General features: G+C 59.4%; 94 protein-coding genes, 1 tRNA gene and 3 pseudogenes (1 of these 98 running past the window's edge). 52 read left to right on the forward strand and 46 right to left on the reverse strand.

Annotated features, from left to right (window positions below; genetic code table 11):
• Positions 1 to 223 precede the first annotated feature (223 nt).
• The 3 genes from BOP96_RS07820 to BOP96_RS07830 are packed head-to-tail and all read left to right on the forward strand — an operon-like array spanning position 224 to position 1,939.
• Entirely contained in the window at positions 224 to 703 is a 480-nt protein-coding gene (locus BOP96_RS07820) for an AAA family ATPase (protein WP_073452355.1), read from the forward strand.
• Positions 700 to 1,497 (forward strand): nucleotidyltransferase domain-containing protein, encoded by a 798-nt coding sequence (locus BOP96_RS07825; RefSeq protein ID WP_073452357.1) that lies wholly within the window; start codon positions 700 to 702, stop codon positions 1,495 to 1,497. Before BOP96_RS07820 ends, BOP96_RS07825 begins: the two co-directional genes overlap by 4 nt.
• Positions 1,490 to 1,939, forward strand: coding sequence for an NUDIX hydrolase (locus tag BOP96_RS07830; RefSeq protein ID WP_014718634.1), 450 nt, complete (start codon positions 1,490 to 1,492; stop codon positions 1,937 to 1,939). The genes BOP96_RS07825 and BOP96_RS07830 overlap by 8 nt, the downstream gene beginning before the upstream one ends.
• A 62-nt stretch (positions 1,940 to 2,001) precedes the next feature.
• Here the strand turns inward: BOP96_RS07830 and BOP96_RS07835 are convergent, their stop codons facing one another.
• Positions 2,002 to 2,562 (reverse strand): cysteine hydrolase family protein, encoded by a 561-nt coding sequence (locus BOP96_RS07835; protein WP_014718633.1) that lies wholly within the window; start codon positions 2,560 to 2,562, stop codon positions 2,002 to 2,004.
• 145 nt (positions 2,563 to 2,707) lie between these two features.
• On the opposite strand from BOP96_RS07835, the gene BOP96_RS07840 reads away from it, so the two are divergent.
• Positions 2,708 to 4,906 carry an OsmC domain/YcaO domain-containing protein gene (locus BOP96_RS07840; RefSeq protein WP_020302291.1) on the forward strand — a complete coding sequence of 733 codons (2,199 nt, stop codon included), beginning with the start codon at positions 2,708 to 2,710 and terminating at the stop codon, positions 4,904 to 4,906.
• A 122-nt stretch (positions 4,907 to 5,028) separates the two neighbouring features.
• Here BOP96_RS07840 and BOP96_RS07845 read toward each other — a convergent pair whose 3' ends face one another.
• From BOP96_RS07845 to BOP96_RS07860, 4 genes are all read right to left on the reverse strand, one after another.
• Entirely contained in the window at positions 5,029 to 6,195 is a 1,167-nt protein-coding gene (locus BOP96_RS07845) for a cystathionine gamma-synthase (RefSeq protein WP_019817159.1), read from the reverse strand.
• Positions 6,192 to 7,568, reverse strand: coding sequence for a pyridoxal-phosphate dependent enzyme (locus BOP96_RS07850; protein WP_019817158.1), 1,377 nt, complete (start codon positions 7,566 to 7,568; stop codon positions 6,192 to 6,194). The genes BOP96_RS07845 and BOP96_RS07850 overlap by 4 nt, the downstream gene beginning before the upstream one ends.
• A gap of 245 nt (positions 7,569 to 7,813) precedes the next feature.
• Positions 7,814 to 8,296 (reverse strand): VOC family protein, encoded by a 483-nt coding sequence (locus tag BOP96_RS07855; RefSeq protein WP_073452359.1) that lies wholly within the window; start codon positions 8,294 to 8,296, stop codon positions 7,814 to 7,816.
• Between the two features lie 58 nt (positions 8,297 to 8,354).
• Complete coding sequence (locus BOP96_RS07860) at positions 8,355 to 9,539, reverse strand: MFS transporter (protein WP_020302295.1); 1,185 nt, start codon at positions 9,537 to 9,539, stop codon at positions 8,355 to 8,357.
• Positions 9,540 to 9,633: 94 nt separating this feature from the next.
• Here BOP96_RS07860 and BOP96_RS07865 point away from each other — a divergent pair, with 94 nt between their 5' ends.
• The 5 genes from BOP96_RS07865 (at position 9,634) to BOP96_RS07885 (ending at position 13,789) form a co-directional block, all read left to right on the forward strand.
• Positions 9,634 to 10,527 carry a LysR family transcriptional regulator gene (locus BOP96_RS07865; protein ID WP_019817153.1) on the forward strand — a complete coding sequence of 298 codons (894 nt, stop codon included), beginning with the start codon at positions 9,634 to 9,636 and terminating at the stop codon, positions 10,525 to 10,527.
• Between the two features lie 81 nt (positions 10,528 to 10,608).
• Entirely contained in the window at positions 10,609 to 10,884 is a 276-nt protein-coding gene (locus BOP96_RS07870) for a metal/formaldehyde-sensitive transcriptional repressor (RefSeq protein ID WP_014718626.1), read from the forward strand.
• Between the two features lie 20 nt (positions 10,885 to 10,904).
• Positions 10,905 to 11,828, forward strand: coding sequence for a CDF family Co(II)/Ni(II) efflux transporter DmeF (gene dmeF, locus BOP96_RS07875; RefSeq protein ID WP_073452460.1), 924 nt, complete (start codon positions 10,905 to 10,907; stop codon positions 11,826 to 11,828).
• 113 nt (positions 11,829 to 11,941) lie between these two features.
• On the forward strand, positions 11,942 to 13,156 hold the full coding sequence (locus BOP96_RS07880) for an aldose 1-epimerase family protein (RefSeq protein WP_014718624.1): 1,215 nt from the start codon (positions 11,942 to 11,944) through the stop codon (positions 13,154 to 13,156).
• A 117-nt stretch (positions 13,157 to 13,273) separates the two neighbouring features.
• Complete coding sequence (locus BOP96_RS07885; RefSeq protein ID WP_020302301.1) at positions 13,274 to 13,789, forward strand: GNAT family N-acetyltransferase; 516 nt, start codon at positions 13,274 to 13,276, stop codon at positions 13,787 to 13,789.
• A gap of 273 nt (positions 13,790 to 14,062) precedes the next feature.
• Here the strand turns inward: BOP96_RS07885 and BOP96_RS07890 are convergent, their stop codons facing one another.
• A complete protein-coding gene (locus BOP96_RS07890) occupies positions 14,063 to 14,683 on the reverse strand; it encodes a LysE family translocator (protein WP_069868536.1) in 621 nt (206 codons plus the stop codon).
• A gap of 95 nt (positions 14,684 to 14,778) precedes the next feature.
• Positions 14,779 to 15,039, reverse strand: coding sequence for a DUF6429 family protein (locus BOP96_RS07895; RefSeq protein WP_073452361.1), 261 nt, complete (start codon positions 15,037 to 15,039; stop codon positions 14,779 to 14,781).
• Between the two features lie 217 nt (positions 15,040 to 15,256).
• Here BOP96_RS07895 and BOP96_RS07900 point away from each other — a divergent pair, with 217 nt between their 5' ends.
• Positions 15,257 to 15,922 (forward strand): TIGR02466 family protein, encoded by a 666-nt coding sequence (locus tag BOP96_RS07900; protein ID WP_032902435.1) that lies wholly within the window; start codon positions 15,257 to 15,259, stop codon positions 15,920 to 15,922.
• A 4-nt stretch (positions 15,923 to 15,926) separates the two neighbouring features.
• Here the strand turns inward: BOP96_RS07900 and BOP96_RS30410 are convergent.
• Positions 15,927 to 16,082, reverse strand: a pseudogene (locus BOP96_RS30410) (VOC family protein); the annotation flags it as partial.
• 133 nt (positions 16,083 to 16,215) lie between these two features.
• Between BOP96_RS30410 and BOP96_RS07910 the strand changes: the two are divergent.
• Positions 16,216 to 16,989 carry an SDR family oxidoreductase gene (locus tag BOP96_RS07910; RefSeq protein WP_032902433.1) on the forward strand — a complete coding sequence of 258 codons (774 nt, stop codon included), beginning with the start codon at positions 16,216 to 16,218 and terminating at the stop codon, positions 16,987 to 16,989.
• Positions 16,990 to 17,057: 68 nt separating this feature from the next.
• Positions 17,058 to 17,963 carry a LysR family transcriptional regulator gene (locus tag BOP96_RS07915; protein ID WP_073452363.1) on the forward strand — a complete coding sequence of 302 codons (906 nt, stop codon included), beginning with the start codon at positions 17,058 to 17,060 and terminating at the stop codon, positions 17,961 to 17,963.
• A 57-nt stretch (positions 17,964 to 18,020) separates the two neighbouring features.
• On the opposite strand, the gene BOP96_RS30750 is transcribed toward BOP96_RS07915, so the two are convergent.
• From BOP96_RS30750 to BOP96_RS08010, 20 genes are all read right to left on the reverse strand, one after another.
• A complete protein-coding gene (locus tag BOP96_RS30750; protein ID WP_073452365.1) occupies positions 18,021 to 19,508 on the reverse strand; it encodes a methyl-accepting chemotaxis protein in 1,488 nt (495 codons plus the stop codon).
• A gap of 183 nt (positions 19,509 to 19,691) precedes the next feature.
• Positions 19,692 to 21,839, reverse strand: a complete 2,148-nt coding sequence (locus tag BOP96_RS07925) for a TonB-dependent siderophore receptor (RefSeq protein WP_014718616.1) — start codon at positions 21,837 to 21,839, stop codon at positions 19,692 to 19,694.
• A gap of 212 nt (positions 21,840 to 22,051) precedes the next feature.
• A complete protein-coding gene (locus BOP96_RS07930) occupies positions 22,052 to 22,813 on the reverse strand; it encodes a PIG-L deacetylase family protein (protein WP_014718615.1) in 762 nt (253 codons plus the stop codon).
• Between the two features lie 290 nt (positions 22,814 to 23,103).
• Positions 23,104 to 23,763: a glycosyltransferase gene (locus BOP96_RS07935; RefSeq protein WP_020302308.1), complete on the reverse strand. Its 660-nt coding sequence runs from the start codon at positions 23,761 to 23,763 to the stop codon at positions 23,104 to 23,106.
• On the reverse strand, positions 23,760 to 24,359 hold the full coding sequence (locus BOP96_RS07940; protein WP_014718613.1) for an SAM-dependent methyltransferase: 600 nt from the start codon (positions 24,357 to 24,359) through the stop codon (positions 23,760 to 23,762). The genes BOP96_RS07935 and BOP96_RS07940 overlap by 4 nt, the downstream gene beginning before the upstream one ends.
• The gene (locus BOP96_RS07945; RefSeq protein ID WP_073452367.1) at positions 24,356 to 25,114 is read right to left on the reverse strand and encodes a PIG-L deacetylase family protein; all 759 of its coding nucleotides are present in this window, start codon (positions 25,112 to 25,114) and stop codon (positions 24,356 to 24,358) included. Before BOP96_RS07945 ends, BOP96_RS07940 begins: the two co-directional genes overlap by 4 nt.
• Positions 25,111 to 26,109, reverse strand: a complete 999-nt coding sequence (locus tag BOP96_RS07950) for an acyl-CoA dehydrogenase family protein (protein ID WP_073452370.1) — start codon at positions 26,107 to 26,109, stop codon at positions 25,111 to 25,113. The genes BOP96_RS07945 and BOP96_RS07950 overlap by 4 nt, the downstream gene beginning before the upstream one ends.
• Position 26,110: 1 nt before the next feature.
• Positions 26,111 to 28,270 (reverse strand): glycogen debranching protein GlgX, encoded by a 2,160-nt coding sequence (gene glgX / locus BOP96_RS07955; RefSeq protein WP_073452372.1) that lies wholly within the window; start codon positions 28,268 to 28,270, stop codon positions 26,111 to 26,113.
• Positions 28,271 to 28,391: 121 nt separating this feature from the next.
• Positions 28,392 to 28,661: a DUF2934 domain-containing protein gene (locus BOP96_RS07960; protein ID WP_003191595.1), complete on the reverse strand. Its 270-nt coding sequence runs from the start codon at positions 28,659 to 28,661 to the stop codon at positions 28,392 to 28,394.
• Between the two features lie 23 nt (positions 28,662 to 28,684).
• Positions 28,685 to 31,435, reverse strand: a complete 2,751-nt coding sequence (locus tag BOP96_RS07965; RefSeq protein ID WP_019817137.1) for a malto-oligosyltrehalose synthase — start codon at positions 31,433 to 31,435, stop codon at positions 28,685 to 28,687.
• On the reverse strand, positions 31,432 to 33,516 hold the full coding sequence (gene malQ, locus BOP96_RS07970; RefSeq protein ID WP_073452374.1) for a 4-alpha-glucanotransferase: 2,085 nt from the start codon (positions 33,514 to 33,516) through the stop codon (positions 31,432 to 31,434). Before malQ ends, BOP96_RS07965 begins: the two co-directional genes overlap by 4 nt.
• The gene (treZ, locus tag BOP96_RS07975) at positions 33,513 to 35,258 is read right to left on the reverse strand and encodes a malto-oligosyltrehalose trehalohydrolase (protein WP_073452376.1); all 1,746 of its coding nucleotides are present in this window, start codon (positions 35,256 to 35,258) and stop codon (positions 33,513 to 33,515) included. Before treZ ends, malQ begins: the two co-directional genes overlap by 4 nt.
• A 31-nt stretch (positions 35,259 to 35,289) precedes the next feature.
• Positions 35,290 to 36,846 carry a glycogen synthase GlgA gene (gene glgA, locus BOP96_RS07980; RefSeq protein WP_014718606.1) on the reverse strand — a complete coding sequence of 519 codons (1,557 nt, stop codon included), beginning with the start codon at positions 36,844 to 36,846 and terminating at the stop codon, positions 35,290 to 35,292.
• A gap of 254 nt (positions 36,847 to 37,100) precedes the next feature.
• Entirely contained in the window at positions 37,101 to 37,277 is a 177-nt protein-coding gene (locus BOP96_RS30040; protein ID WP_019817134.1) for a hypothetical protein, read from the reverse strand.
• A 49-nt stretch (positions 37,278 to 37,326) separates the two neighbouring features.
• The gene (locus BOP96_RS07985) at positions 37,327 to 38,280 is read right to left on the reverse strand and encodes a D-2-hydroxyacid dehydrogenase family protein (protein ID WP_058409928.1); all 954 of its coding nucleotides are present in this window, start codon (positions 38,278 to 38,280) and stop codon (positions 37,327 to 37,329) included.
• Between the two features lie 25 nt (positions 38,281 to 38,305).
• On the reverse strand, positions 38,306 to 39,307 hold the full coding sequence (locus BOP96_RS07990; protein WP_058409929.1) for an alpha/beta fold hydrolase: 1,002 nt from the start codon (positions 39,305 to 39,307) through the stop codon (positions 38,306 to 38,308).
• Positions 39,308 to 39,352: 45 nt separating this feature from the next.
• Entirely contained in the window at positions 39,353 to 39,796 is a 444-nt protein-coding gene (locus BOP96_RS07995) for a YqaA family protein (RefSeq protein WP_032872364.1), read from the reverse strand.
• A 3-nt stretch (positions 39,797 to 39,799) separates the two neighbouring features.
• Positions 39,800 to 40,246, reverse strand: a complete 447-nt coding sequence (locus BOP96_RS08000) for a DUF411 domain-containing protein (RefSeq protein ID WP_014718602.1) — start codon at positions 40,244 to 40,246, stop codon at positions 39,800 to 39,802.
• A 93-nt stretch (positions 40,247 to 40,339) separates the two neighbouring features.
• Positions 40,340 to 40,798, reverse strand: a complete 459-nt coding sequence (locus BOP96_RS08005) for an SRPBCC family protein (RefSeq protein ID WP_038450277.1) — start codon at positions 40,796 to 40,798, stop codon at positions 40,340 to 40,342.
• A 133-nt stretch (positions 40,799 to 40,931) separates the two neighbouring features.
• Positions 40,932 to 41,927, reverse strand: a complete 996-nt coding sequence (locus BOP96_RS08010; protein ID WP_019817132.1) for an aldo/keto reductase — start codon at positions 41,925 to 41,927, stop codon at positions 40,932 to 40,934.
• 116 nt (positions 41,928 to 42,043) lie between these two features.
• Here BOP96_RS08010 and BOP96_RS08015 point away from each other — a divergent pair, with 116 nt between their 5' ends.
• A complete protein-coding gene (locus BOP96_RS08015; protein WP_014718599.1) occupies positions 42,044 to 42,955 on the forward strand; it encodes a LysR family transcriptional regulator in 912 nt (303 codons plus the stop codon).
• On the opposite strand, the gene BOP96_RS08020 is transcribed toward BOP96_RS08015, so the two are convergent.
• Positions 42,952 to 43,857 carry an AraC family transcriptional regulator gene (locus BOP96_RS08020; protein WP_073452378.1) on the reverse strand — a complete coding sequence of 302 codons (906 nt, stop codon included), beginning with the start codon at positions 43,855 to 43,857 and terminating at the stop codon, positions 42,952 to 42,954. The two genes, BOP96_RS08015 and BOP96_RS08020, sit on opposite strands and share 4 nt — an antisense overlap.
• 103 nt (positions 43,858 to 43,960) lie before the next feature.
• Here BOP96_RS08020 and BOP96_RS08025 point away from each other — a divergent pair, with 103 nt between their 5' ends.
• The 5 genes from BOP96_RS08025 to BOP96_RS08045 are packed head-to-tail and all read left to right on the forward strand — an operon-like array spanning position 43,961 to position 48,366.
• Positions 43,961 to 44,521 (forward strand): carboxymuconolactone decarboxylase family protein, encoded by a 561-nt coding sequence (locus tag BOP96_RS08025; protein WP_014718597.1) that lies wholly within the window; start codon positions 43,961 to 43,963, stop codon positions 44,519 to 44,521.
• 39 nt (positions 44,522 to 44,560) lie between these two features.
• The gene (locus tag BOP96_RS08030) at positions 44,561 to 45,622 is read left to right on the forward strand and encodes an acyl-CoA dehydrogenase family protein (RefSeq protein WP_014718596.1); all 1,062 of its coding nucleotides are present in this window, start codon (positions 44,561 to 44,563) and stop codon (positions 45,620 to 45,622) included.
• Positions 45,619 to 46,422 carry an ABC transporter ATP-binding protein gene (locus BOP96_RS08035; RefSeq protein ID WP_014718595.1) on the forward strand — a complete coding sequence of 268 codons (804 nt, stop codon included), beginning with the start codon at positions 45,619 to 45,621 and terminating at the stop codon, positions 46,420 to 46,422. The genes BOP96_RS08030 and BOP96_RS08035 overlap by 4 nt, the downstream gene beginning before the upstream one ends.
• Positions 46,409 to 47,608: an ABC transporter substrate-binding protein gene (locus BOP96_RS08040; RefSeq protein WP_058409932.1), complete on the forward strand. Its 1,200-nt coding sequence runs from the start codon at positions 46,409 to 46,411 to the stop codon at positions 47,606 to 47,608. Before BOP96_RS08035 ends, BOP96_RS08040 begins: the two co-directional genes overlap by 14 nt.
• Positions 47,605 to 48,366: an ABC transporter permease gene (locus BOP96_RS08045; protein ID WP_073452380.1), complete on the forward strand. Its 762-nt coding sequence runs from the start codon at positions 47,605 to 47,607 to the stop codon at positions 48,364 to 48,366. Before BOP96_RS08040 ends, BOP96_RS08045 begins: the two co-directional genes overlap by 4 nt.
• Before the next feature lie 50 nt (positions 48,367 to 48,416).
• On the opposite strand, the gene BOP96_RS08050 is transcribed toward BOP96_RS08045, so the two are convergent.
• Entirely contained in the window at positions 48,417 to 53,336 is a 4,920-nt protein-coding gene (locus BOP96_RS08050; protein WP_073452383.1) for a membrane-targeted effector domain-containing toxin, read from the reverse strand.
• Between the two features lie 235 nt (positions 53,337 to 53,571).
• On the reverse strand, positions 53,572 to 53,703 hold the full coding sequence (locus tag BOP96_RS30420) for a hypothetical protein (RefSeq protein WP_019817128.1): 132 nt from the start codon (positions 53,701 to 53,703) through the stop codon (positions 53,572 to 53,574).
• A gap of 172 nt (positions 53,704 to 53,875) precedes the next feature.
• Here BOP96_RS30420 and BOP96_RS08055 point away from each other — a divergent pair, with 172 nt between their 5' ends.
• The gene (locus tag BOP96_RS08055) at positions 53,876 to 54,070 is read left to right on the forward strand and encodes a hypothetical protein (RefSeq protein WP_014718591.1); all 195 of its coding nucleotides are present in this window, start codon (positions 53,876 to 53,878) and stop codon (positions 54,068 to 54,070) included.
• Between the two features lie 10 nt (positions 54,071 to 54,080).
• On the opposite strand, the gene BOP96_RS08060 is transcribed toward BOP96_RS08055, so the two are convergent.
• Positions 54,081 to 54,461, reverse strand: coding sequence for a hypothetical protein (locus tag BOP96_RS08060; RefSeq protein ID WP_019817127.1), 381 nt, complete (start codon positions 54,459 to 54,461; stop codon positions 54,081 to 54,083).
• 242 nt (positions 54,462 to 54,703) lie between these two features.
• Here BOP96_RS08060 and pvdQ point away from each other — a divergent pair, with 242 nt between their 5' ends.
• The 3 genes from pvdQ (at position 54,704) to pgeF (ending at position 58,260) form a co-directional block, all read left to right on the forward strand.
• The gene (gene pvdQ / locus BOP96_RS08065; RefSeq protein WP_073452385.1) at positions 54,704 to 56,983 is read left to right on the forward strand and encodes a bifunctional acylase PvdQ; all 2,280 of its coding nucleotides are present in this window, start codon (positions 54,704 to 54,706) and stop codon (positions 56,981 to 56,983) included.
• A gap of 214 nt (positions 56,984 to 57,197) precedes the next feature.
• Positions 57,198 to 57,271, forward strand: a tRNA-Cys gene (locus tag BOP96_RS08070).
• A 233-nt stretch (positions 57,272 to 57,504) separates the two neighbouring features.
• Positions 57,505 to 58,260 carry a peptidoglycan editing factor PgeF gene (gene pgeF, locus BOP96_RS08075; protein WP_073452387.1) on the forward strand — a complete coding sequence of 252 codons (756 nt, stop codon included), beginning with the start codon at positions 57,505 to 57,507 and terminating at the stop codon, positions 58,258 to 58,260.
• A 67-nt stretch (positions 58,261 to 58,327) separates the two neighbouring features.
• Here the strand turns inward: pgeF and BOP96_RS08080 are convergent, their stop codons facing one another.
• Positions 58,328 to 58,897: a DJ-1/PfpI family protein gene (locus tag BOP96_RS08080; protein ID WP_073452390.1), complete on the reverse strand. Its 570-nt coding sequence runs from the start codon at positions 58,895 to 58,897 to the stop codon at positions 58,328 to 58,330.
• Positions 58,898 to 59,256: 359 nt separating this feature from the next.
• Here BOP96_RS08080 and BOP96_RS08085 point away from each other — a divergent pair, with 359 nt between their 5' ends.
• Entirely contained in the window at positions 59,257 to 59,976 is a 720-nt protein-coding gene (locus tag BOP96_RS08085; RefSeq protein WP_238346832.1) for an META and DUF4377 domain-containing protein, read from the forward strand.
• A 218-nt stretch (positions 59,977 to 60,194) separates the two neighbouring features.
• Positions 60,195 to 60,362, forward strand: a complete 168-nt coding sequence (locus BOP96_RS30045) for a hypothetical protein (RefSeq protein ID WP_014718586.1) — start codon at positions 60,195 to 60,197, stop codon at positions 60,360 to 60,362.
• Between the two features lie 50 nt (positions 60,363 to 60,412).
• On the opposite strand, the gene BOP96_RS08090 is transcribed toward BOP96_RS30045, so the two are convergent.
• Positions 60,413 to 61,354, reverse strand: coding sequence for an aromatic alcohol reductase (locus BOP96_RS08090; protein WP_014718585.1), 942 nt, complete (start codon positions 61,352 to 61,354; stop codon positions 60,413 to 60,415).
• Between the two features lie 96 nt (positions 61,355 to 61,450).
• On the opposite strand from BOP96_RS08090, the gene BOP96_RS08095 reads away from it, so the two are divergent.
• The 4 genes from BOP96_RS08095 (at position 61,451) to BOP96_RS08115 (ending at position 65,312) form a co-directional block, all read left to right on the forward strand.
• Positions 61,451 to 61,900 (forward strand): winged helix-turn-helix transcriptional regulator, encoded by a 450-nt coding sequence (locus BOP96_RS08095; RefSeq protein WP_019817122.1) that lies wholly within the window; start codon positions 61,451 to 61,453, stop codon positions 61,898 to 61,900.
• Positions 61,901 to 62,011: 111 nt separating this feature from the next.
• Positions 62,012 to 62,620 carry a LysE family translocator gene (locus tag BOP96_RS08100; RefSeq protein ID WP_014718583.1) on the forward strand — a complete coding sequence of 203 codons (609 nt, stop codon included), beginning with the start codon at positions 62,012 to 62,014 and terminating at the stop codon, positions 62,618 to 62,620.
• A 756-nt stretch (positions 62,621 to 63,376) separates the two neighbouring features.
• Positions 63,377 to 64,360 carry a GlxA family transcriptional regulator gene (locus BOP96_RS08110; protein WP_019817121.1) on the forward strand — a complete coding sequence of 328 codons (984 nt, stop codon included), beginning with the start codon at positions 63,377 to 63,379 and terminating at the stop codon, positions 64,358 to 64,360.
• Between the two features lie 37 nt (positions 64,361 to 64,397).
• Positions 64,398 to 65,312, forward strand: a complete 915-nt coding sequence (locus BOP96_RS08115) for an ADP-ribosylglycohydrolase family protein (RefSeq protein ID WP_020302720.1) — start codon at positions 64,398 to 64,400, stop codon at positions 65,310 to 65,312.
• 3 nt (positions 65,313 to 65,315) lie between these two features.
• Here the strand turns inward: BOP96_RS08115 and BOP96_RS08120 are convergent, their stop codons facing one another.
• The 5 genes from BOP96_RS08120 to BOP96_RS08140 all read right to left on the reverse strand — a co-directional run bounded on the left by BOP96_RS08120 (position 65,316) and on the right by BOP96_RS08140 (position 71,848).
• Positions 65,316 to 66,563: an NAD(P)/FAD-dependent oxidoreductase gene (locus tag BOP96_RS08120; RefSeq protein ID WP_073452396.1), complete on the reverse strand. Its 1,248-nt coding sequence runs from the start codon at positions 66,561 to 66,563 to the stop codon at positions 65,316 to 65,318.
• Positions 66,564 to 66,565: 2 nt separating this feature from the next.
• On the reverse strand, positions 66,566 to 68,137 hold the full coding sequence (locus BOP96_RS08125; RefSeq protein WP_073452397.1) for an aldehyde dehydrogenase (NADP(+)): 1,572 nt from the start codon (positions 68,135 to 68,137) through the stop codon (positions 66,566 to 66,568).
• A 162-nt stretch (positions 68,138 to 68,299) separates the two neighbouring features.
• Positions 68,300 to 69,247 carry a dihydrodipicolinate synthase family protein gene (locus tag BOP96_RS08130; protein WP_073452399.1) on the reverse strand — a complete coding sequence of 316 codons (948 nt, stop codon included), beginning with the start codon at positions 69,245 to 69,247 and terminating at the stop codon, positions 68,300 to 68,302.
• 37 nt (positions 69,248 to 69,284) lie between these two features.
• Positions 69,285 to 70,211, reverse strand: a complete 927-nt coding sequence (locus BOP96_RS08135) for a 4-hydroxyproline epimerase (protein ID WP_073452401.1) — start codon at positions 70,209 to 70,211, stop codon at positions 69,285 to 69,287.
• Positions 70,212 to 70,222: 11 nt separating this feature from the next.
• Positions 70,223 to 71,848, reverse strand: coding sequence for an APC family permease (locus tag BOP96_RS08140; protein WP_060767736.1), 1,626 nt, complete (start codon positions 71,846 to 71,848; stop codon positions 70,223 to 70,225).
• A gap of 187 nt (positions 71,849 to 72,035) precedes the next feature.
• Between BOP96_RS08140 and BOP96_RS08145 the strand changes: the two genes are divergently transcribed.
• Positions 72,036 to 72,845: an AraC family transcriptional regulator gene (locus BOP96_RS08145; protein WP_069868523.1), complete on the forward strand. Its 810-nt coding sequence runs from the start codon at positions 72,036 to 72,038 to the stop codon at positions 72,843 to 72,845.
• A 153-nt stretch (positions 72,846 to 72,998) separates the two neighbouring features.
• Positions 72,999 to 75,062: a maltose alpha-D-glucosyltransferase gene (treS, locus tag BOP96_RS08150; protein WP_014718575.1), complete on the forward strand. Its 2,064-nt coding sequence runs from the start codon at positions 72,999 to 73,001 to the stop codon at positions 75,060 to 75,062.
• A 64-nt stretch (positions 75,063 to 75,126) separates the two neighbouring features.
• Here the strand turns inward: treS and BOP96_RS08155 are convergent, their stop codons facing one another.
• Positions 75,127 to 75,555, reverse strand: coding sequence for a glycine zipper domain-containing protein (locus BOP96_RS08155; RefSeq protein WP_014718574.1), 429 nt, complete (start codon positions 75,553 to 75,555; stop codon positions 75,127 to 75,129).
• A gap of 227 nt (positions 75,556 to 75,782) precedes the next feature.
• Between BOP96_RS08155 and BOP96_RS08160 the strand changes: the two genes are divergently transcribed.
• Complete coding sequence (locus BOP96_RS08160; RefSeq protein WP_014718573.1) at positions 75,783 to 76,241, forward strand: Hsp20 family protein; 459 nt, start codon at positions 75,783 to 75,785, stop codon at positions 76,239 to 76,241.
• A 66-nt stretch (positions 76,242 to 76,307) separates the two neighbouring features.
• On the opposite strand, the gene BOP96_RS08165 is transcribed toward BOP96_RS08160, so the two are convergent.
• The gene (locus BOP96_RS08165) at positions 76,308 to 77,204 is read right to left on the reverse strand and encodes a LysR family transcriptional regulator (RefSeq protein ID WP_014718572.1); all 897 of its coding nucleotides are present in this window, start codon (positions 77,202 to 77,204) and stop codon (positions 76,308 to 76,310) included.
• 338 nt (positions 77,205 to 77,542) lie between these two features.
• Between BOP96_RS08165 and BOP96_RS08170 the strand changes: the two genes are divergently transcribed.
• The 12 genes from BOP96_RS08170 to BOP96_RS08225 all read left to right on the forward strand — a co-directional run bounded on the left by BOP96_RS08170 (position 77,543) and on the right by BOP96_RS08225 (position 106,073).
• Positions 77,543 to 78,232: an isochorismatase family protein gene (locus BOP96_RS08170; protein WP_032902445.1), complete on the forward strand. Its 690-nt coding sequence runs from the start codon at positions 77,543 to 77,545 to the stop codon at positions 78,230 to 78,232.
• A gap of 63 nt (positions 78,233 to 78,295) precedes the next feature.
• The gene (gene ycaC, locus BOP96_RS08175; RefSeq protein WP_003191542.1) at positions 78,296 to 78,922 is read left to right on the forward strand and encodes an isochorismate family cysteine hydrolase YcaC; all 627 of its coding nucleotides are present in this window, start codon (positions 78,296 to 78,298) and stop codon (positions 78,920 to 78,922) included.
• 444 nt (positions 78,923 to 79,366) lie between these two features.
• Positions 79,367 to 80,398 carry a phosphate ABC transporter substrate-binding protein PstS gene (gene pstS, locus BOP96_RS08180; RefSeq protein ID WP_020302728.1) on the forward strand — a complete coding sequence of 344 codons (1,032 nt, stop codon included), beginning with the start codon at positions 79,367 to 79,369 and terminating at the stop codon, positions 80,396 to 80,398.
• A 74-nt stretch (positions 80,399 to 80,472) separates the two neighbouring features.
• Positions 80,473 to 81,438 (forward strand): phosphate ABC transporter permease subunit PstC, encoded by a 966-nt coding sequence (gene pstC, locus BOP96_RS08185; protein ID WP_003191517.1) that lies wholly within the window; start codon positions 80,473 to 80,475, stop codon positions 81,436 to 81,438.
• The gene (pstA, locus tag BOP96_RS08190; RefSeq protein WP_073452403.1) at positions 81,438 to 82,331 is read left to right on the forward strand and encodes a phosphate ABC transporter permease PstA; all 894 of its coding nucleotides are present in this window, start codon (positions 81,438 to 81,440) and stop codon (positions 82,329 to 82,331) included. Before pstC ends, pstA begins: the two co-directional genes overlap by 1 nt.
• A gap of 76 nt (positions 82,332 to 82,407) precedes the next feature.
• Positions 82,408 to 83,169, forward strand: a complete 762-nt coding sequence (gene pstB, locus BOP96_RS08195) for a phosphate ABC transporter ATP-binding protein PstB (RefSeq protein WP_019817112.1) — start codon at positions 82,408 to 82,410, stop codon at positions 83,167 to 83,169.
• Between the two features lie 56 nt (positions 83,170 to 83,225).
• Positions 83,226 to 83,924 (forward strand): hypothetical protein, encoded by a 699-nt coding sequence (locus BOP96_RS08200; protein WP_019817111.1) that lies wholly within the window; start codon positions 83,226 to 83,228, stop codon positions 83,922 to 83,924.
• Complete coding sequence (locus tag BOP96_RS08205) at positions 83,924 to 84,541, forward strand: hypothetical protein (RefSeq protein ID WP_020302730.1); 618 nt, start codon at positions 83,924 to 83,926, stop codon at positions 84,539 to 84,541. The genes BOP96_RS08200 and BOP96_RS08205 overlap by 1 nt, the downstream gene beginning before the upstream one ends.
• 369 nt (positions 84,542 to 84,910) lie before the next feature.
• Complete coding sequence (locus BOP96_RS08210) at positions 84,911 to 86,770, forward strand: calcium-binding protein (RefSeq protein WP_073452405.1); 1,860 nt, start codon at positions 84,911 to 84,913, stop codon at positions 86,768 to 86,770.
• A 271-nt stretch (positions 86,771 to 87,041) separates the two neighbouring features.
• Positions 87,042 to 88,763, forward strand: coding sequence for a ShlB/FhaC/HecB family hemolysin secretion/activation protein (locus BOP96_RS08215; protein WP_083609834.1), 1,722 nt, complete (start codon positions 87,042 to 87,044; stop codon positions 88,761 to 88,763).
• Between the two features lie 33 nt (positions 88,764 to 88,796).
• Positions 88,797 to 105,755, forward strand: a complete 16,959-nt coding sequence (locus BOP96_RS08220; RefSeq protein WP_073452407.1) for a hemagglutinin repeat-containing protein — start codon at positions 88,797 to 88,799, stop codon at positions 105,753 to 105,755.
• A gap of 3 nt (positions 105,756 to 105,758) precedes the next feature.
• Positions 105,759 to 106,073: a hypothetical protein gene (locus BOP96_RS08225; protein WP_003191504.1), complete on the forward strand. Its 315-nt coding sequence runs from the start codon at positions 105,759 to 105,761 to the stop codon at positions 106,071 to 106,073.
• Positions 106,074 to 106,146: 73 nt separating this feature from the next.
• Here the strand turns inward: BOP96_RS08225 and BOP96_RS30425 are convergent.
• Positions 106,147 to 106,311 (reverse strand): annotated as a pseudogene (locus tag BOP96_RS30425) (IS4 family transposase); the annotation flags it as partial.
• 335 nt (positions 106,312 to 106,646) lie between these two features.
• On the opposite strand from BOP96_RS30425, the gene BOP96_RS08235 reads away from it, so the two are divergent.
• The 8 genes and pseudogenes from BOP96_RS08235 to BOP96_RS08265 all read left to right on the forward strand — a co-directional run bounded on the left by BOP96_RS08235 (position 106,647) and on the right by BOP96_RS08265 (position 109,892).
• Positions 106,647 to 107,225 carry a hypothetical protein gene (locus BOP96_RS08235; protein WP_073452409.1) on the forward strand — a complete coding sequence of 193 codons (579 nt, stop codon included), beginning with the start codon at positions 106,647 to 106,649 and terminating at the stop codon, positions 107,223 to 107,225.
• Between the two features lie 146 nt (positions 107,226 to 107,371).
• Positions 107,372 to 107,740, forward strand: coding sequence for a hypothetical protein (locus BOP96_RS08240; protein ID WP_060767741.1), 369 nt, complete (start codon positions 107,372 to 107,374; stop codon positions 107,738 to 107,740).
• A 90-nt stretch (positions 107,741 to 107,830) separates the two neighbouring features.
• Positions 107,831 to 108,060 (forward strand): annotated as a pseudogene (locus BOP96_RS30830) (hypothetical protein); the annotation flags it as partial.
• On the forward strand, positions 108,057 to 108,446 hold the full coding sequence (locus BOP96_RS29500) for a contact-dependent growth inhibition system immunity protein (RefSeq protein WP_073452411.1): 390 nt from the start codon (positions 108,057 to 108,059) through the stop codon (positions 108,444 to 108,446). The pseudogene BOP96_RS30830 and the gene BOP96_RS29500, both read left to right, overlap by 4 nt.
• A gap of 56 nt (positions 108,447 to 108,502) precedes the next feature.
• Positions 108,503 to 108,886: a hypothetical protein gene (locus tag BOP96_RS29505; protein WP_138726210.1), complete on the forward strand. Its 384-nt coding sequence runs from the start codon at positions 108,503 to 108,505 to the stop codon at positions 108,884 to 108,886.
• Positions 108,887 to 109,063: 177 nt separating this feature from the next.
• Positions 109,064 to 109,387 (forward strand): hypothetical protein, encoded by a 324-nt coding sequence (locus BOP96_RS08255; protein WP_073452413.1) that lies wholly within the window; start codon positions 109,064 to 109,066, stop codon positions 109,385 to 109,387.
• Between the two features lie 174 nt (positions 109,388 to 109,561).
• A complete protein-coding gene (locus BOP96_RS08260; protein WP_073452415.1) occupies positions 109,562 to 109,693 on the forward strand; it encodes a toxin C-terminal domain-containing protein in 132 nt (43 codons plus the stop codon).
• 1 nt (position 109,694) lies between these two features.
• Positions 109,695 to 109,892, forward strand: a complete 198-nt coding sequence (locus tag BOP96_RS08265) for a hypothetical protein (protein ID WP_032872340.1) — start codon at positions 109,695 to 109,697, stop codon at positions 109,890 to 109,892.
• A 311-nt stretch (positions 109,893 to 110,203) separates the two neighbouring features.
• On the opposite strand, the gene BOP96_RS08270 is transcribed toward BOP96_RS08265, so the two are convergent.
• From BOP96_RS08270 to BOP96_RS08285, 4 genes are read right to left on the reverse strand one after another with little or no spacing between them, the layout of a single operon-like run.
• Positions 110,204 to 110,539, reverse strand: a complete 336-nt coding sequence (locus tag BOP96_RS08270) for an isochorismate lyase (protein WP_014718554.1) — start codon at positions 110,537 to 110,539, stop codon at positions 110,204 to 110,206.
• Positions 110,540 to 110,553: 14 nt separating this feature from the next.
• Positions 110,554 to 111,768, reverse strand: coding sequence for a histidine decarboxylase (locus tag BOP96_RS08275; protein ID WP_014718553.1), 1,215 nt, complete (start codon positions 111,766 to 111,768; stop codon positions 110,554 to 110,556).
• Positions 111,769 to 111,807: 39 nt separating this feature from the next.
• The gene (locus BOP96_RS08280; RefSeq protein ID WP_060767564.1) at positions 111,808 to 113,643 is read right to left on the reverse strand and encodes a (2,3-dihydroxybenzoyl)adenylate synthase; all 1,836 of its coding nucleotides are present in this window, start codon (positions 113,641 to 113,643) and stop codon (positions 111,808 to 111,810) included.
• Between the two features lie 28 nt (positions 113,644 to 113,671).
• Positions 113,672 to 114,817 carry an isochorismate synthase gene (locus BOP96_RS08285; protein WP_138726211.1) on the reverse strand — a complete coding sequence of 382 codons (1,146 nt, stop codon included), beginning with the start codon at positions 114,815 to 114,817 and terminating at the stop codon, positions 113,672 to 113,674.
• 141 nt (positions 114,818 to 114,958) lie between these two features.
• Here BOP96_RS08285 and BOP96_RS08290 point away from each other — a divergent pair, with 141 nt between their 5' ends.
• Positions 114,959 to 115,343 carry the 5' end (the start) of an amino acid adenylation domain-containing protein gene (locus BOP96_RS08290; RefSeq protein WP_073452419.1) on the forward strand. 3,977 nt of this gene lie beyond the right edge of the window, so 385 of the gene's 4,362 nt are visible here — the first part of the coding sequence; it begins with the start codon at positions 114,959 to 114,961; the stop codon falls past the right edge of the window.

The following is a 115,343-nucleotide window of genomic DNA, read 5'->3' on the forward strand; positions in this document are numbered from 1 at the left end:
GGGATGCCGGTTTACCCCCCAAATCCCTGTCGAATTCCGGCCAGCGTGGTTTAACGGGGCGCCTGAGATCAAGATCACAAGCAGATCAAGAGCGGCTCGCTTCGCATCGTGGTTACCGTCTGCTGCTACCGCCTACAAAGTTACGTAGATACCTATGCCTGCTTATGTTTACCACAGCGGCTATATGACTCATCCTTCCTGGCCCGACATGAGGAATAGCGTTATGCCCACCCTGCATCTGCTCTGCGGCAAGATCGCATCCGGTAAGTCCACACTCGCCAAAACCCTGGCCGCCGAGCAGGGGGCCATCGTGCTCAGCGAAGACCAGTGGCTGGCCAATCTCTATCCCGGCGAAATCCAGAGCATTGCCGACTACCTGCGCTGTGCCCTGCGGGTTCGTGGGGTACTTGAGCCGCTGGTGATCGATCTGTTGGCGTGCGGCGTCAATGTGGTGCTGGATTTTCCGGCCAATACCCTCGCCAATCGTCAATGGTTACTCGGCCTGGCCCAGGCAGCCAAGGTGCCGCACTGCCTGCATTACCTGGAGCTGGACGATGCCACCTGTCGTGCGCGCCTGCATGCGCGCAACGCTCGGGGTGAGCATGATTTTGCCGCCACCGATGCCGAGTTTGACCTGATCACTCGCCATTTCAGTGTGCCGAGTGAAGAGGAAGGGTTGGTGATTGAGGTGCATCGCCCGTGACTACCCAAAAATCTGCTGGCATCGATGCCGACGGCTATATCCTCACCGTCGTCGATGGGCCTATACAACCCCAGTTCCAGCCCCTGCTGACGGACATCTGCGCTACCTTGTCCCGGCCTGAGCTGGGGCTGCACGGGATTTACCTGTATGGCAGCATCGCACGGGGCGAAGGTGAGATCGGCATTTCTGATCTTGACCTTTCCCTGATACTGGTGGAGCCACCGGATGCGCCCGTGCTTGAACAGTTGGAGTCAGCCCGACTCGCCTTGGAGCAACGGCATCCGAGCGTCACCAAGATCGACTTCGACATCGGCCACTGCGCCCAAGTGTTGGCGCCTGAAAACCGAAACAGTTGGGGTTTCTGGCTCAAACATCATTGCCGCTGTCTCTGGGGCGAAGACCTGTCACTGCACGTCGAACCGTTTCGCCCGTCCCGCGCCATCGCCCTGGCGGTCAATGGTGATTTTGAACAGGCGCTCACGACTTACCTGGTGCGCATTGAACAGGCCAGCCCTGAACACACGCGGCTTGGCCTGCAGCGGGAAGCATCACGGGCCTTGATCCGCGCCACCCACATCCTGCGAGCGGAAGATGCGCAAACCTGGCCGCAAACCCTGGAAGACTACGTCGGGCTGTTTGTTCATCATTACCCGACCATGCGCGTGCAAATCGCCTACTTCCTGTTTGAAGCACGCAACCCGAGCGCCGAGTGCGAGGCATTTACGACACGCCTACGGGCGTTTCTGAGCTGGATGGTTTCGGCACTTATAGAAAGGAATCAATCACATGCGTGAACGCAAAGCCGCACGATTACTGGTCATAAACCCTGCACAGCAAGTGTTGCTGTTTCGCTTCGTGCATAAAGACGGCGCGCTGGCCGGCCAGGATTACTGGGCCACGCCGGGCGGTGGCGTGGAGGCCGGGGAGAGCTTCCACAGCGCCGCGATTCGTGAGTTGCGCGAAGAGACTGGGATCACGGTCAGCAGCGTCGGGGAATGTGTAGCAGAGCGCGACGTGACCTTGATGCTGCCCTGCGGCGAAACGGTGCTGGCGGTTGAGCGGTACTTCGTTGTGCATGCGCCCAGCGAGGCGTTATCCAGGGCCGAGTGGACGCTACAGGAGACCCAAGTGATGGCGGATCATCGCTGGTGGTCGGCAGAAGCGTTGCGCGCCACGAGCGATACGGTATGGCCGCAGGCGTTACCGCAAATGCTGGAGGATGCCGGGGTGTTTTAACCGTCCAGGCCGGCAAGCGGTCGCCATCGTGCGTTTGCCCTGATGCATGTCTGCATTGCTCATTAATGACTGGCCAGGATTTCACTCGTTTGGAACACCCTTGCATAGTCCATCGCCAAGTTACTGAGCGACAGTGCATGCACATCCTCTGCGGCCCACAGCCGCCCCGACAAGTCGGTTTGATCGAAGGTAAAACACGCATCCGCCGCCACGATCACGTCGAACCCCAGGTTGCCGCCCGAGCGTGCGGTGGATTCCACTGAATTGTTGGTGATGACCCCGACGATTACTAACTGCTGGATCGAGCGCAGGTGCAGCCAGCGCTCCAGGCCCGTGGCGCTGAACGCATCTGGTACGTTTTTTTCAACCACATGCTCCTGGGCCAGGGGGTGCAGCGCATCCTGGAACTCACAGCCGGGCTGGCCTGGCCGGAACACTGAAGCGGCAGAGCGGGAGATATGCCGCACATGGATGATCGGGCGTTGCGCCTGGCGCCAGGCATTGAGCAATTGCTGTATGCGCAGCTCGGCGTCTGGGTTGTTGCGGCGGCCAAGGGTGGGATCGGCCATGCCTTTTTGCATATCGATGATCAACAATGCGGCGTTAGTCGCTATCGGTTCCATGGCCTGTCCTGGCAGAGGTGAACATTATCTAACTGGTTGGAAGTTAGCACCGATCAGCAGCCCATACGCAAATCCCTGAGACTTCCCGGCGAAACGCTTCATAATGGCGGCCAATTTGTTTAGCTCGTTATTCTGGTGTGCCCGCATGGAAATTAAGGTCAACTTTCTCGACAACCTTCGGCTTGAAGCCAAGTTCGATGACTTCACGGTCATTGCCGACCAGCCCATCCGCTACAAGGGCGATGGTTCGGCACCGGGGCCATTCGACTACTTCCTGGCTTCGTCGGCGTTGTGTGCGGCGTACTTTGTGAAGTTGTACTGCCAGACGCGCAATATTCCCACCGAGAATATTCGCCTGTCGCAGAACAACATCGTCGACCCGGAAAACCGCTACAACCAGATTTTCAAGATTCAGGTCGAATTGCCCGCAGACATCTCCGACAAGGACCGCCAAGGCATCCTGCGTTCCATCGACCGCTGCACCGTGAAGAAGGTGGTGCAGGCCGGGCCGGAATTCGTGATTGAGGAAGTCGACAACCTCGACGCCGATGCCCAGGCGTTGTTGATGCCCAACTCCACGTCCGCAGCGGGCACCTACATTGCCGGCAAGGACCTGCCGCTGGAGCAGACCATCGCCAACATGTCGGCGATTCTCGCGGGCCTGGGCATGAAGATCGAGATTGCCTCGTGGCGCAATATCGTGCCCAACGTGTGGTCGCTGCATATCCGCGACGCCCATTCGCCGATGTGCTTTACCAACGGCAAAGGCGCGACAAAAGAGGGCGCGTTGGCGTCGGCGCTGGGTGAGTTCATCGAGCGCCTGAACTGCAACTTCTTTTACAACGACCAGTTCTGGGGTGAGGACCTGGCCAACGCGCCGTTCGTGCATTACCCGGACGAGCGTTGGTTCCAGCCGGGCCCCAACGATGAGCTGCCGAGTGAAATCCTCGATGCCTACTGCCTGAAAGTCTACAACCGCGAGGGCGAGCTGCGCGGTTCACACCTGTTCGACACCAACTCCGGCAACGAAGCCCGTGGCATTGTCTCCCTGCCGTTCGTGCGTCAGTCCGATGGCGAGGTGGTGTATTTTCCGTCCAACCTGATCGAAAACCTCTACCTGAGCAACGGCATGAGCGCGGGTAACACCTTGGCCGAAGCCCAGGTACAGTGCCTGTCGGAGATTTTCGAGCGGGCGGTGAAGCGCGAAATCATCGAAGGCGAATTTGCCCTGCCGGACGTACCCGCCGAAGTGCTGGCCAAGTACCCGGGCATCCTGGCGGGTATCGAAGGCCTGGAAGCCCAGGGCTTTCCGGTGCTGGTCAAGGATGCCTCCCTGGGCGGTGAGTTCCCGGTGATGTGCGTGACCTTGATGAACCCGCGCACCGGCGGCGTGTTCGCCTCGTTCGGCGCGCACCCGAGCCTGGAAGTGGCACTGGAACGCAGCCTCACCGAGCTGCTGCAAGGCCGTAGCTTCGAAGGCTTGAACGATCTGCCGCAGCCGACCTTCGAAGGCCAGGCGGTCACCGAGCCGAACAACTTCGTCGAGCATTTTATCGATTCCAGCGGCGTAGTGTCGTGGCGCTTCTTCAGTGCCCAGTCGGATTATGAATTCGTCGAGTGGGACTTCTCTGGCCAGGGCGAAGACTCCAACGCCCAGGAAGCCGCCACGCTGTTCGGCATCCTCGAAGGCATGGGCAAAGAGTCGTACATGGCGGTGTATGAGCACCTGGGCGCTACTGCCTGCCGCATCCTGGTGCCGGACTACTCGGAAATCTACCCGGTGGATGACCTGATCTGGGACAACACCAACAAGGCGCTGTTTTTTCGCGAAGACATCCTCAACCTGCACCGCCTCAGCGAGGATGAGCTGCAGGCGTTGGTCGAGCGTCTGATAGAAAGCGAACTGGACGACTACACCGATATCACTACGCTGATTGGCATTGAGTTCGATGACAACACCGCGTGGGGCCAGTTGACCATCCTGGAGCTGAAACTGCTGATATTCCTGGCGCTGAAGCAGTATGAAGAGGCCAAGGAATGCGTAGAGATGTTCCTGCAGTACAACGACAACACCGTTGAGCGCGGCCTGTTTTACCAGGCGATGAACGCGGTGCTGGAGATGGAACTGGATGAGGACCTGGAACTGGCTGACTACGAGGCCAACTTCCGGCGCATGTTTGGCAACGAGCGCATGGACGCGGTGATCGGCTCGGTCGACGGCAGTGTGCGCTTTTATGGGCTCACGCCGACGAGCATGAAGCTGGAAGGCCTGGATCGGCATTTGCGCTTGATCGATAGCTACAAGAAGCTGCATGCGGCGCGGGCCAACATTACCCAAGCCTGATACACACTGATCGTTCCCACGCTCCGCGTGGGAATGCAGCCAGGGACGCTCTGCGTTCCCAAGCGTGACGCAGAGCGTCACCGAATGCATTCCCACGCAGAGCGTGGGAACGATCATGGCGGTTAAATGTGGGCCAAGGCCTGAGCCAGATCGGCGCGCAAGTCCTCCACATCCTCAACCCCCACCGACAACCGCACCAGCCCATCGCCAATCCCCAATTGCGCTCGCGTCGCCGCCGGGATGCTGGCATGGGTCATGATCGCCGGGTGCTCGATCAGGCTTTCCACGCCCCCCAGGCTCTCGGCCAGGGCGAAGATCTTCACGTTTTCCAGAAAGCGCGTCGCGCCGGCCAGGTCGCTGTTCAAGTCCACTGAAATCATCCCGCCAAAGCCGCGCATTTGCTGCTTGGCCAGGTCGTGCTGTGGGTGGGATTTGAGGCCCGGGTAGTGAACCCGTGACACTTGCGGCTGTTGCTCCAGCCAGGTGGCCAGGTCCAGGGCATTGCTGCAATGGCGCTCCATGCGCAGCGCCAGGGTTTTTACCCCGCGCAGGGTCAGGAAGGCATCGAACGGCCCGGCGATGGCGCCGATGGAGTTTTGCAGGAAGCCCAGGCGTTCGGCCAATTCAGCGTTGTCACCGACAACAGCGATACCACCGATCACATCAGAATGCCCATTGAGGTATTTGGTGGTGGAGTGCACCACGATGTCGAAGCCCAACTCCAGCGGGCGCTGGATCCAGGGGCTGGCAAAGGTGTTGTCGGCCACGCAGATAATCCCGCGGGCACGGCAGATGCGGGCCACGGCGCGCAGGTCGGTCAGGCTCAGCAGCGGGTTGCTTGGGGTTTCGACCCAGACCATGCGCGTGTCGTCCTGCAATGACGCTTCAAACGCCGACAAGTCGCTGAGGTCGACATAGCTGAAGCGGTGCCCGGCACTGCGCTGGCGCACCTTGTCGAACAGCCGGAAAGTGCCGCCGTACAGGTCATTGCCCGAGACGATATGCGCTCCAGCATCTAGCAGTTCCAGCACGGTAGAGATCGCCGCCAGCCCCGAGGCAAATGCAAATGCCTGGCTGCCGCCTTCAAGGTCGGCCACGCAGCGTTCCAGGGCGAAACGCGTGGGGTTGTGGGAGCGGCCATAGTCAAAACCCTTGTGTACGCCGGGGCTGTCTTGCAGGTAGGTGGAGTTGGCGTAGATCGGCGGCATCAGCGCGCCCGTGGTCGGGTCGGGTGACTGCCCGGCGTGGATCACACGGGTGGCAAACGCGCTTTTATCGGGCTGGCTCATGCAAGGGATCTCCGTAGGTGGTTAAGCAGGTCGACGCGGGTGATCAGGCCATGAAAGCCTGCGGCGTCGGCAATGATGGCGACCAGGCCGCGATCCAGTTCAGCCTGCAGTTCGGCCAGGCTGGCGTTGGGGGCCAGGGTGTGCAGGGTGTTGGTCATGGCGCTGGCGACGGTCATGGAAAAATCTGCGGCGTCGTGGTGCAGGCCCAGCAGGATGTCGGACTCGTCGATCACACCCACCAGGGTCTGGCCATCGACCAGCACCGGCAGTTGCGACACGTCCGCCAGGCGCATGCGCTGGAAGGCGGTGAGCAGGGTGTCGTCGGGGCTTACGCTGATCACGCGGCCGTCTTCGAAGCGGCGCGCGATCAGATCGCGCAGGTCGCCGTAGTGTTTGTACTGCAGCAGGCCCGCGTCGTTCATCCACTGGTCGTTGTAAACCTTCGACAGGTAGCGCGTACCGGTGTCGCAAACAAAGGTCACCACGCGCTTGGGCTCGGTTTGCTCGCGGCAGTAGCGCAAGGCCGCGGCGAGCAGGGTGCCGGTGGATGAGCCGCCGAGGATGCCTTCGGCCTTGAGCAATTGGCGGGCGTGGTCGAAGCTGTCGGCATCGCTGATGGAGTAGGCGTGGCGCACGCTGGACAGGTCGGCGATCGAGGGGATGAAGTCTTCGCCTATCCCTTCAACGGCCCAGGAACCGGGAGTTTCCAGGGTGCGGCTGCGGCTGTATTCGGCCATTACCGAACCGACCGGGTCGGCCAGCACCATGGCCAGTTCGGGTTGCACGCGCTTGAAGAAACGCGTGAGGCCGGTGAGGGTGCCGGCCGAGCCGACGCCTACCACAATCGCGTCCACATCGTGCTGGGTCTGCGCCCAAATCTCCGGCGCGGTACTGGTCTCGTGGGCCAATGGGTTGGCCGGGTTATTGAACTGGTCGGCGAAGAACGAGCCCGGAATACCTTTGGCCAAACGTGCCGCCACGTCCTGGTAATACTCGGGGTGGCCCTTGCCCACATCGGAACGGGTGATATGCACCTCGGCGCCCATGGCCTTGAGGTGCAGCACCTTTTCCGTGGACATCTTGTCGGGCACCACCAACACCACCCGGTAACCCTTGGCCCGGCCCACCAGCGCCAGGCCCAGGCCGGTATTGCCGGCGGTGGCTTCAATGATGGTACCGCCCGGGCGCAAGCGACCGTCGCGTTCAGCGGCGTCGATCATCGCCAGGCCGATGCGGTCCTTGATGGAACCGCCGGGGTTTTGCGATTCAAGCTTGAGAAACAGCGTGCAGGGGCCGGTATCGAAGCGGCTGACCTTGACCAGCGGGGTGTTGCCGATCAGTTCAAGTACGGCAGGGCGTGAAGGCGTGGGCATGTCGTCTCCTGGTTACGGGATGGACGTAGGGCGGGGGGCAGCAAAAAAACAGCATGGCTTGGAACATAGGCCGGTATCGCCCGTGTCGCAACCGGGCGTCCGTTGTATGACTTTTTTTGCCGCATGGGAGAGGGCGCGCAATCCAGATGTGGGAGCTTGCCTGCGATGGCGGTGGTGCTGTTGGCATTTATGTTGCCTGACCCACCGCCATCGCGGCCTCGCTAAGGCTCGAGCGCTCCCACCGTTCAGTTTCCGGCAATGGCGGCTTCGATGGCAGCGATGTCGATTTTGGTCATGGTCATCATCGCTTCAAATGCACGCTTGGCGACGGCAGGATCTTTACTGGTAACTGCATCGACCAACACCCGCGGCGAGATCTGCCACGACAGCCCCCACTTGTCCTTGCACCAACCGCAAGCGCTCGCCTGCCCACCGTTGTCGATGATGGCATGCCACAACCGGTCGGTTTCCTCCTGATCCTCGGTAGACACCTGAAAGGAAAACGCCTCACTGTGCTTGAACAGGGGGCCGCCATTGAGGCCCACGCAGGGGATACCCAGTACGGTGAATTCCACAGTCAACTCATCACCCTGCTTGCCGGATGGGTAGTCGCCAGGCGCACGGTGTACGGCCTTTACTTCGCTGTTGGGGAAGGTCTGCGCGTAGAAGGTCGCTGCCTCCAGGGCATCGCCGTTGTACCAGAGGCAAATCGTATTCTTGTTGTTCATCGCAAGGCTCCTCGGGTTGAAAGGTGCATGAAGTCTAGACGAACAACCTGCACGCTACTCAGGCTTGCACCGTCTCCCGGCCAGCGCGTGCGTCGGCCCGCCGCGAACGCCAGCTCAGCCCCAATACCATCAGCAAGCCCAGGCCCGCCATCAGTGCGCCTGCCAGGGAAATGGCCGGGTAGCCCAGCCCGGCATTGATCACCGCGCCACCCAATGCCGCACCAATCGCATTGCCAAAATTGAACGCACCGATGTTCATCGCCGAAGCCAGGTTAGGCGCATCTTTGGCGGCCTCCATCACCCGCATCTGCAGCGGCGGCACCAGGGCAAAGCTGGCAGCGCCCCACAGCAGGATCGACAGCGCAGCGGGCAACGGCCATTGCATAAGCACCGAAAAGGCCAACAGCACGGCAATCAACACCACCAGCGAGATGATCAAGGTGCGGTCCACCGAGCGGTCCGCTGACTTGCCACCCCACACATTGCCCAGGGTGAGGCCGATTCCGAACAACACCAGCATCCCGGTGACGAAATTGGTCGAGGCATGGGTGACATCGCGCAGAATCGGCGCGATGTAGGTGAATACCGTAAACATCGCACTCGAGCCCACCACGGTCAGGGCCAGCGCCGCCAGCACCGGCCCGCGACCCAGCACACGGATTTCCGCCATCAGCCCGCCGCCTTTGGGCGCCGGCGCATTGGGCAAGGCCCACCACAGCGCCGCCATGACCACCGCGCCAAGCCCACTGATGCCCCAGAACGCGGTACGCCAACCAAAGTTTTCGCCAAACCAGGTCGCCAGAGGCACGCCGCCAATAGTTGCCAGGGTCAGCCCCATGAACATCGCCGCCACAGCGCCCGCGCGCTTCTCGGGCGCCACAAGGCTTGCGGCCACAATTGAGCCAATCCCGAAGAACGCTCCGTGATTGAGCGACGTCACCAGCCTGGCGATCATCAATGTCTGGTAGTTGCTGGCCAACGCCGACAGCAAATTACCCAGGGTAAAAATCGCCATCAGCCCGATCAGCAGATAACGGCGGGGCACCCTGGCCGTCGCCAGGGTCATGATCGGCGCGCCAATCAACACGCCCATGGCGTAGGCGCTTACCAACAGCCCTGCAGCGGGAATGGAAACATCAAGATCAGCGGCGATACCGGGCAACATGCCCATAGGGGCAAACTCTGTGACCCCGATGCCAAAGGCACCGACGGACAATGCTACAAGGGGGGGATTGATACGCATGGGTGACTCCTCATCTGTGAGCCAAATGCTACAATCCTGCCTTTTGCAGCAGTAGCCCTTGGTTGGGAACTACAGCTTTGCGCAGGAGGCACAAATGGACATCGGCGGGCGTTCGGGAGAGATGGAAGTGTTCACCATGGTCGCCGAGCACGGCAGCCTGTCGGGCGCGGCCAGGGCCTTGGGGCTGACCCCATCGGCCATCAGCCGCATCATTACCCGCACCGAACAGCGCATCGGCACCCGTCTGCTACTGCGCACCACCCGCGCCATCACCTTCACCGCCGAAGGCGAAGCCTACCTGCGCGGCGCCCGACGCATCCTCGCCGACATGGCCGAAGTCGAAGACGCCATCACCGACCAGGGCGCCCCACGCGGACGCTTGCGCGTCAGCGCCGCACTGGCCCACGGCCGCATGACCATCGTCCCCCTGATCGCCGCCTTCAGCGCCCGCTATCCCGCCATCGTCGTCGACCTGATGCTCGGCGACGAAGTCGTGGACATCCTCGGCGGCCAAGCCGACGTCGCCATCCGCTTCGGTCCCCTCGCCGACAGCCCTCTGACTGCTCGCCTTATCGGCTCTACCGGGCAGGTTATCGTTGCTTCACCGGACTACCTGGCACGGCATGGCACCCCCGTGACGCCGCAGGATTTACTGCAACACAACTGTCTGCGCTTCAACTTCCGTAGGGCGGCGCCGGATTGGCCGTTTCGGGTGGAGGGGCGGGAGTTTTCGTTGAAGGTGGCCGGGACGATTGAGGGAAATAGCGGCGAGGCATTGGCGCAGTTGGCGAAGCTGGGGGCGGGGGTGGCGAGAATTGGGGCGTTTAGTGTGGTGGAGGAAGTGAGACGGGGGGAGTTGGTGGTGTTGTTGGAGGAATTTAATCCTGGAGATGTGGAACCGATTCATGCGGTGTTTGTGGGGGGAGGGGCGATGCCGGCGCGGGTTAGGGCGTTTGTGGATTTTTTGGTGGAGAGGCATTGCGTGTGATACGGAAACAATACCGGGAGTTCTTGTATAGGGGTAGGGGGTATACCTATACTACCTCCAACATAGGTAGGGGGGTATCCCGTGGGCCATATCGCAGCAAACAAAGACGATCTTCTCAAACGCGTAAAACGTATCGCCGGGCAAATCCAGGCGGTTGAACGGGCATTGGAATCTGACCTCGATTGCGCCAAGACACTGCATCTTGTGGCTGCCACTCGTGGCGCCATTAACGGCTTGATGGAAGAAATCATCGAGGAGCATGCGCGCGAGCATGTTGCGAACCCTGGGCTCAGTGAAGAGGAGCGCAACAAGGGTGTCGAAGAGCTTCTTGAAGCTATTCGCCGTTACTCCAAATGAAAACCTCTGAGCTCACCCTCATGAATAACACCAGCATCAACTACACACACGATCATGTGTTCCTCGGTTCAGCACACGACGAAAATGCCAAGCGCACGCTTTGGGTGGTGGCGCTGACTGTGGTGATGATGATTGGCGAAATCACCGCCGGGTATATCACGGGCTCAATGGCGTTATTGGCTGATGGCTTTCACATGGCAACCCATGCTGGCGCTTTGGGCATCGCGGCGGCTGCTTACGCATATGCTAAACGTCACGCGTCCAGCCAGCGGTACAGTTTTGGTACGGGAAAGGTAGGGGAGCTGGGCGGGTTCGCTTCGGCGCTGATTCTCGGTTTGGTTTCCCTGGCAATTGGCGTTGAGTCAGTCATGCGTCTTCTACAGCCCACGCAAGTACAGTTCGGCACCGCTACGCTCATCGCCATTGCCGGTTTGATCGTCAATATCATCAGTGCCCTGCTACTGGGTCATGGGCACAGTCATGGGCACGATCATGATGACCATGATCATACCCATGCTCATCACGGAAACGATAACAACCTGCAATCAGCGTATATCCACGTCATCGCAGACGCGCTGACTTCTGTTCTGGCCATTGCCGCACTTCTGGCCGGGCGCTATCTCGGCTGGGTATGGCTGGACCCGGTCATGGGCATCGTGGGGGCTCTGGTGATCGCGCGTTGGGCATGGACCTTGATGGGAGTTACCGCAGGCGTATTACTGGATCAGACCGATGCGCACGTTGCCGAGGAAATTCGCGAACTGGTCGAGAAACCGGGCGATGCCACTATCACGGACTTGCATGTCTGGCGGGTTGGACCGCAAGCCCATGCCGCCATCGTCAGTGTCGTGGGTAAGGTCAGTACGAATGCAGACAATATTCGTGAGCGACTCAGGCTGGTTCATGAGATCAGTCATCTGACGGTCGAATTCCGATCGGGCTGATTCAATGCTTTCCTCTGTAATTTTCGGGTGTAGCGATGGTGTCGCTTTTTCAGCTTGCTGAAACGTTTCATCGAGTTTATAAAGCGCAAACAACTCCAATAAAGGCCACCGCCATGATCCCGCTCAAACTCCTCGTCGCCCTCAGCGCATTCTCTGCCGCCTCCCAAGCCCTAGCCTGGGATTACGTGCTGCTCGATACCGACAAAGCCGCCCAGAACTGGCAGGTCACCAGCCAGCAGCTCGGCATCCAAACCGACAAGCCCTTCAGCGTTACCCTGCGCACCCTGCACGGTGGTCGGCAGGAGGGTGTGAGCATCGTGGATATCGACAACGGCACGATGAAGCTCTCGGTAGTGCCGACTCGTGGCATGAACGTGTTGCAGGCGTCGGTTGGCGATGTGCGGATGGGCTGGGATTCGCCGGTCAAGGAAGTGGTTAATCCTTCCTTCATCGAGCTCAATGGCCGCGGTGGTCTGGGATGGTTGGAAGGTTTCAATGAGCTGGTCACCCGCTGCGGCTACGAATGGGTCGGGCACCCTGGTATCGACAACGGCGAGCTGTTGACCCTGCACGGGCGGGCGGCCAATATCCCTGCGAACAAAGTCACCCTGCATATCGATGAAAAACCGCCGTACGCGATCACCCTGCGTGGCGAGTTGAAAGAGCAGGCGTTCAAGAAGGTCGATTTCTCTGTTGCGACCGAACTGGTCACCGAGCCTGGCAGTGTGGTGTTCGCCCTCAACGACACGCTGACCAACAATGGCGATTATCCGAAGGAATACCAGGCGCTGTATCACAGTAACTTCAGCACCCCGTTCTTGGAGCAAGGCGCGCGGTTCGTTGCGCCGGTGAAGCAGGTGTCGCCGTTCAACGACAAGGCCAAGGGCGAACTGGCCGATTGGCAAACCTATCGCGCACCGACCAAGGACTATGACGAAACGGTTTACAACGTGGTGCCGTATGCCGATGCCAAGGGTGATACCTTGACGGTGTTGCATAACAAGGCCGGCAGCCTGGGGGTTTCGGTGGGTTTCAATACGCAGACACTGCCGGTGTTTTCCCTGTGGAAGAACACTGATACACAAGGGCAGGGCTATGTCACGGGGCTGGAGCCGGGGACGAGTTTTTCCTATAACCGTCGTTATCAGCGGCCACTGAACCTGGTGCCTACGATCGGGGCGAAGGAACACAAGCAGTTCCGTATCAGCTACAGCTTGTTGGCGGATAAGGCGGCTGTTGAAAAGGCCTTGAAGCAGGTCAGCGAGATTCAGGGTGGGCGGGAGACTGAGGTGCGGCAGACGCCTTTGGTGGATCTGACCAAGGGGTGACATTGGCTGGAGCCTTCACGCGGGCCCCGGCGTTCTTCATCGACGCCGGAACCCGCGCCCTGCAACTGTCATCGATGGGCATGCATACTGAAATAACCGTATTTCAGGAGCCTATCCGTGATTCGCAGAGCATTACCCGCCGACGCGAAGGCCATTGCCCAGGTGCATATCAGCAGTTGGCAAGACGCCTACCGTGACCTGATGCCCGCCCAGTTCTTGAGCGGATTGCAAGTAACGCTTGCTCGGCGCGAAGCCCATTGGGCTCGCTCGCTTGCCTCGGGTGAGTCGACGGTATGGGTTGCCGAGGTGGGCCAGCAGATTGTCGGCTGGATATCCGTTGGCGCCAGCCGTGACGAAGACGCCGTGCAGGCCAATGCAGGTGAGGTCATGGCCATCTACGTGCTCGCCGAGCATTGGCACTCCGGCGTCGGGCTGGCCTTGTGGAATGCCGGCCTGCAAGACCTGTTGGCGCAAGGCTATGAGCGTTTAACGCTGTGGGTCTTGGCCGGTAATGAACGGGCTATTCGATTTTATCGCCGGGCGGGGTGTGTCGAGGAGGCCGGGACAGAGCGCCATCTTGAGAGGGGCGGTGTGGCGCTGGTGGAGGTGAGGTATGGTTTGCCGTTGAGATAGCATAGGTATCTACGCAACTTGGGCATCAGTTGAATCGTCGTCGGCTGCCCGGCCGCCTTCGCGAGCAAGCCCGCTCCCACATTGGTCATGCATTGCCGTCAAAATCAGCGCCTGGCACAGATCCCCTGTGGGAGCGGGCTTGCCCGCGAAGGCGGTGTGTCAGTCACTGAATCTTCAACTGGACCACCGCTATCGCAGGCAAGCCAGCTCCCACATTTGGATCGCGGGGCACAGCTCGATCGGCGTCGGCTGCCAGGGGCGCTCCCACCGCGGTTACGCCCTGCGCGCAGTCAACAATACCGCCGCGGCCGCTGACAACAAACCTGCGCAGCAGCGATTGAACAGGCGCTTGCCCTTCGGCTCGGCAAACCAGCGACGCATATGCAGGCCCATATAGGCGTAGGCACTGATGGCGACCCATTCCAGGGCCAGGAACATCACACCCAGCAGGGCAAATTGCGCGGTGATGGGTTGGCCGGGCACCACGAATTGTGGCAGGAAGGCGGTGAAAATCAGGATCGCTTTGGGGTTGCCCGCCGCCACCAGAAACTCCTGCCGCGCCAAGGCCCACAGGCCCACCTTCCTCGTTGCGGTGTTCACCGGCTGCTGCGGGTCTGCGCGCCATAGCTGATACGCCAGGTAAAACAGATACGCCGCGCCGAGAATCTTGATCCCGTAGAACAACAACTCCGAGGTTTGCAGTACCACCGCCAAGCCAGCGGATGCGAGGGCGATCATGCCGGCGAAGGCCAGCAGGCGGCCGAGACCGGCGAGGCAGGAGGTGCGGTAGCCATAGCGGGTAGCGTTGCTCACGGATAGCAGGTTATTGGGGCCGGGGGCCATGTTCAGGGCGAAGCAGGCGGGGAGGAAGAGGGCGAGGGTGGCGAGGTCCATGGCGGCTCCGGGTTGGCAGGTCGGGGAGTCTTGAGGATAAACAGATGAAGCGCGGTTTAACACTCCGTGGCCGGGCTTCTGGCCCCGCGAGCGCTTCAGGTGTCCGGATTGGATGAACGCTTGGCCTCAGGGGTTGCGGCAAATAACCGATCGGCGATTTGCCGGCCCCGTTCCAAGCCTTCCTGCGTCAGCCAAATGGACTTGTTTTTGTTCACCGGATTACTGATAAAACCTTGCTTGTGAAGCCGGTTCATTATTTGAAAGTCGTGGCCTTTCCATGAGTTGCCGTTATCAAAGCTGAAGGTGGTCAGCAGGGCAAGTACGACTTCCTCAATCAGTTTTTCGTCGTATTCCATAATGGGTACTCCGCTTGGATTACACAGACCCTGTCGAGCCTCGGGGCCTTGCGGTTCAAGAATGCATGCAGTCACGTACTTGAGCGATTGCAAAAGCTTTTTTAGCCGACTTGCCGACACCTATCAATAACCCTCAAGTTTTTAACAAAGGTTTACACCGGTCACTGCGTCTATTCGGTATGTTTTTCAGTGACTTGCACAACTTGGTAGAACGTCGATGCAGTTCCTTGAACACCCACTGGACCCGCAGCTCATCAACATCCGCCGGCTGTTTCCAAGCCCATTGGCCAGCATTCAGTTTCCCGACGCGAAAAGGCTGAATACTGAGCTCAAGGCCCAGATTGCCCAGCGCATGGCAGACGACGTTTACGGCACGCAGCGCAGCAATGCCGGAGGTTGGCAGTCGGCCGGTGATTTTGCGCAGTGGGGCGGGGAGGCCTGTGAAGCCCTGGTGAGGTTTGCCACGCAGTTCGCCACCCAAATGACCGTCGTGCACAGCGAGCAATATGGGTTCATCGAGCCCGGCTTCGAGTGGAAGGTCAACGCCTGGGTCAACGTGAATGAGGCGGGCCACAGCAATGCACTTCACGGCCACCCTGGGGCGTTTTGGTCCGGTGTTTATTGGGTCGATGCCGGTGGCCGCGAGGATGACCCGGCGGTGGGCGGCGACCTGGAGTTCCTGGACCCGCGCGGCATGGTGGCTTCGACCTACAACCCGGCCCTGCGCATGCGAGTAGAAGACTGCCTGACTGCTGGGTTCAGCAGCACCTGCGCCGCCGCCACGGGCACATTCGTGATGTTTCCGTCGTGGTTGATGCATTCGGTACGCCGCTTTGAAGGCACACGGCCGCGAATCTCCATAGCCTTCAATTTTGGTGCCTGAACGCTCAAGTCAGCGAGGTAGCACTCCACACCGCTAACTCATACCCATCCGGATCGGTGAAGTGGAACCGGCTGCCACCGGGAAACGAAAACGTCTGGCGGGTTATCACCGCACCCAGCTGTTGAAGCCGCTGCTGCACACTGTCCAAGTTATCTGCGTACTTTTCATTCACCGATAGGGCCTTTGTGATTAGGCAATATCTCTGGACACTGCATCCAGCCAAGGTGTGCTTATCTTTGTCGAGGGGCACTCTAGAATGGCGGCGTACTTCTCCCAATTAAAGGAATGTTGTCATGCCTAATCATTCAATCAACGGCAAGGTTGCACTGATCGCGGGTGGTGCGAAGAACCTCGGAGGGTTGATCGCCCGCGATCTGGCCAAGCATGGCGCCAAGGCTGTGGTCGTGCACTACAACAGCGCCTCTAGCCAGGCTGACGCGAACGCAACCGTTGCCGCAATCGAGGCGCTAGGCGCGAAGGCTGTCGCTTTGCAAGCGGACTTGACCACGGCGGGGGCGATGGAAAAACTCTTCAATGATGCCGTCGCGGCAGTTGGCAGGCCGGACATCGCCATCAATACCGTGGGCAAGGTGCTGAAAAAGCCAATGGCTGAAATCACGGAGGCGGAGTACGACGAGATGATGGCCGTCAATTCCAAGACTGCGTTCTTTTTTATCAAGGAAGCCGGCAAGCACCTCAATGACAATGGCAAGATCTGCACTATCGTCACTTCATTGCTGGGCGCTTTCACCCCCTTCTACGCGGCGTATGCCGGCAGCAAGGCTCCGGTAGAGCAATTCACGCGGGCGGCGGCGAAGGAGCTGGGCGTTCGGGGGATTTCGGTCACGGCAGTAGGGCCGGGGCCGATGGACACGCCGTTCTTCTACCCGGCCGAAGGTGAGGATGCGGTCAGTTACCACAAGACGGCTGCCGCGCTGTCGCCGTTCTCGCGCACGGGCCTGACAGATATCGAGGATGTGGTCCCGTTCATCCGTAACCTGGTCAGTGACGGGTGGTGGGTGACGGGCCAGACAATTTTGATCAATGGCGGCTACACCACCAAGTAAACGGTTAACGCGCTGGCGCAGACGTGGTGAGCGCCGATCGATCCGTGCCCCCCGAGCATTGAGAGTCCATGGATAGAATCGAACAGTACCGCGTCTTCGTTCAGGTCGCAGAGCTTGGCAGTTTTATACAAGCGGCACGGCTGATGAGGCTGCCACGCGCGAGCGTGTCGGCCGCCATTCAACAGCTGGAGGCCAATGCCGGCACTCGACTGCTGCACCGGACAACCCGCAAGGTCTCCCTGACCGCCGATGGCACCCAGTTACTGCTGAAGGCGCGCCAGGTCTTGCTGGACATCGATGATATCGACCAACTGTTTAACCGCCATCAGGAACAGGTCATGGGCCGTCTGGAAGTGGACGTGCCCAGCCGCATAGCGCGGCGCCTGGTGATGCCTGCGTTGGCCGAGTTTCTCCACCGCTACCCTGGACTCCAACTCGGCCTGGGCTCCACCGATCGCGCCATTGATCTGGTACAGGAAGGCGTTGACTGTGTCATTCGTTTTGGCACCCCGCAGAACAGCAGCCTGGTGGTGAAACCGTTGGGCAAGGTGTTGCTGGTCAATTGCGCGAGCCCCGCCTACTTGGCGGAATTCGGGGTGCCCACACAGCCTTGCGATCTGCAAAACCGGCATGTCTGTATCGGCTACAGCACGAGCGCAGGCGGCCAGGAAACGGCCTGGGAATATTGCGTCGATGGCACCGCGCAGGCTGTCATGATGCCGAGCCGCGTGGTGGTCAACAATGCCGAAAGCTATATCGCAGGATGCTGTGCAGGGCTTGGCTTGATTCAGGTGCCGTTGTTCGATGTTCAGCATTTATTGGACAGCGGCGAATTGGTTGAGGTGATGACGGCCTATCGGCCGGCCCCCATGTGCGTTTCAGCCCTGTACCCGACTCGCCGCCAACGCTCTCGTCGCCTTGGCGCGTTCATCGATTGGTTTGCCGCTTTGATGGCTCCGCATCTGGAACCTTGATGCACTCCAGCGGTATATCCACCTATTCTCTTTGACTCGCCGTGTTTCGGATTGGGTTCAAGGATGAAACCTGCGCCCCAACGCATCCAGCCGCACCGCGATCGGTGGCAGGCGTTCGCTGCTGCGGGCGAGTGTCTCGACGTCGTCGGCGGTGTTCTGGGCGATGCTTTGCACCGACTGCAAGCGCTCGACGATCTCCAGGTTGGCCCAGGTCTGCTCGCGGGTGGTGGTGACGATGTGGCCGTTGAGTTGGTCGATGTGCGCGATGTCCTCGCCCACCGCCCGTAGCATGTCCACCGCCTCTTGGCTGTCTGCCACGCAGCGCTCTACGCCTTCGCGGCTGGCGTGCATGGCTTCGACGGCTTGGCGGCTGCCGTGTTGCAGGCCCTCGATGATGCTCTTGATTTCCTGGGTGGAGAGGGCGGTGCGCTGGGCCAGGCTGCGCACTTCATCGGCCACCACGGCAAAACCACGGCCTTGCTCGCCGGCGCGGGCGGCCTCAATGGCGGCGTTGAGGGCCAGCAGGTTGGTCTGGTTGGCGATGCTGCTGATCACTTCCAGCACCGAGCCGATTTGCTCTGCCTGCACCGCCAGGGATTCCACGGTCGACTCCGTGCCGTTGATACGCGAAGCCAGTTGGCTGATTTCATGCTGGGCGCGGCCGACGCTTTCCTGGCCGCGCACAATCTGCTGGCTGGCCTGGCCTGCATGTTCCACTGCCTGTTCGACCTGCACCGTAATGTGGCCCATGGCGTCTTCCATGCGCTGCATCGAACCGGTCATTTCGCCGATCTGCGCCAGTTGATGCCGTGCGCCTTTTTCCAGGGTGCCGCTGGCGCTGGCCAGTTCCTGGCCGAGCTGGCCCAGGCCATGGGAGTCGCGAGCGACGCCGTCGATCAGGTGGGTGAGTTGCTGCAGGAAGTGGTCGAAACGCTTGGCGAGGGATACGTGGGCCTTGCCTTCACCTTGGGCGGTTTCCACGGTGAACTGCGAGGTGACGGCGAGCATTTTCTCAAGCATTTCCTGGCTCTCCACCGCTTCGGCCTGGCTATGAACGGCCAGGTAGAGCAGGGCAACGGTCTCCATCGCCACATAGAAGGCGTGAACGAACACCATGGTCCAGCCGCCGTGATGCTCCATCACAAACACCGGCAAGCCCTGGTGTTGCAAGGCATGGAACACCACGTGATGTACCGCGATGGTCAGTGCCGCCACCAGGATCGGCAGCCAGTCACGGTAGAAGGTCAGCACCGCCAACAGCGCGAAAATACCGAAGTGGGATTCGATCACCCCGTGTGCCTGGTTGATGTGCAACGCCGCCATCACCATCAAGCCGGCGCCCAGTGCACAGCGCATCACCCGGGTGCCGCCAATGACGCGATACAGCGCCGTGAGCACCACGCCGGTGCCGCCACCGACGATCACGGCCTGCATGAGGGTGTCGTGCCAGAACGCCAGGCCGAGGGAGAACAGGCACATCAGCCAGATCAATGCCAGCATGATGCGGTCGGCCTTGCGATAGTGCTCGAGAAAACGGACGGGCATTCACTCTTACTCCATGAGAGGGGGCGTCGAGGTCAAGCAAGCACGCGGTGTGCCATACAGGCGCGCCGCTGTGGAGTGAAGCAGATGTTCAGGATTGTTGCCGGTTACCCACGCGTTATCGGCACGCGGGCGCGGGACTTTAAGAGCGGCCGCCCGAGCGGGCAGCCAGGGTGGGCATGAGGCTCAGAAACTGTACTTGGCGGTCAGCATCATATTGCGGGGACTGCCATAGGAGTCGCCACCATAGTCCACATCGTTGGAGATGGACTGGTAGTAGTGGCGATCAAAGATGTTGTTGGCGTTGAGCTGCAAGTCCAGGTGTTGATTGACCCGGTAACCCGCCATCAAGTCGGTGACGGCGTAGCCGCCTTGCTGGAGCCGGTAGTTGCTGCCATCCGCTAGCTTGATGTCGTTGTACATGCGGCTCTGCCAGGAGATATTGCCGCCGATCCGGAGTTTTTCCAGCGGGCCCTGGAAGTTGTAGCGTGTAGTCACTTTGAACAGATGTTCCGGGATGTCGGTATCGAACTGTTTGTTGACCTTCTGCGGGTTGGCGTCGTCCTTGATGGTGTGGGTGCGCGCATAGGTATAGCCGCCGCCGACCTGCCAGTTTTCGGTCAAGGCGCCTTGCAGTTCGAAGTCGATACCCTGGCTGCGGATTTCGCCCGAGGCCTCGGCACAGGACGCCTGCGGGCAGTTGGGCACCACCACGGCCACGGCGCGGTTTTCCTGGTCGACACGGAACAGCGCTACGCTGGCATTCAACGTGCCACCGAAGTATTCGCCTTTGACGCCCACCTCATAATTTTTACCGACGATGGGTTTGAGCGGAGTGCCGGCTGTGCTCTTGTCTTTTTGCGGCGTGAAAATGTCGCTGTAGCTCACATAAACCGAATGCTGGTCGTCCAGATCGTAGATCAGGCCGGCGTAGCGGGTGAGGTTGCGGGTGACCTTGTAGTCGCCAGCGGCATCACGGTTGTCGTAGTCGTACCAGTCCAGGCGAGCGCCGAGGATCAGCTTCAGCGGGTCGGCCAGGCTCAGGCGGCTGGTCAGGTAGAAACCGTCCTGGGTGGTGACTTCGCGAACGTTGTTGGTGCGGGTGAAGTTCGGTTTGCCCGCATTGATCGGCCAGTTGAGGTCGTACGGGCTGTAGTTGTGGGTGGTCATGTCGTAGATGCGCTTGCTGGCGCCCACCACCAGTTCATGGGTGCGGCCGAACGCCTCGAAGGGGCCGCTGGCAAAGGCGTCGAGCCCGGCCTGGTTTTCATCGTAGGTGGCCTGGTACACCGTGCGGGCCAGGGTGTCGTTGGTCCAGCGCGATTGGTAGGAGCCGGAGAACAAGGCGTTCTGTTCGGCGTAGTTGGCGTTGACCTGCAGGCTCCAGTCGTTGGCCAGGCGCTGGCGCAGCTCTGCGAACACGGTGTTGATTTCCTGGTCCTTGTTTTCCCAGTCGGTGCCTGGGTTGTAAGAGCGCGACAGGCCCAGGTGGCGTCCATCCAGGCCGACCATCGAAGCGCCCCAGAAGTAGTTGGTCTTGTCCTTCTGGTTCGAGTAACCGAGGGTCAGGGTGGTGTCTTCGCTCAGGTCGGCTTCGGTGACGGCATAGAAAAGGCCATGATCCTGCTCGGCCTTGTCGATAAAACTGTTGGCATCGCGGTAAGAGGTGACGACACGGCCACGCCAGGTGCCACTGTCATTGAGTGGGCTGGAGGCGTCGAGCTCGCCACGGTAGTCGTCCCAGCTGCCGACGGCGCCGGTGAGCGTGACTTTCTGCTCATCCAGTGGCCGCTTGCGGATCAGGTTGATGGCGGCCGAAGGGTTGCCTGCGCCGGTCACCAGGCCGGTAGCGCCGCGTACCACTTCGACGCGATCGAACATCGCCAGGTTCGGCTGGGCGCCTACCGACGCACCGTTGTAGCCGCTGGGGATACCGTCATACATGAGGTTGTCGATATCGAAACCGCGTGCGGTAAAGCCTTGTCGCCCAGGGCCGTTGGAGTAATTGAGGAACAGCCCCGGCGTGGCGTTGACCACGTCGTTGATGCTGGTCATGGCCTGGTCATCCATGCGCTGGCGCGTGATCACGGTGACGGCCTGCGGGGTTTCGCGCAAGGTCAGCGGCAGTTTGGTCGCGGTCTTCATCGAGCCGGTGGTGTACGACTCGCTGCCTTCGGTGGTTGCGCCAAGCTGTTGGCCCGAAACCTCGGTAGCGCCCAGCTCGATGGTGGCCGGTGCGTCGGCGGCAATGGCCGCATTGGAGGTTGCTAAAGCGATAGTGATTGCCATCAGACTGGGTGTAAAAACGTTGCCGCCGCGTTGTTGCACAAACATGAAAGTAGGGCTCCCCAAGTGCCTTCCGTGGCGAATAGTAAATCTGTTGATAATTATTCGCATCAGTTTGGCAGATTGAGTCTGTAGGGAAAAGCCCAACGTTTGTAGGAGCGCGATTGCTCGCGAAAGACGCGCAAGCGCCGCGTTAATTCAGTAAGCCCGCGTTATCGTTGAGGTTTTTCGCGAGCAAGCTCGCTCCTACAGGGTGGTGGTCAGGTGAACAGGATTTCGTAGGGCTCGCGCATGCGCTCCAGCAATATCTGCGCGAGCATCGGTGGTAAGCCGATCTGCGGGTCACCCACCAATTGGCTGGCGTAGGCGTGGGCGGCGTGCAGCTTGCGCGCGACGGTCCAGGTATCCAGGCGGACCTTGCGTGCACGCTGCCAGGGCATTACCGCGCTTTCCCGGGCCGGCCAATGCCAAGCCCAGATCGGCAGTTCATACAGTTGGGCACCTACTAGGCTGCACGCCCTGGCACTCGCGCGGCCGACGGCATCGTGGTCGTCATTGCCGTCGTTGCGCCAGGTGGTAAACACCACGTCGCCGGGTTGCAGGTAGCGCGCGATGAATTGGCTCATCGGCGATTCACGGGCGGCCAGGGCGTCGTCACAAAATCCGCCACGAATCCATTTCAGGCTGTGCAAGGGCATGCCCAGTCGGCGCAGGGCCTCGGCGCTTTCCTGGGGGCGCACCACGCTCAAACGGCTGGCCGGCCATACTTGAGAGCCGGGATGGCTGGCGCTGCCGTCGGTGATGGAGATCAATTGCAGCGGATGCTCGTGGGTGCTGAGCAGTTGCAGCAAACCGCCGCACGCCAGCACTTCATCACCAGGATGGGGTGCGATTACCACGACGCGAGCGCCGGGCGGTACCAGGGTGTTCAGGGAGATGATGGGGGTTTGCGCCAACTGCGGCGCAGTGTTCCAGATTTGCGCGGGGCCGCGACGGCCTTCGCTTAAGGAGGCAGGCTTCATGGGGTGTCACATCCTTGTCGGTTGATACCGGGTCGTGCTCCGTTGACGGAACGACGCTCTTGTCTTCACCGCAGGCTCCGCTGAGGTGAGTGCGTGGCATGCCAATACTGGAATGCTGTGCGAGGCGTTAGGAGCATAGACAGGCATGGGTATCTGCACAACTTTGATGCGATGTTTGCTGGGCTGACGTCATCGCAGGCAAGCCAGCTCCCACAGAGGGTCTATGTTGCCCACAAAATCTGCGCCTGGCATGGATCCCTGCGGGAGCTGGCTTGCCTGCGATTTTGTTTTTACCCAGCCCGCATCAAGCTCTTCAAGTAATCACCGAACCCACCCTCAGCCCGGCAATCCAGTCGCGCACTGGTCACCACTTGCGGTGCATGGCTCCAGGCAATGGAGGCACCGCAACGCTCCAATTCACGTACCAGTTGTACATCCTCGTGGCATTCCAGCGGTTCAAACCCACCGGCCTCTACGTAGGCGCGGGCACTCACGCCCAGGTTGGCACCGTGGATATGCCGATGCCCGTCGCGGGCCTGGTAGGCCTGCTGATAGCGAATCTGCGCGGCCGGGTCGAAGCCTTCGCTCCAGGCGTCCACGGTGACTGTGCCGCACACCGCGTCGCAACCTTGGGCCAGTTGGGCCACCAACCAGTCAGGGGCGACACGGCTGTCGGCGTCGGTGCAGGAAATCCACCGCGCGCCTTGCTCCAGCAAGTACCCTGCACCCACGCCGCGGGCGTGCCCGACGTTGCGGGCCTGCACGTGCAGGCAATGCACCTCGTGGGCCTGGGCAATCGCCGCGCTGGCATCGCTGCAACTGTCGAGTACTACCAGAATCTGTACCGCTTCACCCAGCAAGCCCGGGTGGTTGGCGGCGATCCGCGCAGCTCTCAGGCAATCATCCAATAGGGCTTCTTCGTTATGTGCCGGGATCAGAATACCGATCATCGTAAACCCTCGTGGCGAGCGACCGAGGTGCCATCGAGGCTCCACAGGTTGAGCAGGAAATCCGGGTCCTGGTACTGCACCAATGGTGCTACACCCAGACGCTGTTGGAGCACGGCGTGCACCTGTTCGGCGGTTTGCGGGCAACCGTCAATGGGCACTCGCCAATGACAGGCAAGAATTTGCCCGTCAGCGGTCAAGGCGGCGAGGGCGCAATCGATCAGACGATTAAAATCATCGACATCAAGGTAATAACAAAGCTCACTCAATACGATCAGTTCGAATTGCCCGCCGGGCCATTGTTCTGGCAGGCGACGCTGCTCCACGCGGGCATGAGGAAAATGCTCCAGCCGCGCCTGTGCCAGACGCACCGCAGCGGTGGCGGTGTCGCAACACAGCAGGCGGTCGCAACGCGGCGCCAGCTCGGCACTCAGTTCGCCGTTGGCACAACCCGGCTCGAATATCGACGCATAGCGCAGCCGCGTCAGCACGGCCAAGGTCAGGGCGCGCTTGCGTTGTTCGTACCAGCGCTGACGAAAAGCCCAAGGGTCGTCATTGCCGGCAAACAACTGGTCGAAGTAGGGGGTTGCCACACTCATACGAATACCATCTCAAAAGGTTGCAGCAAGCGCTCCACCACATAGGGCGCCAGCACCGGTGGCAGGCCGATATGCGGGTCGCCCTCCAATTGGCTGGCAAAGGCGTGGATCGCATGGCGTTTGCGCGCCACTTGCTCGGCGGTCAGCGGGATCTTGCGCGCACGATGCCAGGGCACCTTGTGGTCTTCGGCAGTGGCCCAGTGCCAGGTCCATACCGGCAGTTCACACAACACTGCGCCGACGGCCTTGGCTGCCTTGGCGCTGGCGCGGCCCACGGCCTCATGGTCGCAATGCCCATCCTCGCACCACGTGGCGAACACCACATCGTTAGGCTTGAGGTGGCGCTGGATAAATTCGCAGAGCTGGGTTTCGCGCTCGGCCACATGGCTGTCGGCAAACCCGCCGCGCAGCCATTTCAAACTGTGCAGCGGCAAGCCAAGGCGATGCAGGGCCTGGGCTGATTCCTGCGGGCGCACTACGCTCAGGCGCTCCACGGGCCAGCGCCGGGAGCCAGGGTGGCTGGCGCTGCCGTCGGTGACGGAGATCAACTGGATGGGGCGATCCAGCGCAGCCAACCCTTGCAGCAAGCCGCCGCTGCCCAGCACTTCATCATCCGGGTGCGGGGCGACGATCACCGCTCGATGCCCTGGCGGCACTAACTGCGCCACGCTGATGTGGGGCAACTCGGCCAATCGTGCGCTGTTTTGCCAGTGGCTCAGCGGTGTGCCCTGGCCAACAATCGGATTGGGCTTCATAGCGCCCAACTCCCTGTGGGCTCGCCGGCGACCTGTTCGCCGAGGGCGGCCAAGTCGCGTTCGGCATGGCTTTGCCGCACATACACCGGCAAATCCGCCATCAACTGGGCAAAGTGCGGGTCCTTGCAATACGGCCCGGCGCCGACCCCACGGCCCACATGCTGGATCACTTGCTCGACGGTGTCCTCGATACACGCACGCGTCTGTTGCGCCAGTTGCCGCGCATCGGCGCGTGGCTCGCGGTCGATCTGCGCGGCGCTGGCGCGTAACACGCAGGCGGCGCTGTTCAAGGCGCTGTCGACCGCGCCGAGGTGGGCCAGTGCATGAGGCTCCGCACGCTTGGCACATTGGGCGCGCAGCACTTCACCCAGGCGTTGCGCTGCGCCGTACCAGCACGCGGCAATGCCGATCCCACCGTGCCAGAAGCCCGGACGGGACAGATAGTCCCCCGGGCCGCCCACGGCAATTCCCCTGGCGGCGCTGAACAGGATGTCGACGCTACCGGTCGCCGCCATGCCCACCGCCTTCCAACCCTCATCCGTCACCGTGATGCCCGGTTGATCCATCGCCACGGCCACCAACTGCTGGCGGTCCTCTTCGTCCCAGGCCGTCAGCAAACCATGGCTGACCACCGCCGCACCGGAACACCAGGCCTTGCGCCCCTCGACGAGCAGCCGCTGGCCGTCGCGACGCACGCGCACCTTGGCAGTCGGCGGCTCGGCCGCCCACATGCCCCAGGTGCTGCCCAGCGGCGGCAAGGGGCTGTCGAGTTCGGCAATGATCGCCAGGGCATCGGTATGGCCTTCGAACAACTTGCACAGGCGCAGGTCATGCCCGGCCACCTGGGCCAGTTGGCTCAAGCGGGACAGGGTCTGGCCGCTGCCCGGCAACGGCAGTTGATCAAGGCCTTCTTCTTGAAGGGCCCTCAGGGCATTACCCAGGGCTTGCGTGTCGGCATAGCCTCGGTAGCCCTGAAGGAAACCGTGCAACGCCATTTCACACCTCGCCTTCGTGCTGCAGTTCAAACAGCAGCAGCGAGCGAGCGGTGACCGCGTACTCATGCTCGAAATCAAAGCGTTCCTGGCCACGCACAGCCGGGTCGTTGGTGTCGAGCAGGCATGTCCAGAACTCGCCCTCCGGCACCGGCGGCAGGCGGAAATTGACCTGATCGTGATGGGCGTTGACCACCAGCAGCAGCGTGGCGTCGGCCCCGGCACGACGAATCCCGGTTTCCTGGGCGCGGCCATCCATCAGCATGCCCAGGCAGCGGCCCTGGCTGTCTTCCCATTGCTCGGTGGTCATTTCGTTGCAATCCGGCGCGAGCCAGGTGACGTCCTTCACGCCGATGTCTTCGTTGTAGTCGCCCACCAGGAAACGCCCGCGCCGCAGGATCGGGTATGCCAGGCGCAGCTTGATCAGGCGCTTGACGAACTTGAGCAGGGCCTTGCCGTCATCGTCCAGGTCCCAGTTGACCCAGCCGATCTCGCTGTCCTGGCAATAGGCATTGTTGTTGCCGTGTTGAGTGCGAGCGAACTCGTCCCCGGCGACGATCATTGGCGTGCCCTGGGCCAGCAGCAAAGTGGCGAAGAAGTTGCGCATCTGGCGCAGGCGCAGCGCGTTGATCTCCGGGTCGTCGGTAGGGCCTTCGACACCGTGGTTCCAGGACAGGTTGTTATTGCTGCCGTCCTGGTTGTTTTCGTCGTTGGCCTCATTGTGTTTGTCGTTGTACGACACCAGGTCGTGCAGGGTGAAGCCGTCGTGGGCGGTGATGAAGTTCACCGAGCTGTATGGCCTGCGCCCGCGGTGGTTGAACATCTCGCCCGAGGCGGTCATGCGCCCGGCGAAATCGGCGAGTTGGCCATCGTCGCCTTTCCAGAACGCACGCACGGTGTCGCGGAAGCGGTCGTTCCATTCCACCCAGCCTGGTGGGAAGTTGCCCACCTGGTAGCCACCGGGGCCGCAGTCCCAGGGTTCGGCGATGAGTTTCAACTGGCGCAGCACCGGGTCCTGGCGGCAAGCCACGAGGAAACTGTGGCGCTCATCGAACCCGTCGCGGTAGCGACCGAGGATGGTCGCCAGGTCGAAGCGGAAGCCGTCCACGTGCATCTCGGTGGCCCAGTAGCGCAGGGAGTCGGTGACCATTTGCAGCACGCAGGGGTGGCTCAGATCCAGGGTATTGCCGGTGCCGGAATCGTTGATGTAGAAACGCTTGTCGTCGGGCATCAGCCGGTAGTAGGAGGCGTTGTCGATGCCGCGCATCGACAGGGTCGGGCCGCGCTCGTTGCCTTCGGCGGTGTGGTTGTAAACCACGTCCAGAATCACTTCCAGCTTCTGCTCATGCAGGTGCGCGACCATCTCCTTGAACTCGGCGATCTTGCCGCTGGCCAGGTAGCGCGGGTCAGGGGCGAAGAACGCAATGCTGTTATAGCCCCAATAGTTGGTCATGCCTTTTTCCAGCAGATGCTGGTCGTTGACGAAGGCGTGCACGGGCAACAGCTCGACCGAGGAAATGCCCAACTGACGGATATGCTTGAGCACGTCATCTTCCATCAAACCGGCGCAGGTCCCCCGCACCGACTCGCCGACCGAAGGATGACGCATGCTGATGCCGCGCAGGTGGGTTTCGTAGATGATCGTGCGGTCCCACGGCACTCGTACCGGTTGGTCGTTGCCCCAGGTGTGCGCCGGGTCGATGACCTTGCACTTGGGCACGAAGGGCGCACTGTCGCGTTCATCGAAACTGAGGTCGTCGTCCGGGTGGCCGATGGTGTAGCCAAACAGCGCTTCGGACCATTTGAGTTCGCCCACCAGTTGCTTGGCGTAGGGGTCGATCAACAGCTTGTTGTGGTTGAAGCGATGACCATTGGCCGGGTCATAGGGGCCGTATACGCGATAACCGTAAATCAGCCCGGGGTGAGCATCGGGCAGGTAGCCATGAAAGATTTCGTCGGTGTATTCGGGCAGTTCGATGCGTTCCAGCTCAACCTCGCCGGTATCGTCAAACAGGCACAGCTCCACCTTGGTGGCGTTGGCGGAAAACAGCGCAAAATTCACACCCAGGCCATCCCAGGTGGCGCCGAGGGGGAAGGGCAAACCTTCACGGATCCGCGACGGCTCATGAACCGGCGTCGCTGTGGTGTTGTCGGGTTTGCTCATCGAGTTGCTCCTGCAAGGGGTCTTTTTTCGGGCCGAACGCCGCCGTACTGACGGTGCTTCAGCGCATGGCTTGGACGGAAAAGGGCCTGCAGCGCGCAATGCGTGCTGCAGGCCCGAGAAATCATGGGGCGGGCGGTTTGGGCTTCTTCGGGGCGGCGGGTTTCTTCGCCGCAGGTTTGGCGGCGGCAGGCGCAGCAGGTTTGGGCTTTGCCGCAGCCTTGGGCGCGGTTTTCGGCTTGGCGGCCGGTTTAGGCTTGCTCGGCGTCAGCGCCTCGGCTTCCGCCAGCTTGCGCGCCATCTCCCAGTGGCGATCATGGGCGCCATCGGGCTTGCCTTCAGACTCCCAGATCTGATGCGCCAGTTCGCGAATGCGTTTGTCTTCTTTACTCATCACAAACTCCTCACAGAAAATTTTCAGCTTTCTTGATTATCAGGATTGATAAAGACATTGACCGGGAGATCCCCCAGGGCAGCGCTGATCAACAGCTCCTTGTTGGGTGTGACTACGCCCGTTTGAAAAAGTCCCTTCCAGTTTTGTGCAGGGGCGGCGAACGGTAATTTCACCCGCGTATCGCCCCAAACCTGGGCATTGATCTGGGGAAACATCCCGTTTTCAAGCAGCGGATAAGACCAGCGCGGCACCACCACCAGCAACTGCCTGCCCTGATGTTCACGGTAGAACGCAACCACCCGTTCCGCGTGCTGGCCCAGCACTTCCAGCGGTGTATAGCTGCCATGGCGCAGCAGCTCGGGGCAGGCTTTACGCAGGCCCAGTACCTGGGCGATCACTGCCTGTTTGATACGCCCCTCGCGCCAGTTGAACAACAGTTCGCCGATGTCCGGTGGTGCCTGCAATGCACGTTGCCGCGCAGCGAAGTCCACCGGGCGCCGGTTGTCCGGGTCGACCAGGCTGAAGTCCCAGAACTCATCGCCCTGGTAAATATCCGGCACACCCGGCACGGTCAGATGAAGCAAGGTTTGCGCCAGCCCATTCAGGGCGCCGGCGGGGGCGATGGCCTGCGCAGCGCTGTCCAACGCACTGCGCAGCGGCGCACCCGCCTCACTGAGCAGCAGGCGCTTGAGGAACGCTTCCACCGCCTGTTCGTAAGCCTCGTTGGGCGCGCTCCAACTGCTCTGCAACTTGGCCTCGCGCAGGGCTTTTTGCTGCCACTGCCACAGGCGTTGCTGGTACGCCTCCAGATCGGGGTTGGGCTCCAGCGGCCAACTGCCCAGCAGCACCTGATAGAGAACCAGCTCATCACCCGCCGAGGGGCTCTCGGCGCTCTCGCGCAAAGGCTCGGCCAGGCGGCGCCAGTGCTCGACCTGTTCGGCATACCAGGAGGCGCACTCGCTGAGTACCGCCAGGCGCGCACGGGTGTCTTCGCCGCGTTTGTGGTCGTGGGTGGCGGTGGCCAGCAGGTTGCCGGGGAAGGTCTTCAGGCGTTGTTGATTGGCCGCATGGAAATCTGCCAACGGCGCACTGAATTGCTCGGTACTGAAACCCACATCGTTGCGCGACAACAACACCGCCGAACGATAGAAGGCGGTGTCTTCCACAGCCTTGGCGGCGGCGGGCGAGGTCAGTTGCTGGAAGCGCACGCAGGCATGCTTGAGCATCTTGCGCGCCCGGCCTACCGGGCGATTGCGCCAGGGCTGACCACCCAACCATTGTTCCAGATGGTCGAGCACCGGCCAGTCGCCTTCGTTGAGGGTGCTGCGTGCACCCTCCATGGCCTGCTGGAACACCTTGTCGTCGGCCGCACTGCGGCCCTGGGCGCTGATATAGGTGCGGTACACCGGGAAATGCACAATCAGTTCCTGCAGGGCCCGGCGGATGGCGCCCAGGGTCAGGTCGCGGGTCATCACGTCATCGCGGGCCACTTGCAGCAGGGCCTGGGCCACGCTTTCGAAGTCGCCGCCCAACGAACCATTGAGGATCTGCTGGCGCGCCAGCCGCGCTTCTTCGCTGAAGGCTGAAGGCCGTTCGCTGTGACGCGTCCACATCTCGGCCAGCGGTGCAAAACCTTCGGGATGGTGTTGCAGCAAGGACAACTGGTTCATGAACTCGTAGCCGGTAGTGCCGTCCACCTGCCAGTCTTCACGCAAAGTTTCGCCTTCGCCAAGGATCTTTTCGACGAAGATCGGCAAGTGGCGCTCGGGTGACAGCGCGTCCACACGCCGACGCAATTTGCGGCAATAGCCACGCGGGTCAGCCAGGCCGTCGATATGGTCGATGCGCAGCCCGTCGACCAGCCCCGCGCTGATCAGCTCGAAAATCTTGCCATGGGTGGCTTCGAACACCGCCGTGCGTTCGACCCGCAGGCCGCCCAATTCATTGACGTCGAAGAAGCGCCGCCAGTTGATGTCGTCCGCGGCGGTGCGCCAACTGGCCAGGCGATAGGTCTGTTGTTCCAGCAGGTGATGCAGGCGCTCGAAGCCCTCGGGCTGGCGACTGTCGAATGCGGCCAGGCGTTGTTCAATAGCGGGTAGCAGCTCGCTGGCGCGTTCGGCCAAGGCTTGTTTGAGCGTGGTGGCTTCGGCGTAGGCGTCGTGCTGATAGGCGAGGGCGGCGAAACGTTCTGCCAGCGGTTTGAGTAACTCATCGTTGCCCAAGATCAGGCCGTAGTCCCTGGGGCAAATCGGAAAACGGTGTTCGTAATGCTCGACGTAGAAACTCCCCTGGGCGGCATCGAACTTGAGCGGGAGCGTGCCGTTCTGCAAGGCTTCGCCGTAATCGCTGCCGAGGAAGGGCATCAGCAACTGGCCCTTGAGCAGCGGGTCGGGGGAGTGCCACTGGATGTCGAAAAACTCGCTGTAGGGGCTCAGGCGGCCCCACTCCAGCAGGTCGAGCCACCAAGGGTTATCCGCGCCGCCCACGGCCATATGGTTGGAGACGATATCGAGGATCAAGCCCATGTCGTGCTCACGCAGCGCGCTGACCAGGCGACGCAACGCCGCTTCGCCACCCAGCTCTGGGTTGACGCGGGTCGGGTCTACCACATCGTAGCCGTGCATGGAGCCTGCGCGGGCGCTTAACAGTGGTGAAGCATACAGGTGGCTGATGCCCAGTTGGGCAAAGTACGGCACCAGTGGCACCGCGTCATCGAGGGTAAAACCTTTATGAAATTGCAGGCGCTGGGTGGCGCGCAGGGGCAGTGCGTTCATCGGTCACGCTCATAGGCTTGGTTGCGCGCCACGGCCAGCAGTTCGAGGCGACGCGCGGCGCTGTCATTGTCGAGCAGGCTGGCGGCTTCGCCGGGCAAGCGGCGGCGCCAATTGGGGTGGGTGTCGAGGGTGCCCGGCAGGTTGGCTTGCTCCTCGATGCCCAAAGCATCTTCCAGGGGCAACAACACCAGGGGCGCGCGGGTATGGCCCAGGTAGCGCACGCTGGCGTCGATCATATGGTCGGTGTCGTTGCGGATCTCATCGATGAAGTTCTGCGGGTCCTGGCTCAAGGCTTGGCGCAGTGCCTGGCGTTCGCGCAGGCGGTGTTCGCTCCATTGGTCCACGGTGGGCGCATCGATCAGGCCCAGCTGGATATTCCATTCGATATCGCGGCTGTGCCACCAGCCATTGAGGGTCGGCAAGTCGTGGGTACTGGTGGTGGCCAAGGCGTTGTCGGGCCAATCGAGGATGGGCTTGAACTGGCCGTCATGGTTCTGTTCGAACAGCAGCACACGCATACCCAGGATCGAGCGGGCGCTGAGCTTTTCGCGCAGGCCCTCAGGCACGGTGCCCAGGTCTTCACCGAGGACGATGGCCTGGTGGCGGTGCGATTCCAAGGCGAGCAAACGCAGCAGGTCGTCCACCGGGTAATACAAATAGGCGCCTTCGCGGGGTGATGCACCCAGGGGGATCACCCACAGGCGTTGCAGGCCCATCACATGGTCGATCCGCAAGCCGCCGGCATGGGCGAAGTTGGCCCGCAGCATTTCGATAAAGGCGCGAAAGCCATCGCGCTTGAGGCCCTCTGGGGAAAAGGCAGAGATCCCCCAACCTTGGCCTGCGCGGTTGAGAATGTCCGGTGGCGCGCCCACGGTCAGGTCGGCCAGCAGTTCGTCTTGACGGCTCCAGGCCTGGCTACCGCCGCCATCGGCACCCACCGCCAGGTCGGCGATCAGGCCGATGCCCATGCCGCTGCCACGGGCGGCTTGTTGCGCGCGCTCAAGGCTACGGGCGATCAGCCATTGGGTGAAGGCGAAATAGCCGATTTCGTCGCGGTTTTCCTCGGCGAACTGCGCCAGGGCCGGGCTTTGCGGCGTGCGCCAGGCTTCGGGCCATTGGCGCCAGTCCAGGTCCTCACCGGCGGCAGCACGCTGGGCCTGTATGGCTTCGAAGCGGCAGTGGTTTTCCAGGGCTTCGCCGCCGGTCTGGCGGAAGCTTTGGAAGTCGGCATGCTGGGGATGCGCGCCGTGGCGGAAGTCTTCATACAGTGTGCGCAGCAGGCGTTGCTTGGCCTTGGCGGCGGCCGGCCAGTCGATCAGCGGGAGCTGTTCCAGGGCATGCAACTCGTCAGCCAACCCGGCAGCTTCGATGGCGTTGCGCACCTCACGTTCACCGAGGATGCACGCCGGCGAAGCATACAGGCTGTTGAGAAACAGGCGGCTGGAGGGTGAATAAGGGCTGAAACGCTCGGTGTCGGCGCTGAACATCGCGTGCATCGGGCTGATCGCCACAGCGTCGGCGCCGCGCTCGGCGGCGGAACGCACCAGGTGCTCCAGAGCCAGGGTGTCGCCAAAACCGCCATCGCCGAGGCGGCGCAAGGCATAGAGTTGGGCGCTGAGGCCCCAGGCGCGAGCGGGTTGGCTGTCGACCGCGTCGGCCACGCTGTAGCAGTGGCTGGGAGCGACGGCCAGGGTGAAGGTTTGCCCGTCGATATGCACCTGGTGGTAGCCCAGGGCGATCACGCCGGGCAGCACAGCCTCGCCGTCCAGGCGCAGCTCCAGGGTTTCGCCGCCTTCCAGGCTGACGCGACACGGGGTATCGGGGGCGAAATAACGCGCCAGGTCCAGGCCCGCACCACTGTCGGTGGTCATCAACGGCGGCAGGTGGGTGTCTTGCTGCGCCTGCTCAAGTTGCTGCAGGCTGGCGTCGATCTCGGCATCGCTGTCGGCCGGGTGCCCAAGGCCTTTGAGCACAGCGCGCAGGGCGTCAGGCTTTACATGCTGCGGGCGACCGTTGGCATCGATCCAATCGACGGCCAGGCCTGCGCGGCTGGCGAGAATTTCCAGGTTCGCTTCGCTCAAAGAATGTCTCCAACAGGGGATAAGCAAACGCGTGCGCTCAAGGGCGGTAAGTGCGCACCTTGCTGGGCAGGCGTTTGGAAAATAATCGGGTGGGGTGCCGGATGATCCAGGGGCTGTTCACTCAGGTTCAGGTCGATCTGCAGCACACGGCCGTTGCCCAGACGCCAGCGCGCGGTGACGGCATGGTCAGCCAGCACCTGCGCGCCCAGGGCCACCGTGCCGGGCAAGTGCGGCACCACGTGTGTGTGACGCAGGCTCAGCAGGTGACGGTAGAGCTGGGTGTGGTCGTTCTCGACGAAGGAGGGCACCGACTGTAAAAAGGTTTGCAGCGCGTTGGGGTCGGGGATGCGCTGGCGTTGCTCGGGGTCGTGAAACGCCGCGAAGTCGGCAAATTCATTGCGCCGCCCCTCACGCACCGCCTCGGCCAGTTCGCCATGATGGTCGGTAAAAAACAGGAAGGGCTCGGCGGCATTTACTTCGTCGCCCATGAACAGCATCGGGATCATGGGGCACAGCAGCAGCAGGGCGGTCGCGGCTTTCAGGGCCTGGGGCGAACACAACTGGTGCAGGCGTTCGCCCAGAGCGCGGTTGCCAACCTGGTCGTGGTTCTGCAGGAATGCGACGAAGGCGCTGGGGGGCAGTTCCGCACTGGGTTCGCCCCGAGCATGACCATGGCGTGTCGTTTCGCCCTGGTAGATGAACCCCTCGGCCAGGCAGCGCGCCAGCTTGGCGGTGGGCTGCTCGGCAAAATCGCTGTAGTAAGCGTCGGTTTCACCGGTGAGCAGTACGTGCAGCACATTATGAAAGTCGTCATTCCATTGGGCGTCGAAATCGTGCTGCAACAGGCTGGCCTGGTTCAGTTCGTTTTCCAGCATCAGCCACACGTGGCGTCCGCCGTTCACCTGCTGGCGTACCCGTTGTGCCAGTTCCTGTAGAAACCCGGGGTTGTCAATGGCGTGCACGGCATCCAGGCGCAGGCCGTCGAAGCGGTATTCGAGCAGCCACATCAGGGCGTTATCGAGGAAGAAATCCCGCACTTCACGGCGCTCGAAATCAATACCAGCGCCCCAGGGGGTGTGCACGTCCTCCTGGAAGAACCCCTGGGCGTACTGGCCCAGGTAATTGCCGTCGGGGCCGAAGTGGTTGTAGACCACATCGAGGATCACGGCCAAACCGTGGCCGTGGGCACTGTCGATCAGTTGCTTGAGTTGCCCGGGAGTGCCGTAGGTGGCGTGGGGCGCATAGGGCAGCACGCCGTCATAGCCCCAATTGCGTTCGCCGGGAAATTGCGCCAAAGGCATCAATTCAATTGCGGTGACGCCTAGTTCGGCCAGGCGGGGCAGGTGTTTCTCGACGGCAGCGTAGCCGCCCATGGCGCCGACGTGGAGTTCGTAGATCACCGCCGTGTGCCACGGGCGACCCTGCCACTGGCTGTGGCGCCATTCATAGGCGAGGGGGTCGACTACTCGGCTCCACCCATGCACATCCAGCGCCTGGGCCCTGGAAGCGGGGTCGGGCACCGTATTTTCGCCATCGATATTAAAGCGGTAAAGCGTGCCGGCAGGGCACGCGACTTCGACTTCGAACCAACCACCGGTCTGGGGAAGCATGACGATGGTTTTACCCTGTTCCAATTCAACGCTGACATAAAATGCGTCTGGCGCCCATAACGCAAAGCGCGTGCGGTGCGCGTCCAGCATGATTGCGCCGTGGGGCCAGGTTTCCAGAGTCCTTGACGGCATCTATGAAGACCTCCCTTAGTTGTTCCAGTCGTTACTTGTTCGATTTTCCCAATGCCTTGGCCACCAGTCGTTCATAGAGCTCGGCGTAGGGTTCCACGGCCTGGCACCAGTTGAACGGCTGGGTCATGGCACGGCTGCGCATGGCGTTGAGCAGACCGGGGAAGGCGAACACCTTGAAGGCGCGGCGCAGCGCCTCTTCGTAGCTTTGCACGGTGGATTCATTGAACAGGAAGCCGGTGACGCCATCCTCAATGGTGTCCGCCAGCCCGCCGGTGTTACGCGCCACCGGCAACGAGCCGAAGCGCTGCGCATACATCTGGCTCAGGCCGCAGGGTTCATAGCGTGACGGCATCAGCAGGAAATCGCTGCCAGCGAACATGCGGCGCGCATCGGTCTCGTTGAAGCCGATACGTACCCCCACCTGGCCCGGGAAGCGCAGTGCCAATTCGCGCATGGCCTGTTCTTCTTCCGGCTCGCCACGGCCGATGATCGCAATCTGGCCGCCGTTTTCGACGATGAAACTGGCGACGGCTTCGGTCAGGTCCAGGCCTTTCTGGTAGACCAGGCGCGAGACCACAGCGAACAGCGGGCCACTGGATGGCTGCAGCTCAAACAACTCGCGCACATGGGCGGCGTTGATAGCCTTGCCCTCCCAGTCGCCGATATTGAAGTTGTGAATCAGATGCGTGTCGGTGGACGTCTCCCAGCTTTCGTCGATACCGTTGGGAATGCCGCTGAGCAGACCTTGCTGGGTCTTGCTGGCGAGGAATCCATCCAGGCCGCAACCGAATTCCGGGGTGGTGATCTCCTGGGCGTAGGTGGCGCTCACGGTGGTGATATGGCTGGAATACGCCATGCCCGCCTTGAGAAACGACATCTTGCCGTAGAACTCCATGCCTTCTTGTTGCAGGGCATGGGGCGGAATGCCCAGCTCTGGCGTCGAGGCCAGGCTGACCACGCCCTGGTAGGCCAGGTTATGAATGGTGAACAGGGTTGGCGTGCGCGACCCACGCCAGTGCATGTACGCCGGAGCCAGGCCCGCAGGCCAGTCATGGGCATGCACCAGGTCCGGGCACCAGTGGATTTGCGCGAGGTTGGCGGCCATGTCGGCGGCGGCCAGGCCCAGACGGGCGAAGCGGATATGGTTGTCTGGCCAGTCGCGACCATTGTTGGCGCCGTAGGGCGTGCCTTCACGCTCATACAGTTCGGGGCAGATCAGCACGTAGATGACCAGGCCGTCCTTGAGGTCCATGCGTCCGATCTTGCACGGTGGCAACGCAGCGTGGCCGCCCAGTTCACCGACAATATGAATCGGGTTGTCGCTTTCCATCACTTGCGGGTAACCCGGAATCAGTACTCGCACATCATGCAGGTGGGCCATGGCGCGGGGCAGGGCAGCGGAGACGTCGCCCAGGCCACCGGTTTTCACCAAGTCCGCGAACTCGGAGGTGACAAACAAGACTTTCTTTCGATTCGGATTCTGACTCACGACCGGCCGCACAGTGTTGGGCAGGTCGGCCAAAGACTTTGGCCCTCCTGCCGGCTGACTAAAACGCTCTCCCTGAGTATCTACTGCGGCACTGATCATAATGCACTCCCATCTGTTGGTTGGCTAATGGCCCGCTGCCATCGGCTCCGAGTGACCGCATCCTGCGGCCAGGCACACAAGCGCTATACAAGCTGGCAAGGCGTATGCCAGTTGCAACGTCGGCTTAAAAAGATTGGATGAGCGGGCATTCGGCCTGAAGCGCGCGTGCTCGCCCTTACCTAAAACTTGACCAGCGGCAGGTTTCGAAAGTTTAGATTTTTTGCGGGGTTTTTGTTTTGGAACGGACCCATCGGTCATGAGTCTAGGACAGATCCCAGCGCCTGCTGGGTTTTCAAGCCGATTTTGTAGGACAAAAAAATTTTATCGATATACCGCCCTGCCTCTGTAGGAGCGACTTTGCTCGCGAAAAACCAAAGGCCGCCGAGTAAAACCAGAATGACCGCGTTATCGTTGGCGTTTTTCGCGAGCAAGCTCGCTCCTACCAAAAGACAGGGTGAAATAACGCGCTAAAGTGGTGCGTCAGGTGAGCCCGCGAATGGGCACACCCTTGGCCCAGGCTTGGATATCTTCGATCATCTGCTGATAGAACTGCCGGTAATTCTGCTCGCTCACATACCCCACGTGTGGCGTCGCCAGTAAATTGGGCAAGTGGCGAAACGGATGGTCAGCCGGCAGCGGTTCCTGGGCATATACATCCAGCGCCGCCCCGGCCAGACGACCGCTGCGTAACGCTTGCACCAGCGCCTGCTCATCCACAATCGGCCCGCGTGCGGTGTTCACCAGCCGCGCGGTGGGTTTCATCCAGCCCAACGCTTGCGCATCCACCAGGCCACGGCTGCGCTCGCTGAGCACCAGGTGGATGGTCAGAATATCCGCCTGCTCAAACAGCTCGCGCTTGCTGACCCAGGTCACGCCCGATTCAGCCGCACGCTCCGGTGTGAGGTTTTCACTCCAGGCAATCACCCGCATACCAAAGACCTGGGCGAACTTTGCGACTTTCTGGCCAATGCTGCCCAGCCCCAGAATGCCCAAGGTCTTGCCATGCAGATCGCCGCCCAGACCGACCTGCCATCCGCCCGCACGCAGTGAGTTGGCTTCGGCGAGCAGGTTGCGTGTAGAGGCCATGATCAAGGCCCAGGTCAGTTCCGGTGCGGCGTGTTTATAGCTGTCGGTGCCGCACACCTGGATGCCCAGGGCCTTGGCTGCGGGAAGGTCGATGGCGGCATTGCGCATGCCGCCGGTCACCAGCAATTTGAGCTTGGGCAGCCCTTGCAGCAGGGCTTTGTCAAAGGTTGAGCGTTCGCGCATCAGGCAAATCACCTCGAACCCTTTCAAGCGCTCGATCATGGTGGCGGTATCGGCGGGGTAGTCGTGGAGAAAATGCACCATGCCCACGCTGTCCAGCGTCGACCAATCCACCACGTCACTGGCCACGTTTTGCCAGTCATCCAATACTGCGATCTGTATCGACATACACGCGGGCCTCGAAAAGGTTGAATTAAAGGGCGTTCAACCCCTGCAACAGGGCTTTATGAAACTGTTCCGGCTCTTCCATCTGGGGCGCATGGCCCAGGCCGGGGAACTCCACCAACGTGGCGCGGGGAATCAGCTTGGCCACCTGCTTGCCCAGTACCTCGTAATGACCAATTTTGGCCTTGACCGCCGCCGGCGCCACATCTTTGCCGATAGCGGTGGTGTCGCTGGTGCCGATCAGCAGCAGGGTGGGCACCTGCAAGTCCTTGAACTCGTAGTACACCGGTTGGGTGAAGATCATGTCGTAAATCAACGCCGAGTTCCAGGCAACCTGAAGATGCCCCGGGCCTTTGTTCAAGCCGGCGAGCATGTCTACCCAGCGCTCGTATTCAGGTTTCCAGCGCCCCACGTAATAGGTGTTTCGCTCATAGTTGCGTACACCGTCGGCGCTCAGTTTCAGCTCGCGCTGGTACCACTGGTCGACGCTCTGGTAAGGCACGCCGAGGGCTTTCCAGTCTTCCAGCCCAATGGGGTTCACCAGCCCCAACTGTTCGGTTTGCTGGGGGTACATCAGCGCATAGCGTGTGGCGAGCATGCCGCCGGTGGAATGGCCGATCACCGTGGCCTTTTGAATGCCGAGCTTTTCCAGCAGTTGATGGGTGTTGGTCGCCAGTTGCTGGAAGCTGTACTGGTAGTGGTCGGGCTTGCTGGAGGTGCAAAAGCCGATCTGGTCTGGGGCGATGACGCGGTAACCGGCGTCACTCAGCGCCTTGATCGAACCTTCCCAGGTGGCGCCGCAGAAGTTCTTGCCGTGCATCAGCACCACGCTGCGACCGTTTGGAGTACCGGTGGCGGGGACGTCCATGTAGCCCATTTGCAGGGATTTGCCCTGGGATTGGAAGGCAAAATGATTCAAAGGGTAGGGGTATGCAAAGCCCTGCAACTCAGGACCGTAGGTGTCAGCTAACACGGGCGCCGCGCTGACCGAAAACAAACCGGCTACGCACAATGTACGGATAAAAGGCATGGGTTTTGGCTCCGAGACAGATGCCCGGATGCTCTTTGCTCGCGATTAACGGGGGATTAACGCCCACTGCAACGTCAGTGCTGCGAGTACGCCATACCGCAGGCTTTTCGCCAGGGTTACCAGCAGTAGAAAACGCCACAACGGCTCACGCATCACCCCAGCCACCAACGTCAGCGGGTCACCGATAATCGGCACCCAACTGAGTAGCAACGTCCAATGCCCCCAGCGCGCGTAATGGCTGCGAGCCTTGTCCAGCTGCCTGGTGCTGACCGGGAACCAGCGCCGTTCCTTGAAGCGTTCCACCGAGCGCCCCAGCAGCCAATTGACCAGCGAGCCCAGCACGTTACCCAAAGTCGCGATGCCCAGCAGCAGCCATAGGTTGTAATGCCCGCTGAGCAGCAGGCCCACCAACACGGCTTCCGATTGCAGGGGCAATAACGTCGCGGCGCCAAATGCCGCGACGAACAGCCCCAGGTAACCCATCAACACCGGTCAGTGAGCCGGGTAGTCCGCTACCACTACATCTTTACCGTCTCGGGTCAGGCCAATGATTTGATAGGCCTCGCTGCGTCCGTCCACTTCCATCCCTGGTGAGCCTAAGGGCATACCCGGTGCGGCAAGGCCCAGCAGGTCGTTGCGCTTGCGCAAGGCCAGGACCTGCTCGGCGGGTACGTGGCCTTCGACGAATTTGCCGTCGATGACCGCGGTGTGGCAGGAGCCAAGCCGTGGCGCGACGCCCAGGCGCTGCTTCACCGCGCTCATGTTGGCTTCAACGTGGTCGTTGACCTTGAAACCATTGCTCTCCAAGTGGCTGATCCACTTTTTGCAGCAGCCGCAGTTGGCGTCGCGGTGGACGTCGATGGGGATCAACTCGGCGGCCTGGGCCAAGGTAGTGGTGAACAAGGCACTGAGCAGGGCCAGTCGCAATGGGGTTTTCATCGTGGGTCTCACTGAAGGCGCGGCGATAAGCCGGGCATTCTCCCTGCTTTTGCGGGTATGTTTGCAATGTGACGCCGTTGTAATGTTTCTAAATTATACGAAGCGCTGGTTTTCCAGTCGCTGCTTGAGCCGGTCCAACGCAATCGCCGACAACGCGACCATGCGCTCGTGCAAAGACGCCAGTTGCAGTTCGGTTTCATAAGTCAGCACCCGCTTGAACAGCGTGCCGCCCTGATGAGCGCGCAAGTAGTAATGAATGGAACCATCAACCGCCAGGGAGGTGAACACGGTTTTGAACTCGCTGGGGCGGCGGGCGATTTGTACGCGGTAACTCATGGAGACGCGTATGCCCAGCAGGTCGATGATTTCGGTAAAGCGCGTGCCGATCGGCAATGAGCCGGTGTTGCCGGTGTCGGCGCTAAGGGAAGTGGGGTGCCACTCGTGCCAGCGGTCGGGCTGGGTCACATAGTCATAAACCGCCTCGATCGGCGTGTGGATGAAGCGTTCCTGACTGATCTGCTCCAAGCGGACCGAATGCTCAGTCGCGTGCATGACACACCTCCTGTGTGGCGGTTTTTACACTAGGAGCTGTGAGGATAGTCTGACGCCCGCGCTTTGCACGGGCGTCGGCAGGCCGTTCGTCAATCCCGCTGAGAACGGCCCGGACAAGGGCTCCCAGCAGGCACTAGATATCCAGCATGGCCAGCACGTCCTTGGGGTAACGCAGGCCTGCGGTTGCATCGGCAGGGAAGATCGCATCCAGCGCAGCCAGTTCGTCCGCGCTGAGAGAAATCGACAGCGCCTCCACATTCTCTTGCAGATAGGTGCGCCGCTTGGTGCCGGGAATCGGGATGATGTAATCGCCTTGAGCCAAGACCCAGGCCAGCGCCAGTTGCCCGGCCGTCACACCTTTGTCTGCCGCCAGCGTCTTGACCTGTTCTACCAGCCGCAGGTTTTTCGCAAAGTTCTCACCCTGAAAGCGCGGGCTGAAGCGTCGGTAATCATCGGCGCCGAAATCATCCGGGCTCTTCAACGCGCCGGTGAGAAAGCCTCGGCCCAGTGGGCTGTACGGCACAAACGCGATGCCCAGGCGCTGGCAGGCCGCGAGGCAGCCATTGTCTTGCTGGTCGCGGCTCCATAGCGAATATTCACTTTGCAGGGCGCTGATGGGATGGACCTTATGCGCCCGTTCCAGAGTAGCGGCGGACGCCTCGCTCAGGCCCAGATAGCGCACCTTGCCCTGTTTCACCAGGTCGGCCATGGCACCCACGGTTTCTTCGATGGCCACGTCGGGGTCGATACGGTGCTGGTAGTACAGGTCCAGCGTATCCACCCCCAGGCGTTGCAAGGTGCCGTCGATGGCGTTGCGGATATACTCGGGCCGGCCATTCACCCCGCGCACTATGGGGTTGGCAGGGTCGCGCACAATCCCGAATTTACTGGCCAGGAACACCTGGTCGCGCTTGCCGGCAATAGCCTTGCCGATCAGTTGCTCATTGGTGTGCGGGCCGTACATGTCAGCGGTATCGAGAAAGTTGACGCCCAGCTCCAGGGCGCGGTGCAAGGTTGCGGTGGCTTCGGTGGTATCGCTGCCGGGCGTGTAGAAATCGGTCATGCCCATGCAGCCAAGGCCAATGGCAGACACATGCGGGCCGTTTTTACCGAGTTGTCGAGTGTGCATAGGGAAGCTCCTGGTGATGAGGGGCCCATTGTTACCCTTGAAAAAATGCAGATAAACCCGTTAAAAGTGCTATCACTGTTCGTAATATCTAAACAATCTCCCACAGGAGCATTCTCTTGGATCGTTTTAACGCCATGCGCGTGTTCACTCGGATTGTCGAGTTGGGCGGGTTTGCCAAGGCCGCCGACAGCCTGCAATTGCCACGCGCCTCCGTAACAATTCTGATCAAGCAACTGGAGGCCCATCTCGGCGTGCAATTGCTGCAGCGCACCACGCGCCACGTCAGCCCGACCCTGGATGGCGCGGCGTACTACCAACGTTGCGTGCAGTTGCTGACCGATCTTGAGGAAACCGAGGCGGTGTTCTCCACGCGGCGCCAGAACCCTCGGGGCATCTTGAGCATTGATATGCCCTCAGGCATTGGGAGCTTGATTGTCATTCCGGCTTTGCCAACGTTTACTGCGTTGTACCCACAGATCGAGTTGGAGATCGGCCTCAATGATCGGCCAGTGGATTTGATTCGCGAAGGCGTCGATTGTGTGTTGCGGGGCGGTCCGGCCTTGGACGAATCGCTGGTGGCGCGGCCCTTGGCAATGATGGAACAACTGACGCTGGCCAGCCCCGCGTACCTTGAACGCATGGGCACGCCCACCTGCCTGGCGCAGTTGGCGGGTCACCAAATGGTCGAGTATGTTTCCCGTGCCAGCGGTAAACGGTTTGGCCTGGAATTTCTGCTGGGCAGCGAGTTGCATCCGATCAACCTGCCGAAAGTGGTTGCCGTGAACAGCTCCGCGGGTTACTTCGCTGCGTGCGAAGCCGGCTACGGGCTGATCCAGGCACCTCGTTATCACGCCCTGCGCCAACTGGCCGAGGGCACCCTGGTGCAGGTGCTCCCTGATGTGGCCGTGCCGAAGATGGCGCTGACTGCGTTGTACCCGCCCCATCGGCAATTGTCGCAGCGGGTGCGGGTGTTCGTCGATTGGCTGGTGCAGTTGTGCGCCCGGCCCGGCACCGGTTTACAAGGCTAGGCTTGCGCCCTGCGATAGGCGCCAGGCTGTTGCCCGGTAACTTTATGAAACGCTCGGGTAAACGCCGCCACCGATTGATACCCGGCTGCCAGCGAAACCTCGGCCACGGTCTGGTCCGCCTTGAGCAACCCACAGGCGTGGCGCATGCGGATCATCAGCAGTACTTGCCCGGGTGACTGCCCGCACAATTCGCTGAAGCGCTTGAAAAACGCCGAGCGCGACAACCCGGTACAGGCCGCCATGCTTTCCAGGCTCCAGGGCTCGGCCGGGCGGGCGATCAATTGTTCCAGCAAATGCGCAAACGCCGGTGCCCGGCCCAGCGCCGCCAAGCCGCCAAGCTCGGTGTTGTCGAGTACTTGCTGGCGCAATACATACAGGAACAGCAGGTGGCACAGGCGCTCCAGCAGCGCGGAAGAGGGCGCTGGCGTGCGTGCGCATTCGTGCAGGATCAACTCGAACAGGCTGCGTGCGGCCGTCAGCGACGGGTCGCCGGCGCGCAGGATGATCCAGCTGGGCAGGGTGTCGACGATCAGTGTCGACAAGCCGGATTGAAAGTGAAAGAAACCGCAGACTAATCCCACCCCGTCGGTGGCCGTGCTGTCGAGGGGCAGCATCGCACGGCGTGGGCACTCCTGGGCACCGGCTGCCGTGGCTTGGCCGGACAGGCGAAAAGCAAAGTCACGCAGCAGAAACACCGCGTCACCATTATTCAGGTTGTGGGGCATTGGATCGCCGTCGATATGCAGCCAGCATTCGCCTTGCACAATCAAATGGAAGCTTGCCTGTGCCAGGCCGTGGGTGCTCGCGTGCCAGTCACCGCAATAACGGCCGACGTGAAACAAACTGGTGTTGAGTTTGAGGCTATCTAATAACCAATCGACAAGTACATCGGACGAATTCATCTAATGGAAAGACTCAAGAGCAAGTAATCGCTACTTTAGCCTATTGAGCGCTTTTTTTAGAACCAACAGACTGGGGCATTGAAACCCAACAGGAGTCCACTTCATGTCCCGTGTACCGTTGCTCACGCCTGAAACCGCACCGGAAGCCGCCAAACCCTTCCTGGAAAACGCGCTCAAAGCCTCGGGTTTTATTCCTAACCTGCTGGGCGTACTGGCCAACGCACCGGCCGCGCTGGAAACCTACATCACCGTCTCCGGCTTGAATGCCAAGGCAGAACTGAGCCTGGCCGACCGTGAAGTGGTGCAATTGATTGCCGCCACCAGCCACGGTTGTGATTTCTGTGTCGCTGGCCACACCGCGGTTGCCCGCAACAAAGCGAAGCTGCCCGAGGAGGTGATCGAGGCCTTGCGCCGCCGGGGTGAGTTGCCTGACGCATGCTATGAGACACTCGCCGCCTTTACGCGTGAGGTGATCGCCACCCGTGGGGATGTGAGTGACGCGGGCTTTGAGGCGTTCCGCGCCGCCGGCTACACCGACGGCCACGCGCTGGAAGTCATCCTGGGGGTCAGCCTGGCAACCCTGTGCAACTTCGCCAACGTGTTTGCCCGTACCCCGCTGAACCCGGAGCTGGCGCAATACCGTTGGGAAAAACCGGCCAACTGATTTGGCGTTGGCCCACCCGCTGTAAAAGGAGAAACATGAATGCTTGACCCAATCTTGAGCCGTTGGCTCGATGTTCAAGCGCAGGCCCTGGACGTGGGCAGTTGCGATCCACAGGAAGTGCTGCCGCGGCTGGCAGAAGCCAATATTCTGAAAATCGGTGTACCCACCCAGTTGGGCGGCCTGGGCGGTGACGTGGCGGGTGCGGTCGAGGCCATCGCCAATGTAGCCAGCCATTCCCTAGCGGCGGCGTTTGTGTGCTGGGGCCAGCGCTCGTTTATCGAGTACTTGCTGCAGAGTCCCAATCAGCGTCTGCGCGAGCAACTGATGCCTGACCTGCTCAGCGGCAAGTTGGCTGGGGCCACCGGGCTGTCGAATGCGATGAAGTTTCTGTCGGGTATCGAGTCGTTGCAGATCAGCGCCGAGCCCAACGACCACGGTTGGACCCTCAACGGTCGCCTGCACTGGGTGACCAACTTGCGCAAGAATGGCTTTGTCGCTGCGGCGGCCATCGAGCATGCAGGGGGCGGCGCGCCATTTATCCTGGCGATTCCGGATTCGGTGGCCGGGTTGCAGCGCTCCCGCGACCTGGAGCTGCTCGGGCTGCAATCGAGCAACACCGCAGCGCTTGGCCTGGAAGGCGTGGAGCTGAGTCGCGAATGGTTGCTGCACGAGGATGCGCGCAAGTTTTTACCGGCGGTACGCCCGGCGTTTCTAGGCTTGCAGTGCGGCATGTCGATTGGTTTGGCGCGGCGTTCCCTGGCTGAAGTAGCCCACCATTTGGGCGCCAGTCGCACCGTGTTGCGCGACGAGTTGGAAGCCCTGCGCGTGACCCTGGATCATCTGGTCAGCGAGCTTAAAAGCGGGCTGTTGGCCGGGCGCTTTACCGCCGAGCCGATACCGCTGTTCAAGCTGCGTATCGCGCTGGCCGAAACCGCCGCCAGCGCTGTGCAGCTTGAACTGCAAGCCAGCGGTGGCAAGGCCTACCTGACCGCCCACGGCAGCGGCTTTGCCCGGCGCTGGCGCGAGTCGGCCTTTGTACCGATCGTAACGCCCAGCCTGGTGCAACTGCGTACCGAGCTACACCGCCAGGCCAATCTATGAGCCAGGCGGTATTGACGGCCCAGGGCATTTGCCTGGGGTATGGCAGCGGGCCGGTGTTGCAAGGCTTCGACTTGCACTTGCAACCGGGTGAAGTGGTGTCGATCCTGGGCCCGAGCGGCGTGGGCAAATCCAGCCTGCTGCGCGTGCTAGCCGGCTTGCAGGCACCTCAGGCTGGCCGCGTGCAGGTATTGGGCGAGCCGTTGAGCGGCCCGCATCCGCGCGTGGTGGTGGCTTTTCAAGACCCGAGCCTGTTGCCTTGGCTGACCCTGGAAAAAAACGTTGCCTTCGGCCTGGATTTCGCTCGCCAACCGCACTTGAGTGGTGAAGAACGCCGCCGTCGTGTTGACCACGCCATTGCAGCGGTGGGGCTGGAGCCTGCGCGTCAGCAGTTCCCGGCGCAATTGTCCGGTGGCATGGCACAGCGCACGGCACTGGCCCGCTGCCTGGCGCGTCAGCCACAAGTGTTACTGCTCGACGAGCCCTTCGGCGCGCTCGATGAAGTGACTCGCGCCGATATGCAGCACCTGTTGCTCAAGGTCAATCGTGAGCAAGGCTCGGCGGCCGTATTGATCACCCACGACATCGACGAAGCGCTGTTGCTGTCGGACCGCATCCTGCTACTGGGTAACCGCCCGGCGCGGACGTTGGGCGAGTGGGCTATCGACCTGCCGCACCCTCGGGAAGAGCAGGTCGAGGCCATTGGCGCGCTGCGTATCGAGATTTTGAAAACCTTACGGCAGGCGAGCCGCCCTCAACCCAACCCCCTTGAACAACAGGAGTTTACCCATGTGTCTGGATGACCTGACCCACTCGCGCCGTGACTTTCTCAAGCTCTCTGCCGTGCTCAGTGCCGCGGGCGCCTTGCCCCTGTTGAGCAGCCTGCAGGCGCGCGCCGCCAATGAGCCCGACGCGCCGGTCCGCATCGGCTACTTGCCCATCACTGACGCCACGCCACTGCTGGTTGCCCACAACAACGGCCTGTTCGAAGCCGAAGGCATCAAGGCCGAGCGCCCGGTGTTGTTGCGTAGCTGGGCCCAGGTGATCGAGGCGTTTATCTCCGGCCAGGTCAACGTGATACACCTGCTGTCGCCAATGACCGTATGGGCGCGCTACGCCAGTAAGGTCCCGGCCAAAGTCGTGGCATGGAACCATGTGGGCGGTTCGGGCTTGACCGTATCCCCTGGCATTACCGACGTGAAGCAACTGGGCGGTAAGTCGGTGGCGATTCCGTTCTGGTACTCGATCCATAACGTGGTGGTGCAGCAACTGTTCCGCGATAACGGCCTCACGCCGGTCACCCGTGCCACCGGCAGTTCGATTGCTGCCAATGAGGTCAACCTGATCGTGTTGCCGCCCTCGGACATGCCTCCGGCTTTGGCGAGCAAACGCATCGACGGCTACATCGTCGCCGAGCCGTTCAATGCCTTGGCAGAAAACCTCAAGGTCGGTCGCGTGCAACGCTTCACGGGTGACGTGTGGCGAAACCATGCCTGCTGCGTGGTGTTCATGCACGAGCACGACCTGGCCAACCGTCCGGAGTGGTCGCAGAAGGTGGTGAACGCCATCGTCAAGGCCCAGGTGTGGACCCGCGACAACCGTGAAGAGGCAGTGAAGCTGCTGTCCAAGGATGGCCCGAACCGTTACACGCCCCATGCCGAGCCGGTGTTGAGCAAAGTCCTGGCGCCGGCGGCCAGCGACCGCGCCTCCTACGTGGCCGACGGCGCGATCCAGCACGCCAACTGGGACGAGCACCGCATCGACTTCCAACCGTACCCGTTCCCCAGCTACACCGAAGAACTGGTGCGGCGCTTGAAGGACACCTTGATCGAAGGCGACAAGAAGTTTCTCGCAGGCCTGGACCCTGCCTTCGTGGCCAAGGACCTGGTGGACGACCGCTTCGTGCGCAACGCGATCGAAGCCGTGGGTGGCATGCAGACCTTCGGTTTGCCGGATGGTTATGAGCGGCACGAGGAGATCGGCGCTTGAACAACAGCAGAATCCCCGGCTGGTGGCTGGGGCTGAGTGGCTTGGCGGGTTTGTTGGTGCTGTGGTGGCTGGGCGTGAACGTGTTCGGCGAGGCTGATGGCCTATCGGCGCGCTTTTCCCTGGAGGCCACCGCCAGCAGCTTGTGGGAATTGCTCGGGCGGGGTGAGTTGTACCTGCATATCGCCGTGAGCCTGAAGCGTATTTTCGTCGGGCTGTTTATCGCGTTGTTGGTAGGCGTACCCCTCGGGTTGCTGGTGGGCAGTTCGCGTAACCTAGAGGCGGCGACCACGCCGGCGTTCCAGTTTCTGCGGATGATTTCACCACTGTCCTGGATGCCGATCGTGGTGATGCTGATGGGTGTGGGCGATCAGCCTATCTACTTCCTTCTGGCCTTTGCCGCTGTCTGGCCGATCATGCTCAACACCGCAGCGGGCGTGCGTCAGCTCGACCCGCGCTGGTTGCAGTTGAGCAAGAGCTTGAGCGCGACGCGTTGGGAGACATTGCGTCGGGTGATCATTCCTGGCGTCGTCGGCCATGTGCTGACCGGCGTGCGCCTGGCCATCGGCATCCTGTGGATCGTACTGGTGCCCTGCGAAATGCTTGGGGTCAGTGCGGGACTGGGGTATTACATCCTCGATACGCGTGATCGCCTGGCGTATTCGGAGTTGATGGCGATGGTGGTGGTGATTGGGGGGCTGGGGTTTGCGCTGGATGCGTTAGCGCGTTGGTTGCACCAGCGGTGGGTGCATGGCGGCTGATGGGCTCGAACGTTGCCTGCGTGCTACGCAGGCAACTATTTAGCGTGTTATCAGGTTGCTGGCGAAAAGATTTGCAGATCTCCCGCCAGATCGTTGTCAGCGTTCAGGGTACCCAGCGGGCCCGGTTTGGCATCCGTGGAGTTCGTGCCGTAGCCCACCTTCATGCCTGTTCGTTCGTAAACACCGATGCCAATGCCTCCGGTCGCCTCAGCCAAGCCGGTGACGCCTTGAGTGGAGTTGATGTGCTGGCGGCCCACCAAGGCGATCACTTTACCCTTATGCTTGTGTTGTTCAATGACGCGTGCGGCGTAGTAGTTGAACTCTTTGAGTCTTTTCAGGTTTCGTTCGGTTTCGCTTAGCGTCGTGTAGGCCTTACGGTCATGCCGGTGGCGTGTCAGATAAAAGTGGTCAAGGGGCACGACTTCTATTCCGGCATCCTTGAATTTTCTGATCAACGTCTGCAGATTGAATTGAGGGTGGGCGGGCCGCAAACCGTGGCCGGTATGGCCCATGCCATCGTCCTTGAGTAGTCCATTGTTGTCATAGACGACACCTTCAATGCCGACCACCTTTACATTTTTGCGCTTGAACAGGTCGATGCTTGCGTCAATTTCGCGGAACATGGCCAAATGCTGGTGACTCTCCCCGAATACCACCACGTCGGAATTGTCCAAGGCTTTTTCGATCAGGTCGGGCACTGTCTCGTAAGGTTTCGTTTCTGGAATTATGGGGCGATTTTGTGGGTTCAACGGGTCCAGTTTTTGATGGAAAGCATCCATTTCTGCGTTGAACCGCTCTTGTGTCGGTTGCCTTCGGCTGGGTGTGAAGTGGCCTTCGTTGGGGGCGCCTTTAATATGTTTTACGTATTCGTCTTTGATGGCGTCCAGATGATCGGTTTTGTTTACGATCGTCGGCGTGTGTCCATTGATGTTCGGCGCTTTTGGGGTGGGTCTTTTGTAGGGTTGAAATCGCGTGTTTTGCCGAGCGTTCATGTGCCCCCGAGGGGAAAAGTCAGCATGGGGTGAGGGTGGCATCAGCGTATGCGCAGGATCAAAAGCTTGAGGCGCACCGTAAGCCTCCTGCTTATGCACATCGTAGGGGTACCATTTACCGTTGTGTTTGACGGCAGAGCCATGAACCCGCTGGTTGCCCACCTTGAAGGTCCCGGTTGCCGCTGCCTCGTAGCGGCTTGCGGCGCTGATCAGCGCTTCGTGGCTTGCGCTTCCCTTCAGGGATGGCACCGCACCAGCTATCGCTTCAACGCTTTCGTAAATGAGTTTACCCGAGCCCTTTAGCAGATCACCCACGCCGTTTAACGGGTTCAACTCCTTGAGCAGGGCTGGCACCATGATTTTCGTTGCCTTGAGCGCCTTGCTCACTGCTGACCCAGCCGTACCCAGTACTTTTCCGAGTTTGGCCGCCAAGCCGATGCCGGCGGTGACCAAACCGAAAATATCCAGGGTGACGTCAGTGATCCCCTCGCCGTAGTTGCCGTCCATGAAATTGACGATTGCGGAACGGAAGGGAATAAGGTCGAGCAAAAACTCTTTGAAGTTCGTCAGCTTTTCATGATTACGCTCAAAGGTCGTGGTCCCCGCAGCGGCTTTCTTGATGGCGGGATTGTCCAGGTCCAACGCCTTGAGCACGGAGTCGGCGATATGGTGAGTGCGTGGGTTCAGGAACATATACGGCTGGGGTGCCGTGGAGGGCTGTTCGCGATCCAGCTTGCTTTCCTTCAAATCACCCAGGTCGATCCATGAAAACGGCACAGGGTTGGCCGGGATACTTGCGAGAATCGATTGCCCGCTGTCAACGATCTTGACGTTGTCTCTGTCCGGATAAAATGGCTCTTCCCTGATTATCTCGTTGGAGAACTTGACAGGGGCCGCCGGTGTTTTTCGGTTGCCCCGGCTTCGGATAACGCCGTTTACCGTATCGAACTCATAGGTGGTGGTTTGTCCATTGTTTTGCGCGGTGACCAGTACCGTAGGGCTGGTGTGAAACAAGGTGTCACCTTCGAAAGGGATCATGCCCACCTTGTAACTTTTTTCTTGAAAATAATTGAGCTTGCCCTGGGTCAAGTTTTTTCTGTCTTCGGGCAGCAGGTTGCTGAGCGCGTTGAGGAGAGCTGTTTTTTTAACGGTCTTATGATTGTCCAAGGCGGTAGAAAAGGCATCCTCAAACGCTCGTTGAATATTGAATGGCGCGCTGTGGGTGAAGGCAATAACGGCATCAAGGTCCACGCCGGTATTTTCTTTCGTGAGTACCCAGCGACCCTCCATGACCCGTTCTTCCATGACGATTTCCACCAGTGAGCGCGGCGCGCTGGGCGTATCGCCATTGTATCTGGAAAACATCTTGAGCTCGAAGTCCATGCCAGGGCCGAATGTCTTCACGAGGAGGTCCAGCGCCATGTGTTTACGGCTTGGAAAACTCCCGCCGATGAGCGATGAGGCTTCTATCAGCGTATCGAGTTGTGCTTTGAACAGCGCCTGGGCTTTTTCCAGGTCGGCTGGCTGATACAGGGCATCGTCTTTCGCTGGAAGAATGTCATTGGCCACGGCCCAATCCAACATCACTGCGGCTTGCGCAGAGGCGGGCACGGCGCCAGCAGTGTCGGCGGTGATCATCACTTCGGCATAAGACAGGGCGGCCACGCGGCCTGGAGTCTTGGCTTCAATGGCGGCTACTGCAATGCAAAGGTTCGCCCACGCGGCGCTGCCGTAAACTACCGAATCAGGAATGTCCTTGACCAGCAATTGCGGCGCAGTGCGTCTGAGTAACAGATGTGCGGCCGCGCCAGCGAGCTCAGGGGATTCGCGCCCCGTGTCAATCAAGTGTTGGCGCAGGCTGTTGGTGATGGTCGAAAGCGGTTTGCCCCAATGACCTTTCTGCGCCAGGTCGAAACCCGCCACATGGTTTCGCACAGGCGCCGTCAACGACTCGGGGTCCAGCATCAATTGGATCGCCGCCAGGGCATAGTCGTTTGCGCTGGTGTCGGTGGCGATACCATTCATTTTGGTTTGCATGGCTTGGCCGAGAGCCTGGCCATCCTTGGAGCTGATCAGGGTTTCGAGCACCTTGACCGGGTCCGCCAGTGCCTGCTCGGAGAAACTCAGGTTTCTACCCAGATGTTCCAGTACGCCGCGCTTGGGATTCCCCTGCGGTAAGTCGGGATCGCTGTTGGCATGTTCGACGGCGGCCGTGCGCAGCGTGTCTTGTTGGCTGACATCCAAGGGGATCGGCCAGGACAGGCCCCCTGCGAAGTTGCCCAAGGGGTGTTGCTGTGCGCGTGCTTTTGCGCTTTGCGCCAAGGCCAGCAAGTCGACCACGGTCTTGGGCAATGGCACGCCGTTTTCAAGCAGGAAGGCTTCGAGGCTTACGGACATGCCAGGTGTCCGTATGTAGGCTTGGTAATGGGCTGAGTCTGGCGCGATATTCATCGGCGTATTTTTCAGCAGGGCCGACACCTCACGTTCTGTCGGGCTTTGCGGCAAGGCCTGGGCAGACTCGTTGAGTTTTTGCGCAAGGTATCGCCAGTTTTTCTGATCACCCAGGCGTTGATCCAATGCCTGGCGCGCGTCGATGCTGTTCGCGCGCTCGTCCAGCCATTGCGCACGCGCCAACAGGGCGCTGTTGCCGTCGAAATGCGGTCCCAGGTCGGCAGCCTCAGGCAGGCCCGTCTCAGTCAGAAGATGCCCCCACGGGTCGACAAGCGTCGGCTCAACGTTGTTCGACTCATACAACGCTTGCAGTGCGTTACTCACCTGATGCCGCTGGCGCTCCAGCAACTGCGGCACGCCTGTGGCAATGACGTCGCCGGTCACTGGGGAGAGGTCCTGGCTCAAGTGGTTTTTCCAGTCATCCTTCAAGCCGTTTTGAACCTCCACCGGCAAACTCTGCAGTAGCTGCGCTGCGGCTTCGGGGTCGTCATTAATGCGTTGACGCAAGGTCGCAAGTGCCTTGGCCGGGCTGTCGAAGGTTTCGTAGCCATCGCGAGGTGTGTAAAGCACCGTCAGCCCTTGCTGTTGGCCAGGAAGTAAGGTTCGGTCTGTCTGTGCGCTACTGAATGGGCGTGTCGCCGACGATCCATCGCTGCTGGTGATCAGGAAGGCCCCTGCCAGCAGGCTGCCCTCTGGGCTTGGGGTATCCAATTTGAGCGGGTAGACACCGGGCCTTTCGCCATCCCTCATCGCGCTTTCCCGAGCCTGCAGGGTTGGATACTCAAGCGCCTTGTCGATCAATGATTTGGCGGCGGGCGTTAACGCACCGTCTTCCACGCCCAAGGCGGCGAGGGTGGATAGCATCTCTCGGTGGATACTGAGCAATTCGTTCTGGGGTGACTCGGGGTTGGGTTCGCCCGTGCGTGGCTCGGTCCAGAATCGGGAAAGGCTCAGGGGCAGTTCTTTTTCGATGGTTTGTGCAATCGAAAGGAGGGTGTCGCGAGCGTGCAATTGCTGGCTGCTTTCGCTTGGCGAGGCGCTGGTGTAGAAGCCGACTTCCGTGCTGGCAGTACTGGTCGAGGCCTGGGCGCCGGGAGGTGCCTTGAGCTGGCGCAGTGCGTTGAACAGGGCTTCGGTGATGCTCTGCACCGAGATTAATGTGCGTTGGCCGTGTTCATCAGTGTGATAGCGATGCACATACAGTGACGAGGCGTCTACAGGCGGTGTAGTACCGAAGCTGCGATTCAATTGCTGCTCGATAACACTGCTGAGCGTCGGCTGGCGCAGCAGCAGTGCCTGGATGTCCTGGTTGAGTTGTTGGTATTGATTGAGCAACAAGCGTTGATCAGTTATTTGAAGGCCCTTGATCAGGTCAGAACGAATCGCACTGACCGGCGTGATCGCATCCACGTCCGGAACGGCTATCGTCTGGACCGTCCCTGGCATCGGACGGGTGTGGGCAGGAGGGGCGATTTCATCGCTGGAGACGTTTCGGCGCAGGCGATGGTGGGCGATACCTGAAATCAAGTGAGTTATTCCAATGGCATTGGCCCACGCGTCCTGATGATAATCCGAGGGATGATTCTTCCTTGTTTGGGCCTCGAATGATTGGGATGAGAGCGACGGAAGGTTCCGAAGGCACCCGGGGAAATGTTATTAACGAATATGTAACGCGTCGGTGCAGCAACACGGGGAAAGTGGGCTTGCTGCGCACAGTGAGCACGCAGGGGCAGCTCGTTAGAGCGGAGTACTCCCGAGGGGATCAGCGACGTTCGTAAACTCGGCCGCCATCATCGTGGCGATCATGCCAGCCACCGCCGCGCGGGAAGAAGAAACAACCGCCCAGGCTCAGCATGATCATCAAGGGAACCAGCAGGATGAGTCGTCGAAGCATTTCACAATTCTCCAAGGGGCTTCAAAGGTCTGTCAGGCGTAGGACAAGCCAAATCTGTTCATCGCCTGTAACATAAGACCCCGCCGACGCCGTGCCATCCCCGTAGTTGGGTATGTGCTTGGCATGCGCGGCGATACACAGTGGATACATCCTTCAGGTCCAGGAATTCGTCATGACCCAAAAGCAACGCTTGAAATACTCGCTTCTGATTGCCCTGGCTGTACTGGGCGCGATGTTCGGCCTGTCTTATCTGCAGAACACTGGCGTGATCAGCGAGAAAACCTTCCAGTACCTGGCCATCGCGATTGCCGTGGTCGTCGTGGTGATCAACGGCATCATGCGCCGCAAGGTCAAGCCTAACTTCTGACGTGTGTCAGTCAGGCACGACCTTCGAGTACCTTGGCAGCCTCTTCATGGAGGCTGTAGCTCTTGTCGGCGTTCAGGGTGATCACACCCTCGCTGCACAGACGCTTGAGTACCTCGCGCACGCTGAGAAACGACAACGGAATGCCCAGCTCCAGCAGGTGGCTGTGCACGCCGCGTACCCCGAGGGTGCGCTGGTTGGCGGCAGCGGTGAGGAGGGCGTCGATGACCTTCAGTCGAATCAGGCTGGTGCGCAAACCGAAACACTTGAGTAAGTGGCGTATGCGCTGGTTGCCTTGCTGTTCGGGCGCGTTGCCGAACGCCTGTGTATCGTTGCCAAAGTGAGTATCGGTGGCCTTTGAATGTCCATCCGTGGGCACTTGCGGGTTATACATGCAAAAACTCCTTTTCTTTTCAGAGCCTGATCAGGAAAAGATGGTGCTCTTGAGTAATAAGACGAACGAGTGAGGCAAATCATGAAACGATGAATGTAGAAAATTTGTCGGTATCAGATTTGTCACCTTTCAAGCGCTGACGATATACAGCCTTGTGCGGCTAAATTATTCCGGTCGATTTGCGTTCTTACGGTAGGGTAACCATCCCTTGTGAGGGTGTTCAATTTGACTGTGGAGTCGGCGTGATTATTTCCAACGGGTTGTCCAGAGTGGGCGTGGCAGGGCTGTTGCTGGGGTTGAGCCTGGCCGTATCGGCACGGGAGCAAGTGACGCAGGCGTCGGCGGATATCCGGCGTACCAGTTATGGCGTGCCGCATATTCGCGCCTTTGACGAGCGTGGCCTGGGGGTGGGTATGGGGTACGCCTATGCCCAGGACAACCTGTGCTTGCTGGCCAATGAAGTGGTCACGGTCAATGGCGAGCGCGCCAAGTTTTTCGGGCCGGACCAAGCGACCCTGGAAGAGCGCAACAACCTCGCCAGCGATGTGTTCTTCAATTGGTTGAATACCCCCGAGGCAGTGGCGGCATTCTGGAAAGCCCAGAGCCCGCAGATGCAACAGCGCCTCGAAGGGTACGTGGCCGGCTACAACCGTTACCTCAAGGAGCAGGGCGCACCCGCGCATTGCCAGGCCGCGTGGGTACGGCCCTTGGTAGTCCAAGACCTGGTCAAGTTGACCCGCAGGCTATTGGTGGAAGGGGGCGTCGGCCAATTCGCCGAAGCCCTGGTCGGGGCAACACCACCCCAAGCCACCGCCGATGTCCAATCCGACGCCAAAGGCTTTGCACTGGCCGCGGCCAACCAGCAACGCTTCACGCTGGACCGAGGCAGCAATGCCGTCGCCGTGGGCCGTGACCGCTCATTCAATGGCCGTGGCATGCTGCTGGCCAACCCGCATTTTCCTTGGCTGGGCGGCATGCGTTTTTACCAGATGCACCTGACCATCCCTGGCCAGCTGGATGTGATGGGCGCCGCATTGCCAGGGCTGCCCGTGGTGAACATCGGTTTCAACCAGCATGTGGCGTGGACCCACACCGTCGACACCTCCAAACACTTCACCCTGTACCGCTTGACCCTCGACCCCAAGGACGCCACCCGTTATCTGCTGGACGGCAAGTCCATCCCACTGGAAAAAACGGCCGTAACAGTCCAGGTCAAGCAAGCTGACGGCAGCCTCAAGGCCGTGTCCCACAACGTCTACAGTTCGCAGTTCGGCCCCGTGGTGCAATGGCCGGGCAAGCTCGACTGGGACAGCCACTACGCCTTCAGCCTGCGCGACGCCAACCTGGGCAACGACCGGGTGCTGCAACAGTGGTACGCCATGAACCGCGCCAGCAGCCTCAAGGAACTGCAAAGCTCGGTGCATACCCTGCAAGGCATCCCCTGGGTCAACACCCTGGCCGCCGATGACCAGGGCCAGAGCCTGTACATGAACCTGTCGGTGGTGCCCAACGTCAGCGCCGCTAAACTGGCAACATGCAGCGACCCACGGGCCGGCCTGCAAATGATCATGCTTGACGGCGCCCACAGCGCCTGCGCCTGGGATATCGACCCGCGCGCGGCCCAGCCCGGTATCTTTCCGGCCGACCAGTTGCCCCAACTGCAACGCACCGACTACGTGCAGCACTCCAATGATTCTGCCTGGATGGCCAACCCCAAGGCGCCGCTGAGCGGCTTCTCGCCGGTGATCAGCCAGGACAACATCGGCCTCGGCCCGCGCGCGCGCTTCGCGCTCCAGCGCCTGCAAGCCCTTGAGCAGCAGCCGATCAGCGTCACCGACCTGCAAGACATGGTCATGGACAACGAGGTGTACCTGGCGGGCCAGGTCATGCCCGACTTGCTGACATTCTGCGCCAACCAACTCGGCACCGACGCCAACGCGCTACAACCGCTGTGCACCAGCCTGAAAAACTGGGACCAGCGCGCCAACCTCGACAGCGGCGTGGGCTTGGTGCACTTCATCAACCTGATGCAACACCTGCAGCAAATCCCCGATGCCCGGCGCGTGGCCTTCGACCCGGCCCATCCACTGACCACCCCAAGCGGCCTCGCCATTGACCGCGCCCCTGTCGCCAAGGCCCTGCTGGAAGCCATGCTGGCCTCCAGCGCTGAGGTCAGCAAACTGGGGCAGACCCGCTGGGGCGATATCCAAGTCTCCGGCCAAACCCCCATCCACGGCGGCCCGCAAGAAGTGGGCATCTACAACGCCATGCAAACCGTGCCCCGCGCCGACGGCAAACGCGAAGTCGTCAGCGGCACCAGCTACCTGCAAATCGTCAGCTTCGACGACAAAGGCCCCAACGCAGTCGGCGTCCTGGCATTCTCCGAGTCCAGCAACCCGGCGTCCGCTTATTCAAAGGACCAGACCCAAGCCTTCTCCGAGAAAAAACTGCACCCGTTGCCCTTCACCGAAGCCCAGATCAAGGCCGACCCGCACTACCAAATCCAAACAGTGAAGGAGTAGGGCAGACGCGCAACCCCTTGATGCCAAGGCAGAATATTTTTTGAAATCAAGGGGTTGCAGGCCTAGGCAAATGAGTACATAATGGCGCCCATCGAACGCAATGAAGCATTAAAAACTTCAATGTATTCAATGGTTTAGAGTAGAGGCAGGCATCACGTAGCCCACTCAAGTTTGTATGCGGTGAATGTCAGCAACAAGGGCATTGATCGTTTGAGGCCGAGTAGCAAAATGGTTATGCAGCGGATTGCAAATCCGCCTACGCCGGTTCGATTCCGACCTCGGCCTCCACTCTTAGAAACCCCGTAGATTAGCGTCTACGGGGTTTTTTAATGCCTGCGATTTAGTCATCGCTTCCGCAATTTTCCGGATCGCTTGCGTAACCCTGCCTTTTTTCAGCAAATTTGAGACGCCGTTAAACGTGGGCTCACCTCATCCGAAACATAGAGTTCTAAGCGAACTTGACCCATCCCTCTTACGGATGATATGCCGGTACCCGGGTTGCCGTCGATAGGATCTGCTCTATGACCTACCTGTCTTCGTTGCTGCTCGAAATCCCCGGCGTGGACCACGGTTTCGAGACTTCGGGAAATTTAACGCTGCCGGAAGGAACACTTTACTGTGCTCAGGTTCACGGTACGCACATCGTCGATGCTGACGGGAAAGGACGAGATGAACGTCCTGTCGCCGATGCACTATTCTCAAGAGGAGTCCAGGGTGCGATAGCGGTCATTACTGCCGATTGCTTGCCTGTTCTGGTTGCTTCGGTTGATCAACCACTTGTAGCGGCAATCCACGCCGGATGGCAGGGTTTGAAAGCAGGTATTCTCGGTCATTCGATCGGCCGGCTAGAGAAAGAAGGTGCTTCTCTTGCGGGATTGAGAATAGCGATAGGCCCATCTATCGGCCCCTGTTGTTATGAGGTGAGCAGGAAGTTTGTCGAAGGTATTGAACATGTCGATAGCCATCTTTGGCAAAACGATTCTGCGCCGTGGACCCCCTATCGCGTGCCACCGGCGAGTGTGCCTTGGGTCGAACCTGAGATCACACATAATGAAGCCTGGTTTGATCTACGAAAATATGCGCTGCGCCACTTGGTGGCGAGCGGTGTGAGTATTGAACAGATTCAGGTGCTCGAACATTGTACTTATTGCCACAGCGCTGATCTGGGCAGCTATCGGCGGCGGAGCCATCAAGTCGAGCCTAAATCCTTCCAGTATTCCTGGATAACGTTCTCGGAATCCGGTTCATTGAATGGCGATTTCAGTCGTTCACAATAGGCAAAAATCGTCCATGGGCGGCGACTCGAACACATCACCTAACCGGCTGTTTTGTAGGACGACGCAGTCACCGATGTTCCGCTGCCAACATTGATCTGAATTGAGAAGTGGTCTCGCAAGATAGCCCGGCAGCTTCGAACACTGCGCAGGTGAAGCTAACGGGTGCAGGGCCTGGAGCAGTTATGATGCGGTCTGCAACCACAGCCACTGGACTGCTTCGATAAAGCGTGCCCCCCTTATAACCCACGGCATTCTGTTGCAGGAAGTCAGCGCTGTTCGATGTATGAGGAACGGTGTCGAGAAGGCTGGCCCTGGCGAGTGCCAGCGTTCCTCCACAGATACCGGCAATTGTCGCTCCACTTGAACGACTAGCATGAAGAAACGCTCGAATATCGGGTGCTTCTGCACGCTCCCAGACCATTCCTCCAATCACGGCTACAACGTCCGGCTTCCAGTCCAGACATTGTTGCAAACTGCTATCGACCGTTACCACCAATCCACCCTGCGAGCGAAATTGCCCCGTAGCAGAAGCGAAAAACCTGACGTCGATCCCGTAATACGGAGACGCAGTTCCAGCAATGAAAGCGTATTCCCAGTCCGAAAAACCGGGTGTCAGTATCAATCCCACGCGTGGCATCAGTCAGAATCCTCCATGAATGCCAATAACATAGGGCGACAACACACATACATCAAGGGCAGCCGTGGGTTGATAACGGCGCGTCATGCGTGAAACTGATCGAAGCAAATGATGTCCGATTGCTATCGGCCAAGGAAGAGGTCCGCCAAGCGCGCATTGGGTCTACGCTCAGTAAAGCCTCAAGCGACCTCCTCATGCCGGTTCAGCCGCGCGCTTATCCTGCCAGCGCAGGATAACGCCCGGGCTCATCAAAGCTGACAGAGTGAACCATGAAACAAAAAATTCTTCTTGTAGCCGTTTGTGCTGCACTCATCCAAGGCTGTGCCGCCCCTTCCAAAAGCCATGAAGAATCACCTTCAATGCCTACTACCTCAGTTGCTGTAGCCCAGCCAACCTTATCCGCTTACGACTGGAACCTAGTCTCGGCAACGGATGCGTCGGGCAAGCCTCTGGTGGCGATGAACAAAGGCATCGAGCGCAAGTTGCGTGTTGCCTTCGGTGACAAGAACCTGAGCATCAGCGGTGGCTGCAATCGTCAGTTCGGCGGCTTTCACTATCAGGACGGGGTTCTGAAGGTTCAGCCACTGGCCTCTACGCTGATGGCCTGTGACAAGAGCCTGATGGACCTTGATGCCCAGGTAGGGCGGCTGTTCAAGGGTGAGCTGCGCGCTGTGATCACCGGCGATAACGTGGCGCCGATGCTGCAACTGACGACAGCGGATGGCTCGGTGCTCAAGCTGCAAGGCGAGGCCACCCCGCAGACCCGCTACGGTAGCGAGGGTGAGGTCAAGTTTCTGGAAGTGGCGGCCAAGACGGTCAAGTGCAGCCATCCTTTGAATCCAGATTATCAGTGCCTGCAAGTGCGCGAGCGTCGTTATGACGACGCGGGCCTGCAACTGGCGACCCAAGACACCTGGCATCCGCTGTACCAGCCTATCGAAGGCTTTGTGCATCATGACGGCGTGCGCACTGTGCTGCGGGTCAAGCAGTACGAATGGAAGAATCCGCCAGCGGATGCGCCTTCGACGGTCTACGTGTTGGATATGGTGGTCGAGCAGGACGCTTCTGGCAGCAAGTAAGCGAACACAAACCCCGTAGATCAGCGTCTACGGGGTTTTTTATTGCCTGTGATTTATACGTGTTTTCGACGAGTGACATGTCTAGATCAAGGGTTCTGGGCCGATCAGGGGTTGTCACGTGCGGATTTGCCGACTACCCTTAAAATGTTTGAATTATTACAAACAATTTCGGTGTGGCTGTTTTTTAGGTCATACGGCTTCAGGACGAGGAACGAAAAATGTTTTCACATGAAGGTACCGCACTAGAGCTGTTGGTCTTGGTTTTTGGCGTCACTGGGGTGTTGTTGGTCGCCTGGTTTATTCACCATCAATACGAGCTCAGGTCGCGCAAGCATGTAAAAAAACAACATGCCTCTGACCAGCAGCGTGAAGCTCAAAGCCGCTAACCGTCCCTTCACCTGTGCCAGCCTTTACGGCTGGCTTCAGAATCCGACTTTCAATGGCCTGCAAGGTTTTCCCGAGCCCACTGCTCGGCAGTGGTGACCGGAATCGACTGTTGCTCGTTGAAGGTGGCCGCCTTAGGCCAGGCCACACCCTTGCCTTGTGCGAATACGGCACGGTACTTCTTGATGTGGTGTGTGGGGTCTTGCTCCAGTGCCTGCATGAGATAGTCAACCGTCCACACGTTGCGTTTGAACGGGCGATCCAGAACACGCTCCAGCATGCTCGCAACCTGCCCATACGTCACGGTGTCGCCGGCCAGGTAGACAATCTGATTGCGCAGGCGGGGTTCGAAGAACACGATGTGTGCTGTCAGCGTACCGATGTCGTCCGGTGTGGTGAGCGTCACGCTGTTCTCCAGACTGCCCAGGGCGTTGACTGTGTTGTTGTCGAAGTCGACGACCTCGAACACCGGCTCGAACAGGAAGCTGGTGAACATGCCTGTCGAGATGATGACCCATTCAGTGTTGTGCTGGGCGCGCAGCAACTCGCGCACATCGAGCTGGGCATCGAACAGATCCTGGGGGCTGCCCCGACCAATTACTTCGAAATCCACGCCGAACTGCCAGGGGAAGTAGCGATTCACGCCGGACTTGAGCGCGGCGGTCGCCAGCTTCATCGGGGTTTCTCGGCCCGCGACCATGCCTGCGCAGCCGATCACGGTATCGAAGCGTGCGAAGACCTTGGCAAGTTGATCGATTGAGTCGTTCACCAAGTCTGCGGCGACCATCTGGATGCCCAGGCTGCGCAGCTCGTCGACCTCTGCCTTTTTTTCGGGCATTTGCGTGTTGATGGTCGATTCCCTGAGCAGCACGCTAATAGTGGAACCGGGCGCGCGTTTGGCCTCACGCGCCAGGTTGCGCAAAACCGGCAGGCCGAGTTCGCCGGCGCCTAGAACGAGGATCGATTGAGAGGGAAGTGGGGGCATTTCAGGCATGATTTCTCCGCAGACCTGTTGGCGATAAGATGAGCCCATGCTGGCACGATTCGGCAGCGCTCATAAGAAGGCACACGTGTGATACCAGGGGTAGAAATGACCGATCATGAAACGCTCAGCCAGGCAGAAATTATCTGCCAGTCGCTCAGGGAAGAAGACGATGGCGTCAGGCGTGAAGTCCTGGCTCACGCCGGTAGCCGCTGGTCATTGGGCATCCTGCATGCCTTGGGTGTGTACGGTGCGATGCGTCATGCCGAGATAAAACGGCAGATGACGGGTGTGACTCAGCGCATGTTGACCAAGACCCTACGCGCCATGGAGCGCGATGGTTTTTTGGTTCGACGCGAGTTCGGTGAGATTCCGCCACGCGTCGAGTACGAGCTGACGCCCCTGGGCAGGGAGCTTTTGATTCGCATGTCGCCTGTCTGGACCTGGGTGGTCGAAAACGTGGAGGACTTTCGCAAGGCGCGGCGTATGTTCGACAGTCAGGAGGGCAAAAAACCGGCATGGCAGGTTCCCACACCGGTTCCCGACGCGTCTCGGTAAGCGCTTAGGCTGTGCAAGTGTATGCCTCGATCCACCCCTAGCTGTACGGGGCGCAGCGCGCCATAACCCACTACTGTCGCAGGCACATCACCACCGCTTGGATGCCGCGCCATGTTCATGTCTACCAGCCTGTTATCAGCCTTCGTGCTGTTCGCTTTTGTCTCTTCGATCACCCCTGGGCCCAACAACACCATGTTGCTGGCCTCAGGCGTGAATTTCGGCTTTCGCCGTTCGATGCCCCATGCACTGGGGATCAGTATCGGCTTCATGCTGTTGGTGATCTGTGTGGGGCTGGGCTTGGGCGAGGTGTTCAAGCTGTTCCCGTGGGCTTACACGCTGTTGCGTTATGTCGGCGCCGCGTATTTGTTGTACCTGGCGTGGAAGATTGCCAATGCGGGCGGCATGTCTGACAACCCGGATGAACACGGCAAGCCGATGACCTTCCTCGGTGCGGCGGCCTTCCAGTGGGTCAATCCCAAAGCCTGGATCATGGCGTTGGGGGCGATTACCACCTACACGCCGGCCGAGGGTTATGTCACCAATGTGCTGGTGATCGCCCTGGTTTTTGCGGTGGTCAACCTGCCGAGTGTGTGCGTATGGGTGGGGTGTGGCAGTGGCTTGCGCAACTTGCTGCGCGAGCCGCGCTGGTTACGGATGTTCAACTGGTCCATGGCCGGGCTGTTGGTGCTGTCGCTGTATCCGATGCTGTTTGTGGGCTGAGGCGGGCGTAGGTAACCACGATGCGAAGCCTGCGTTCGGGCACACCGAGCCAAGGCGAGGTGCCGAGGGGTGGGGCAAGAGCCCTTTGGTTACTTTGGGCTGGGCCGGCATTCCGGCTCTTTTCCAAAGTGACCCGCCGTCAGGCGGAACCCTAAGTGGCCGTTACCGCAGCGATGGATATGCACACAATCCAATTGTGTCGGCTGTCAGGCCGCCTTCGCGAGCAAGCCCGCTCCCACAGTTTGATCGCGGGGTGTCAGGTAGATAGGCGTCGGCTGTCAGGCCGTCATCGCAGGCAAGCCAGCTCCCACAGTTGGATCGTGGGGCGTCGGGTATGAGGCCGTCACGGGAGCAAGCTCCCTCGCCACGTTGATGCGGGCTTAGACCGGTGAGATGGTCGCCAACATGCCGATGCCAATGGTCAACACCAAAAAGCCAAACAGGAAAATTGCCATCTTGGTCATAAGGCCTCCGAGGGGAAGGGGACGACAGGAATGTCGGGATGGGGCTATTGTCCGCCTCAAGCGGTTTTCAATACAGGCGCAGATTGAAAAGAAAAAACCGTATCAGATCAGCGCGCAGCGCCTGGGCCGTGGCTTTTGAAGCGAACAGTTTTTATCAAGATCAGTGCAATGGCCGCTACCCGCCTTGAGCGTCACCTGAGACAGCCACTGCATTTGCCCCTAAGATAGCGCCCACTGCACAACAATAAGCGTGGGCCGACCCTCGATGGAAAGACGCCAGTTCAGCGGTGGCATGCAAGGCAAGAACCTGCGCTACCTCAGTGATAACCCCCAGCAATCAACCTCGGTCACCCGTGTCGGTTTCCTGCTGCTCGAACACTTCTCCTTGCCGGCCTTTACCCAGACCCTCGATACGCTGGTGACTGCCAATCTGTTGCGCCCTGATCTGTTCGCTACGCGCACCTTCGGCTGGGGTGAGGGCGAAGTCATCAGCGACCTGGGCCTGGTCATTCGCCCGGATGCGAACCTGATGCTGACGACCTTGCAGGACTTGGACCTATTGGTGATCTGCGGTGGTTTTCGTACCGAACTCAAGGCCAGCGAGCCATTTATCCAATGGCTGCGCAGTGCGGGTGAAGCGGGCGTGCGCCTCGCCGGTTTGTGGAACGGCTCGTGGTTCCTCGGGCGTGCGGGGCTGCTGCAGGGTTATCGCTGTGCCATCCATCCCGAGCATCGGCCGGCACTGGCCGAAGTGTCCAAGGCGGCGCAGGTCACCAGCGAACCCTACGTCATCGACCGCGACCGCCTCACCGCGTCCAGCCCCTCGGGGGCTTTCCATATGGCCCTGGACTGGATCAAGAGCCTGCATGGCAAAGCCTTGGTCGAAGGCATCGAAGATATTCTGGCGTTCGAAGAATCGCGCTACCGCCGCATCAAACCCACCGAAAACATCTGTGTCAGCGCGCCGCTGCGCGAGGTGGTGAAGTTGATGGACGCCAACCTCGAAGAACCCCTGGAACTCGATCAACTCGCCGTCTACGCCGGCCGTTCCCGCCGCCAGTTGGAGCGCCTGTTCAAAGAACAGCTGGGTACCACGCCGCAGCGCTACTACATGGAACTGCGCGTCACTGAGGCGCGACGCCTGTTGCAGCACACCGAGTTATCCCAAGTGGATGTGCTGGTGGCGTGCGGGTTTGTCTCGCCGAGCCATTTCAGCAAATGCTACAGCGCGTATTTCGGCTATCGCCCCTCCAAGGAGAAGCGGTTGGTCAAGTAGCCTGGCGGGTGTAGCAAGATTTTCACGAGGAGTGGCAATGGATATCACGCTTTTGGATCGTTATCGCGGCAGCCTACTTGGGCTGGCGTGTGGCGATGCTGTAGGGACGACGGTTGAATTCATGCCCCGCGGCAGCTTTTCTCCCGTGACGGATATGCTAGGCGGCGGACCGTTTAGTCTCAAGCCTGGCCAATGGACTGACGATACGTCCATGGCACTGTGTCTGGCCGAAAGCCTGTTGCGCAAAGGCGGTTTTGACGCGATGGACCAGATGGGACGTTATCTGAATTGGTGGAAGTGGGGTTACTTGAGTTCTACCGGAGAGTGCTTTGATATCGGCATGACGGTTCGCGAAGCGCTGGAGCAATTTCAGCAAAGTGGCAACGCTTTTGCGGGCTCAACACATCCGTATTCGGCCGGCAATGGTTCAATGATGCGTCTCGCACCTGTCGTGTTGTTTTACTTTCCAGATAGGGCGGACATCCACCTGTTTGCCGAGCAAAGCTCGCGAACTACGCATGCCGCGCAGGAGGCTATCGAGTGCTGCCTGCTGCTGGCCGAGGCTATCAGCAATGCCCTGAGCGGCGTGCCAAAGAAACAGGTGCTGAGTTTTTCCCACACCGCGCTGTCGGCTCCTAAGGTCAAGGCTATCGCCTCTGGCGACTATCGCGATAAGACCTCTGCTCAAATCGTTGGCTCAGGTTATGCGGTGGCTTCGCTGGAGGCTGCATTCTGGTGTTTCGATCAGACCTCCAACTTTGCTGAAGCGATACTGGCCGCCGCCAACCTTGGGGATGACGCAGACACTACTGCCGCAATCGTTGGGCAACTGGCGGGGGCGTATTACGGCGTCCAGGCTATCCCTGTCGGTTGGTTGAACAAGCTATGGATGCGCGATGAAATCCAAGAAACGGCTGATGCGTTATTCAGCACTTCGCGCTTACCACAGTAAGGTTCAGAAACGATCCAGCCGATAAGGCTGCAGTTCTGGCACCCGCTCACCCGCAGCAAGCTGCCCAACCCACTCGGCCGTCACCGCCGCTTGTGTCAGTCCCAAATGCTGGTGACCAAATGCAAGCAGCACTTTGCCTTCGCACACCCGGTCAATGATCGGCAGCGAGTCGGGCAGGGAAGGGCGAAACCCCATCCAGGGCGTGGCTGCGCTGTCGCTCAGGTCATGTCGGAACAGCCCTTTGCTCAACCGGTGCAACTGCCAGGCCCGTTGCATATTGGCCGGGCGGTCGAGGCCGGCGAATTCGACCGTGCCGGCCAGGCGCAGGCCACCGGTCATGGGCGTCATGATGAATTTGCGCTCCAGTGAAGTGACCGCGAAGGGCAGGCGCTGTTGTTCGTGGGGCAGCATCAGGTGGTAACCGCGTTCGGTGTCCAGCGGTACCTGTTTGCCGGTGAGAGCTGCGGTGAGTTTGGCCGAGTGGGCGCCGCAGGCGATCAGCACTTGCTGCGCTGTCAGTACGCCTTGGTCGGTCGTCAGGGAAACGCCGCTACCCTCCAGGCGTCCGTCCAGAACGCGCTGCTGAAGAAATTGCACCCCCTCAGCCTTGGCCGCGTTCACCAGTTCGCCAACCACCGTGTACGGGTCCAAAAAATGTCCGGTAGCGGGAAAGAACAAACCGCCTTGTATGGCGTCGCTCAGTTGCGGCGCAGCCTTGCGCACCGCATCGCCGCTCCAGAAGTCCACGGCGACGCCTTGCTGCCGCATGCGTTGCTGCACTGCATCCAGTGCAGCGCGGGATTCGGCGCGCTCATACACCAATAGCGAACCGTCTTCACGCAGCAATTGCGTTTGACCCATCGATTGCAGCAAGCGTTGCCACGCGCCCAGGCTACCTTCGTTCAGCGCGCGAAGGCCGGCCACGGTGCGCTGGTAACGCGCTGGCCGCAGGTTGAGCAACAGGCGGATAAACCAGGGCAGGGCGCGGGGCAGATAGGTCCAGTCCAGGCGCAGCGGGCCCATGGGGTCCAGGAGCATGGCGGGCAAGCGCTTGAGGATCGACAGGTCGGCGATGGGAAACACCTGTTCCGTCGCCAGGTGGCCGGCGTTGCCGTAGGAGGCACCCATGCCGGGTGCCTGCGGGTCGAGCACGACGACTCGGCGGCCTTGGCGTGCCAGCTGCAAGGCGCAGGCGACGCCGATAATGCCGGCGCCGACTACTACGATGTCTGCTTGCTTGGGATCGGCCATGATCATGCTTCTCGCTGGCCGTCGAGCAGGCGCCGCAACCGCAGCGGGTTGTCGTGCTGCAGCGCGGTGGGCAGCAAGGCGTCCGGGACGTCCTGGTAACACACCGGGCGCAGGAATCGCAGGATCGCCGCCGTGCCCACCGAGGTACTGCGCGCATCCGAAGTCGCCGGAAAGGGCCCGCCATGCACCATGGCGTCGCACACTTCTACGCCGGTCGGCCAGCCGTTCACCAGCAGGCGCCCAGCCTTGCGCTCCAGCACCGGCAGCAATGCCCGCGCCTTTGGCAGGTCGTGGTCATCCATGTGCAGGGTGGCGGTGAGTTGACCTTCCAGGTGCTCGGACACCTGGCGCATGTGCTCGACATCGCGGCACTGCACCACCAGCGAGGCGGCGCCGAATACTTCGGCTTGCAGGTGTTCATTGTTCAGGAACGCCTCGGCCTGGGTCACGAACAGATGGGGCTGGCCCTGGTTTGGCCCGGTCGCTGGCAAGCCTTTGGCGGCTATGGTGGCGTGCTGGGCCAGGGTCTTCAGGCCGGTTTCGCAGGCGCTGAAAATACCCGGTGTGAGCATGGTCTGGGACGGGCAACGCGAGAGACGCTCACTGGCGGATTGGACAAAACGGTCCAGAGCGGCGCCTTGCAGGGCGATCACCAGGCCAGGGTTGGTACAGAACTGGCCGGCGCCTTGGGTCAGCGACGCGACGAACCCATCGGCCAAGGCTTCGCTCCGAGCTTCAAGCGCAGCAGGAAACAGGTACACCGGGTTGATCGAGCTCATTTCCGCGTACACCGGGATCGGCTCCGGGCGTGCCTGCGCCGCTTGGTACAGGGCGATACCGCCACTGCGCGACCCCGTGAAGCCTACGGCCTTGATGCGCGGGTCGCGCACCAATGCGATACCCACCTCGTTACCCGCGCCGTAGAGCAGTGAAAACACACCTTCCGGCAAGCCACACTCTTTAACCGCCTGGGCGATGGCGCGGCCCACCAGTTCGCTAGTGCCGGGGTGCGCGTTATGCGCCTTGACGATCACCGGGCAACCGGCGGCAAGGGCCGATGCGGTATCGCCGCCCGCCACTGAGAAGGCCAGAGGGAAGTTGCTGGCTCCGAACACGGCTACCGGGCCCAGGGCGATATGGCGCTGGCGCAGGTCGGCGCGGGGCAGGGGCTGGCGCTGGGGCTGTGCGGTATCGACGCGCACGTCGAGCCATTCGCCCAGGCGCACGGTGCGGGCAAAAGCGCGCAGTTGCCCGCAGGTACGGCCGCGTTCACCTTCAATGCGTGCGCGCGGCAAGCCGGTTTCGGCGCAGGCGCGTTCGATCAACTCATCGCCCAGGGCTTCGATGTGGGTGGCGATGGTTTCAAGCAACGTGGCGCGATCTGCCAAGGTGGTTTCGCGGTAAGCGTCGAACGCGGCCCACGCCAGTGCGCAGGCCTGGTCGACGTGCTGCTCATCCCCGCCAGCGTAGGCGGGTTCCAGTGGGGTGTTGGTAGCGGGGTTGATCGCCCGGATCGCATCGCGATGGCCGCAAACGGATTGCTGTCCGATCAGCATCTTGCCTGTCAGAGTCATGGGGGCATCCTGAAAAACAGAGGAGTGTTGTAGGCGCGAGCTTTTGTGACGAGCAAGCATGCTTGCGCTGGGGTGCGAAGCGCCCCCAATAAAAGCCGGAGACTGCTGCGCAGTCAGCGGGAGCAAGCTCCCTCGCCACAGCAAGCTCGCTCCTACAGAAAATCAAACGACGTTCTGTTCGGCCGACCAGTTGGCATACCACTGGCGGAACAGCGCGTACTGCTGCTCGGCATACCGGCGCTGGGCAGCGCTGAGGTCGTCGGTTTCGTTGAAGTGCAGGGCGTAACCCTGGTCGCCGTTGAGCACCATCAGATGCTTGTAATACAGCACCAGGTCGCAGCCCTCGTCGAACGACGACAACACCGCCAGTGCAGCTTCCAGCTCGCGGGCCTGGCGACGCGCCTTGGCATCGCCCTTGGCGGCTTTTTTGCTCAGCGCCACCAGTTGCAGCACTTCGCGGGGCAGTGCGTTGCCGATGCCGGTAATGGCGCCGGTGGCGTTGCAGTTGACGAAGCCGTGCACCACTTGGGTATCGACGCCGACCATCAGAGTCACATCGTCATCCTGGGAGGTGATGTTTTCGGCGGCGTAGCGCAGGTCGGCGGCGCCGCCGAACTCCTTGAAGCCGATCAGGTTCGGGTGCTCGCGGCGCAGTTCGAAGAACAAATCAGCGCGGGTGGCGAAACCGTAGTAGGGGCTGTTGTAGATCACCGCCGGCAGGTTGGGGGCGGCGTTGAGGATCGCTGCAAAGTGGGCCTTTTGCGCAGTGACCGAAGCCCCTCGGGACAGCACACGGGGAATCACCATCAAACCATGGGCGCCGACTTTGGCGGCATGGGCTGCGTGGGATACGGCTTCACGGCTGTTCACCGCCCCCGTACCGACGATGGTCGGCACACCCGCAGCCACCAGGCGCGCCACGCCTTCCTGGCGCTGGGCCTCGGTGAGCAGCGGCCAGTCGCCCATGGAGCCGCAATACACCACGGCACTCATGCCGATGTCGATCAGCTCGCGACCCTTGGCCACCAGGGCATCGAAGTCCGGTTGGCGCTCGGCGGTGCAAGGGGTCATCAGGGCGGGCATGCAGCCGGTGAAGATGTTGTCGCTCATGGTGCTAACTCCGGTTTCAGTTGAATGAATAATGGGCTCAGATGCCCCAGGCAAACGGGTCTTGTTCGTCGATCAGCAAGGTGCTGTCGGCGGTCATGTAGGCGCGGCCGGTGATGAATGGGCGTACGTGTTCGCCGTCCCACTCATAGCGGCCCAGGAACTGGCTGCCGGTGATGCTGGCTTGTACCCAGGGTTCTCCTGCGGCCAGTTTTGCGTCGGCGGCCAGGCAGGCGAGCTTGGCGCTGGTGCCGGTGCCGCAGGGGGAGCGGTCATAGGCTTTGCCGGGGCACATCACGAAGTTGCGGCTGTCAGCGTGGGCGTCGTCGGCGAACAATTCGATATGGTCGATCAGCGCACCGTCTGCGCCACGGATGCCTTGGGCTTCGAGGGCCTTGAGCATGGCCCAGGTGTAGTCGGTCAGGGCCTCCACGTTATCCAGCTGCAACTCATGGCCGTGGTCCGACACCAGGAAGAACCAGTTGCCGCCCCAGGCGATGTCGCCCAGCACCACGCCATGCCCAGGCACTTCAACCGCCACCTGTTTGCGATAGCGGTAAGCGGGCACATTGCGCAGGGTCACGCTGCCGTCTTCGTGCAAGGTGGCCGCGACCGGGCCGACCGGCGTGTCGAGGCTGTGCACGCCCGGTTGGATCAGCCCCAGGTGATGCAGCGAGGCAATCAGGCCAATGGTGCCGTGGCCGCACATGCCGAGGTAGCCGGCGTTGTTGAAGAAGATCACCCCGCAGGTCGCCCCCGGCGTGACTGGCGCACAGTACAGCGCGCCCACCAGCACATCGTTGCCCCGGGGCTCCAGCAGGCAGGCGCGGCGCCATTGATCGTGGTGGGTGCGCAGGTGGTCCAGTTGATCGGCGATCGAGGCACCCGCCAGTTCGGGAAAGCCGTTCATGACCAGGCGTGTAGGTTCACCGCCGGTGTGTGAGTCAATCACGTGCAGTCGTTTCATAAGGCGCTCCATCAGTGGGTAGTCGGGGACAGTGGGGCGCTGTAGTGCGCGTCGCTGACGGCTTCGCTTTCGTCCTCTTCCTGCTCCAGGCGTACCAAGTGGGCGGGTACGCCGGTGGCGGCGCCCCAGTAGTAAATGCCCAGGGCGCAGGCCGCCACCACCAGGGTGTCAAACGGGTGGCTGATCACACCAATACCGCCAAAACTGCCGAGCTTGGAGAGCAGGATGGTCACGGCGTAGAAGCCGATCAGCCAGGCCGAGGAGCGTACTTGTTGCTTGAGGTTCAGGTGCACGGTCGGCACCCAGCGCGCGCACAGCAGGTACACCACAAACATCAGGATTTGCAGGCCCAACAGCCACGACACCGTGCTCCAGCCCGACCAGTAGACGATCAACGCCGCGATGATAAATGACAGCGGGCCCAGCACCGCCATGCCCTTGACCCGAAACGGGCGCGCCATGTCGGGTGCATTGCGGCGCAGGGCGGCGACTGTCACCGGGGCCACGGCATAACTGAGGATCAGGGCGGCAGACACCACGTTAATCAGCGCTTCCCAGGACGGGAACGGCAAGGTCCAGAACACCGACAGGCCAAAGGTCAGCCACAGCGCCGGGCGCGGGATGCCGGACTTTTCATCGATGCGCGTGAATATCTTGAAGAAGGTGCCAGTCTGCGCCCAGCCATACACCACGCGCGGGGTGGCGTTCATGTAGATATTGCCGCAGCCGCTGGGAGAGATCACCGCATCGGCCACCACCAGGTAGGCCAGCCAGCCCACGCCCAGCGCCAGGGCGATATCGCGATAGGGCAGGGCCAGTTCCTTGCTGATGCCGGCCCAGCCATTGGCGAGCATGTCGGTAGGCACGCCGCCGAGGAACGCGGTTTGCAGCAGCACATAGATGGCCGTAGACAACAGTACCGAGAGGATCAGGGCGATGGGGATGGTGCGCTGTGGGTTTTTCACTTCGCTGGCCACCGAAATGATCGGCGTCAGGCCCAGGTAGGCAAAGATCACCCCGCCTGCCGACACGGCCATCTCGATACCTGATAAGCCGAACGGCGCGAAGCCATGCACCTGGAAATTCGCCGGCTTGAAGAAGGTGAACAGCACGCCGATCACCAGTAACGGCACGATGAACTTGAACACGCTCACCAGGTTATTGGCGATCGCAAAGGTCTTCACGCTGCGGTAGTTGAGCACAAAGAACAGGCACAGCAGGGCAAATTGCACCAGCCAGCCCAGGGTAGTGGGGTCGCTGGAACCTGCCTTGGTCAGCTGCGGAAACCAGGCTGCGGCGTATTGGCGCGAGGCGACCACTTCAATTGCTACCAGGCTGGAAAACGCGATCAGCGTGATAAAACCCATCAGGTACCCGAGCAGCGGACCGTGGGAATACACCGGGTAGCGCACCACGCCACCGGCGCGGGGCAGGGCGGCACCGAGTTCGCAGTAGACAATGCCCAGCAGCAGCACGGCGAAACCACCGAGCAACCAGGAAAAAATTCCCGCCGGGCCTGCGATGGCAGACACGTGGCTGGCGGCGAACAACCAACCCGAACCAAAGATGGCCCCCAACCCGATAAAGGTGAGGTCCATCAGTGACAGCTGTTTCTTGAACTTGCCTTGGCCTGACATAGCGGCGCCTTCTTGTGAGTTATTGGATAGGCATGCAGTGGCGCTATCCTGAACCCACATGCCCGGCTGACGATTGATGTTTTATGCGGCGATGGATGACGAATTCAGCACAATTTGCCGCGCTCGACAGCGCTCGTTCCATGGCGCAATCTGCTGGCTGTCGACGAATAAAAGGGCAGATAAAGTCATGCTGCAGAGCGCGTTCGCGAGCCTTTTCCAGGGCAGCCGACCCCACAACATCGAGCAGCTATTGAGCGGGGTAGAGCAGTTGCTGCCGATGCTCGATGTACTGCCCAATGCCGCGATTTTCATCAAGGACATCGACGCCCGCTACGTGCTCGCCAACCGCACCCTGGTGCAACGCTGCGGCCTCAAGCACCTGCAACCGCTGCTGGGCAAGACCAGCGCCGAAGTGTTCCCCGCACAATTGGGCCCCGGCTATACCGAACAGGACCGTCGTGTGCTGAGGCAGGGCCTGGTGTTGGAAGATCAACTCGAATTGCACCTCTACGGCACCCGCGAACCCGGCTGGTGCCTGACCCACAAGTGGCCGCTGTACAACCAACTCGGCGCGATCATCGGCCTGGCCGGAATTTCGGTGGACTTGCAGTCTGCCAGCGAAACCCACCCGGCCTATCAGCGCCTGGCGGCGGTGGACGAACACATCCGCAGCCACTTCAACCGCCGCGTCACCCTGGGTGAATTGACTCGCATCGCCGGGATTTCCGTGGCGCAACTGGAGCGCTACTGCAAACGCGTGTTTCACCTCACGCCTCGGCAAATGATCCAGAAAGTCCGGCTTGAGCATGCCCGGCGGTTGTTGCATACCGAGCTGCCAATTACCGAGGTGGCGCTGCAATGCGGCTACACCGATCACAGCGCGTTTACCCGGCAGTTCAAATCTTCAACCGGGTTCACCCCGAGGCAGTACCGGCAAGCGACGCAAGGCGGCAGGCCAGATGAAAATCTAATGTGGGAGGGGGCTTGCCCCCGATAGCAGTGTGTCAGTCAGGCTATTTTTATCTGATCCACCGCCATCGGGGGCAAGCCCCCTCCCACATTTGGATGAAGCCAAGTCGATGCAACGAATGCCGCGCACGCCCCTCATATGCTTACACCGACCCTTTTCACCACGACAGGTACCGAGCTTATGACCGCGGCGAACAACGACCATGTGAACTGGCTGGTGCAACATTCCATGCTCCACGCAGCGCGGCAGCGGGCCAAGCTTTATTCGGGGCAAGGCCGCCTGTGGCAGCAGCCTTATGCACAGACCCGGCCGCGTGACGCTTCGGCCTTGTCGTCGGTGTGGTTCACTGCCTACCCCGCGTCGATTGTCACCCGCGAAGGCGGCACCGTGCTTGAGGCGCTGGGGGACGAAACCCTGTGGCATACCCTGTCGAAGATCGGCATCCAGGGCATTCACAACGGCCCGCTGAAGAAGTCCGGTGGTTTGTCTGGCACCGAGCACACCCCGACCATCGACGGCAATTTCGACCGCATCAGCTTCGACATCGACCCGCAACTGGGCACCGAGGCACAATTGCAGGCCTTGACGCGCATGGCTGCCGCGCACAATGCGGTGATCATCGACGATGTGATCCCGTCGCACACCGGCAAGGGCGCGGACTTTCGCCTGGCTGAAATGGCCTATGAGGACTATCCCGGCCTGTACCACATGGTCGAAATCCGCGAGGAAGACTGGCCGTTGCTGCCCGACGTGGCCGCCGGGCGCGATGCACACAACCTCAGCCCCTCCCAGGTAGACGCACTGCGTGACAAGCACTACATCGTCGGCCAATTGCAGCGGGTGATTTTCTTCGAGCCCGGCGTCAAAGAAACCGACTGGAGCGCCACCCCGGTGGTGCTCGGCGTGGATGGCAAGCCGCGGCGCTGGGTGTACCTGCATTACTTCAAGGAAGGCCAGCCGTCGCTCAACTGGCTCGACCCTTCGTTTGCTGCGCAGCAGATGATCATCGGTGATGCGCTGCACGCCATTGATGTGATGGGCGCGAAAATCCTGCGCCTGGATGCCAACGGCTTTCTCGGCGTGGAGCGCAAGCTCGATGGCACGGCCTGGTCCGAAAGCCATCCGCTGTCGATCACCGGCAATCAGTTACTCGGCGGCGCCATTCGCAAGGCGGGCGGGTTCAGTTTTCAGGAACTCAACCTCACCGTGGACGACATCGCGTCGATGTCCCACGGCGGCGCTGACCTGTCTTATGACTTCATCACCCGGCCGGCCTACCAGCATGCATTGCTGATGGGCGATACCGAATTCCTGCGCCTGATGCTGCGCCAGATGCACAGCCTCGGCATCGACCCCGGCTCGCTGATTCACGCGCTGCAGAACCATGATGAACTGACCCTGGAGCTGGTGCATTTCTGGACGCTGCACGCCCATGACAGCTTCCTGTTCCAGGGCCAGACCTTCCCCGGCAACATCCTGCGCGAGCATATCCGCGAGCAGATGTATGAACGCCTCACCGGCGAACATGCGCCGTATAACCTCAAATTCGTCACCAACGGCGTGTCCTGCACCACCGCCAGCATCATCACCGCAGCCCTGGGTATCCGTGACCTGGAGGCGATCACTTCGGCGGATATACAGCAGGTTCGCCAGATCCACTTGCTACTGGTGATGTACAACGCCATGCAACCTGGGGTGTTTGCCTTGTCCGGCTGGGACCTGGTGGGCGCGCTGCCGTTGGCGGCCGAAGAGGTGGCGCATTTGATGGCCGATGGCGACACCCGCTGGATCCATCGTGGCGCTTATGATCTGGTAGACCTGAACCCCGACGCCGAACTGTCGGCGGGGCAAATGCCGCGCTCAAAAAGCCTGTATGGCAGTCTGAACAGCCAGCTGCAGGACCCGGACTCCTTTGCCTCCCAACTGCAAAAAATCCTCGCCGTACGCCGCGCCTACGACATCGCCGCCAGCCGCCAGATCCTGGTGCCGGACGTCGAGCATCCCGGCTTGCTGATCATGGTCCACGAACTGCCGGCGGGTAAGGGCACTCAAATCACTGCGCTGAACTTTGGCGCCACGCCGATCACCGAAACCCTGCACCTGCCCAACATCGCACCGGGGCCGGTGGTGGATATCATCAATGAGCGGGTGGAAGGCGATTTGACAGAGGAGGGTGCGTTCACGATCACGCTGGACGCGTATGAAGGGTTGGCGTTGCGGGTGGTGAGCAGCACGCCGATGTAAAGGGATATTGGCCCGGCGTAGGAGCGAGCAAGCTCGCTCCTACATGGCAAGCCGTGCCACGCGATCAGTGGTGCTTGTTCTTGTGCTTATGCTTGTTGCCTTTGTGCTTGGCACCGCCTGAACGATGGCCGCTCTCGTCATCGGCCAGGTTATTACCCAGCGCACCACCGGCTGCGCCCCCCACGCCGGCGCCGATGGTCGAGCCGGTGGTGCCGCCCAGGCGATTGCCAATCAGCGAACCGCCTGCCGAGCCCAAACCGCCGCCAATCGCCGCTTCGGTCTTGTTGCCCTTTTGCGCCCCCACCGCACTCCCGGCGGCGCCCCCCACGCCGGCGCCGATGGCCGCACCGGTCGAGCCACCAAGCTGCTGGCCTACCACGTTGCCCAACACACCGCCGACACCGCCTCCCAGCGCGGCTGTACCATCTCCAGCGGCCAGGGCCCCTTGGGAGATCAGAATGCCCAATGCCAGGGCCGGGAATGTCATTTTCATTTTTTTGTACCTCAAGGGCTGTCTCAGACGCTCACGGGGTAAAGCACGCCTGGCATTTTGATTAGAGCACACGTCATAACACTTGGGCTTCGGTGATCGCCCCTTGCACAAGAAAAATTTTTTCCAGCCCTCTTGAATTCCTTTTGCGCGTCCATAAATTTTGGATCACGCGATGCCGAATCCGGGTTGCGTACTAAATCACTTGGAGAAACTCAGGAGATTTTAAAATGGCTACTACCCTGTCGTTGGCCCCACTGTTCCGTCAATCGGTGGGCTTTGATCGCTTCAATGACCTGTTCGAGTCGGCGCTGCGCAGCGAGGCTCCGAATTCCTATCCACCTCACAACGTGGAAAAGCACGGTGACGACGCGTACCGCATCGTGATCGCCGTGGCTGGTCTGACCGAGGAGGATCTGGATATCCAGGTCGAGAGGGGTGTATTGACGGTTTCCGGCGGAAAACGCGAAACCGACGATAAGGTCGCTTACCTGCACCAGGGCATTGCCCAACGTGCGTTCCGGTTGTCGTTCCGCTTGGCGGACCATATCGAAGTACGTGGCGCATCCCTGACCAACGGTTTGCTCAACATCGACCTGCTGCGTGAAGTGCCTGAAGAGGCCAAGCCAAAACGCATCATGATTGGTGGTGAGACCAAACCCGAGCTGCGTCAGGTCAGCTTGCAGTAAAACAATCGGCGGTAAAAAGGCGCTCTACGGAGCGCCTTTTTTGTGCGCGCTGCAAACGCAGGCCGGCTAAGCCTGGGTATTGGGTGCAAACAACTGCCTGGCCTCGGCAAAACACTTCTCTGCGATGACCGAGCGCGGTTCGGTCTTGCGCATCACCATGCCCAGGGGCGCAAGGACACTGGCGTCTGGCAGGTGGATAAATGCCAGGTTTTCGATGGGGTTTTCCAGGCCGCTGTCCAACGGCATGATTGCGCAACAGAAGCCTTCGTGGATGGCCTGGAACAGTTGATAGGTGGAGTCGCTTTCCAGAATCGGCTGGGGATCGAGACCGCGACTGCGGAAACTCAAGTCGATGGATTTTCGGTAGTGCATGCCATTGCTGATCATCCCCAGGGGCAGTTCGGCGGCTTCTTCCCAGCTCATCTGCGTGCCTTCGAAGTGGAAGTGGCGAGTGTCGTACAGCAGGCCGACACGGGTTTCGCCCAGTTCGAAAAATTCCAGGTAGTTGGGGCTCACGTGGTCCAGGTAGCACACGCCCAAGTCCAGTTGATTGGTGCCCAGCGCTTCGATGATTTTGTCCGAACTCATGGAGGTGAGGCTGAACTTGAGTTCCGGGAAGCTGTGGGACAAGCCCTGGATGAAGCTGATCGGATTGAAGCCGCTCAAGGGCACCAGGCCCAGGCGCAGGTTACCGACCAACTGGCCGCGACACGCAGCGGCTTCGGCGAACAGGCCGTCATGGGCGGCGAGCAGGGTCCTGGCCCAGGCCAACACGCGTTCGCCGGCCTGAGTAAAGCCTTCGAAACGTTGACCGCGGGTCACCAGCTCCAGCCCCAGTTCTTCCTCCAGGTTGCGCAGGCGCATCGACAGGGTGGGCTGGGTGATGTTGCAGCGGGCAGCGGCCTGGCCGAAATGGCGCGTCTGCTCCAGCGCGATCAGGAATTTAAGTTGTTTGATATCCATGAAGGCACCTGCCTGGAAATAAGTGAACGGTCATGATTGGCGCAAGTGCCTGAAATCCACGGGGTGGAGCCGATGATCGCATTGTAACGACTGGCACGTCCAAATGAGCTTGCCACCGTGCGGCTGCATTGTTCCATTTTTGAGATGGAGCGGCCCGTTTCAGCCACTACCTAACCCTGAGCGCGATGCTTAAGGTGGTCCCACTGTTTTTTTGGGTGGGCCTGCTGACACACGTCCAGGTCGTTGCCCAAGCGTATCTGTACAGGAAGTACAGGCACGGCCGGGCGCAGTTCCGGCGCACACGCCAGGGAGGTATCGCCAAGCAAGAGGACATGCAAATGACTGCATCAGGTAACGCTGCAAACTTCAATGGGCAAAAGCCGACGATTGACCCCGCTGACACCGCCATGTTGCTGATCGACCACCAGAGTGGTCTGTTCCAGATCGTCAAGGACATTGATGTTCCTCAATTGCGCGCCAATGCCATCGCGCTGGCCAAGGCCGCGACCCTGCTGAAAATACCGGTCATCACCACCGCCTCGGTGCCGCAAGGTCCCAACGGCCCGTTGATTCCGCAAATCCACGAAGCCGCGCCGCACGCCCAGTACGTAGCCCGCCGTGGCGAAATCAACGCGTGGGACAACCCGCAGTTCCATGCCGCCGTCAAAGCCACCGGCAAGAAGACCCTGGTGATCGCCGGCACCCTGACCAGCGTGTGCCTGGCGTTCCCGTCCATTGCGGCGGTGCATGAAGGCTACAAGGTGTTCGCGGTGGTCGATGCCTCGGGCAACCACTCCAGGCTGGCCACCGACCTGACCGTCGCACGCCTGGCCCAGGCCGGCGTGGTGCCGATCGACATCATGGGCACGCTGTCGGAGCTGCAAGGCTCCTGGAACCGCCCGGATGCTCAGGAGTGGGCTAACGTCTACACCCAGGCCATGCCGCATTACCAGCTTCTGATCGAGAGCTACATCAAGGCTCAGGAAGTGGCAAACAACCACGAAGTACTAGACTCACAGCGCAAGTAAATACGTTGGGGCCTTTTGCGGCGAGCCCATGTTGGGCGCTGCCTATTTATCAGGAGTATGAAGATGTCTACACCTTACGTTCGTTTGGACAAAGACAACGCCGCGGTACTGTTGGTCGACCATCAGGCCGGCTTGCTGTCATTGGTCCGCGACATCGACCCGGACAAATTCAAGAACAACGTGCTGGCCCTGGCTGACCTGGCCAAGTACTTCAAGTTGCCGACCATCCTCACCACCAGTTTCGAAACCGGCCCCAACGGCCCGCTGGTGCCCGAGCTCAAGGCCCTGTTCCCGGATGCGCCGTACATTGCGCGCCCAGGCCAGATCAATGCCTGGGACAACGAAGATTTCGTCAAGGCCATCAAGGCCACCGGCAAGAAGCAATTGATCATTGCCGGCGTCGTGACCGAAGTGTGCGTGGCGTTCCCGGCGCTGTCGGCCCTGGCCGAAGGCTTTGAAGTGTTTGTGGTCACCGACGCCTCCGGCACCTTCAACGAACTGACCCAGCAGTCCGCCTGGGCCCGCATGTCCGCCAACGGCGCGCAACTGATGACCTGGTTTGGCCTGGCCTGTGAGCTGCACCGCGACTGGCGCAACGACATCGAGGGCTTGGGGACGTTGTTCTCCAACCACATTCCGGACTACCGCAACCTGTTTACCAGCTACAACGCCTTGACTGAAGGCAAGTAAGCCTGATGGAAGGCGGCCGCTAGCCGTGGGGGGAGCGGTAGAACGCCTATTTCCCTGACACCCCTAGGTCCAAATGTGGGAGCTGGCTTGCCTGCGATGGCGGCATTGCGCCCGACACCTATTTACCTGACACACTCGCGATCCAACGGTGGGGTGTCAGGTAAATAGGCGTTGGCTGTCAGACCGTCATCGCAGGCAAGCCAGCTCCCACAGTTGGATGGCGCAGCATCAATGGGATCAGCTTCGACCGTCACGGGAGCAAGATCAGTACCGCTAGAGGGATGACAACACTGTAGTCGTATTTTGTTACTAACCCATGCCCTAAAAATACAGCGCTGTGGCGGCAAAGCGGGACAAAACACCCCCTCGCCATTCAATTTTCATAAAAATGTAACAACCCTGCTTCACAGTTCGGGAGCCCGTCACCACAACGAGTTCCTTTTAATGAAAAGCTTGATGAAGTCCGCAGCACTCGCCGTTACGGTATCCCTGTGTGCCTCCTCCATGACCTTCGCCGCCGAAAACGTGCGCCTCACCGGCTCTGGCGCCAGCTTCCCTGCACCGATCTACCTCACCTGGTTCAAGGATTTCAGCAAGAAGACCGCTGGCGTCACCGTGGATTACCAGTCCAAGGGCAGCGGCGCAGGTGTGCAGGACTTCCTGAATAAAACCGTCGACTTCGCCGCCAGTGACTCGGCCATGAAAGACGAAGACATCGCCAAGGTCGCCGAGGGCGTGCAACTGCTGCCAATGACCGCCGGTGAAATCGTGCTGGCCTATAACCTGCCGGGCAATCCCAAGGGCCTCAAGCTGCCACGCGATGTTTACTCCAATATCTTCCTGGGCAAGATCACCAAGTGGAACGACCCACAGATCGTCGCCGCCAACCCGGACCTGAAGCTTGGCGACACGCCGATCACCGTGGTGGTGCGCGCAGACTCCAGCGGCACCACGGCGGTATTCACCAAACACCTGGCGACCATCAACCCTGAATTCAAAACGGCACTGGGGGAGGGCAACACCGTCAACTGGCCGGCCAGCGACAAATTCATCAAGTCGCCCAAGAACGATGGTGTGACTGCCACCGTACGCCAGACCCCAGGCGCGATTGGCTACATCGAATACGGCTTCGCCAAACTGGCCAAGGTTGACTTCGCCCAGTTGCAGAACAAGGCCGGCCAGTACGTAGTGCCGAACGCCGAAAGCGGCGCCGAGGCCCTGGCCGCTGTGAAAATGCCGGAAAGCCTGGTGGCCTGGTTGCCGGACCCGGACGGTGCCAAGTCCTACCCGATCACCTCGTACACCTGGATGATCTTCCGCAAGGACAACGGCAACCCCGCCAAGGCCAAGGCCATGCGCGAAATGGTTGAGTACAGCCTGACCGAGGGGCAGAAAATCGCCGATTCGATGGGGTACATCCCGCTGCCGCCATCGGTGGTGGAGCAGGTTCGCAAAGCCTCCGCCAACATTCAGTAACACCTGTGAGGCCGCTCTCGGTGTGGGCTGTTTGCCGCGCCGGGGGCGTTTCCCCCCTGTTCCGGAATTAGCCAATGAACAAACCTTTCGTCGTACCGGTTAACCGGGATTCTGCCTGCCAACCTCCCTCCGCCAAGGACTTCCTGGTTGATCGCACCTTCCGTGGGCTCGCGCGAATCGGGGTGGTACTGATTCTGGCGTTGGTCGCAGCCTTGGTATTCGAGGTGGGACGCAAGGCCTTGCCGGGCATGGAAAAGCACGGGTTCGATGTGCTTTTTGGCAGCGTCTGGGACGTTAATCAGGGCAAGTACGGGATCTTGCCGGCCATTTGGGGCACGCTCTACAGCGCTTTCATCGCGCTGCTGATTGCAGGCTTTTTCGGTGTCAGCATGGCGATTTTCCTGACTCAGGATTTTCTGCCGGCCAAGCTGGCCGCTGTGTTTCGCACCATCGTTGAACTGCTCGCTGCTATCCCCAGCGTAGTGTACGGCCTGTGGGGCATCTACGTGGTGATCCCGGCCATTCGGCCACTGACCACCTGGTTGAACAGCGAACTGGGTTGGATCCCGTTTTTCGGCACGTCCTTGAGCGGGCCGGGGTTGCTGCCGGCGGCGCTGGTGTTGGCCATCATGATTCTGCCGACGATTGCCGCCGTGTCCCAGGACGCGCTCACCAGCGTGCCGATGAAGACCAAGCAGGCCGCCTACGGCATGGGCACCACCCATTGGGAGGCGATTCTCAAGGTGATGGTGCCATCCGCCGCCACCGGTATTTTTGGCTCCCTGGTACTTGGCCTCGGCCGTGCGCTGGGCGAAACCATGGCGCTGGCGATGCTGGTGGGCAACGCCAACAACATTTCCCTGTCGCTGTTCGCGCCGGCCAATACGTTGGCAGCCTTGTTGGCGCTGAACTTCCCCGAAGCCGGGCCCAACGAGGTGGAGGTATTGATGTACGCCGCTCTCGTCTTGATGTTCATCACGCTGCTGGTGAATGTCATCGGTTCCATGATCATGCTCTACGCCCAACGGGGTAACCGATGATGACGAATCTCACATCCCCTATCACCGCTGTACCGAGCTTGCAGCGCAAGTTCGAAGGCCGCGCCTTGCGCAGCCTGGTGTTGACCACATTGGTATGGTTTGGCGCGCTGCTGGCCAGTGTGCCGCTGATTTCCGTGCTCTACATGCTGATCACCCGTGGCGGCGCACGCCTGAGCCTGGAGGTGTTCACCGAACTGCCGCCCACCGGCTTCGAGACGGGCGGCGGTTTCGGCCACGCCATGGCAGGCACCTTTGTGATGGTCGGTATCGCTGCGGCGATTGCGGTGCCGGTCGGCATCATGGCCGCGATCTTCCTGGCCGAACTGGGGCCGGACAGCAAATTGGCCAACGCTGCACGCTTTGCCGCCAAGATGCTCACCGGCTTGCCTTCGATCCTGGCCGGCGTGTTTGCCTATGCCTTGGTGGTGATGACCACCGGCACCTACTCGGCACCGGCAGGCGGCGTAGCCCTGGCGGTACTGATGCTGCCCATCGTGGTGCTGACGGCTGAAGAGTCGATGCGCATGGTGCCCAAGATCATGAAGGACGCTGCCTACGGCATGGGGTGCACCCGCTCGCAGGTGATCTGGAAGATCATCTTGCCGACCGGCCTGCCGGCGATCCTCACCGGCGTAATGCTTGCTGTGGCTCGTGCCGCAGGCGAAACCGCGCCGTTGTTGTTCACCGCGCTGTTCAGCAACTACTGGATCTACCACGACGGCGACCTGGCGGTGATGAACCCCACAGCCTCCCTTGCCGTGCTGATCTACAACTTTTCCGGCATGCCCTTCGACAACCAGCTGGAGCTCGCCTGGGCGGCTTCATTGGTGTTGGTGATGATCGTGCTGGTCGTGAATATTGTGAGCCGTATCTTCGGCAAGCCTAAGTATTAAGAACGGGAGCATCTGAATCTTGAACGTCTCAACTGCGCAAATAGCCGCTCCGTTTGTTACCCAATCGCCTGTGGTCATGGACTGCAAGCTGGACAGGATTTTCTACGGCAACTTCATGGCAGTGCGTGACAGCCATGTGCCGATCGAAAAAAACAAGATCACCGGGTTCATCGGCCCGTCCGGCTGCGGCAAAAGTACGGTACTGCGCAGCCTCAACCGCATGAACGACCTGGTGAAAGGCTTTCGCTTCGAGGGCCATGTGCACTTCCTGGGGCAGGACGTGTACGGCAAGGGTGTAGACCCGGTGGTGGTGCGCCGTTACATCGGCATGGTGTTCCAGCAGCCGAACCCGTTTTCCATGAGCATCTTCGACAACGTCGCCTTCGGCCTGCGCCTGAACCGCTACAAAGGCGACTTGGGCGATCGCGTCAAGCACGCCCTGCAAGGCGCTGCGCTGTGGGATGAAGTCAAGGACAAGCTCAAGGTCAGCGGCCTGTCGCTCTCCGGCGGCCAGCAGCAACGGCTGTGTATTGCCCGCGCTATCGCCACCGAGCCGGAAGTGCTGTTGCTCGATGAGCCGTGCTCGGCACTCGACCCGATTGCGACTCGCCGGGTAGAGGAGCTGATGGTGGAACTGAAGAAGGATTACACCATCGCCCTGGTCACCCACAACATGCAGCAGGCCATTCGCGTGGCGGACACCACGGCGTTTTTCTCGGTGGATATTTCCCAGGGCACGCGTACCGGCTACCTGGTGGAAATGGGCCCGACCGCGCAGATTTTTGGCAGCCCGCGTGAACAGATGACCGAGGATTACATCAGTGGCAAGTTCAGCTGAGTAACTCCATGTTCGATAGAAACCACAGGTGCGCCACCGTCAGCCCAGGATTGCCAATGTCTGCAACGCATCGTCTTGATTTGTCAGCGATTGAACGCGCGCTCCGCAAAGTGCAGAGCCGCTTTGCCGAGCTCAGCACGCAATTTACCGAGCCGCGCGACCCCTTGACCGACGAAGTGCTGCACAACGTGCTTGAAGGCTATGCGCTGGTTGACGACTATGTCGCACGGGGCGTTGACCTGTTTGACCTTCATCATCTGGACCTGATGCTGGAGATCAACGCCACGGTGCTCTGCGGTAGCGACCCGGCGCGCCGCGTGGAATACGCGCAGCACCTGGCCGCCACCGAGGAGCACTTCTTCAACAACGTTGAAGGCGGTATCAAGGACTTGTTCAATTGGTACTGCGCGTATCGCAGTGAATCGGTGTGGAAGCGTGCGGCCGGTGTGTATGTGCGCATCCTCAGCAAGCCGCAGTTGTTCATCGAAGGCAACAACCGCAGTGGTTCGCTGATCGTCAGTTATCTGCTGATGCGGGCCGGGTTGCCACCGTTCGTGCTGACGCTGGAAAATGCCGAGGGTTACTTCAATCCTTCCTCGGTAATCCGCAACTCGGCCAAACATGGGGTCAAGGCGTTGTATGAATTGCCCAAGATCAAGAAAAAGTACGCCGCCTTCCTGGAGGAACAGGCGCCGGATCCCAAGGCGTTTTTCTTGAACGACGCACCACAGCCTATTTATCAGGGAGGCCATTAATGCGCCGGTATCCAACACTCGCCAGCCGAGCCGTGCAAGCCATCCAGCAGGCGCTTCTCACGCGTGCCGCCAAGCGCCCGCGCGTACGCATCTCCTTTGATATCGACGACACATTGGCTTGCCAGCTCCACCACGCTGACGTCGAGAGCAGCTGGCTACCGGCTTGTGCTCATCGTTGGTGGGGAGAGCCGCTGCGTATCGGCACTCGTTCGCTGACGCGGCAGCTGCGGCGCCAGGGTTGCAGTATCTGGGTCTATACCTCATCGGGAAGGGCGCCTTCCTACATCAGGCGTTGGCTGATGCTGTACGGCATTCGTGTCGACGGCGTAGTCAATAGCGAGCGGCATAACCACGCCCTCACGGTGCATGGGCTGTCGAACACCCCCTCGAAATTTCCGCCGGCCTTCGACATTGATTTGCACGTGGATGATTCCGAGGGCGTGCGCCTTGAAGGCAACGACCACGGCTTTCGCGTGGTGGTGGTCGACCCGCAGGATGAGCACTGGGCACAACGAGTGCTTGAAGCGGTCGCGGGCGTGCAGGCGCAACTGGCCCGGCAGCAATTACCCAGGTTCAAGCAGCCTGTATGCCAAGGTGCTGAGGTTTATTCTTCCTGAGTTCCAGAGAAACCTGATCTTCTTGAGCACTTATTGCAGTTCACAACTTGCTATAAGGGTTTGATTTTCTTTGACTCGCCAGTCACGAACAACACAGAACTTCACCTCGTGTTCGTCAAACAGCGCTTATGGCGCTTTTGTCGTCTATCTCCCTAAGTACATACCCTTATCATCCGATAGTCGGTCACTTTAACGCGGCACTTCTAGGCTAGTGTTGACGAGCTTCCTTAATGGTTAACCTCGATATTAAGCAACGAAGCAGCCTGAACAGAATGCACAACAACAACTTCAATGCATATTGTTTAGCCCGACGCATCAGGTATTACCGTTGACTTTCGGTGTTGATCGCTGGGCTCAAGGAGTACTGACATGGCTATATTCGATTACAAGGGGCAAGATGCCCGCGTCCTGATTTCAGATGCCTGGACCCTCGCCACTTATACCAGTGGTGTCGCGACCGTCGGCGCGCTCTACAATATTCCGGGGCTTGTGCTGGGCGAGGGCAACACCTTCGCGCTGCCCAAGGGCTGGCGTGAAATCGGCGCGAGCGAACTGCAGGTGGATAGCAGCCACATCGACATCACTGGAAGTTTTACCGGTGACGGCGTGTTCGGCTCCCAGGCCAGGGTGTTTGGTCAATACGATGACAGCGGCCAATTAGTCAAAATGGGTTTTTCCATTGCCGGTACTAACTCGCCAATTGATCTGCTGGGTTGGCCGGCGATGATCGATAACTCTTATATCAACGGCTACGACTACCTGCTCAACTCAATCAAGGATTACGCCACCGGCCATAACCTGAGCGGCAAGGATGTTCTGGTCACCGGCTATAGCCAGGGTGGTTCTGTCACCAACAGCATGTATATCGGCAAGGACACTTTGGCAGACGGTTTTTTCAAGGATTCGGACTACTTTGGCATGGAGTCGCCCAAGTCCAGCAACAGCGACGGAATCTTCAACTTCGGTTTTGAAAACGATGTGGTCCACCGCCTCACGGGGCAAGAGACCAACGTGGGCAGCGCCATTATCGATGCGCTTCAAGGCAGTGACGCCAGTTACACTTCGACGACTGACAACATTGTGCTGTTCGACACGATCTACGCGCTGCCAACCTGGCCCAATGGTCCGTTCTCAATTGCCAACCTGTCAGGCTGGGCCGCGCATCTGGAAGGCATTTTCATCAACCCTATCCAGCGTATCGCCCAATCGACCTTCTACGATTACATCGAACGCGACAGCACCATCATCATCAGCAATCTCGACGCCATCAGCCGCAGCTTTACCTGGGTCAGCGACAAACAGACCGCCACCTCCAACCATTACGGCACACCGGCCTTCCTGCTGGGCACCGACAGTTCGGACAAGCTGCAGGACGGGCGCAGCGATGACTTCCTCGACGGGTTCAAGGGTGACGACAGTTTCCGCGTGAGTACCGGTACCGATATTGTCGTCGGCGGTGAAGGCAACGACAAAGTCTTCCTCAAAGGCACTGCATCTTCCTACGAAGCGGTGAAACTCAGCGATGGCACATTGTTTTTGAACGACAGCAGCGGCCAATACGGCCTCAAGGAATTGCACGGCGTAGAGCATGGGGAGTTCGAAACCGGCCTGGCCAATAGCCTCGGCCATGTGCCCGTGTTCGGCGGGCTCTTCGGTGGCATTGGCGAGGTCCTCACGCCGGCCTATACGGTGACCAGTGGCAAACTCGACTTCGAAGGCCTGTTCGGCGCCGATAAGGCGTATGCCAAATCCATCGAAGGCAGCCAATTGGCCGACACCCTCAAAGGCACCGCCGCGCGCGACCTGATATTCGGCCAGAACGGCAATGACCGGCTCGACGGTGGCGCTGGCAATGACCTGCTGCACGGCGGCGACGGCAACGACACACTGCTGGGCGGCACGGGTAACGACGCGCTGTATGGCGCCAGCGGCAATGACGTCCTGATCGGCGGGTTGGGCAATGACCAACTCAGCGGTGGCGTGGGCAGCGACCTGTTTGTTTTCGATCAACGCGGGTTTGGCCACGACGTGATCAGCGACTTCAACATTCACCAGAATGGGCAGGACCTGCTGGTGTTCGCCAAGTCGCTGTTTGCCAGCGCCGATGCCGTGCTCGGTGCCACTACCCAGCATGGCAGTGACAGCGTAATTCTGGCGGGGGACAGCAGTGTCACCTTGGTGGGGTTCAATGCGGCGCAGTTGAGTGCAGAGATGATCAGCGTGGTGTGATGCGACACCTGCGAAACGGAAGGTAAAACCTCACAGGTTCCCCGAAGCTGTGGGGTTTTTTATGGCCTGCTGTTTGACGCAATGGCTCGGTACCACACGCAGCGTCAGTGCCTAGCGGTCGGACTCAAACGGGCAAAAACTCTTCATTTTCACGCCTGAGCCGCTCTGCGTGAAGGGTTGAACGAGTTTGCACTGTTAATTGACGCCATCAAAATGACATCTTATCATCGCCACATTGGATGGCATAAAGCCATATAGAGGGATCTATACAGTGTGGCGTTTACCGCGTCGGACCAGGTTAAGCCTGCTGTCCGCTTTTTTTTGCCTGGGCACCTCCGGATGGGCGCAAGCGGCCACGCCGCAGAACGCCCCCGGCATCACCGACCTGATCCGTGACCGCCAGGACCGCCTGCTCGAAGAGCAGCAACGGCGCCTTGAGGAGCTCAAAGACTTGCCGGGTAAAGCCGAAGCGCCGGCAACCTCGGCAACACCTGTCGACACCCGCTGCTTCCCGATCAAAACCATCGAGCTGGGCGGCGCGGATGCGCTGACTGAAGGTGAGCGAGCTCATCTGATCAAGCCCTACCTCGGCCAATGTCTTGGTGTGCCGCAACTCAACGCAGTGCTCAAGGTGATCACCGACCGTTATCTGGCCAAAGGCCTGGTCACCAGTCGCGCGTATTTGCTGCAGCAAGACCTTTCCAGCGGCAATCTCAAGATCCAAGTGGTCGAAGGTAAGCTGGAGAGCCTGAAGGCTGCCGAAGGCAGCGGAATCACTGACCGTCAATTGACCATGAGCTTCCCCGGCAAGCAGGGCGAACTGCTCAATCTGCGCGAAATCGAGCAGATGGTCGATCAGTTGAACCGCTTGCCGTCGAACCAGGCGCAGATGGAATTGGCGCCGGGCAAGGCCGTGGGGGGCAGTGATGTACTGGTCAAAAACACCTCGCAAAAGCCCTGGCGTGTTGGCCTGTCGCGGCACAACGGCGGCCAGCGCAGCACCGGTGAGCAGCAGTGGGGCGCCAGCCTGGATTGGGACAATCCGTTGGGCCTGGCCGACCAACTTTCGCTGCGTGGCGGCCACGATGCCGTCAGTGATCACCAGAAAACCTCGCGCAATTCGATGCTCAGTTATAGCCTGCCTTTCGGTTGGTGGAACCTTTCGTACAGCTATATCGACAGTGAATACCGCTCGCGAGCCGAGGCTAACAATTTCAAGTTCAAGCAGACCGGCGACAGCCAGACTCATCAGTTGCGCCTGGAACGGGTGATCCATCGTGACGCTTTGAGCAAAACGTCCTTGAACACTGGCATCGCCTATCTTCGCACCAACAACTTTATCGAAGACAGCAAGCTTGCCTTGAGCAGCAACCGCCTCAGCGAAGCGCAAGTGGGTATCAACCATGGTCGGCGTATCGGCGGTTCATTCCTCAACATTGACCTTGGCATGCAAAACGGCATCGGCGCATTCGATGCCCAGGCCAATCACGATCCAAAGCCTGGGCAGCCGGATGCGCGCTACCGCAAGTACACCGCCACGGTGAGCTATCTGTATCCATTCAAACTGTGGGGTGAGTCCCTCAGTTTCAGCAGTTTGATGACCGGTCAGCACAGCGAAGACGTGTTGTTCAGCCCACAGCGCATGAGCCTCGGCGGGCAGTCGTCGATTCGTGGCTACAAAGACCAAATGCTTGCCGGCGACAGCGGCGGCTACTGGCGCAACGACCTGCGCTGGAGTCGGCCGGTGACTTGGGCCTGGATGCAGCCGGTGCTCACTGAATACGGCACCAGCCTGGGCTACGACCAGGGCGTCATCAGCCATGGCCGCTACAACGCCGAGCAGCATGGGCGCATGAGCAGCAACTCGGTGGAGTTGTTTGCGCGCGGCAAGAACGTCGCGGCCAGCGTGACCTTTGCACACTCTTTGGAACGACCGGAAGCGATCACGGACCGTGAAGCGCCGATCTATTTCCGTCTGGACTTTTTCCTTTAAATTTTTGACCGCCTTCGGGCTTCGAGACATGACATGGACGTTCGCCAGTACGCATTCCTCGCGCGCCAGCCTTCTGCTGCCGTAAAAAGCCGCGCCCATTTCCTGGGGCTGCCTAAACGTGGGTTGGCATTGATTTTGGCCAACGCCATGTTCTGGCACCCGTTGCTGGCCCAGGCAGACGGCATTGTGGTGAATGCTCCAGGTACTTCGCTCGGACAAGCGGGCAATGGCGTGCCCATCGTCAACATCGCCACGCCGAACGCCAACGGCCTCTCGCACAACCAATTTCATGACTACAACGTTGGCGCCAACGGGGTCATCCTCAATAACGCCACCGACCGTACCCAGTCCACCCAACTGGGCGGCATCATTGTCGGCAACCCCAACCTCCACGGCACCGCGGCCAATATCATTCTCAACGAAGTCAACGGCGGCAGCCCCAGCCAACTGCGCGGCTACACCGAAGTGGCTGGGCAATCGGCCCATGTGATCGTTGCCAACCCGTATGGCATCAGCTGTAACGGTTGCGGCTTTATCAACACCCCGCAAGCGACGCTCACCACCGGTAAAGCCGTGATTGAAAACGGCCAGATCAATCGTTACCAAGTGGACCAGGGCAGTGTGGCTATCGAAGGCGCCGGCCTGAACGCCAACAACGTCGATCAGTTCGAAATCATCACCCGCGCCGCCACCATCAATGCGCAGATCCAGGCGAAAAAACTCACCATCGTCGCCGGTCGTAACGACGTCGACGCTCGCACCCTGAATGCCACGGCGCGGGCAGCGGATGGCAGCCAGGCGCCGGATCTGGCGATTGACTCGTCGGCACTGGGCGGCATGTATGTGGGCGCAGTCAAGCTGGTGGGGACCGAGGCGGGTGTCGGCGTGAAGTTGTCGGGGGACATGGTCGCTGGCGGTGATATTCAGATTGATGCCGGTGGCCATGTGGTCATGGGCCAGACAACGGCGGCCGGCGCCATTGACGTGAAGGCCCGCAGCGTTGAAGCCCAGGGCGTGGTCGCGGCGGGCAGTGTGCTTGAGATGAAGACGCAAGGCGACCTGCTCAATCAAAAAAGCCTGGCTGCGCGTGATCGCGTGGCGCTGCAAAGCGGTGGGGTGTTGACCAACAACGGCGTCATCGAAGCGGGTGTCAACGCTGATCAGACGCGCAATGCTCAGGGCGATATCCACGTCACTGCCGCCCAGTTGAATAACAACGGCAAGACCGTCATCGCCAGTCGTGACCTAGCCGTGAATGTGGATGGCACTGTCGACAACCGCAGCGGCACCCTTAGCGCGCAGAACCAGCTCAAAGTGAGTGCCCAAACGCTAGATAACCAACAGCAAGGCCGCGTGTTGAGCGCCGCACGCCTTGAGCTCAATGCCGGGCAGTTGCTCAATACTGACGCAGGCCTGGTGGTGGGCGACCGAGGGCTCAGTGGCCGCATCGGGCAGTTGGTCAATCGCAAGGGCGAGCTCTCAAGCCTTGCTGACGTCACCTTGCAGGTCGACAGCCTGGACAACGTCGCCGGCCTGATATCTGCGGGCCAGGCGCTGCGCTTGAATGCCAGCGCGGCGGTGAACAATCAAAACGGTCGCCTGGTGGCCGGGCAGATGGTGCGGGTCAACGCGGGGCAACTGGACAATAGCCAGTCAGGCATCCTCACCAGCCAGGGCGAGCTGGGGCTGAATATCGCCGGCACGTTGGATAATCAGCAGCAGGGCCGCATCGAATCGGGGGCCGCTGCACAGGTCAATGCCGGGAACTTCAATAACCAACAACATGGCGTGCTCGCCAGTGGTGGCGCCCTTGAACTGGCGGCCGGCCCGGTCAATAACAGCCAAGGTGGATCAATCTACAGCGCCAAGGCTCTCAATGCCCGTGTCACCAGCCTCGACCAGCATGACCAAGGGCGCATTTACAGCAATAGCGACCTAACCCTGGACCTGAGCAACGGCCACCTCGACAACCACGATGCAGGTTTGATCAATGCCAGTGGCCAGCTGGCGCTGAATAATCTCAATAGCGTCGACAACCGCAGTGGCGAGATTTCCAGTGCCCGTGGGTTTAGCGTCGCGGCGAACAGCCTCGACAACCGCGCTGGCAAGCTGCTCAGTGATCAAGCCTTGGGCTTGCGTATCGCCCAGGCACTGAACAATGGTGCCGGTCAGATTGCAGCCAGCGGCCTGGATATTGACGTTGCCAGTTTGCTCAACGACCAACGCGGTCGAGTTCACAGCCGTGATCGGCTTAACGCCCGGGTGGGTGGTTTGCTCGCCAATCAAAGCGGAAGTTTCAGTGCCGATTCAGGCGCACAGTTGACCGTAGGTCACCTGGACAACAGCAATGGCGGCCAACTCTTCAGCCAAGGCGATTTGAGCCTGAACCTCAATCGGGGTCACCTCAACAACCAAGGCGGCTTGATCAACTCCCCAGGCCAGTTGTTGCTGACTCAACTGAACAGCGTCGATAACCAGGGCGGCGAAATCTCCAGCACCCAAGCCTTCGATCTGAATGCGGATCAACTCAATAACAGCGCCGGCAAGTTGCTCAGCGAGCAAGCCTTGAGCGTGCGCATTGCCCGCGCCCTGGACAATACCAAAGGTGGGTTAACCGCCAAGGCCCTGGAGGTACGTGCGGGCACACTGATTAACCAGGCCGGTCGACTCGCTGCGGTGGAGGGCCTCAACCTGCAAGTCGATGGCGAGCTGGATAACCGCAGCGCGAAGGTGCTAGGCAAGCACCTGGTGCTTGGGGTTGGGACGCTCAATAACGACCAGGGCCTGGTGCAGGGTGATGGAACGCTGGTGCTCCAAGCGGGTGGCGCGATCAGCAACCAGGCCGGCACATTGGCCGCCGGGCAAAGCGTGACAGTCAACAGCGCCAGCCTGGATAACCGTCAGGGCACCCTGACCAGCGATGCTTCGCTGACGGCGCGTATAGCCGCGAATATGCTCAACCAAGCGGGGCTGGTGAGCGCCGGCACTGACTTGCAGGTGAACGTTGCTGACTTGAACAACTCGCTCAACGGTCGTATTGCCGCTGAGCAGGTACAGATCAGTGCACAAGGCATCGATAACCGCGCGGGCGGTAGCCTGTACGCCAAACACCAACTGGGCGTCGATGTTGGCGGTCAGTTGAACAACGCCCAAGGCACGCTGCGCAGCGATGCTCGCCTGACCATCAATGCCGGTGGTTTAACCAACGATGACGCAACGCTATCGAGTGCTGGCGAGCTGAAGATTGCAACGGGCAACCTGAGCAACCAAGGCGGAGAATTGCGCAGTGCCACTCAGTTGGGGATGACCGTTACTGCACTGGACAACAGCCGTAACGGGCATGTCGCAAGCCAAGCCGATGTAAGCCTGGATATGCAAGGTGGTTACCTAAACAATAACAGTGGTTTGATCAACGCGCCGGGGCAATTGCTGCTCAAGCAACTGGGCAGCGTCGATAACCAGGGCGGTGAAATTTCCAGCGCCCACGCCTTTGAGCTGGCGGCAACCGCCTTGAACACAGCGGACGGCAAGTTACTCAGCCAACAAGCCTTGACCCTGCGAATCGCCCAGGCACTGGATAACACCCGTGGCCTGATTTCCGCGGCAGCCTTGCAGGTCAGCAGCGCCAGCCTGGGCAACCAGGGCGGCAAACTGAGTGCCGTTTCCGACCTGAACCTCGGCGTAGAAGGTGTGCTGGACAACCGCAACGGTGAATTGCTGGGTCAGCACTCGACAGTCGAAGTGGCTGCGCTGAACAACAGTCAAGGGCGCATCCAGGGCGATAACCGCTTGACCTTGACCAGCCACGGCGCGGTCAACAATGACAAAGGCACGCTAGCTGCCGGTCAGATGCTGACGGTCAATGCTGCCAGCCTGGACAACCAGTCCAAGGGCCGTCTGACCAGCAAGGGTGAGGCGCACCTTGTGGTGGGTAGCGTGGATAACCGAGGTGGCAGCATCACGTCGGTCGGGCAGTTGCAGGTCACGGGCGATCAGTTGGATAACCGTCAGGCCGGGTTGCTCAATTCGGGTAAAGCCATGAACCTGTCCATCGGCAAGCTGGACAACCGAGGGGGTGAAGTTTCCAGCGTTACCGAACTGACGATGATGGGCCGTGAGCTGGACAACAGCAATGCCGGTCGCGTACTGGCCAATAGTACGCTCCAGCTGACGCTCGCCAGGCTGAACAACCAGCTCAAGGGCCTGATTTCTGCGCAGCAGGATGTCAACCTCAAGGCAACCAGCCTGGATAACAGCGCCCAAGGCAGTGTCTACGCCAAACGCAACCTGGACGTGACCCTGGCCGGGCAGGCTGACAACAGCCAAGGCGTCATGCGCAGCGACGCCGCCTTGCAACTGCGCAGCGCCAGCTTTGGCAACAACGGCGGGCGTATCAGCAGCGGCGGGGCGTTACTGTTGAGCGCCGCCAATGCCCTCGCCAATCAGAACGGCGAGGTGCTCAGCGCTGATACGGCGACGGTGAATGCAGGCAGTGTCGACAACAGCCACGGGCGCATTGTGGCTGACGGTGCACTGCAACTGACCACAGGCGTATTGCTTAACCAACATCAAGGCCGTGTCACCAGCGCTGATCGCCTCAACCTGACAGCGACCGACGTAGACAACCGCTTCGAGGGCCGTATCGCCAGTGGCCAGGCGCTCAACGCCAGCCTCAGCAGCCTTGACCAGCGCGGAGCCGGTGAGTTTTACAGCAACAGCGAACTGACCCTGGACATGAACCAGGGGTACTTGAATAACGCCGATGGCTTTATCAACGCGCCAGGGCAGTTGTTGCTCAAAAACCTCAAAAGCGTCGACAACCGTAACGGTGAAATTTCCAGCGCCAAGGCCTTTGCCTTGCGTGCCGACACCCTGGACAACAGCGGCGGCAACTTACTCAGCGACCAAGGCTTGACCCTCAAAATCGAACAGGCGTTGCTTAACGTCAAAGGGCTGATTTCAGCCGCTGGTGTCGAGCTGGGTGCCTCGCGCCTGGACAACCGTGAAGGCAAGGTCAGCAGCGCTCTGGATGCGCGCCTGGTGGTCAATGAGGACCTGCTTAACGACCAGGGCGAAATCGTCAGCGCAGGCCACACGCAGCTGAAGGCGGCCAGTTTGGATAACACTGCCGGGCAGGTGCTCGGTGATGTCAGCCTGGATGTGAAGGTCAAGGGCGCGCTGAATAATCAGGCCGGCACGCTCGGGGCCGGCACCTCGTTGAACGTGCAGGCCGCCAGTCTGGATAACCGCCAGGCCGGGAAACTGGGCAGCGACGGCCAACTCAAGGCCACGATTGATGGGTTACTGGACAATCAGGCCAAAGGGCAAGTGTTGGCCAAAGGCGCGATGGAACTGCGTGCCGGTCGTCTGGATAACCGCGAAGGGCGGCTGACCGGGCAGGACCTGTTGACGCTGCACAGCGCCAACGTCGACAACCGTGGTGGTGTGATCCTTGCCCAGAAGGACCTTCAGCTCAATGTGGGTGAGTTGGACAATCAGCAAGGTTCGCTCAGCAGCAAAGCGGCCCTGAGCTTCTCCGGACAACAATTGCGTAATCAGAAGGGGCTGGTGAGTGCAGCAGGGCCCCTGCGACTGACTGCCGATAATGTGCAAAACGCGGCTGGCCGAATCGCCAGCCAGGCGGATCTACAGGCAACTATCGGTGTACTGGCCCAACAGGGCGGTGAACTGGTTGCCCAGGACGAGCTGAGCTTGAGCGGGGCCTCCCTGGACAATCGCGATGGCGGCCTGGTAGGCGCCACAAAAGCGCTGAAACTGACGGTCGACGCCATTGATAACCGTGCGGGCGAGATTTCCAGCCAGAGCAGCATCGACTTCAAGGCGCAGCACCTGGATAACAGCGCGGGCAAACTGATCGCCGGTACCGCATTGCAACTGGCCGTGGCCCATGTGATCAACCAGGCCCAAGGGATGATTTTCGCCCGGGACAACCGCTTCAACGGCGCGCGCCTGGATAACGGCCAAGGCACTTTCGCGGGCCAGCAATCGCTGAGCATGTCGCTGGTCGCCATTCCCGGCACTGAACTGGATGGTCGGCTGGATAACCAGCTGGGCAAAATCAGCAGCGAAGGTACCCTGCAGGTGAGCAGCGCGACGCTCAACAACGACGCGGGTGCCGTCTCTTCGGCGGGTGCGCTCACACTTGCTGCCAGCGGTGCTATCACCAACCAGGGGGGCGTCATGGAGACCGATGCCGCCCTGACGCTCACCAGCGCGAGCCTGGACAACGGCCCCAAAGGCCTGCTCAACAGCCGTGGCGCGCTGACCCTGGCCACCGGCACGCTGAACAACAATGGCCGTATCACCAGCGCTGATCGCCTGGACCTGGCAGCCACCCAGGTGGCCAACAGCGGACGTATCGCCAGCAGTAAAAATCTTACCGCCGCGATCACCGGCCTGAATCAACAGGGCGGTGAACTGTTCAGCAACACCCAGCTCGACCTGAACCTGAACCACGGCCGACTGAGCAACGTGGGTGGCCTGATCAATAGTCCGCTGCTGATGTTGAAAAACCTGGCTGATATCAATAACCAGCGCGGCGAAATTTCCAGCCAGCAAGCCTTCGTGCTGGCGGCTCGCAACCTGGATAACGGCGGTGGCAAGCTGATCAGTAACCAGGGCCTGACCCTGCAGATTCAAGACGCTTTGGGCAACGCCAAAGGTGCGATCAGCGCAGCCGCCCTCAACGCCAACAGTGCTCGCTTGGACAACACTGATGGTTTGCTCAACAGTCGTGGCGTCATGGACGTCTCTGCCACCCAGGCGCTGGATAACCAGCGCGGAACGCTGATTGCCGACGGCGCCATGCGGCTGTCTTCCGCTCGACTCGACAACCGTGACGGTGATGTATCGGGCAAAGCCTTGGTGACGGTTGATATCGATCAGGTCGATAACCGCGGCGGTCAACTCATCAGCACCACAGCCGTGGATGTGCGTGGTGCGGTCCTGGACAACCGCAAAGGCCTGGTTGGCGCCGATAAGGCGGTGAAACTGCTGGTCGATCGGGTCGACAACCGTGGTGGCGAACTATCGACCAACGCCGACCTGACCGTTACAGGGCACACCTTGGATAACAGCGATGCGGGTCGTGTGCTGGCCGGGCAATCCTTGAACCTTACGCTCACCCAGCTGCTTAATCGCAACCAAGGCCAGCTCAACACTCAGCGGCTGATGCTGAGCGCTCAGGACCTGGACAACAGCAACGGCAAACTGCTCGCCCAGCAGCTTCTGCAACTTGAGCTGAAAGGGGAGCTGAATAACACTCAAGGCGTGCTCAACAGTGAAGGGCGCCTGAGCGTCGATGCGGCGAGCGTAGTCAACCGTCAGGGGCGGATTTCCAGCGCCGACGCGTTGGTGCTGGGTTCGCAGGGGGCTCTGGACAACGAGGGCGGTGAGCTCGTGACTGACAGCACGCTGCAACTGCGCAGCGCTAGCCTGGGGAACCAGAAGGGCGTGCTCAGTGGCAAAGGGGCGGTCAGTGTAACCACTGGCGCGCTGGATAACACTGGGGGCCGTCTCACCAGTGGCGACACCTTGGAGCTGAAGGCTGGGCTACTGAACAACAGCGCCGGCAACATCGGCAGTGCCCAGGCCCTGACGGCCAGCGTCGATGGGCTTGATCAACAAGGTGGCAAGCTGTTCAGCAACGCGGGCCTGACCCTGGACCTGAACAATGGCCAGCTCAACAACCAGCAGGGCCTCATCAACGCGACCGGGCCGCTGGTGCTCAACCATCTCAATGGTGTGAACAACCAGGCCGGTGAAATCTCCAGTGGCCAGGCCTTCAATATCGTGGCGCGCAACCTGAATAACAGCGGTGGTCGCCTGCTCAGCAACCAGGGCCTGACACTGCGTATCGACCAGGTACTCACTAACATCAAGGGTTTGGTTGCAGGTGCAAGCCTGAGTGCGCAAGTGGCCGTGGTCGATAACAGCGGCGGTACGCTCACCAGCCGTGGTGGCCTTGAATTGACCAGCACTGGGCTGCTGAACAACGGGCAACATGGTTTGATCAACGCCGCGCAGGCATTGACAGTCAACGCGGGCAACTTCAATAACCAGGGCGGGAGCCTGCTGGGTACCAGCGCGCTGACGCTCAATGCGTTGGCCGTGGACAACAGCGCCAAAGGCCTGATCAACAGCCAGGGCAGCCTGGAACTCAATGCCCTGAGTTTAGACGCCAGTGACGCCGGCGAGGTATCGGCCAAGGGTGATATGGACCTCACGCTCACGTCCATGGCCTTGCGTGGCGGCAGGTTGATAGGTGAGCAGCGCCTGAGCGTCGACTTGGCAAACGGTGATCTGGATAACCGCAAGGGCCTGATCTTTGCCAAAGGCCCGTTGACCTTAAAACGCCTACGCGACCTGCAAAACCAGGGCGGCGAACTGTCCAGCCAAAATGCACTTAGCTTGACGGGGCGCAGCCTGGACAACAGCGCCGGCACGCTTATCAGCCAACAGTTACTCACGCTCAATGCAGGCGACTTGGTTAACCGCGGCGGCCTGATATCGGGTTGGCAGGGCCTCAACCTGATCGGCACTCACTTGAATAACCGTGACAAAGGCACGCTGTCCAGTCGCAACGGCGACCTTGACGTGCGCCTCAGTGGCAGCTTGCTCAACAGTGGCGAAGGGGCGTTGGCCAGCCAAGGGCAGTTGAGTGTCAGCGCCGCGAGCCTGGATAACAGCAACAAAGGTGTTATCTCCAGCGGCGCGCAGCAGACCTTGAACGTGATTGGCGCATTGAACAACACCCAAGGTGGGTTGATCGACAGCGGCTCGACGCTGGATCTGAGCGCGGCCGACCTCGACAACAGTGCCGGTAATATCACGGCCCTGCGCAACCTGAACTTCCTGGGTGGCAACTTGCTCAACACCGGTGGCTCGCTGATGGGTAACGACCATCTGGTGCTCAACCTGCAAGGCAACCTTGGCAACGTCAACGGCAAGATCGCAGGCACTGGGTCGTTGGTACTCCAGCGCGCCATCGAGGTGGATAACCGAGGCGGCCAACTGGCCAGCCAGGGACGCCTGTCATTGGCCATGGGCGGCCTGAACAACAGCCAAGGCGGCACCGTCGCGGCCAAAGGTCCGCTGGCCATCGATGCCAGCGCCATCGTTCAAAACAACGCTGACGGTTTGATCTACAGCCAGGACGGCGACCTGCGCATCAACGCCTTTGGCCTGACGAACGCGCAGGGCAAGTTGCAGGGGCAGAACGGCCTGCGTGTCGAGGTCAATGGCGATCTCGACAACCAAGGCGGCAATATCATCAGCCAGACCGGTGACGTGCACCTCAAGGCCGGGAACCTCGACAACCGTAGCGGTGTGCTCGCCAGTCTCAAGGGCGCCATTGAAGCCGGTGTGGTGGGAGTGCTTCGCAATGGCCATGACCTCAATGGCAGCCCCAAGGGCGGCTTGATTCAAGGCCAGCGCCTTCTACTCAATGCCGGTCAATTCGATAATCAGGGCGGCTATCTCGGCGCGCAAACCAGCGATGCATGGCTGACGGTTGCCACCCTCAATAACCAGCAGGGCGCGTTGTATGCCAAGGGCCTGATGCGCATCAATGGCAGCGCCCTGGAAAACAGCGCCGGCCAGATTGCCGGTGACCAGATCGCGCTTGGCCTCGATGGCCAACTGACCAACCACAACGGCCTGATCGAAAGCACCAACCACCTGACCGTGGCCGCCAACGCCATCGATAACCAGGGCGGCAAGTTGCGCGCCCTGGGACGCGCCGGCAAGACAGAGTTCCAGATCGGCAGCGTGTTCGACAACCGTAACGGCGCCGTGGAAACCGCCAACCAGGATCTGACCCTGGCGGCTGCCAGCTTCCAGAACAACGGCGGGCAATTGCTGCACGTGGGTGAGGGCACATTCGACATCTCATTGCCCAACGTAACCGGCGCGGGCGGCACTGTTGTAACTCGTGGTGGCCTGACTCTGAACGCGGATACCTGGACCAACACCAGTGTCATTCAGGCAGGGCGATTGAACGTCAACGTCAATCACTTTACCCAGACGGAAACCGGGCAGTTGCTGGCCTCGACGCACCTGGAAGGTAAGGGTGGCAGTTGGGTGAATAACGGATTGATTGCCAGTGATGGCAGTTTAAATATCGACCTCGCGGGCGCTTATAGCGGTAATGGACGAGTCACCAGTCAGCGGGGGCTCAACCTGCATGCGAGTCAGTTGGATCTGAGCAATAGCGCCAAAATTACTGGCGGTGGCGATACCCACGTCAACGTTGATAGTCAATTGAACAACTATGGACGGCTGACCTCTGCGACCAACCTCGAACTCTCGGCAGGTACGCTGAACAACTACGGGACATTGGGTGGCGCACAAAATGTGACAGTCACCGGTGCCGCCTTGTTGAACGATCATGGTTTGTTGTTCAGCGGCAACGACATGACCTTGCATAGCAACGCAATCACGAACCAGTACGGTGATATCTACAGCCTAGGGCGCCTGGATGTAAGCGGTCTTGATGGTACGAGTAAGGCGGTCAGCCTGGAGAACATATCGGGGAGCATTGAGTCCAGCCGAGACATGTCCCTCAAGGTTGCCAGCCTGACTAACCGTCGGGATGAATTTTCGACCAAAGAAACACCCGGTAGTGGCGGGTCGCTTACAAATATCTGCTGGGACTGTAGCGGGGGCAGTTTTGTCGTCGATTTTATTGGTACCGAGAACTATCAAAGTGAGCTGCTGAAAACATCGGCTGCTTCGACTATCCAGGCGGGCGGCCGTATGGATGTCGCCGCAAATAATGTGCTCAATGAATACAGTGTCATCGCTTCCGGCGCGGACATGAATATCAACGCTGATACGCTGACTAACAAAGGAGCAGCGTCTGGCTCCGGAACGCGTACCCGGACTTGGCGGATGGAATCATCCAATGGTACTTACTGGCGTTTCAAACGTAACATCATGGACCCCTACAACGCTCAGCCCGGACCCAAAAACCTGCCGGTCAGTGCGTTGTCAGCCTTCAGGCTGATTGGCGATACCTTGGTATCGACCGCTGGCGCGTCATTGGCACCCGCGATCATCCAGGCAGCCGGTACCGTGAACATCACGGCCACCAAATCCTTAATCAACAGCATCGAGACATCCTTTACCGCCTTGGCCGGGCGCGCTGCGCGCAATGAGGACACGGGTGTTGCCAGCGCCCCGACAACGGTGGTCGTGCAACTCGCGCCACAGCTGCCACCGGACTTGGCCCAACAACAAGTCAACCCCTTGACGCTACGCGGGTTCACCTTGCCCACGGGCACTCACGGACTGTTCCGCCTCAGTAGCCGGGCGGGTGAGGATACCCAGGCCACCCAAGCCACCAGTGGCCCACAAAGCTGGACCATGGGCGGTGCGACCCTCGGCCTGGCTCAACGCCAGGATGCACAACCGGCGCTTGAAACGCGCACCTTCGATTTCAAAAGCGTCACTCAACAGGGCGCAGCTACGCGTCAGGTGGACTCCACTGCACGTCAGGTCAGTGGTGTCACCGCCACCACCAGAACACTTAACGTTGCCGGGGCCGGCGATGTGGCCAACGGCAGTGGCTGGACGCCCAGCCAGATCACCCCAGGCGAAATCGCCCGGGGCGACGGTATCAACGCCCAAGATCCGTCCAGCGGTTCAACGCCGCCAGTGGCGAAGGTCACAGGGCCTGCGGATCAGCCAGACCTGGCGCTGACCCAAAGGGACACCCACGTTCAGGTCGCCACACCGGGCGAGCCCGCTCGGCCGACGTTGAACATCCCTGGCGTGACGCCGGTTATGCCAGGCGTGCAGCCGGTGGTGAACACACCCGTCGCACAAGGTGCGGGCAGCAGCCCAACCCAGGTCGCGGAGGTGATTGCCCAGCCGGTCAATGCGCTGGCGCAAACCACTCCGGTCGCCAGCCAGACCATCAACCGCGTGCAAGGCTTCACGCCTACCGCGCCAAAGTCGCAACCACATAAATACCTGATCGAAACCAACCCGGTGCTCACCGACCTCAAGCAGTTCATGAGCTCCGACTACTTGCTCGCAGGGCTGGGTTACAACCCGGACGAAAGTGCCAAGCGCCTGGGCGACGGCCTCTATGAACAACGCTTGATCCAGCAGGCTGTGCAAGCACGCACAGGGCAGCGCTTTATCGACGGTCAGAACACCGACGAAAAGCTGTTCAAGTACCTGATGGACAATGCGATCCAGAGCAAGCAGCAACTGAACCTGGCAGTGGGCGTGACCTTGACCTCGCAACAGGTCGCGGCCCTGACCCACGACATCGTCTGGCTTGAACAGCACGAAGTGAACGGTGAGAAAGTGCTGGTGCCCGTGCTGTACATGGCCCAGGCCGACAATCGTCTCGCGCCCAACGGTGCCTTGATCGCCGGTAACGACCTGAACCTGATCGCCGGCGAGAACCTGGAGAACGCCGGCACACTGCGCGCCACCAACAATCTATCGGCCAAAGCGGGCAATGACCTGATCAACAGCGGCTTGATCGAAGCCGGTAACCGCCTGGACCTGCTGGCGGGTAACAACATCGTCAACAAGTCCGGTGGCATCATCGCCGGACGCGACGTTACGCTCACCGCGATCAAGGGTGATGTGATCAACGAACGTGCCGTGACCCGTACTGGTAACGGTACTGCTGAACGCCGCGATTACCTCGACAGTGCGTCACGCATCGAGGCAGCTAATGACCTGACGATGAATGCAGGCCGTGACATCGCCAATACCGGTGGCGTGCTGCAAAGCGGGCGTGACACCACATTGGTCGCTGGCCGCGATGTGCACATCGATGCCGTTGAGCAACGCAATGGTTTGGACCTGGGCAACCGCCTGCGTACCGAAACCGTGACGCAAAACGGCGCCAGTGTGGAGGCCGGCCGCGACCTCAAGGTATCGGCAGGGCGAGACTTCAGCGCCATTGCCAGCCGCATCGACGCCAAGCGTGACTTGAGCATCACGACGACTGAGGACCTGAGTATTTCCTCAGCCGCTGACGAACAGCATTCCTCCAGCAAGTCCAAGAAGGTCACCCAGTCCAAGGACCATATCAGCCAGGTTTCCAGCGTGCTGACGGCCGGCGGCGACGTGTCGCTCAATGCCGGTAAAGACCTGGAACTCACCGCCAGCCGAATCGCCGGCGGCGGCAACGTGGCCCTCGATGCACAGCGCGATGTGAGCATCCTCTCGGCCCTGGACGAAGACGCTTCGTTCTACTCGAAAAAGAGCAAGGGCTCGTTCGGTCGTAGCAAAAGCCAGCAGCGGGAAAGTTACGACAGCACAAACGTAGCCTCCGTCGTCGAAGCCGGCAAAGACCTGACCATCAATGCCACCAAGAAGACTGATGGCGGGATGAGCATCGACGGCGGGCGTGACGTCACCGTGATCGGCAGCCAGTTGAAGGCTGGTGGGGACATGTTGCTGGGGGCCACGGGGGACGTCGCGGTGTTGTCGGGTGTCGAGGAACATGGCTCCTACAGCAAGAAGACCAAGTCCGGGTTCCTGGGGCTGTCCAAAAGCGGCAAGAGCCAGTTGAAGACTACTGCGAGCCAAGTGGGCAGTGAGTTGGAGGCGGGCAATGATGTGGTGGTGGCTGCGGGTAATGATGTGCGGTTGCGGGCCAGTGAGATAAGCGCTGATAACGACACTGAATTGCGCTCCGGGCTGGTCAATAGCACGGGTGACATCAACCTGATTTCTGCGAACGACACCGCCTATAGCCGTAGCGAGGAACATAAGAAGAAATTTGGATATACGGAAAGGCCAACGTCGGTCGCGATCTCGTCAGCGAAAAAAGCCGGCCGTGAAGCGCAAAGCAGCACCAGCGTGGGCAGCCAGGTAAATGCTGAACGTGATGCCAGCTTGCAGGCTGCGCAGGATATCAACCTGGTTGGCAGCGGCATCAGCGCAGGGCGCAATGTAAACCTGGATGCAGGGCGCGACGTCAATGTGGTCGCCGCTCAAGACACCAGTAGCGAACGTAGCTGGGAGAAGAAAAAACAGACGGGTTCCAGCATCTCCAGTAACGGTAATGGCATCAGCATCTTCGCTGGCACCGAAGGCAGTGGGGAAAAGAATCGTGTCGAACACGAGACCGCTTCCAGCAGCCAGATCAGCGCCGGGCAAGATGTGGCGATCAACGCCAAGCGTGATATCAACCAACGCGGCTCTGACTTTGGCGCCGCCAATGATATCGAGCTGACGGCGGGCAGAAATATCAATATCGATGCTGCGCGTGAAAGTGTGCTCACCGAGCAGATACGCGAGAAAGAGAGCAACGGCCTGGGTGTTTCGATCAACCATAACTATGCCAATACCAAAGACGCTGTTAGCGGCGCAGGCAAAGGCGAGGACAATGTCAGCAAGGGCTCAAGCACACTCAAAGCAGTTGATTCGGTCAGTCAGTTTGTCAGTGGGCCGACGCTGGACGGAAAGTTTGGCAACAGTAAACAAACCAACAGCCAGCAGGTTATCGAGCAAACCAACCGGTCTTCGACGCTGAGTGCCGGTAACGATCTGTACCTTAACGCTGGCAACGATGTGTTGGTGAAGGGAAGCCAACTGGATGCCGGGCGCGACATCAATATCAAAGGGCGTGACGTCACGCTTGACGTGGCCAAGGGGGGTGTCAGTGAAGAAACCACCCACACCCAAAGTTGGGGCGGCATTCATGGTGGCACCAGCGGCGGGATCAAGTTGGGCGCCGGTGGCAGCTTCGGTACGGCGACAGGCGAGAGCACCCAGGGTTCCTCTACGGCTTCGCAACTGGATGCTGGTCGCGATATCAATCTCAAGGCCAGCAATGATCTGAAGGTGATTGGAACGCAGGCTAAAGCCCAACGGGATATCGAGCTGAATGCCGGCAACGACTTGAACATTCGTTCGGCGCATAACGACAGCAACAGCGAAAACAACCGCCACAGTGGCGGCGGGGAAGCAGGCCTGACGTTTGGCTCTGAAGGTATTGGCGTCTACGTCAGCGTCAGTATGGGCAAGGGTAACCTGGAGCGAGAAGGCCAACGCCAACAAGAGGCTTACCTCTATGCCGGCGACCGCCTGGGGTTTGCCAGTGGCAAAGACACCACCATCGGCGGAGCGAACCTCAGAGGCGACGAAGTGGTGGGGCGCGTGGGCGGCGACCTCAAGGTTTCGTCGGTCGCTGATACGGGCAAGGTCAAGGGCAAAGAGTTTGATATCAGCGTTACGGCTACCATTGGCCCGGGTGCAGGTGTCAGCGGCTCGGTCGGCTTTGGTAAGACCACAGGTAAAACCGACTGGGTCGAAGAGCAAACCCGCATCACCGGCAAAAATGCAGTCGATATCAAAACTGAGAACCATACCCAGATCGACGGAGCCCTCATCGCCGCTGACAACGGCAACCTGAAACTGGACACCGGTACCCTCGGCTTCAGCGATATCGTCGGGCAGGACAAAGAACATGGGTACTACCTGAACGTAGGTGGCACCTATAAAGCCGGGAGCAGTGAAAGCAAAGGCAACACCGTACAAGACAGCAGCCAGGCGGGCAAAGGCAAGGAAGGTAAGACCGGTTGGAGCGTTGAGGGTTGGAACTACGAGAAAGAGCGTGAGCAGATTGTCCGAGCCACGGTAGGGGCAGGTGAAATCGTTGTACGCAAGGATGCTGAGACGGGGGCTGACTCTACGGCTGGGTTGAACCGGGACGTGGGTAAGGCCTATGAGATCACCAAGGATGATGAAAAACGAACGGATCTGTATGCGAGTAGTTCGTCCATTGATGCTGTGATGGATCCTGAGAAAGCCGCCAAAGATCTGCTGGCAGACGTTGTCAATTTCAAAGACAACCAAAAGAAAAAGATCGAAGCAGTTGCCGGCGCGCTCGACCAGATCAAAGGCGAAATTCAGGCTCAGCGCGTCAGCATTGATGATGTTTCAGCGAATATCCGCAAAAAGTTCGGCGATGAGCAGGCGCTGACAATTTCGAAGAATCTGGCGCGCAAGGGCCTCGCGCCTAACACTCTGGATGCGCTTCCGCCAGACGTTATAAACGCACTGAATGACTTCTCGGAAAAGGCGGCAATTTACGATAAGAAAATCAAGGGCTGCATAGACGATGGCAGTTGCCGTGCTACACCTTCCACCCAGCCGAAGACGGGCTCAGGGTACGAGTTACCGGCCATGCTCGTTGATGACCTGCCGCGTAACGGGGGTGAAGCAGCGCTCAATGGCATCGTTGATATAGTCAAGCTTTCCCAGAAGCTGCCCGCAGAGCAGTTTCAGGCTGCGATGCTTAGCGTGCAGGCCATGATGGGGCCTATGAAGCTGGTAGTGAGTGTTGTCGCACATGCAGCAGCTGAAGCGGTAGTGGGGGATCAGTACAGAGAGTTCAAAGAATCTAAAGCTATCGAGCTCGCTGCAAAGCTGACAGACCGTACCGTTGAAACCATGAGGGAATTTCATGCGGAGGCTAAAGCTGACTCTGATAACCTTTTGCATGGAGATGAGTATGTTGTAGCGACTGAGTTTTTGATGGATGCTGTGCTTGGGGAGGTAAAGTCTTTAGCCGTGAAGGGCGGCAGCAAGATTTTTGCTAATGATTCGAAAGGGAAAGAAGCGGTAGAGACTAATCATGCTCTCAATGCTGCGAAAGGCGTTGTTGCTTCGAGAGTCAATGTGCGGACGGGCACTGCGAGCTCTACAGGAAGTGGGCTTGAATACGCTTGGAAAAAGCACGGTGGCGCTTGGGGTGAAAATAAATCTGCGTTCACGATTTCAAAGGACGAATTGAAGATCGTTCTGCAAACGCCCCAGGTCGTCAAGACACCTGCGTACCAATCACCGACGTCTGGTAATTTTATTCGAACGGTTGATATGGGAAGACCTATTGGTGTTGATGCCAAAACAGGTGGACAGTCCACTAGTTTTATGACGGTAATTACTGATTCACAAGGCAACTTGGTGAACACATTTCCTGGGAAGACGTTCTGAATTATGTATTACTTAATGATGTGGGATACAGGTTTAGCAGCCGTCGGCCGAGATGGCTGTCTTGATCGTATCGAGATTCCTTTGGATGTCGCGAGTTTTTTCTTTCGACTGGATGTCGAGCAATTTCCAATGCTTTCCAGCTTGAGTTTTGACGATTATGACCTATTTTTCGGGGCGCAGATTAGTGCGCTTGCTGATGAATTGGTTGCTGTGGCGAACATCAATCCTACGATTTCAGAATTGGTTAAAAAGATGCTAGGTTTATTATTTAAGGCGCAAAGCTTAAGTAAAGCTGTTTTGTTTGACCCGTTTAAGTGAGGGTGTATAAAAAAGTGTGATAAAAGGGGAGCGGCGAAAAAAAGGCGATAAAGGGGGCGGATTTGAATGGCGCTTACTTAACCTTCTTCGGATGTCCATTTCTCCTGACCTCGGCCCTTGCCGCTGAACGCGTTTGCATCAGCATCGGGTAAGGCTTGGGCCTTCGTTTTATGGCGCGAGGCTCAATCCGTCCCGGCAGGTTTCCGACGCGTTTCCTCGCGATCAACCTGAGTAAATTCGGTACCCCACCGCTTTGTTCATCGGCACCGTACTGCCGCATCGCAAGGCATAACTGAAGGCTATGCTTGGAGAAAAGGGGACAGATTTATTTTTGAAGTTTGGGTTTTGTGAAGGTCTTGAACAGTAGCGGATGAGTCTCTGTAAAATAAATCTGTCCCCTTTTTCGTTGAGACTCTGGATGCGCTCCCTGCGGACGTTATAAGCGCATTGAATGATTTTTCGGAAAAGGCGGCAATTTACGATAAGAAAATCAAGGGCTGCATGGATGATGGCAGTTGCCGTGCCACACCTCCCACCCAGCCGAAGACTGGCTGAGGGTACGAGCTGCCGGCCGTGCTCATTGATGACTTACCGCGTAACGGGGGTGAAGCAGCGCTCGATGGCATCGTTGATATAGTCAAACTTTCCCAGAAGCTGCCCGCAGAGCAGTTTCAGGCTGCGATGCTTAGCGTGCAGGCCATGATGGGGCCGATGAAGCTGGTAGTGAGTGTTGTCGCAAATGCAGCAGCTGAAGCGGTAGCGGGGGATCAGTACAGAGAGTTCAAAGAATCTAAAGCTATCGAGCTCGCTGCAAAGCTGACAGATCGTACTGTTGAAACTATGAAGGGGTTTCATGAGGAGGCTAAAGTCGACCCTGATAACCTTTTGCATGGAAATGAGTATGTTGTAGCGACTGAGTTTTTGATGGATGCTGTGCTTGGGGAGGTTAAGTCCTTAGGCGTGAAGGCGGGGAGCACGGTTTTTGCTAATGGTGCAAAAGGCATTAATAAGATTTTTGAACCCGGTCGAACGCCAAAAGCTAGCGAGTTGAAGCAATATGCGGAAGCTCAAGGTTGGAAGCCTGTACAGACTGGTGGTGGCACTCTCAAATATCTTGACGCGAATGGCATTCCTCGTGTGACAATCAAATAAGGCAGTTCGCGGGCGCCAGGAAGTGCTGATCCACATGTTGAGTTTAAAAGCGCGACAGGTCAAAGAACAGACGCCTTTGGTAATCCGGTAACAAGAAAAAGTCCGGATAATCACACGTCAATTGACTTTGATTTGTGAGGATAAATATGAACTATTATGAAATTCCCTCGCTTTCAAATATCTATCTCGAAGATAGCTATGTTTTATCTGTTCGTGAGGGGGAGGACTCTCTAATCTTTGAGTTAGAAGCAGTTCTTACTGAAAGTCATCCAAAATATAAAAAGCCACAAGAAGGAGAGAAACATTGCTATAGAAAGATTTTTTTGCGCTTTCTAAATGTAGATTCTTTCGAATGGCTTGATAGGAGGTTTATGGCATATGCAGATGCTTCGGGCGAGTTCGATTATGGGAATATAGACAGTTTTGTTGGTTGTGATGATGGCTATGAACTGACCGGAGACTGGGGGCGAGTAGCTATCAAGGGGCAAGCTGTAGATATAATTGTCGAAGATTAGTTGGTGCAAAAGGGGCTGGAGACACTCTGGCTACGCTGAGTCAAGGCCAAAAAGAGTTGTCGGAAAAATTGACAATATTCTCATAATTTCAAGGATAGTGATATTACGGGTACCTTAAAGGATATGGCGGGTAATCCTGTTCCGAAGCCTGGCGGTGGTTATTGGGATCACCTAAAAGAGATGAACGACACTCTTCGAGGTTTACGGAACCATGCGGACACCTTGAAGGGGTGAATGAACCGTCAGCGCAAGCTGCACGTCAGCGAGCGGTCGATACTATCAATCGTATTGAGTCAGCTTTAAATGGTGCCGGGATATGACGTTTCGTGAATTGGAAAGACTTACTCAAATCAGTTGGTTACCAGAAGACAGTCCATCGTCTTTGAGCGAATGGTATCTTTTGGTATGCGATACTCCACTAGATCACTTAAGTGTAGGAGATGTATGCCGCGCAATTAGGCAAAATCTTTTTATTAATGAGCTATTACCCTTTGCTGTGATATTACTACATGATGATGTGTTGGCAGGAGAGAGATACGACGGCGAGCTGCTTGCAGCTCTCGCAAGTGTGAGTGCAGAGTGTTGGCAGAAAAATACAAGTGCGGCGCAAAAGGCCGTTTGCGCTTTGGCCGAAGTGAAGAATTTAAGCCAAGATCCCGAACTGTTAAAGGATGCTTCGACTTTGTTGAGAGCGCTTGGCGTTTAAATAGTTTGTAAGTTGGTGCAAAAGGAGTGTCGGGGTCCGCTCTGACGAGGGACGAATTGATTTCGGGATTGCATGTAGGCACTAAAATCACCCCAGGAAGTGTTGTTGATATCCGTAGGTTGCCAGATGGCCGAACAGTCTGGCTGGAAAAGGGTACTGATGCTGCCGGATTGCAACACATCTACAAACGACACGAAGCCGACTTTGTCAACAAAGGCATCTCACGTGATGACATTCCAAATGTTGTAATGAGTGTTCTTGAACGTGGGAAATTGTCGGAACCAATGGTTCGGCTAATGTTTATCGCATCACGCACAATGGTGTTGAGCAAAACTTCGCAGTTGGGGTTAGCTCAAACGGCTTCGTGGTTCGAGGCAAAGGGAAAAAAGGGGACAGATTTATTTATAGGTTTGACTAGTTCTTTTAGATATAAAGAATGAGTCTCTAGAAAAATAAATCTGTTCCCTGTTTTCGGCGGCAGATTGAAAGAACGGATTACACGAATCACGGGTATGGGGACAAAGGAAAGCCTGCGGAATATCATTCCGATCCGCACACGCATACTTACGAGTATGGTCCTGGATATGGTCCCAAGGGCAAGGAAACGAGGGTGAAAAATGATTAATGCTCCAGAATTGAATGAGCTGCTTGTTGCTAATAATTGTTTGCATGCAATTAGCATTCAATTGAATATGGATGAGGTGACATATGATTTATTTTTATCAATTTCGACATCTGAAAAGATTGGGGCTGAGATCGTGCGTATCAGATTCATTGATGTCAGCGAGTTTGCGTCCCGTGATTTTGGCGGGGGTCTTACTCAGCTGATGCACATGAGTGTGAATAAGCTGGATTCTGGTTTTGACAAAATGCGCTATGAATTTAGCGAGCTTGAGGATAAAAAATTGTCATTTTATTTCGCATCATTTTCGGTTGATTAAATGGGGGGCGTCCTGAATAAGGTTTATAAAAAAGTGGACTATAAAAAAGGGGACGGATTTATTTATAGGTTTGACGCGTCTTTTTAGATATAACGAATGAGTCTGTGGAAAATAAATCTGTCCCCTTCCGATTAAACAGTTCATGATGGGCAGGCTGTTTTCAAACAGGGGAATTTGTATATCACTAGGGACCTTGACGGACATAACGGAGGAGCATGGAAAGCAGCTAAATCGGTTAAAGCGCTTGGCTCGAAAGATACGAGACTGGGTACTTTTGACGTGAATATGAAACGTATTGGTGATTGAAATGAAAAAAACTGAGATGCCGGATTGGATTACACGTGGGAAGACCATTTCTGAATTAATTGAAGAATTACGCTCATTTGAGGATCAAACTCTTATGGTTGAGATTTCAGTTGACGGTGGCGTAAGTAAAAAGCCAATCAGCTTGGTTGGGAAGGAAGATGGTGTCTGTGTTTTATTTAATTGCGAGTCGGATTTTTAACGCGGGCTATGGTAGTGCCGGGGGGCGTAGAGCAGAATAGATGGGGCTACGGTGACTCTACCCGACACTGCGGCCAATCGAATTACGGGCAAGGTCAAATGCAAAGAATTCGATATCAGCATTATGGCGAAACAAAAAGGGGACAGATTTGAATGGCACTTAATTAACAGCTAACAGGCTGATCTGATTACAAAAAAATGAAGAAAAGGCCGCCCTTGGTCTACGGTGATAGTTGTGAACACACACCACTCGAACAAGGACAGCCCGCGTGAATCGCAGACCTCAAGTCGTCAGGCATCCACCCGCCATCGTCATGACTTGGCCTGCGCCGAGTACGTTGGTTGTCGGGTGGCCCGCCAATGCAGGATTTGCTGTTGAATATTCCAGTGAATAATCTGCTCGTAGAGCTTCTCGACGAAAGCGACATCAAGTTCGGCTTCTACCGCCCATAGTCGCCGCTCCTCAAGCATGGCCGCGACGCGTTCAGGTGCTGGAATGTCCTGTTCGTTGGCTTTGAACTGCGCCGCAGCCTTTACGTAACGCAGGCGTTTTTGTAGCGAGTCAAGGATCTGGCGGTCAAAAAAGTCGATGCCCGCTCGAATGTCATTGAGGTTCTCGCAGGCTTGTGGCGGTTTTAGCGGCAGCATGAGGCTGGTCTCTTTCAATAATGGGTACGCAAGTTGAATGACGCCGCGGGCAATCGCTCGACGACCGTTTGTTCAGTGAATGCTCGCTTGGATCGAAGGGTATTCAGTTGAGCTTCGGCAACCACTTCGTCGATCAAGGCGTCGATCATGCTGCAGTCGTGATGATGAGGTGTGGTGATCAGGTGTGCCGAATTACCGGAGGTGGCCAGGCAGTATTTCGTCGCAATTCTTTCTGATGGGCAAGGGAACACGACGGTGATGGAGTTTTCGTTGCGCCAGGCATCAATGCCCGAGGCCTGGAAGCGGTCGACGGCGTACTGTGCCGTGTCCAGGCTGTGTTTGATTCGATGGCGCCATTCAGCCCATGAGTAGCTGCGCAGTGCCGCCCACATCATCAGGGGTGTGTGGCCGTTGCGCGAGCCGCTGATGGTCTTGTCATGGGCGCGGATATAGTCCACTTCCACTGAAATGCGCGCGACGTTGTTGCGTTTGGCCACGACAATTCCGCAAGGAATGGGCGAGCCGATCATCTTGTGGCCGGAGACGCAGATCGAGTCGATGCCGTCGGCAAACGAGAAGGGTTGTGGGTGATCGACGAAGGGCAGGATCATCCCGCTCAAGGCCGCATCAGCGTGCAGGTAGTAGTCGTGGCGGGCAATGCCTGCCTGTTGCAGGCGTTGCTGGATGGTCACGATATTATCCACGGCTCCACGCATCGTGGTGCCGATGTTGGCGAAGATGATGGGGTGACGCTCCTGGTCGGCGGTTATTTTTGCCATCAGGTCGTCGTAGTCGATTTCGCCATTGGGCAGCGATTCGACCGCACGGCATTTGATCCGCAATAATTTGACGATCTTTGCCACGGAGTAGTGGGTGTCTTTCGAGTAGTACAGGGTGCCGTCCGGAAACAGTTCGCGTCCCAGGTAGCAGCCAAACATATTGCCTTCCGTCCCGCCATTGGTGACGTAACCCCAACTGTCTTCAAGGGCAATGTTGAACAGCTCGGCGAAATACGTCATGACGTCTTTTTCAAAGTCGAACGAGTTCAACAGGTAGTTGCTGTACTCGTTCCAGTCCCCGCAGTTGTTAATTGAAAATTGCAAGAAACGGTGCAGCTGGGAGTAATCAAAATCGGCTGATTCGGGATACCCAATGTTGAAATACTGATGTGTTACGCAGTGCTGCCAGAAGCCTTCAAGCTTGCTTTGGTCGGCAGGGGATAAAGTCATGTCTAACTCCTTTTAAAACGACTGGGTGACGCCGCCCGGTCAGGCGGCTATCTGCCTCGCGTCTACCAATGACCACCAGCTGCTGAGCGTGGGCGAATCCGCCAGTTCTTCGAAGCTGACGGCAATGCCACGCTCCTTGAGTTCGGCAGCGAGTCTCATCACTTGCAAGGAGTCGAGGCCATAGAAAATCAGGTTTTCCTCAGGGTCCAGGTCTTCACAGTCCTCGACGAGTTGCCGCACGCGAGTCTGCAACCAGGCGCGGGTGGTTTCCGCTGCCAGAAGCTGACGCAGGTGCTTCTTGTCAATCTTGCCCACGGGTGTCAGCGGCATGGTTTCGATTAACCGGATGCGGTCGGGCAGTTTGTATTCGGCGATGCCGAGTTCCATCAGGTGACGTCTGAGCGCGGGCGGCTTCAGGCTCGGGTTGCGTGAGACGACGAACGCGCAGCTTTTTTCTCCCAGCCTGTCATCGGGCATGGCCACCAAGCCCGCGTGAGTCACATCAGGATGGAGGACGATGAGGTTTTCGATTTCCTCCGAGGCGACTTTTTCACCGCCACGGTTGATCTGGTCCTTGACCCTGCCGACCACGCGCAAATCGCCGCTGGGCATGAGTTGGACGAGGTCGCCGGAGTAGTAGTACCCCTCGTTATCGAACGCCTGGGCATTTTGTTCGGGGCTTTGGTAGTACCCGCAAAAAGTGTAAGGGCCACGTGTGGCGAGCATGCCAGGTTCTCCGTCCGGGACGGGGAGGCCTTGTTCGTCAACGATTTTGATTTCATCGTCGGGGCTGATCGGACGGCCCTGGGTAGTAAAAATCTGTTCGTCGGAGTCATTTAGCCGGGTGTAGTTGATCAGGCCTTCGGCCATCCCGAATACCTGTTGCAGCTTACAACCGAGCACGCCGGGCACCTGGCGTGCCAGCGAGTCGGCAAAACAGGCGCCACCGACCTGGAGGAACTCAAGCGATTGCAGTTGTTCTTTATGCTCCGGCGCTGCCTGCAGCCACAAGGCGACTGCACTTGGCACCAAGGCCACAGTATTGACTTCTTGGCGCTGGATGATCGAAAAACAGGTCAAGGGCTCCGGGCTGGGCGCCATGATGATGCAGCCGCCAGCATGTAGAACACCGAGGGCGCCGGGGGAGCTGAGCAAGAAGTTATGGGCGGCAGGTAGCGCGCATAGAAAGCGCGTGCGTGGGGTAAGTTCGCATACTTGCGCGCTTGCCTTGGCGTTGTAGTAATAGTCGTTGTGAGTGCGGGGGATGAGTTTGGGGGTGCCCGTGCTGCCGCCTGACAGTTGGAACAATGCGACCTCGCCGGGCCCCGAGGGGGAGACGTTCACGTTGCTCTCGCTCGGCGTATTGATCCAGTCGGCGAGGTTGTTTTCGTGACGTTGCTCGCCCAACAGCAAGATGATGTCTGGACTTGAACCCACCTCCTTGAAGTCGGCGATATAGCTGTCGTCACGGAAGACTTCATGTTCGCGGGAGGCAATCAACAACGTTGGCGCGATTTGTTTGGCGTAACTCTTGAGTTCAAGTTTGCGATGGCTGTAGAGCGCGTTGAGGGGTGCGATTCCTGACTTGAGCAGGGCAAAAAGGACAATGTAAAACTCCGCGATATTGGGCAACTGCACCAGTGCAGTGTCACCGTTGCCAAGCCCGCTGGCGGCCAGTCGCGAGGCCAGGTTGGAAGACAATTGGTCCAACTCGGCATAGCTGAAGTGGCGATCGCCGCAAATAATCGCGGGGGCGTCGGGTTGCGACTGGCTGCGTTCCTGAAGGAGGTGGGTGAGCGGTTTGTCGAGCCAATAGCCTTTGTCCCGATAACGCTGTGCGCTTTCCAGAGGCCAGTGGTTAAATTCAATAGTCATAGTATTCACGTGTGAAAAAAAATTCGAGTTAGTGGGCCAATCCGCAGGCGCGCAGCATAGTGCCAAGCTTGGTCTGGACTTCTGCCCATTCGGAGTCGGGGCTTGAGGCTTCAACGATGCCTGCGCCGGCGAACAGGCGGACCTTGTTTCGCCTGACCGTGCCGCAACGAATCGTTACGACCCATTCGCCATTGCCCTGGGCATCGCACCAACCCACCATGCCGGTGAACAGGCCGCGCTCGAAGGGTTCGACGAAGCGAATCAGGCGCCGGGCGCGCTCGGTGGGGAAGCCGCACACAGCCGGTGTGGGGTGCAAGCGGCAGGCAAGCTGCAAGGCCGATACAGCCGGGTCTGCCAGCGTACCTTCGATGCGGGTCGAGAGGTGCCAGAGCGCGGGCGTGCTGATGAGGGAGGGGCGTTGCGGCACATTCAGCTGCGTGCATAGTTTCCCCAGTTGGCTGACGATGTCCTGGGTCACGAACCCGTGTTCGTAGTGATCTTTTTCCGATGTCAGCAACCAGTCTGCATTGCGCCGGTCGGCTTCTGGATCGGCCATGCGCTTGGCTGACCCTGCCAGCGGGTTGGACAGAAATCTCAGGCCTTCCTTGCGGACCAGAAGTTCGGGACTGACACCGATCAGCGTGGTGCCATCAGGCATTGGCACACGGAAGTGGTAGCCGCTCGGGTTCTGGGTTTTCAGGTTGTGCTGCAGGGCACTCACATCCACATCGTTTGCAAATATCAGCTCGCGTTGAACCGAGAGCACAGCCTTGCGTACGTCGCTGTGGCGGAAGTTGACGACGGCGTGTTCCACCGCCCGTTTGAAGGCCTGTTCGTCCGGAATGTTTTTCTGTTCGATCAACTCAGGCAGCGTCGACATACCCGTTTTCGCGTGGATGTCTCGGGTCCGCCATTGCGCGTGTTCGGGAATGTAGAGGCAGGAAGGTTCAGCAGGGTCGAAAGGGATGGCGCCAACGATGATTGGGTTGCTCTGGCCAGCTTCGCGCGCCCGATCAAGCGCTTGCGAAATTGTCTGCTGGAACAGGCTATTGGCGTCATCGCCGCCAATGGCAGGTGTTTCAATTCTCTGCAGCATCCCGGTGACCGCTAACTCGCGATCGCCGGATGTGAACGAAAAACTACGTTGTACCTCTGCGAGTTGCACCTCTTCCATCTCGGTTGTTCTTAGGGTGCCCGTTCTCATTTGGGGGAAGCCTCCGTGGCCTAGGGATAAAAAGAAATCTTGAAATAGAATCATTATCGTTTCTAATATGTGATGCTAATCATTACGATTTGTCAATCACATGAGTGAGCCATGAGAGAGTTAACTTCAATGCAAGCCGCCTGTTGGATCGGGCGGACTGCTCATGCGTTTTTAGGGAAAGTTTCAGCTCATCTGTATGCCGAATTCGATGGCCATTGCATTGAGCTGGAGCGGCTGCGCAAGGCACTTGAGCAGGTATGTCGGGTGCACCCCATGCTGCGAGTCAGGCTGAATGCAGAAGGGCTTCAATCCATTGCTGCGATGGACCAGTCACCGCTATTGGAGGTGGAGGATTTACGTTGGATGAGTGAAGAGGAGGTTGCGCAGCGCCTGCTCTGCAAGCGTGAGGAATGGACTCATCAGCAGCTTGATCTGTGTCAAGGGCCCGCAGCACGGTTTTGTGTGAGCCTGCTGGCCAATGATGCGTTTCGGCTGC

It is taken from the genome of Pseudomonas sp. FSL W5-0203 (assembly GCF_001896155.1).
GTDB lineage: Bacteria > Pseudomonadota > Gammaproteobacteria > Pseudomonadales > Pseudomonadaceae > Aquipseudomonas > Aquipseudomonas paracarnis.

Bases quoted from the DNA above. Each gene is read 5' to 3' on its own strand.
- BOP96_RS07820 (WP_073452355.1), top strand. From the start codon at position 224: ATGCCCACCCTGCATCTGCTCTGCGGCAAGATCGCATCCGGTAAGTCC.
- BOP96_RS07830 (WP_014718634.1), top strand. From the start codon at position 1,490: ATGCGTGAACGCAAAGCCGCACGATTACTGGTCATAAACCCTGCACAG.
- BOP96_RS07835 (WP_014718633.1), bottom strand. From the start codon at position 2,562: ATGGAACCGATAGCGACTAACGCCGCATTGTTGATCATCGATATGCAA.
- BOP96_RS07840 (WP_020302291.1), top strand. From the start codon at position 2,708: ATGGAAATTAAGGTCAACTTTCTCGACAACCTTCGGCTTGAAGCCAAG.
- BOP96_RS07845 (WP_019817159.1), bottom strand. From the start codon at position 6,195: ATGAGCCAGCCCGATAAAAGCGCGTTTGCCACCCGTGTGATCCACGCC.
- BOP96_RS07850 (WP_019817158.1), bottom strand. From the start codon at position 7,568: ATGCCCACGCCTTCACGCCCTGCCGTACTTGAACTGATCGGCAACACC.
- BOP96_RS07855 (WP_073452359.1), bottom strand. From the start codon at position 8,296: ATGAACAACAAGAATACGATTTGCCTCTGGTACAACGGCGATGCCCTG.
- BOP96_RS07860 (WP_020302295.1), bottom strand. From the start codon at position 9,539: ATGCGTATCAATCCCCCCCTTGTAGCATTGTCCGTCGGTGCCTTTGGC.
- BOP96_RS07865 (WP_019817153.1), top strand. From the start codon at position 9,634: ATGGACATCGGCGGGCGTTCGGGAGAGATGGAAGTGTTCACCATGGTC.
- dmeF (WP_073452460.1), top strand. From the start codon at position 10,905: ATGAATAACACCAGCATCAACTACACACACGATCATGTGTTCCTCGGT.
- BOP96_RS07880 (WP_014718624.1), top strand. From the start codon at position 11,942: ATGATCCCGCTCAAACTCCTCGTCGCCCTCAGCGCATTCTCTGCCGCC.
- BOP96_RS07890 (WP_069868536.1), bottom strand. From the start codon at position 14,683: ATGGACCTCGCCACCCTCGCCCTCTTCCTCCCCGCCTGCTTCGCCCTG.
- BOP96_RS07895 (WP_073452361.1), bottom strand. From the start codon at position 15,039: ATGGAATACGACGAAAAACTGATTGAGGAAGTCGTACTTGCCCTGCTG.
- BOP96_RS07900 (WP_032902435.1), top strand. From the start codon at position 15,257: ATGCAGTTCCTTGAACACCCACTGGACCCGCAGCTCATCAACATCCGC.
- BOP96_RS07910 (WP_032902433.1), top strand. From the start codon at position 16,216: ATGCCTAATCATTCAATCAACGGCAAGGTTGCACTGATCGCGGGTGGT.
- BOP96_RS07915 (WP_073452363.1), top strand. From the start codon at position 17,058: ATGGATAGAATCGAACAGTACCGCGTCTTCGTTCAGGTCGCAGAGCTT.
- BOP96_RS30750 (WP_073452365.1), bottom strand. From the start codon at position 19,508: ATGCCCGTCCGTTTTCTCGAGCACTATCGCAAGGCCGACCGCATCATG.
- BOP96_RS07925 (WP_014718616.1), bottom strand. From the start codon at position 21,839: ATGTTTGTGCAACAACGCGGCGGCAACGTTTTTACACCCAGTCTGATG.
- BOP96_RS07930 (WP_014718615.1), bottom strand. From the start codon at position 22,813: ATGAAGCCTGCCTCCTTAAGCGAAGGCCGTCGCGGCCCCGCGCAAATC.
- BOP96_RS07935 (WP_020302308.1), bottom strand. From the start codon at position 23,763: ATGATCGGTATTCTGATCCCGGCACATAACGAAGAAGCCCTATTGGAT.
- BOP96_RS07940 (WP_014718613.1), bottom strand. From the start codon at position 24,359: ATGAGTGTGGCAACCCCCTACTTCGACCAGTTGTTTGCCGGCAATGAC.
- BOP96_RS07945 (WP_073452367.1), bottom strand. From the start codon at position 25,114: ATGAAGCCCAATCCGATTGTTGGCCAGGGCACACCGCTGAGCCACTGG.
- BOP96_RS07950 (WP_073452370.1), bottom strand. From the start codon at position 26,109: ATGGCGTTGCACGGTTTCCTTCAGGGCTACCGAGGCTATGCCGACACG.
- glgX (WP_073452372.1), bottom strand. From the start codon at position 28,270: ATGAGCAAACCCGACAACACCACAGCGACGCCGGTTCATGAGCCGTCG.
- BOP96_RS07960 (WP_003191595.1), bottom strand. From the start codon at position 28,661: ATGAGTAAAGAAGACAAACGCATTCGCGAACTGGCGCATCAGATCTGG.
- BOP96_RS07965 (WP_019817137.1), bottom strand. From the start codon at position 31,435: ATGAACGCACTGCCCCTGCGCGCCACCCAGCGCCTGCAATTTCATAAA.
- treZ (WP_073452376.1), bottom strand. From the start codon at position 35,258: ATGCCGTCAAGGACTCTGGAAACCTGGCCCCACGGCGCAATCATGCTG.
- glgA (WP_014718606.1), bottom strand. From the start codon at position 36,846: ATGATCAGTGCCGCAGTAGATACTCAGGGAGAGCGTTTTAGTCAGCCG.
- BOP96_RS07985 (WP_058409928.1), bottom strand. From the start codon at position 38,280: ATGTCGATACAGATCGCAGTATTGGATGACTGGCAAAACGTGGCCAGT.
- BOP96_RS07990 (WP_058409929.1), bottom strand. From the start codon at position 39,307: ATGCCTTTTATCCGTACATTGTGCGTAGCCGGTTTGTTTTCGGTCAGC.
- BOP96_RS08000 (WP_014718602.1), bottom strand. From the start codon at position 40,246: ATGAAAACCCCATTGCGACTGGCCCTGCTCAGTGCCTTGTTCACCACT.
- BOP96_RS08005 (WP_038450277.1), bottom strand. From the start codon at position 40,798: ATGCACGCGACTGAGCATTCGGTCCGCTTGGAGCAGATCAGTCAGGAA.
- BOP96_RS08010 (WP_019817132.1), bottom strand. From the start codon at position 41,927: ATGCACACTCGACAACTCGGTAAAAACGGCCCGCATGTGTCTGCCATT.
- BOP96_RS08020 (WP_073452378.1), bottom strand. From the start codon at position 43,857: ATGAATTCGTCCGATGTACTTGTCGATTGGTTATTAGATAGCCTCAAA.
- BOP96_RS08025 (WP_014718597.1), top strand. From the start codon at position 43,961: ATGTCCCGTGTACCGTTGCTCACGCCTGAAACCGCACCGGAAGCCGCC.
- BOP96_RS08030 (WP_014718596.1), top strand. From the start codon at position 44,561: ATGCTTGACCCAATCTTGAGCCGTTGGCTCGATGTTCAAGCGCAGGCC.
- BOP96_RS08035 (WP_014718595.1), top strand. From the start codon at position 45,619: ATGAGCCAGGCGGTATTGACGGCCCAGGGCATTTGCCTGGGGTATGGC.
- BOP96_RS08040 (WP_058409932.1), top strand. From the start codon at position 46,409: ATGTGTCTGGATGACCTGACCCACTCGCGCCGTGACTTTCTCAAGCTC.
- BOP96_RS30420 (WP_019817128.1), bottom strand. From the start codon at position 53,703: ATGCTTCGACGACTCATCCTGCTGGTTCCCTTGATGATCATGCTGAGC.
- BOP96_RS08055 (WP_014718591.1), top strand. From the start codon at position 53,876: ATGACCCAAAAGCAACGCTTGAAATACTCGCTTCTGATTGCCCTGGCT.
- BOP96_RS08060 (WP_019817127.1), bottom strand. From the start codon at position 54,461: ATGTATAACCCGCAAGTGCCCACGGATGGACATTCAAAGGCCACCGAT.
- pgeF (WP_073452387.1), top strand. From the start codon at position 57,505: ATGACCTACCTGTCTTCGTTGCTGCTCGAAATCCCCGGCGTGGACCAC.
- BOP96_RS08080 (WP_073452390.1), bottom strand. From the start codon at position 58,897: ATGCCACGCGTGGGATTGATACTGACACCCGGTTTTTCGGACTGGGAA.
- BOP96_RS08085 (WP_238346832.1), top strand. From the start codon at position 59,257: ATGCCTACTACCTCAGTTGCTGTAGCCCAGCCAACCTTATCCGCTTAC.
- BOP96_RS30045 (WP_014718586.1), top strand. From the start codon at position 60,195: ATGTTTTCACATGAAGGTACCGCACTAGAGCTGTTGGTCTTGGTTTTT.
- BOP96_RS08090 (WP_014718585.1), bottom strand. From the start codon at position 61,354: ATGCCTGAAATGCCCCCACTTCCCTCTCAATCGATCCTCGTTCTAGGC.
- BOP96_RS08095 (WP_019817122.1), top strand. From the start codon at position 61,451: ATGACCGATCATGAAACGCTCAGCCAGGCAGAAATTATCTGCCAGTCG.
- BOP96_RS08100 (WP_014718583.1), top strand. From the start codon at position 62,012: ATGTTCATGTCTACCAGCCTGTTATCAGCCTTCGTGCTGTTCGCTTTT.
- BOP96_RS08110 (WP_019817121.1), top strand. From the start codon at position 63,377: ATGCAAGGCAAGAACCTGCGCTACCTCAGTGATAACCCCCAGCAATCA.
- BOP96_RS08115 (WP_020302720.1), top strand. From the start codon at position 64,398: ATGGATATCACGCTTTTGGATCGTTATCGCGGCAGCCTACTTGGGCTG.
- BOP96_RS08120 (WP_073452396.1), bottom strand. From the start codon at position 66,563: ATGGCCGATCCCAAGCAAGCAGACATCGTAGTAGTCGGCGCCGGCATT.
- BOP96_RS08125 (WP_073452397.1), bottom strand. From the start codon at position 68,137: ATGACTCTGACAGGCAAGATGCTGATCGGACAGCAATCCGTTTGCGGC.
- BOP96_RS08130 (WP_073452399.1), bottom strand. From the start codon at position 69,247: ATGAGCGACAACATCTTCACCGGCTGCATGCCCGCCCTGATGACCCCT.
- BOP96_RS08135 (WP_073452401.1), bottom strand. From the start codon at position 70,211: ATGAAACGACTGCACGTGATTGACTCACACACCGGCGGTGAACCTACA.
- BOP96_RS08140 (WP_060767736.1), bottom strand. From the start codon at position 71,848: ATGTCAGGCCAAGGCAAGTTCAAGAAACAGCTGTCACTGATGGACCTC.
- BOP96_RS08145 (WP_069868523.1), top strand. From the start codon at position 72,036: ATGCTGCAGAGCGCGTTCGCGAGCCTTTTCCAGGGCAGCCGACCCCAC.
- treS (WP_014718575.1), top strand. From the start codon at position 72,999: ATGACCGCGGCGAACAACGACCATGTGAACTGGCTGGTGCAACATTCC.
- BOP96_RS08155 (WP_014718574.1), bottom strand. From the start codon at position 75,555: ATGAAAATGACATTCCCGGCCCTGGCATTGGGCATTCTGATCTCCCAA.
- BOP96_RS08160 (WP_014718573.1), top strand. From the start codon at position 75,783: ATGGCTACTACCCTGTCGTTGGCCCCACTGTTCCGTCAATCGGTGGGC.
- BOP96_RS08165 (WP_014718572.1), bottom strand. From the start codon at position 77,204: ATGGATATCAAACAACTTAAATTCCTGATCGCGCTGGAGCAGACGCGC.
- BOP96_RS08170 (WP_032902445.1), top strand. From the start codon at position 77,543: ATGACTGCATCAGGTAACGCTGCAAACTTCAATGGGCAAAAGCCGACG.
- ycaC (WP_003191542.1), top strand. From the start codon at position 78,296: ATGTCTACACCTTACGTTCGTTTGGACAAAGACAACGCCGCGGTACTG.
- pstS (WP_020302728.1), top strand. From the start codon at position 79,367: ATGAAAAGCTTGATGAAGTCCGCAGCACTCGCCGTTACGGTATCCCTG.
- pstC (WP_003191517.1), top strand. From the start codon at position 80,473: ATGAACAAACCTTTCGTCGTACCGGTTAACCGGGATTCTGCCTGCCAA.
- pstA (WP_073452403.1), top strand. From the start codon at position 81,438: ATGACGAATCTCACATCCCCTATCACCGCTGTACCGAGCTTGCAGCGC.
- pstB (WP_019817112.1), top strand. From the start codon at position 82,408: ATGGACTGCAAGCTGGACAGGATTTTCTACGGCAACTTCATGGCAGTG.
- BOP96_RS08200 (WP_019817111.1), top strand. From the start codon at position 83,226: ATGTCTGCAACGCATCGTCTTGATTTGTCAGCGATTGAACGCGCGCTC.
- BOP96_RS08205 (WP_020302730.1), top strand. From the start codon at position 83,924: ATGCGCCGGTATCCAACACTCGCCAGCCGAGCCGTGCAAGCCATCCAG.
- BOP96_RS08210 (WP_073452405.1), top strand. From the start codon at position 84,911: ATGGCTATATTCGATTACAAGGGGCAAGATGCCCGCGTCCTGATTTCA.
- BOP96_RS08220 (WP_073452407.1), top strand. From the start codon at position 88,797: ATGGACGTTCGCCAGTACGCATTCCTCGCGCGCCAGCCTTCTGCTGCC.
- BOP96_RS08225 (WP_003191504.1), top strand. From the start codon at position 105,759: ATGTATTACTTAATGATGTGGGATACAGGTTTAGCAGCCGTCGGCCGA.
- BOP96_RS08240 (WP_060767741.1), top strand. From the start codon at position 107,372: ATGAACTATTATGAAATTCCCTCGCTTTCAAATATCTATCTCGAAGAT.
- BOP96_RS29500 (WP_073452411.1), top strand. From the start codon at position 108,057: ATGACGTTTCGTGAATTGGAAAGACTTACTCAAATCAGTTGGTTACCA.
- BOP96_RS08255 (WP_073452413.1), top strand. From the start codon at position 109,064: ATGATTAATGCTCCAGAATTGAATGAGCTGCTTGTTGCTAATAATTGT.
- BOP96_RS08265 (WP_032872340.1), top strand. From the start codon at position 109,695: ATGAAAAAAACTGAGATGCCGGATTGGATTACACGTGGGAAGACCATT.
- BOP96_RS08270 (WP_014718554.1), bottom strand. From the start codon at position 110,539: ATGCTGCCGCTAAAACCGCCACAAGCCTGCGAGAACCTCAATGACATT.
- BOP96_RS08275 (WP_014718553.1), bottom strand. From the start codon at position 111,768: ATGACTTTATCCCCTGCCGACCAAAGCAAGCTTGAAGGCTTCTGGCAG.
- BOP96_RS08280 (WP_060767564.1), bottom strand. From the start codon at position 113,643: ATGACTATTGAATTTAACCACTGGCCTCTGGAAAGCGCACAGCGTTAT.
- BOP96_RS08285 (WP_138726211.1), bottom strand. From the start codon at position 114,817: ATGGAAGAGGTGCAACTCGCAGAGGTACAACGTAGTTTTTCGTTCACA.